At 74.5% G+C, this 94693-nt stretch carries 63 protein-coding genes, 1 other RNA gene and 1 pseudogene (1 of these 65 running past the window's edge); 25 read left to right on the forward strand and 40 right to left on the reverse strand.

All coding sequences use genetic code 11. The annotated features are described in order from the left end of the window. The 3 genes from ACH4B3_RS26200 to ACH4B3_RS26210 form a co-directional block, all read right to left on the reverse strand. Window positions 1-2469: the 5' portion of a 2Fe-2S iron-sulfur cluster-binding protein gene (locus ACH4B3_RS26200; protein ID WP_398466682.1), read on the reverse strand. The gene continues 1266 nt to the left of window position 1, outside the view; only the first 2469 of its 3735 coding nucleotides appear in the window; it begins with the start codon at window positions 2467-2469; its stop codon lies off the left edge, out of view. Next, window positions 2466-3380: an FAD binding domain-containing protein gene (locus ACH4B3_RS26205; RefSeq protein WP_398466684.1), complete on the reverse strand. Its 915-nt coding sequence runs from the start codon at window positions 3378-3380 to the stop codon at window positions 2466-2468. The genes ACH4B3_RS26200 and ACH4B3_RS26205 overlap by 4 nt, the downstream gene beginning before the upstream one ends. Before the next feature lie 278 nt (window positions 3381-3658). After that, entirely contained in the window at window positions 3659-5320 is a 1662-nt protein-coding gene (locus ACH4B3_RS26210) for a beta-N-acetylhexosaminidase (protein ID WP_398466686.1), read from the reverse strand. A 223-nt stretch (window positions 5321-5543) separates the two neighbouring features. On the opposite strand from ACH4B3_RS26210, the gene ACH4B3_RS26215 reads away from it, so the two are divergent. After that, window positions 5544-7403 carry a DUF4328 domain-containing protein gene (locus ACH4B3_RS26215; RefSeq protein ID WP_398466688.1) on the forward strand — a complete coding sequence of 620 codons (1860 nt, stop codon included), beginning with the start codon at window positions 5544-5546 and terminating at the stop codon, window positions 7401-7403. Between the two features lie 7 nt (window positions 7404-7410). On the opposite strand, the gene ACH4B3_RS26220 is transcribed toward ACH4B3_RS26215, so the two are convergent. Next, entirely contained in the window at window positions 7411-7545 is a 135-nt protein-coding gene (locus ACH4B3_RS26220; protein WP_398466690.1) for a DUF397 domain-containing protein, read from the reverse strand. Next, a complete protein-coding gene (locus ACH4B3_RS26225) occupies window positions 7493-8446 on the reverse strand; it encodes a helix-turn-helix domain-containing protein (protein WP_398466692.1) in 954 nt (317 codons plus the stop codon). The genes ACH4B3_RS26220 and ACH4B3_RS26225 overlap by 53 nt, the downstream gene beginning before the upstream one ends. A gap of 192 nt (window positions 8447-8638) precedes the next feature. Between ACH4B3_RS26225 and ACH4B3_RS26230 the strand changes: the two genes are divergently transcribed. Then, complete coding sequence (locus tag ACH4B3_RS26230; RefSeq protein WP_398466694.1) at window positions 8639-8902, forward strand: hypothetical protein; 264 nt, start codon at window positions 8639-8641, stop codon at window positions 8900-8902. 112 nt (window positions 8903-9014) lie between these two features. Here ACH4B3_RS26230 and ACH4B3_RS26235 read toward each other — a convergent pair whose 3' ends face one another. Both ACH4B3_RS26235 and ACH4B3_RS26240 read right to left on the reverse strand, forming a co-directional pair. After that, complete coding sequence (locus ACH4B3_RS26235) at window positions 9015-9641, reverse strand: hypothetical protein (RefSeq protein ID WP_398466695.1); 627 nt, start codon at window positions 9639-9641, stop codon at window positions 9015-9017. Between the two features lie 139 nt (window positions 9642-9780). Then, entirely contained in the window at window positions 9781-10218 is a 438-nt protein-coding gene (locus tag ACH4B3_RS26240) for a hypothetical protein (protein WP_398466697.1), read from the reverse strand. 256 nt (window positions 10219-10474) lie between these two features. Here ACH4B3_RS26240 and ACH4B3_RS26245 point away from each other — a divergent pair, with 256 nt between their 5' ends. Continuing rightward, window positions 10475-11008, forward strand: a complete 534-nt coding sequence (locus ACH4B3_RS26245) for an SMI1/KNR4 family protein (protein ID WP_398466699.1) — start codon at window positions 10475-10477, stop codon at window positions 11006-11008. 291 nt (window positions 11009-11299) lie between these two features. On the opposite strand, the gene ACH4B3_RS26250 is transcribed toward ACH4B3_RS26245, so the two are convergent. Together ACH4B3_RS26250 and ACH4B3_RS26255 are read right to left on the reverse strand one after the other, a co-directional pair. Then, window positions 11300-11599, reverse strand: coding sequence for a DUF3039 domain-containing protein (locus tag ACH4B3_RS26250; RefSeq protein WP_398466701.1), 300 nt, complete (start codon window positions 11597-11599; stop codon window positions 11300-11302). 139 nt (window positions 11600-11738) lie between these two features. After that, complete coding sequence (locus tag ACH4B3_RS26255) at window positions 11739-12419, reverse strand: YqgE/AlgH family protein (protein WP_398466702.1); 681 nt, start codon at window positions 12417-12419, stop codon at window positions 11739-11741. Window positions 12420-12657: 238 nt separating this feature from the next. Between ACH4B3_RS26255 and murA the strand changes: the two genes are divergently transcribed. Beyond that, a complete protein-coding gene (gene murA, locus ACH4B3_RS26260; protein ID WP_398466704.1) occupies window positions 12658-13992 on the forward strand; it encodes a UDP-N-acetylglucosamine 1-carboxyvinyltransferase in 1335 nt (444 codons plus the stop codon). 403 nt (window positions 13993-14395) lie between these two features. Here the strand turns inward: murA and ACH4B3_RS26265 are convergent, their stop codons facing one another. The 6 genes from ACH4B3_RS26265 to ACH4B3_RS26290 all read right to left on the reverse strand — a co-directional run bounded on the left by ACH4B3_RS26265 (window position 14396) and on the right by ACH4B3_RS26290 (window position 24849). Beyond that, window positions 14396-14677 (reverse strand): HU family DNA-binding protein, encoded by a 282-nt coding sequence (locus ACH4B3_RS26265; RefSeq protein ID WP_398466706.1) that lies wholly within the window; start codon window positions 14675-14677, stop codon window positions 14396-14398. A gap of 327 nt (window positions 14678-15004) precedes the next feature. Next, a complete protein-coding gene (locus tag ACH4B3_RS26270) occupies window positions 15005-16426 on the reverse strand; it encodes an NAD-dependent malic enzyme (protein WP_398466708.1) in 1422 nt (473 codons plus the stop codon). Window positions 16427-17116: 690 nt separating this feature from the next. Next, window positions 17117-19633 carry a HelD family protein gene (locus ACH4B3_RS26275; RefSeq protein ID WP_398466710.1) on the reverse strand — a complete coding sequence of 839 codons (2517 nt, stop codon included), beginning with the start codon at window positions 19631-19633 and terminating at the stop codon, window positions 17117-17119. Between the two features lie 752 nt (window positions 19634-20385). Next, window positions 20386-21723 (reverse strand): uroporphyrinogen-III synthase, encoded by a 1338-nt coding sequence (locus ACH4B3_RS26280; protein WP_398466711.1) that lies wholly within the window; start codon window positions 21721-21723, stop codon window positions 20386-20388. 240 nt (window positions 21724-21963) lie between these two features. Then, the gene (locus ACH4B3_RS26285; RefSeq protein ID WP_398466713.1) at window positions 21964-23400 is read right to left on the reverse strand and encodes a nitrate/nitrite transporter; all 1437 of its coding nucleotides are present in this window, start codon (window positions 23398-23400) and stop codon (window positions 21964-21966) included. 486 nt (window positions 23401-23886) lie between these two features. Continuing rightward, complete coding sequence (locus ACH4B3_RS26290) at window positions 23887-24849, reverse strand: LysR family transcriptional regulator (protein ID WP_398466715.1); 963 nt, start codon at window positions 24847-24849, stop codon at window positions 23887-23889. A 99-nt stretch (window positions 24850-24948) separates the two neighbouring features. Here ACH4B3_RS26290 and ACH4B3_RS26295 point away from each other — a divergent pair, with 99 nt between their 5' ends. Further along, window positions 24949-26430, forward strand: coding sequence for an MFS transporter (locus ACH4B3_RS26295; protein ID WP_398466717.1), 1482 nt, complete (start codon window positions 24949-24951; stop codon window positions 26428-26430). 272 nt (window positions 26431-26702) lie between these two features. On the opposite strand, the gene dacB is transcribed toward ACH4B3_RS26295, so the two are convergent. The 7 genes from dacB to ftsE all read right to left on the reverse strand — a co-directional run bounded on the left by dacB (window position 26703) and on the right by ftsE (window position 33593). After that, on the reverse strand, window positions 26703-28307 hold the full coding sequence (gene dacB / locus ACH4B3_RS26300; RefSeq protein ID WP_398466719.1) for a D-alanyl-D-alanine carboxypeptidase/D-alanyl-D-alanine-endopeptidase: 1605 nt from the start codon (window positions 28305-28307) through the stop codon (window positions 26703-26705). 99 nt (window positions 28308-28406) lie between these two features. Continuing rightward, the gene (locus tag ACH4B3_RS26305; RefSeq protein ID WP_398466721.1) at window positions 28407-29438 is read right to left on the reverse strand and encodes an alpha/beta hydrolase family esterase; all 1032 of its coding nucleotides are present in this window, start codon (window positions 29436-29438) and stop codon (window positions 28407-28409) included. 126 nt (window positions 29439-29564) lie between these two features. After that, window positions 29565-29934, reverse strand: a transfer-messenger RNA (tmRNA) gene (gene ssrA / locus ACH4B3_RS26310). A 160-nt stretch (window positions 29935-30094) separates the two neighbouring features. Next, entirely contained in the window at window positions 30095-30574 is a 480-nt protein-coding gene (smpB, locus tag ACH4B3_RS26315) for an SsrA-binding protein SmpB (RefSeq protein ID WP_398466723.1), read from the reverse strand. Window positions 30575-30592: 18 nt separating this feature from the next. Continuing rightward, window positions 30593-31846, reverse strand: a complete 1254-nt coding sequence (locus tag ACH4B3_RS26320) for a S41 family peptidase (protein ID WP_398466725.1) — start codon at window positions 31844-31846, stop codon at window positions 30593-30595. A gap of 136 nt (window positions 31847-31982) precedes the next feature. Next, window positions 31983-32894, reverse strand: coding sequence for a permease-like cell division protein FtsX (gene ftsX / locus ACH4B3_RS26325; RefSeq protein WP_398466727.1), 912 nt, complete (start codon window positions 32892-32894; stop codon window positions 31983-31985). A gap of 9 nt (window positions 32895-32903) precedes the next feature. Beyond that, window positions 32904-33593 carry a cell division ATP-binding protein FtsE gene (ftsE, locus tag ACH4B3_RS26330; protein ID WP_398466729.1) on the reverse strand — a complete coding sequence of 230 codons (690 nt, stop codon included), beginning with the start codon at window positions 33591-33593 and terminating at the stop codon, window positions 32904-32906. Between the two features lie 471 nt (window positions 33594-34064). On the opposite strand from ftsE, the gene ACH4B3_RS26335 reads away from it, so the two are divergent. Next, window positions 34065-34259: a hypothetical protein gene (locus ACH4B3_RS26335; RefSeq protein ID WP_398466731.1), complete on the forward strand. Its 195-nt coding sequence runs from the start codon at window positions 34065-34067 to the stop codon at window positions 34257-34259. Window positions 34260-34450: 191 nt separating this feature from the next. On the opposite strand, the gene ACH4B3_RS26340 is transcribed toward ACH4B3_RS26335, so the two are convergent. The 4 genes from ACH4B3_RS26340 to ACH4B3_RS26355 form a co-directional block, all read right to left on the reverse strand. Next, on the reverse strand, window positions 34451-35197 hold the full coding sequence (locus ACH4B3_RS26340; RefSeq protein WP_398466733.1) for a hypothetical protein: 747 nt from the start codon (window positions 35195-35197) through the stop codon (window positions 34451-34453). A 358-nt stretch (window positions 35198-35555) separates the two neighbouring features. Beyond that, window positions 35556-36662, reverse strand: a complete 1107-nt coding sequence (gene prfB, locus ACH4B3_RS26345; protein ID WP_398466735.1) for a peptide chain release factor 2 — start codon at window positions 36660-36662, stop codon at window positions 35556-35558. Between the two features lie 385 nt (window positions 36663-37047). After that, a complete protein-coding gene (locus ACH4B3_RS26350) occupies window positions 37048-38352 on the reverse strand; it encodes a serine/threonine-protein kinase (protein ID WP_398466737.1) in 1305 nt (434 codons plus the stop codon). Between the two features lie 216 nt (window positions 38353-38568). Beyond that, the gene (locus tag ACH4B3_RS26355) at window positions 38569-40299 is read right to left on the reverse strand and encodes a protein kinase (RefSeq protein WP_398466739.1); all 1731 of its coding nucleotides are present in this window, start codon (window positions 40297-40299) and stop codon (window positions 38569-38571) included. Between the two features lie 917 nt (window positions 40300-41216). Between ACH4B3_RS26355 and ACH4B3_RS26360 the strand changes: the two genes are divergently transcribed. The 6 genes and pseudogenes from ACH4B3_RS26360 to ACH4B3_RS26385 all read left to right on the forward strand — a co-directional run bounded on the left by ACH4B3_RS26360 (window position 41217) and on the right by ACH4B3_RS26385 (window position 55418). After that, on the forward strand, window positions 41217-45299 hold the full coding sequence (locus tag ACH4B3_RS26360) for an FtsK/SpoIIIE domain-containing protein (RefSeq protein ID WP_398466741.1): 4083 nt from the start codon (window positions 41217-41219) through the stop codon (window positions 45297-45299). A gap of 911 nt (window positions 45300-46210) precedes the next feature. Then, window positions 46211-47647 carry an ABC transporter substrate-binding protein gene (locus ACH4B3_RS26365; protein WP_398466743.1) on the forward strand — a complete coding sequence of 479 codons (1437 nt, stop codon included), beginning with the start codon at window positions 46211-46213 and terminating at the stop codon, window positions 47645-47647. A gap of 25 nt (window positions 47648-47672) precedes the next feature. Next, entirely contained in the window at window positions 47673-49088 is a 1416-nt protein-coding gene (locus ACH4B3_RS26370) for a carbohydrate ABC transporter permease (RefSeq protein ID WP_398466745.1), read from the forward strand. Beyond that, window positions 49085-50041 (forward strand): carbohydrate ABC transporter permease, encoded by a 957-nt coding sequence (locus tag ACH4B3_RS26375; protein WP_398466747.1) that lies wholly within the window; start codon window positions 49085-49087, stop codon window positions 50039-50041. The genes ACH4B3_RS26370 and ACH4B3_RS26375 overlap by 4 nt, the downstream gene beginning before the upstream one ends. Window positions 50042-50218: 177 nt before the next feature. Further along, window positions 50219-52441 (forward strand): annotated as a pseudogene (locus tag ACH4B3_RS26380) (CDP-glycerol glycerophosphotransferase family protein); the annotation flags it as partial. A gap of 577 nt (window positions 52442-53018) precedes the next feature. Continuing rightward, a complete protein-coding gene (locus ACH4B3_RS26385) occupies window positions 53019-55418 on the forward strand; it encodes a CDP-glycerol glycerophosphotransferase family protein (RefSeq protein ID WP_398466749.1) in 2400 nt (799 codons plus the stop codon). 284 nt (window positions 55419-55702) lie between these two features. Here the strand turns inward: ACH4B3_RS26385 and ACH4B3_RS26390 are convergent, their stop codons facing one another. Beyond that, the gene (locus ACH4B3_RS26390) at window positions 55703-56050 is read right to left on the reverse strand and encodes a DoxX family protein (protein WP_398466751.1); all 348 of its coding nucleotides are present in this window, start codon (window positions 56048-56050) and stop codon (window positions 55703-55705) included. A gap of 265 nt (window positions 56051-56315) precedes the next feature. After that, window positions 56316-56798 carry an Lrp/AsnC family transcriptional regulator gene (locus ACH4B3_RS26395; protein WP_398466753.1) on the reverse strand — a complete coding sequence of 161 codons (483 nt, stop codon included), beginning with the start codon at window positions 56796-56798 and terminating at the stop codon, window positions 56316-56318. Window positions 56799-57016: 218 nt separating this feature from the next. Here ACH4B3_RS26395 and ACH4B3_RS26400 point away from each other — a divergent pair, with 218 nt between their 5' ends. From ACH4B3_RS26400 to ACH4B3_RS26415, 4 genes are all read left to right on the forward strand, one after another. Further along, window positions 57017-58018 carry an EamA family transporter gene (locus ACH4B3_RS26400; protein WP_398466755.1) on the forward strand — a complete coding sequence of 334 codons (1002 nt, stop codon included), beginning with the start codon at window positions 57017-57019 and terminating at the stop codon, window positions 58016-58018. 109 nt (window positions 58019-58127) lie between these two features. Next, window positions 58128-58640, forward strand: a complete 513-nt coding sequence (locus tag ACH4B3_RS26405) for a GNAT family N-acetyltransferase (protein ID WP_398466757.1) — start codon at window positions 58128-58130, stop codon at window positions 58638-58640. 215 nt (window positions 58641-58855) lie between these two features. Continuing rightward, window positions 58856-59665 carry a VOC family protein gene (locus tag ACH4B3_RS26410; protein ID WP_398466759.1) on the forward strand — a complete coding sequence of 270 codons (810 nt, stop codon included), beginning with the start codon at window positions 58856-58858 and terminating at the stop codon, window positions 59663-59665. A gap of 124 nt (window positions 59666-59789) precedes the next feature. Then, a complete protein-coding gene (locus ACH4B3_RS26415) occupies window positions 59790-61838 on the forward strand; it encodes a glycosyltransferase family 2 protein (RefSeq protein WP_398466761.1) in 2049 nt (682 codons plus the stop codon). Between the two features lie 195 nt (window positions 61839-62033). On the opposite strand, the gene ACH4B3_RS26420 is transcribed toward ACH4B3_RS26415, so the two are convergent. Further along, window positions 62034-67019: an NAD-glutamate dehydrogenase gene (locus tag ACH4B3_RS26420; RefSeq protein WP_398466763.1), complete on the reverse strand. Its 4986-nt coding sequence runs from the start codon at window positions 67017-67019 to the stop codon at window positions 62034-62036. 534 nt (window positions 67020-67553) lie between these two features. On the opposite strand from ACH4B3_RS26420, the gene ACH4B3_RS26425 reads away from it, so the two are divergent. Further along, a complete protein-coding gene (locus tag ACH4B3_RS26425; RefSeq protein ID WP_398466765.1) occupies window positions 67554-68129 on the forward strand; it encodes a DJ-1/PfpI family protein in 576 nt (191 codons plus the stop codon). A gap of 776 nt (window positions 68130-68905) precedes the next feature. On the opposite strand, the gene ACH4B3_RS26430 is transcribed toward ACH4B3_RS26425, so the two are convergent. The 3 genes from ACH4B3_RS26430 to ACH4B3_RS26440 form a co-directional block, all read right to left on the reverse strand. Then, window positions 68906-70006, reverse strand: coding sequence for a hypothetical protein (locus ACH4B3_RS26430; protein WP_398466767.1), 1101 nt, complete (start codon window positions 70004-70006; stop codon window positions 68906-68908). A 112-nt stretch (window positions 70007-70118) separates the two neighbouring features. Continuing rightward, window positions 70119-70805, reverse strand: a complete 687-nt coding sequence (locus ACH4B3_RS26435; RefSeq protein WP_398466769.1) for an HAD family hydrolase — start codon at window positions 70803-70805, stop codon at window positions 70119-70121. Between the two features lie 144 nt (window positions 70806-70949). Further along, complete coding sequence (locus ACH4B3_RS26440; RefSeq protein WP_398466771.1) at window positions 70950-71456, reverse strand: DUF6912 family protein; 507 nt, start codon at window positions 71454-71456, stop codon at window positions 70950-70952. Between the two features lie 1530 nt (window positions 71457-72986). Here ACH4B3_RS26440 and ACH4B3_RS26445 point away from each other — a divergent pair. Beyond that, window positions 72987-73361 (forward strand): Rv3235 family protein, encoded by a 375-nt coding sequence (locus ACH4B3_RS26445; protein ID WP_398466773.1) that lies wholly within the window; start codon window positions 72987-72989, stop codon window positions 73359-73361. 390 nt (window positions 73362-73751) lie between these two features. Here the strand turns inward: ACH4B3_RS26445 and secA are convergent, their stop codons facing one another. Then, window positions 73752-76595, reverse strand: coding sequence for a preprotein translocase subunit SecA (gene secA, locus ACH4B3_RS26450; protein ID WP_398466775.1), 2844 nt, complete (start codon window positions 76593-76595; stop codon window positions 73752-73754). Window positions 76596-76914: 319 nt separating this feature from the next. Between secA and ACH4B3_RS26455 the strand changes: the two genes are divergently transcribed. Continuing rightward, complete coding sequence (locus ACH4B3_RS26455) at window positions 76915-77511, forward strand: GNAT family N-acetyltransferase (protein ID WP_398466776.1); 597 nt, start codon at window positions 76915-76917, stop codon at window positions 77509-77511. Window positions 77512-78020: 509 nt separating this feature from the next. Beyond that, the gene (locus ACH4B3_RS26460; protein ID WP_398466778.1) at window positions 78021-79214 is read left to right on the forward strand and encodes a winged helix-turn-helix domain-containing protein; all 1194 of its coding nucleotides are present in this window, start codon (window positions 78021-78023) and stop codon (window positions 79212-79214) included. 86 nt (window positions 79215-79300) lie between these two features. On the opposite strand, the gene ACH4B3_RS26465 is transcribed toward ACH4B3_RS26460, so the two are convergent. The 7 genes from ACH4B3_RS26465 to mtnA form a co-directional block, all read right to left on the reverse strand. Then, window positions 79301-80044, reverse strand: coding sequence for a response regulator (locus ACH4B3_RS26465; RefSeq protein WP_398466780.1), 744 nt, complete (start codon window positions 80042-80044; stop codon window positions 79301-79303). Between the two features lie 221 nt (window positions 80045-80265). Further along, window positions 80266-80955 (reverse strand): ribosome hibernation-promoting factor, HPF/YfiA family, encoded by a 690-nt coding sequence (gene hpf, locus ACH4B3_RS26470; protein WP_398466782.1) that lies wholly within the window; start codon window positions 80953-80955, stop codon window positions 80266-80268. 307 nt (window positions 80956-81262) lie between these two features. Continuing rightward, entirely contained in the window at window positions 81263-82003 is a 741-nt protein-coding gene (locus ACH4B3_RS26475; RefSeq protein WP_398466784.1) for a ComF family protein, read from the reverse strand. 633 nt (window positions 82004-82636) lie between these two features. Beyond that, a complete protein-coding gene (locus ACH4B3_RS26480; RefSeq protein ID WP_398466786.1) occupies window positions 82637-84475 on the reverse strand; it encodes an LpqB family beta-propeller domain-containing protein in 1839 nt (612 codons plus the stop codon). Continuing rightward, window positions 84465-86462 carry an MtrAB system histidine kinase MtrB gene (mtrB, locus tag ACH4B3_RS26485; RefSeq protein WP_398466788.1) on the reverse strand — a complete coding sequence of 666 codons (1998 nt, stop codon included), beginning with the start codon at window positions 86460-86462 and terminating at the stop codon, window positions 84465-84467. The genes ACH4B3_RS26480 and mtrB overlap by 11 nt, the downstream gene beginning before the upstream one ends. 1 nt (window position 86463) lies before the next feature. Then, on the reverse strand, window positions 86464-87141 hold the full coding sequence (gene mtrA / locus ACH4B3_RS26490) for a two-component system response regulator MtrA (protein WP_197990047.1): 678 nt from the start codon (window positions 87139-87141) through the stop codon (window positions 86464-86466). Window positions 87142-87719: 578 nt separating this feature from the next. Then, complete coding sequence (gene mtnA, locus ACH4B3_RS26495; protein WP_398466791.1) at window positions 87720-88847, reverse strand: S-methyl-5-thioribose-1-phosphate isomerase; 1128 nt, start codon at window positions 88845-88847, stop codon at window positions 87720-87722. A gap of 144 nt (window positions 88848-88991) precedes the next feature. Between mtnA and ACH4B3_RS26500 the strand changes: the two genes are divergently transcribed. The 5 genes from ACH4B3_RS26500 to ACH4B3_RS26520 are packed head-to-tail and all read left to right on the forward strand — an operon-like array spanning window position 88992 to window position 94552. Beyond that, window positions 88992-90278 carry a hypothetical protein gene (locus tag ACH4B3_RS26500; protein WP_398466793.1) on the forward strand — a complete coding sequence of 429 codons (1287 nt, stop codon included), beginning with the start codon at window positions 88992-88994 and terminating at the stop codon, window positions 90276-90278. A 4-nt stretch (window positions 90279-90282) separates the two neighbouring features. Then, on the forward strand, window positions 90283-90975 hold the full coding sequence (locus ACH4B3_RS26505) for a DUF4129 domain-containing protein (RefSeq protein ID WP_398466795.1): 693 nt from the start codon (window positions 90283-90285) through the stop codon (window positions 90973-90975). Next, window positions 90975-92228, forward strand: coding sequence for a DUF4350 domain-containing protein (locus tag ACH4B3_RS26510; RefSeq protein ID WP_398466797.1), 1254 nt, complete (start codon window positions 90975-90977; stop codon window positions 92226-92228). The genes ACH4B3_RS26505 and ACH4B3_RS26510 overlap by 1 nt, the downstream gene beginning before the upstream one ends. Beyond that, the gene (locus ACH4B3_RS26515) at window positions 92225-93193 is read left to right on the forward strand and encodes an AAA family ATPase (RefSeq protein WP_398466799.1); all 969 of its coding nucleotides are present in this window, start codon (window positions 92225-92227) and stop codon (window positions 93191-93193) included. Before ACH4B3_RS26510 ends, ACH4B3_RS26515 begins: the two co-directional genes overlap by 4 nt. A 9-nt stretch (window positions 93194-93202) precedes the next feature. Beyond that, a complete protein-coding gene (locus ACH4B3_RS26520) occupies window positions 93203-94552 on the forward strand; it encodes a DUF58 domain-containing protein (RefSeq protein ID WP_398466801.1) in 1350 nt (449 codons plus the stop codon). The last annotated feature ends 141 nt before the right edge of the window (window positions 94553-94693 follow it).

Genomic DNA, 94693 nt, shown 5'->3' on the forward strand with positions numbered 1-94693 from the left:
GTCGGTGGTGCGCGGGCCGCCGTGGCCGTCCGGCACCTGCTGTGGCGGGGTGCCGGGCGCGCCGGGCGACCGGTCGGCGGACGGGGCGCCGCCGGTGCCCACCGGGCGGCGGCCGGCCGGCCGCGGCCCGCCCGGCTGCGGGGTGGGGGTGTCGGTGCCGGGTGCGGCCGCGGCGCCGCCGTGGCCCACCGGGCGGCGGCCGGCGGGTGCGCCCGGCCGGCCGCCCGCGGTCTGCGGAGCGGCCTGTCCCGGGGTGTGGCCGTCGCCCGCGCCGGGTGCCCCGGCCAACGGGCGGCGGGCGGCCGCCGGTTTGCCGGTTCCCGGCCGGTGCGGGTCGGTGCCGGGCGGGGCGGCGTCCGGGCCCGGCCCGGGGTGGTGCCCGGTGGCGCCGGCCGGGTCCGCCGGGTGCGGGTGGTGTCCGGTACCGGTCCCGGCGGGGTGCGGTTCAGTGCCGGGGGCGGTGGGGTCCGGTGCCGGCGGGGTGGCGGCGGTGCCGTCCGGGCCGGTGCCCGGCGGGCGCCCGTGCCCGGCCGCGGCGGGACCGTCGGCGGGGTACGCCTGGTACCCGTCGAACTCCTGGTAGCCGTCCTGCTGGTACCCGTCCTGCTGGTGGCCGTCCGGGCGGTAGGCGTCGGCGGCCGGGGCCGCTCCGGCGACCTGACCGTCCGCCGCGGCGGTGGGCGCGCCCGGCACGTCGTGGTGCCGGCCGGCGGGCTCCGCGCCGGGTCCGGTCGCGACCGGACCGCCGGACGGGCCGTACGGGTCCGCCGCGGCACCGGGCACGCCCCGGCCCTCGCCGGCGTCGGGGTGGGTGCCGGGGCCCGGCTGTCCGTCCCCGCCCGCGTGCGGTCCGGTGGGCGCGCCCGCGCCCGGGTGGGCGTCCGGGCCCAAATACCCGGCGGGGCCGGTGAAGCCGTCGGCGTCCGGGTGCGGGTCCCCGTGCGGGTGGGGGGCGGTGGCGCCGTGCGGAGCGGGCTGCGCCGGGCCGGGCGTGCCGGTCTCCCCGGGGCGCGCGCCGTCCGGCCGGCGGTTCTGCGACCGGCGGCGGCCGGTCCGCTCCGCCGGGGTGCCGGGCGCGCCGGTGGCGGAGGCGTCCGCGGCGGGCGTGCGGCCGTCGGCGCCGGTGTTCCGTTCGTCGGTGGTGGGCGGCCCGGCGAAGTACCGCTGGCCCTGGCCGGCCGCCGGATCCTGGGCCGCCGGCCTGGCGGCGGCGCCCCGCGCGGGCCCGCCCGTGGGCTGCGCCGCGCCGGCGCCGTCCGGTCCGGGCCGGCCGTCGCCGGGGGCGGCGTCGCCTGCGGGGTCCGGGGCGCCGGGGGCCGTGTAGCCCGGGTGCCCACCGGGGTGCCCGGTGCCCAGGCCCTCCGGCCCGCTGCCGTCGGCGGGGTGGTCCGGGGTACCGGCCGGGTAGCCGCCGTACTCGGGCCGCGGCCCGGCACCGGGGACGGTGTCCGGGTCCCGGCGCCGGTGGCCCTGCGGCGGGACCGCCGGGCCGGGGTGGTCGGAGACGACGTACTCGCCGGTCTCGTCCGCGCCCTCCTCGGCCGCGGGGATGGACCACTGGCCGGTCTGGCCGGCGCCGCCCGCGGGCGGCGTGCCGAACGGCATGGCCCACTGCACGGTGGCGTGCGGGTCGGCGGCGCCCGGGTCGGTGTCGCCCGGCGCGCCGGGCGTGTTCGCCCGGCCCGCGCGGCCGCGCGCGGTGAGCCGGTCGCCGAGGGCGAGTTCGCCGGCGCCGTCGGCGGCCCCGGGTGCCGGGGCGCCCTGCTCGGGGGCGGTGGACCACTGGCCGGTGCCGCCGGGCGCGGTCATCGGCCACTGCACGGCCGCGGTGGCGTCACCGACCGCGAACTCGCCGCTGTCGTCCCCGCTCTCCGGGGCCGTGGGGACGGACCACTGGCCGGTGTGCACCGAGTGGTCGGCGGCGGTGGGCCACTGCACGGCCTGGCCGGGCTGCCCGCCCGGCGGGCCGGCGACCGGGTACTCGCCGGAGTCGTCGGCGGAGCCCGTGCCGGCGGCGGGCCAGCCGCCGGTGCGGTCCGTGTCGGCGGGCATGGCCCAGTGCCCGGTGGCGTGCGGGTCGGCGGACGGGGCCGCGGCGTACGGGTCCTGCGGGTGCGGCCCCGCGGGGTGGCCGGGGTGCGTCCCGGGGCCGGGCACCGGGCTCTGCCCGAACGGCTGCCACTGGCCGCCCTGCGACGGGGTGCCGGTCATCGGCGGCGGCGTGTAGCCGGTGCCGGGCGCCGCCAGCGGGTCCCAGCCCGCGGGGAGGGCGGCCGGGTCGGCGAGCTCGGGGGGCAGTTGCACGAAGGCGGTGCCCTCCGCGTCGTACTCCGGGCCGTGCGGGATGGGCTGCCAGCCCCCTCGCTCCGCCGGGGGGGCCACGTCTCGTTCGTCTCGTTCGTCCCCGGTGCCCCGGCCGGGAGGCGCCCCCACGGCCCCGGGCTGCTGCGGCTGCTGTTCGTCACTCACGCGAGTGCCCTCCCCAGTGCTCGGCGGGCCAGGACCGCCACCGTACGCCTCAGATGGAGCGCGGCGGGCGGCAGGGGGACCGGCTCCGCGCCCTCGCCGGTCTGCGGCATCTGATCGGGGATGCAGGCGGCCGCGACGTACTCGCCGAACGCCTTGCACACCTGGGGGTCCAGGCCCCGGTCGCCGTCCCAGTCGATGAGTGAGGCGACCCACGCCTCGGCGTCCAGCGGGCGCAGCGGCATCGGCGCGACCGCGCCGACGGCGCACCGCACCTGGCGGCGGGCCGGGTCGAGGACGACGGCGACCGAGGCGGTGGCCCGGCCGGGGCCGGTGCGCCCGGTCGCCTTCAGGAAGGACTGGGGGGCGTGCAGCAGCGGTACCCGGACGAATCCGACGAGTTCGCCGGGGCGCAGCATCTCGACCCCGGCGAGGAGGTGCCCGACCGGGATCTCGCGGGACGCGGTGCCACCGCCGGCCGGGCCGGGGCCGACGACCACGAGCACCGCCTCCAGCGCGGCCAGCACCGGCAGCGCGTCGCCGGTGGGGGCGGCGCTGACGATGTTGCCGCCGAGGGTGCCGGCGTTGCGGATCTGCGGCGGCCCGGCGGCGCGGGCGGCGGCGGCGAGCGCCGGGATCAGGGCGGCGAAGTCCGGGCGGCCCATCCGGGCGTGGGTGAGGCCGGCGCCGAGCAGCGCGTGGCCGTCCTGGTACTGCCAGCCGCGGATCTCGCTGATCCGGCCGAGGCCCACCAGGCCCGCGGGGCGGAGCAGACCGGCGTTGACCGCGGCCATCAGATCGGTGCCGCCCGCCACGGGCACGGCGGCGGGCATGGCGGTGAGTGCCGCCACTGCCTCGTCGAGCGAGCCCGGCAACGTCACCGTGTGCGCCGCCTGCGGTGCGTGCGTGGTCAACCGCTGCCCCTTCCCCGATGTCCCGGCTGTTCCGCCGTACGGTACGTCCTGACGGCCTGGACGTGGCAACTCTGGCACATCTCGGGAGTGGGGCGTTGCGAGGGTCCATGAAGCGGCGTTCCGTCCCTGACCAGGTAGATGGTCCGGAATGGGGGGACGTCTCCACTGAGTACCGATTGCCACGTTTCAGGGATCCTTGGGTGACGTGCTGCGTACGGCGCCGGGCGGGCACCACGCTCCCAGGGCGGCCGGGAGCGCGGCGCCGCTTCCGGTCCGGCTCACACGATCGGGGGCGGCCCGTCGATCGGGCGTCCGAGCCGGCCGGTCATCCCGGCCGGGGCGGGTCGCCGCTGCCAGGGCAGCGGACCGCCGGGCGGCCGGTAATCGACGCCCAGCGCGTCCAGTCGGGCGTAGTGCGCCGTCATGCGCCCCTGGAAGCCGGTGAAGTCCCGTTCGGCGGGGGCCGGCAGCCGGGACGACCAGGCGACCTCGGCGAACGCGGCCAGCCGCGGGAAGACCTGGTAGTCCACCCGCCGCGGCGACTCCATCACCTCGGTCCAGACGTTGGCCTGCGTCCCGAGGACGCGCTCCGCGGCGGCGCCGGCCAGCTGCGGCGGCACCGGCTCGAAGCGGTAGACGTCCTCCAGGGTGCGCACGTAGCCGATGGGCATCGGCTCGTCGTCGCCGGGCGCCTGCCGGTGGTCGAAGTAGACCTGCTGCTCCGGGCACATGACGACGTCGTGGCCGGATTGCGCCGCCGCGATGCCGCCCGCGTAGCCGCGCCAGGAGGAGACCGCCGCGCCCGGCGCCAGGCCGCCCTCCAGGATCTCGTCCCAGCCGATGAGCCGGCGGCCCCGGTCGGTGAGCCAGCGGTCGAAGTGCCGGATGAACCAGCTCTGCAGCTCGTCCTCGCCGGCCAGGCCCAGCTCCTTGATGCGGGCCTGGGCCGCGGCGGAGGCGCGCCACTGGTCCTTGGGGCACTCGTCGCCGCCGATGTGGACGAACTGCCCCGGGAACAGCTCCAGCACCTCCTCCAGCACGTGCTCGTAGAAGCGGAGCGTGGACTCGGTGGGGGCCAGCAGGTGCGGACTGACGCCCCAGTCGTCCCAGACGGTGAGCGCGGAGGTGTCCACGACGTCGGAGTTGCCCAGCTCGGGGTAGGCGGCGATGGCGGCCTGCGAGTGCCCCGGGATGTCGATCTCCGGGACGACCGTGATGTGCCGCTCGGCCGCGTAGGCGACGATCTCCCGGATGTCGTCCTGGGTGTAGAAGCCGCCGTGCGGGCGCTCGTCCCACAGCGGTGAGGCGCGGTGCCCGAAGCGGGTCCGGGACCGCCAGGCGCCGACCTCGGTCAACTTCGGGTAGCGCCGGATGTCGATGCGCCAGCCCTGGTCGTCGGTGAGGTGGAAGTGGAGCACGTTGAGCTTGTGCGCGGCGAGCAGGTCGAGGTAGCGCAGCACCCCGTCCTTGGGCGTGAAGTGGCGGGCCACGTCGAGCATCAGACCGCGCCAGCCGAAGCGCGGGGCGTCCTCGATCTCCACCTCGGGCAGCGCCCACGGCCCGGGGCGCACCGGCGCGCGCCGGAACGCGTCCGGCCCCAGCAGCTGCCGGAGGGTCTGGGCGCCCCAGAAGACGCCGGCCGGGGCACCGCCCAGGATCACGGCCCGCCGGTCGCGGACGGTGATCCGGTAGCCCTCCGGGGGCAGGTCGCCGTCGAGCCGCAGTTCGATGGAGTTCTCGGCCGTCCGCGACGCGCCGGGGGCCGGCGCCCCGGAGCGCAGCGGAAGTCCGGTGGCCGCGGCGAGCACCGCCCGCAGCCATGGCTCGGCGCTGCCGGCCCCGGGGACGGCGGACAGTGTGGTGGCCTCGTCGAGCACGAACCCCTCACCGGGGTGGTGGACGGCGCCCAGCGGCGCGGGAATAAGGTCCAGACCATTCATGGCTCCATGCTGCCGCACCCGGCCGCTTCCGGTAACTCCCCTGCGCCCTCCGGTTCTTCGCGGCCCCCGGTCACCTCCCCCGACGGGCCCCCGGCACCCCGCGCCGGACCCCGGCCCGCTGGGTGATCGCCGGTGGTCACGGCTCACTTATCCTCGTTCCCGGCTTCCCCGCGCGAGTGCGCGCCGGCGGCGCCGTCTCAGGGGGAGGAGCCGCGAAGCGGACATGGAAGAGCTGAGGAGCGAGGACCCGCGGCGGGTCGGCGAGTTCCGGCTGCTCGGCAGGCTCGGCGCCGGCGGCATGGGCCTGGTCTATCTCGCCCGGTCGGCCCGCGGCCGTACCGCCGCGGTGAAGCTGGTGCACGCCGAACTCGCCGCCCGGGAGGAGTTCCGCCGCCGGTTCCGGCAGGAGGTGGCGGCCGCCCGCCGGGTGGGCGGCGAGTGGACCGCCCCGGTGCTGGACGCCGACACCGAGGCCGCGACCCCGTGGGTGGCCACCGGCTACGTCGCCGGACCCACCCTGCAGGACGTGGTGACGGGCCGGACGGACGGCCGGGGCCCGCTGCCGGACCGGTCGGTACTCCTCCTCGCGGGCGGCCTCGCCCGGGCGCTGAGCGACATCCACCGCGCCGGGCTGGTCCACCGGGACCTCAAGCCGTCCAACATCCTCGTCACCGTCGACGGGCCGCGGGTCATCGACTTCGGCATCGCCCGCGCCCTGCAGAGCGCGGAGGGCGCCGCCCTGGCGACCCGCACCGGCGCGGTCATCGGCTCGCCCGGCTTCATGTCGCCCGAACAGGTGCGGGGAGAGCGCGTCACCACCGCGAGCGACGTGTTCTGCCTGGGCGCGGTACTGGCCTTCGCCGCCACCGGGCGGGTGCCGTTCGGCGACACCGAGAACGGCATCCACGCCCTGATGTTCCGCATCGCCCAGGAGGAACCGGACCTCAGCGGAGTGCGGCCGGGCCCGCTGCGCGAGCTGATCGCCGACTGCCTGGCCAAGGAACCCGGGCGGCGCCCGACCGTTCCCGAACTGCTCGACCGGACCCGACCCGGCGACGGTGCCGATGCCGAGGACACCGCCTGGCTGCCCGGGGAGCTCACCGCCCACCTCGCGCGGCTCGCGGTCCGGCTGCTGGACACGGAGACCCCGGCCGCCCCCGGCCCGGACCAGGACGCCCGCCCGGCACCCGCCGCCCCCGCACCGCAGCCGGGGTTCGGCCCCGTGCTGCCCGAGCCGCCCGGCCGGTTCGGCCCGGTGTCCCCGCCGCCGCACCCGCGGCCGCCCTACCCGCTCTTCCCGGGGCAGCCGTACCAGACCGCGGCCACCGCCCGACCGCACCCGCGGGCCGGACGCCCCGGCGCCGGCCCGGGGCGCGCCCTGTCACCGCGCGGCCTGTCCACCGCCGTGGTGATCGCGCTGTGCACCTACATGCTGGTGTCCGTCTTCTACGTCCACCACGAGTTCGGCACCCTGCTGGAACTCAACGACATGATCGCGCGGGGCGGTTCCGGCCAGGAGTTCCAGGACTGGAAGCAGGGGGACCAGGACGTCCCCCTGGAGACGATCCTGCTGACCTTCCTCACCTTCCCCGTCGCCGTCGTGGTCTGGCTCGCCTGGTTCCGGCGCGTCCGCATCAACGCCGGGGTCTTCGCCCCCGGCACCCAGCGCCTGGGCCGCGGCTGGGCGATCGGCGCGTGGTTCATCCCGGTGGGACACCTGTGGATACCGAAGCAGATCAGCAACGACATCTGGGCCGCCAGCATCCCGCCGCACGCCCGCGCGGGCGGCCCGCGCGGCGTGCTGCACGCCTGGTGGCTGCTGTGGACGACGCAGACGGCACCGATCTACTTCTCCCTGGCCTGGCGGACCCTGGAAGAGACCGGTTCCGCCGCCGAGGCGCGGATCGTCACCGCCGTCGACCTCACCGGAGAGGTGCTCACGCTCGCCGCCGCGGTGTTCGCGATCCTGATGGTGCAACGCCTCACCGAGATGCAGGAACGACGCATCGAGGCACTTCCGGAGGCCGCGCCGCCACCGCATCCCTACGCGGTGCCGCTCCACGGCGGCGTGCCCGTCCGCTGAGGCCCGGTCAGCCGGCCGGGAACTCCCCGGCCCTGACCGCGGCGACGAACGCGCCCCAGGCGGCGGCCCCGAAGACGAGGGCGGGGCCGTCAGGGTTCTTGCTGTCCCGGACGGCGACGAGACCGGGGGTACCGGGGGCCACCTCGATGCAGTCGGTGTGCTCCTGTGCGGTGCTGTAGCTGCTCTTGCGCCATGCGGCTGCGGGGTACTCGGGCATCGCGGTATTTGCCCTCCATGAAGGACCGGATCAGGTCGGCAGACGCATCGGATGGTAGAGCCGAGGCCCGCAGATGATCGAGTTCAAGGGCATGCTCCTCGACACCCGCCGAGTCCTCCACCAACGTACCTCTGTGCGAATTCTCCAACCACGCCACATCGCGCCGACGAGCGAATGACAGAACCGTCAGCGAGCCTCCCAGCACCGCGTGCGCTCCCGCGTCGAAGGGGATCACCTGGACGACGACCCGGCACGACTCCTCCTGCGCCCTCAGCAGCCGCGCCAGTTGGGCGCGCATCACGCCCGCACCGCCGATCCGCCGATGCAGCACCGCCTCGTCGAGCACGATCCACAGCACCGGCGGATCGGAGCCCCTGAGGATGTCCTGGCGAGCGAGCCGGGCCGACAGCGTCGCTTCGATCCGGTCTCCGGCACCGGCGCGACCGACCCGGAGCAGGGCTCGCGCGTACGCCTCGGTCTGGAGCAAGCCGGGCACGGTATGGGCCAGGTACTTCACCATCTTGATGGCCTTGGCCTCGTACTGCATGAACTTCCGGCTCCACTCCGGGGTGGGCGTCCGGTTGATGTGCCCCCACAGGTCCCGGAGGTCCCCGTCGGCGCCCAGCAGCGCGTCCAGCGCTTTGCAGACGTCCTCGGTGGGCGTCTCGTTGCCCAGCTCGAACTGCGCGATCCGGCTGTGTGCGATCGGGATCCGGTCGCCCAGCTCGCGCTGCGTCCAGCCCTGGCTCACCCGTAGCCTGCGGAGCTTCTTCCCGTACAGCGCCTCCAGCGAGGCGGACGGGTCGAGTTCCTTCGGTCCGGGCACCGTTGCCTCCCGTTTTCCCGGTCACGGGCCGAAAGCCACAGCCCTTTCCCAGACTAACGCCGCACCGTGACGATGGTGACACCCAGGGTTGCCGGCGCGGTACGCGCGTGTGGGACCCCCGCGACCGACGCGACCGGTCCGGGGGCACGGCCGACCCGACCCCCCGAAAGCGACGGAAGGACGCAGGCCGACATGGACCAACCTAACGACCACCGGCTCGAACGACTCCCCCGAACCCTGAAACTGACCCAGGGCGTACGGCTCGAAGGGGACCGCTTCTCCATTCGCGCCCAGGTCTTCCGGGGCGCCGTACGGATCGCCACCGAGGACGTACAGCTCTCCGTGGACGACGCGTCGGTGATGAACGCCCAGTTGACCAGGTTGCTGGACCAACGGGCCTTCCCCGGAATGGACGAGCGCGAGCGGGCCCGGCAGCGGGAGCGCTGGCGCGTCTGACGCGCCCGGCGTCCACCCGGCGCCGGTCCACCCGGCGCCGGTCCGCCTGGCGTCGGCGGAAGGGGATGGGCGGGCCTTCACCCGTCCATCCCCTCCAGCGCGTCCGGGGCTTTCAGACCTCGACGCCCGGGTCCGGCTCGTAGGAGAGCGCCACCAGCGGGTGCTTCAGGTGCGGGTCGGCGAAGGTGAGGACAAGGACCGGGTAGTCCGCCGCTTCGTTGCTGCGGAGCGGCCGGGAGGCCATCAGGTCCTCCTTGGTCACGCCCTCGCGGATCGCGGACGGCGGCAGTTCGACCGTGAGGTACGCCTCCTGACCCCGGGTGAGCCGGATCGCGCCGCCGGGGGTGGCGGCGGGGACGCCTTGGACCGAGACCGGGGAGAGGCCGGTGGCCTCCGCCATCACCGCTCCCCCGCGCGGGGCGCAGAACCGCACCGAGACGGCGCCCCGGGCGAACGGCGCGTCGAGCGTGAGGGGGCGGGCGCCCGGCAGGAGCCGGGCCTCGATGGTGAAGCGCACCGCACCGCCGCGTGGGGACTCGGTGGCGTACCCGTGACTGCCCAGCACCAGCCGGGGTGCGTCGTCGGCCGGACGCGGACCACGCACCCGGGCGCAGTCGCCCGGCCCGGTCGCGTCGTCGGGGCCCTGGTGCGCGCCGCTCCGGCTCGTCGCGTACGCGATGCCGAGCAGGCCGAGGACCAAGGCGGCGATCAGCAGGTACGAGCGCCGGGACAGACCCACATCCGCCTCCTTGCCGGGCTGTGACCGGCCCAGCATGCCAGGCGCCCGCCGCGGCCGGCCGTGCGGGTGTGCCCGGCTCCGCCGTCAGCCGGCCCGGGCCGCCCGGCCGTCGCGGACCTCCTTGCGGCCGATGCCCGGATCAGCCGCCCTCGGCCCGCCCGCCGCACTGCCCCGGCGCGAACTCCTCGCCCGGATAGGACGGTTCGGGGTACGGCACCGCCTCGACCACCGCGCCGGCCGCGCCGAGCCGCGCCACCAGCAGGTCCCAGTCCGGCCAGCCGGTCTCGAACCGCTGCCGGACGCGCTCGCTGGCGATCAGCGCCACCTCGCAGCCCGGATCGTCGGCCCACTCCAGGACCCGGGCCAGGGTGGGCTGCGTCACCGAGAAGACGCTGCTGCCCACCGGCTGGTACCCGCGCTCGGCGGCCAGCCGCGCGCACCGTTCCAGCTGTGCGTCCCAGTCCTTCTCGAACTGGCAGTAGGCGGTGATCCGGTCGTCGGACTCGTCGGCCTCCCGCGCCCCGAAGACCAGGTAGACCACCCGCGTGACCGTGCCCTGGACGGTGTCCCCGCTCATGCCCCGACCCTACTGGGACGATGGCCCCCGGCAACAGCGCGCGACGGGGCGACTACCGGACCCGCCCGGCCACGGACCCTGCCGCCGCCCGGCGGGGCCACCGGGGAGACCCCACCCGGCCCCGCCGCGGTCCGCCGTGCGTCTTCGGGGCTCCGGCCCCGAATTGGCCGGCCGGTTCGCCTCGTTACGATGGCCGCGGCGAATACCGCCGACCATGTTCCCCCCACACACCCTTTTCCACTCGAAAGGTTGCCGTATGTGGGCGCAGCGTGTGATCGAGCTGTCCGGCTGGGAGCCGCTGGGGATCTCCGTCGACTGGGCGGCGGTGGAAGAGGAGCTGCGGATCCCGCTGCCGGCCGACTACAAGGAACTCTTCGAGGCCTTCGGCGGCGGCACGTTCTCCGATTCCGTCTTCTTCTTCGCACGTGACGAGGGCCTCGCCTTCGACTTCCTCACGCAGTGGCGGGCGGCCCTCCAGGTCGATCGGGACGGAAGGTACGGCAGTGTTTCCGCCGTGGATCCCCACTCGGTCTACGCGCCGGGCGGCAAGGGCGTCGTCACCTGGGGGGCCACGGAATGGGGCGATGAGTACTGCTGGCTGATCGACGCCCAGCGGCCCGGCGAGTACCCCGTCCTCGCGCGAGCCGAGGACAACGACTGGCGGCGGTACGACATGACCACGGCCGAGTTCCTCTACCGGGTTCTCGCGGATGCCGACTTCCGCCCCTTCGGGATCGCGCAGTACGACCTCGGCACCGCGTTCCAGCCCGGCTCCGGTGGCGACGACTGATGTGCTGACGCCGGCCTCGGGCGGTTCACGGCGCGGGCCCGGCCGGCCCGGTCGGTGACGCGCCCCTCCCGGACGGCGCGCAAAGCGTCCTGGACCACCCGCGGTTGGCGCCGGGAGGCGTACGCACGGAAAGCAGCGGCACTGTGTCGGCGCCGGACACGGCTCGGCCCCCGCCGGAATCCGCTCCGGGGGGGCCGAGATGGTACGGGGGATGTTCTCCGGACGAGGCGCGTCCGGTTGCGGCAGGGAGACCCGAGCGCGGGGCGCGTGCCGAGCCGGCCGGTGGACGGGCTACTTCTTGCCGCCCTTACCGCCCTTGCCGCCCTTGTCGTTGTCGCCGCCGGCACCCATGCCGTCGAAGATCTCCTTGCACATCGGACAGACCGGGTACTTCTTCGGGTCGCGGCCCGGAACCCAGACCTTGCCGCAGAGGGCGACGACCGGAGATCCGGAGAGCGCGCTCTCCATGATCTTGTCCTTCTGGACGTAATGGGCGAAGCGCTCGTGGTCTCCGTCACCGTGCGACACCTGAGGTGTCGGCTCGACGAGGGTCCCCGTACCTGCCCCGCGCTCGGGCTCAAGAGTGCTCATACGGACCAAGGGTACTCACGCCCCGGGCATGCGGTGCGCGGTTCCCCCGGCCGCCCGGCGGGCCCGTGTCGCGGCCGGGTACCGGCACCCGGCGGCCGCCTCCCCGGGGCCCGGGGCGGCCGGGGCGCGGGACGTCCGGTCAGTTGAGCGAGGGGTCGTCCGGGTACGTCGCCACCATCGCCAGCTCGCTGCGCTGGCGCCGCAGCACCGACCGCCACAGCCGCTCCGGGTCCGGCGAGGACACGTCGCCCGGCTCGGATTCCACCACGTACCAGGCGCCCTCGGAGAGCTCCTCCTCCAGCTGGCCCGGGCCCCATCCGGCGTAGCCGGCGAAGATCCGCAGGCTGCCGACCGCGGCGGCCAGCAGCTCCGGCGGCGCTTCCAGGTCCACCAGCCCGATCGCCCCGTGCACCCGCCGCCAGCCGATGGGGTCGCCGCCGCCCGGACCGAGCCGGCTGCCGGGCCCCGGGCCGCCCCCGGCGATCGCCGGGGTGCCGCCGGGCCGGTCGGCACGGTCGGTCCGCTCCATCCGTTCGGCACGCTCCGCGCGCTCCGCCTCGCCGGGCACCACGGCCACGCCGAGCGCCGAGTCCAGGGACACCGGGCCGCCCTGGAAGACCACCGCGGGCTCACCGGCCAGCGAGGCCCAGGATTCGAGGATGTCGCCCACCCCGACGGGGGTGGGGCGGTTGAGGACGACTCCGAGCGAGCCCTCCTCGTCATGGTCGAGGAGCAGCACCACGGCACGGTCGAAGTTCGGGTCGGCCAGCGCGGGTGTCGCGACAAGCAGCCGCCCTGTGAGGGAGGACACCTCGGTCATGGCCACATGATCCCGCATATCCCGCCCCGACGGGGAGTGGAGGGCCGTCCCACCCGAGAGCAGGGCGGGGCGTACGACAGCAGCGGCGGCGCACATCACGCTGTGCACATGTCACAACACCCTCCGCTCCCGGCGGCGGAGCCGGTGCCTCCGCGCCCACCCCGAGCCATGCGGGGGCGGTCCGCGCGGCCATTACCCTTTTCTTCTGCCCCTGCCCATCCCAGGAACGCGAGACCAGATGACTGGCATCGATGATGTACTCCTCGTCCACGGCGGAACCCCGCTCGAGGGCGAGATCCGTGTCCGCGGCGCGAAGAACCTCGTGCCGAAGGCCATGGTCGCCGCGCTGCTCGGCAGTGAGCCGAGCCGGCTGCGCAATGTGCCCGACATCCGCGACGTGCGGGTGGTGCGGGGGCTGCTGCAGCTGCACGGCGTGACGGTACGCCCCGGCGACGAGCCCGGCGAGCTGGTGCTCGACCCCACGCGCGTGGAGAGCGCGAACGTCGCCGACATCGACGCCCACGCCGGGTCCTCGCGGATCCCGATCCTCTTCTGCGGCCCGCTGCTGCACCGGCTGGGCCACGCGTTCATCCCGGGCCTGGGCGGCTGCGACATCGGCGGCCGGCCGATCGACTTCCACTTCGACGTACTGCGGCAGTTCGGCGCGACCATCGAGAAGCGGGCCGACGGCCAGTACCTGGAGGCGCCGCAGCGGCTCCGCGGCTGCAAGATCCGGCTGCCCTACCCGTCGGTCGGCTCCACCGAGCAGGTGCTGCTGACGGCGGTGCTCGCCGAGGGCGTGACCGAGCTGTCCAACGCGGCCGTGGAGCCGGAGATCGAGGACCTGATCTGCGTACTGCAGAAGATGGGCGCGATCATCTCCATGGACACCGACCGGACCATCCGGATCACCGGTGTCGACAAGCTGGGCGGCTACAACCACCGCGCCCTGCCGGACCGCCTGGAGGCGGCCTCCTGGGCGAGCGCGGCGCTCGCCACCGAGGGCAACATCTACGTGCGCGGCGCCCAGCAGCGCTCGATGATGACCTTCCTCAACACCTACCGCAAGGTCGGCGGCGCCTTCGAGATCGACGACGAGGGCATCCGCTTCTTCCACCCGGGCGGGCCACTGAACGCGATCGCCCTGGAGACCGACGTGCACCCCGGTTTCCAGACCGACTGGCAGCAGCCGCTGGTGGTGGCCCTCACCCAGGCGTCGGGCCTGTCGATCGTGCACGAGACGGTGTACGAGTCGCGGCTGGGCTTCACTGAAGCGCTCAACCAGATGGGCGCGCACATCCAGCTCTACCGCGAGTGCCTGGGCGGCTCCGCGTGCCGCTTCGGCCAGCGGAACTTCCTGCACTCGGCGGTGGTGTCCGGCCCGACCAAGCTGCAGGGCGCCGACCTGGTCATCCCGGACCTGCGCGGCGGCTTCTCGTACCTGATCGCGGCCCTCGCCGCGCAGGGCACCTCGCGGGTGCACGGCATCGACCTGATCAACCGCGGCTACGAGAACTTCATGGCCAAGCTGGTGGACCTGGGCGCCAAGGTGGAGCTGCCCGCCACCCGCTGAGCGACCGCACCGCCGCCCGCCGCGGGCGGCACCCCCCCGGGCAGGCCGGTTCTCCGGCCTGCCCGGCTGCTTTTCCCGCGCCTCCCGCGCGGGGCGGCAGGGCCGCGCCGCGCGGGCGGACCGCCGCCGCGCGCCGGGCCGGTTGTCCGCCCCGGGCGCGCGGGAGGCGCCCCGGCGGCCGCCCCGGGCGCCGTGTAAGGCCCGTAGAGCGGCTACGGAACCGTACAGGTGCCCGAACTGCGGCCGCCCGTCCGCGGACGGCGTGACGGGCCGTCCAGGGCCGCGCAGGGCCCCGGCAGGGCCGTGACTTCCCCGTCCGGCGCCGTGTCACCCGTACGCGCGCCCCCGGACACGCCAAAGGGCGGCCACCCTCCCGTGGGTGACCGCCCTCGCGCTTCGGGTCTTACTTGCCCTTGGCGGCTTCCTTGAGCTTGGAGCCCGCGGAGACCTTCACGCTGTAGCCGGCCGGGATCTCGATCGGGTCGCCGGTCTGCGGGTTACGCGCGGTGCGAGCGGCACGGTGGGTGCGCTCGAAGGTCAGGAAGCCGGGGATGGTGACCTTCTCGTCGCCCTTGGCGACGATCTCGCCGGTCAGCTCGGCGAAGGCGGACAGGACGGCGTCGGCGTCCTTGCGGGTCACCTCGGCGCGGTCGGCCAGCGCGGCCACCAACTCACTGCGGTTCATGTTGTACTCCCGTGTTCTTCTTGCCAATGAGGCGTGAGATCGAAGCCGATGCTGCCAGGGCCCTCGGACAGTCCCCGGACCCGGGTCTGACCGTTTGATCTTTCCGCGCCCTGGGGGTCCCCCCTGGACGGAGTCCTCGGGGGGCATCCTGCCTCCACCTGTGGCGGGAAAGCCAATCCGGCGCCCTGCAAGATCACGCGAGAGCGCCGTGACGGCCGTTTTCCTGCCCGTCACCCTATGGCGAGGGCAGGAGCCCGATGCCCTGCGACGCGCCGTGCCCGCCCCGGCCGGGGCCCGGCGGGCGGGCGGCGCACGGCCGGCGCCCGGTCAGACCGGGTTGCTCGCGGTCACGGCCTTGGCGGCGTCCCGGACCGCCCCGGCGACCGCCCCGGCGACCTTGTCGTTGAAGACGCTCGGGATGATGTAGTTGGCGTTCAGCTCGTCGTCGTGCACCACGTCGGCGAGCGCGCCGGCCGCGGCGAGCATCATGCCGGTGTCCACGGTGCGCGACTGGGCGTCCAGCAGACCGCGGAAGACGCCCGGGAAGACCAGCACGTTGTTGATCTGGTTGGGGAAGTCCGAGCGGCCGGTGGCCACCACGGCGGCGGTCTGCCGGGCGACCGCCGGGTCCACCTCCGGGTCGGGGTTGGCGAGCGCGAAGACGATCGCGCCCTCGGCCATCGCGGCCACGTCCTCGCCGCTCAGCACGTTGGGCGCGGACACCCCGATGAACACGTCGGCCTCGCGGACCGCCTCCTTGAGGGTGCCGGTGACCCCCTCCGGGTTGGTGTTGTCGGCGATCCAGCGCAGCGCCGAGTCGGGGTCGGCGGAGACCAGGTCCTCGCGGCCCGCGTGCACCACGCCGTGGATGTCCGCGACCACCGCGTGCTTCACCCCGGCGGCGATCAGCAGCTTGAGGATGGCGGTGCCGGCCGCGCCCGCGCCCGACATGACCACCCGCACGTCGCCGATGTTCTTGCCGACCACGCGCAGCGCGTTGGTGAGGGCGGCCAGCACCACGATCGCGGTGCCGTGCTGGTCGTCGTGGAAGACCGGGATGTCCAGGGCCTCGCGGAGCCGGGCCTCGATCTCGAAGCAGCGGGGCGCGGAGATGTCCTCCAGGTTGATGCCGGCGAAGCCCGGCGCGATGGCCTTGACGATCTCGACGATGGCGTCGGGGTCCTGGGTGTCCAGGCACAGCGGCCAGGCGTCGATGCCGGCGAACCGCTTGAACAGGGCGGCCTTGCCCTCCATCACCGGCAGCGCGGCCTTGGGGCCGATGTTGCCCAGGCCCAGCACCGCGGAGCCGTCGGTGACCACCGCGACGCTGTTCCGCTTGATGGTGAGGCGGCGGGCGTCCTCGGGGTTGTCGGCGATGGCCTGGCAGACGCGGGCGACACCGGGGGTGTAGACCATGGACAGGTCGTCACGGTTGCGGATCGGGTGCTTGGACGCCATCTCGATCTTGCCGCCGAGGTGCATCAGGAAGGTACGGTCCGAGACCTTGCCCAGCGAGACGCCCTCGATGCCCCGGAGCTTCTCGACGATCTCGTCGGCGTGCGCGGTGGAGGTCGCGGCGATGGTGACGTCGATGCGGAGCTTCTCGTGGCCCGATGCCGTCACGTCGAGGCCGGTGACCGAGCCGCCGGAGGACTCCACGGCCGTGGTGAGCTGCGAGACCGCGGTCCCGCTCGCGGGCACCTCCAACCGAATCGTCATCGAGTAGGAGACGCTGGGCGCCGTTGCCATGGCCGACTTCCTCTGCTTTCCCTGGTGTCGCATTGTCGCTGTGTTGTCGCGTTCGCCGCAGTCGTGGCAGCCGCGGCGAGCCGGGGCATACCCGGGGGGCCGCGCCCTCAGATCGTCGCACCTACCTGCCGGTACGAGGTAACCCGGGGCAACTTTCGGAAATGTTATTCCACGATGCGATAGTTGGGTAGGGGCTGGCGCGGTCCGTTTTCCAGTCCGGACGCAGCCCCGTGCACCGCCGGCGGGGGCGGGGTCCGGCGGAGTCCCACCGGGCCACCGGTCCGCCCGCCTGGCGCTGCGCCACGGGCGGCCCGCCCGCCGCCGGGGGACGGCCCCGGCTCCGGCCTACACCCGCGAACAGAGGCTCCGGCCTCCCCCCGCAGAGACAAGCTCCGGCGTCCATCCGCAAACAGAACAGGTCCGCACCAGCGGAACTGGTGCGGACCTGTTCGTCATGCTCACTGCGCTTGAGTGACACCGACCCGCCATGCTCGCCTCGCGGCAAGTGGTCGCTCGTAGCGACGAAGGTTGGGCCCGGGGGCTTGGATCGGGCCGGTGCCACACCCAGGCTAACAAAGGATCGCCGGAAGCGATTCCCGTCGCACCGGTCCGATCGGACCGATCCCGTCACCCGGCCCACAGCCGTGGTCCCCGGTGCCGCCCGGCGCTGCCGGGCGGCACCGGCCGCGCTCAGTCCCGCAGCAGGTCCGGGACGCCGGCCCGGTCCGGCTCGTCCCGCTCGCCGGAGACCACGGTCAGCTGCCGGGTCGCGCGGGTCAGCGCCACGTAGAGCACCCGCAGACCGGCCGGCGACTCGTCGGCGATCTCCGCCGGGGACACCACCACCGTGGCGTCGTACTCCAGCCCCTTGGCCTCCAGACTGCCCAGCGGCACCACCCGGTCACCCAGCCCGGCCAGCCACTCCCGGGCCTGGGCCCGGCGGCCCATCGCGACCACCACGCCGACCGTGCCGTCCACCTCGGCCAGCAGCCGGGCCGCCTCGGCCCGCACGCAGGCGCCCAGCGCTTCCCGGCCCTCCCCGGCCGCCCCGCCGGCCACCGCGAACCGGGGCACCAGACCGGTCGACCGGACCGCCGCCGGCGACTTCGCCCCGGGCATCGCCAGCGCCAGCACCTTCGCGGCCAGCTCGGCGATCTCCGCCGGGTTGCGGTAGTTCACGGTGAGCGTGAAGCGCCGGCGGGGGCGGTTGCCCAGCGCCTCGCCGCGGGCCTCGGCCGCCTCGTCCGGGTCCGACCAGGAACTCTGCGCCGGATCCCCGACCACCGTCCACGTGGCGTGCCGGCCCCGGCGCCCCACCATGCGCCACTGCATCGGCGTCAGGTCCTGCGCCTCGTCGACGATCACGTGCGCGTAGTCGGTGCGGGCCTCGTCCCGCAGCCGGTCGTCCCGGCTCCGGCCACCCGCCAGCCGGTCGGCGTAGGTGGTCAGCTCCTCCAGACCGGTGAGCTGGTCCAGCGGGTCCACCTCACGGCGGCGCGGCCGGGCGGGGGCGCCCAGCACGGTGTGCAGCTCGTCCAGCAGCGCCACGTCGTGCACCGACAGCGGACCCCGGCCGTCCGGCCCCAGCCGCTTCAGCGACCGGGCCAGCAGCCGGGTCTCCCGCGGTGTGAGCACCCGGCGGGCCCAGCGCCCGAGCCGCTTCTCGTCGGCCATCGCGGCGAGCACCGCACGCGGCGTCAGCTCCGGCCACCAGGCGGCGAGGAACCCGGTGAAATCGGACTCGGAGGCGATGTCCTCGTCGAACGCCTGCCGCGCCTCCGCGGCCATCTCCGGGTCGGTGTACCGCTGCCCGGCGCCGGACCGGTTCCACAGCGCGTCCAGCAGCAGCCGGCGGGCCCGCGGGCGCAGCAGGTTGACCGGCGCGGTGCCGCCCAGCGCGGTCTGCCGGATGCCCCGGAGCTCCTCCGCGCCCAGCTCCACCCGGCGGCCGAAGGCCACCACCCGCAGCCGGTCCGGGGTGCCCGGCGCGGCCTCCGACGGCGGCGCGGCGGGAGCCCCGCCGGCCGCGCCCGCGTCGTCGAACGACAGCTGGCCGGACCGGCCCTCCGCGCCCCGCGCGGACCGCCCGCCGGACGCGGCACCGTCCCGCCCCCGGCCGCCCGCGGCCGGCGGGGCCGGGCGCTCCAGCGCGCCGCGCGCCGCCCGGCGCAGCACCTTGGTCATCCGGGCCGAGCCCTTCACCCGGGCCACGGCCGGCTCGTCGTAGGCGGTGGCCTCCGCCCCGTCCACCAGGGAGCCGACCGCGCGGATCGCGACCTGGCCCTCCTCGCCCAGCGACGGCAGCACCCCCTCGGTGTAGGCGACCAGCAGCGGCGTGGGGCTGACGATCAGGATGCCGCCCGCGTACCGCCGCCGGTCCTGGTAGAGCAGGTAGGCCGCGCGGTGCAGCGCGACGGCGGTCTTGCCGGTGCCCGGGCCCCCCTCGACCTCGGTGACGGAGGCGGCGGGCGCCCGGATCACCATGTCCTGCTCCGCCTGGATGGAGGCGACGATGTCCCGCATGGTGTGGCTGCGGGCCTGGCCGAGCGCGGCCATCAGGGCGCCGTCACCGACCACCGGCAGCGCCGCACCGTCCAGGGTGGCGGTGAGTTCCGGACGCAGCAGGTCGTCCTCGACGCCGAGCACCCGGCGGCCCTTGCTGCGGATGACGCGGCGCCGGACGACCCGGCCGGGGGCCACCGGGGTGGAGCGGTAGAAGGGTGCGGCGGCGGGCGCGCGCCAGTCGATGACCAGCGGGGCGTAGTCGGCGTCGAGCACCCCGAGCCGGCCGATGTGCAGCGTCTCGGCGATCTCCGCGCGGGGGGTGCCGTCGTCGGCGGGGCGCACCGCGTCGTCGGCGGGTTCCACGGAGGTGTACGCGCCGTCCGGCCCGCGCTCCCCGTCCTTGCCGAGCAGCAGGTCGATCCGGCCGAAGAGGAAGTCCTCGAACTCGTTGTTGAGCCGGTTGAGGTGTACTCCGGCGCGGAACACCTGGGCGTCGCGCTCGGCGAGCGCCCCCGGGGTCCCGACCTGGCCGCGCTTGGCGGCGTCGTCCATCAGGAACTCGGCCTCGTGGATCTTCTCCTCGAGGCGCCGGTACACCCGGTCCAGATGCGACTGCTCGATCCGGATCTCCCGGTCACGGATTCCGTCTCCGTCCCGGGTTTCCACCGCTGGTGCGGTGTGCGTGGCGTTCTGCGCGGCCACCAGGCCCCCTTCTGCTGTGCGTGAGGCAGCCGTCAACCGTACGCGAACCGGGGCAAGTGCGCACCTGTCCGGACGGGGCGATTCCCGCTGCCCGTCGACGGCTGAGCAGCGGCGGAGGGCCGCGCCGGCCGTACCCGGAGGCCCACGGGGGCACGGCCCGGGCCGGCACGCCCGGGGCCGGCCCGCTCAGGGCCGGCACGCTCAGGGCCGGCACGCCCGGGAGAGCAGCGAGAGCGGGGCGACGGTCGGGGTGGGGCAGTCGGGTGGGGCGGTGACGTGAGCCGGGCGCACCGGTGGGGCGGCGGTCGGGTGGGGCGGACGCGGCCACGCGGGACGAGGGTGGGACGCGGGGGTGACGGCGGGCACGGACCGGTTGCCGGCGGACGACCGCGAGGCGGTGCGGCCGCGAGGCGGTGCGACGGGGGCCGGGGCCTGAGGGCTGCGGGGCCTGGGCCGGGAGTCGGGGACGGACGGAGTTGCGGGCCGGTGGCCGGAGCCGGGGGACGGAGCCGGGGGACGGAGCCGGGGGACGGGGGACGGGGGACGGGGCGGAGAGTCACGGCCGGGGACGGCGCCAGGGCTGGGGCCGGGGGCCGGGAGCCGGGGGCCAGGGGCCGGGCCGAGGGCCGGGAGCCCGGGCGGGGAGCCGCGGCCGAAAGAGGGGGCCGGAGCCCGGAGCCCGAGTGCCGGGCCGGGGCCTCGGGTTCGGCATCCGGGGCCGGGGCCGGAGTCCGGGGCACCGGCCCCGCGCGCTACCCGGGCCCGTCGCCGTACTTGCTCTCCGCCGGGGTGTCCAGGGCCAGCCGGTAGCCGCGCTTGACGACGGTCTGGATGAGCCGGGGCGCGCCCAGCGCGCTGCGCAGCCGGGCCATCGCGGTCTCCACCGCGTGCTCGTCACGCCCCGAACCGGGCAGCGCGCGCAGCAGCTCGGCGCGGGGAACCACCCAGCCCGGACGGCGGGCGAGGGCGCGCAGCAGGGCCATCCCGGCCGGCGCGACCGGCCGCAGCTCGCCGTCGACCAGCACCGCGTGGCCGCGGATCTCGATCCGCCGGCCGGCCACCGGCAACGGCACCGTGCGGCCGGGAAGTTCGGTGGCGAGCAGCTGGACCAGCGGGCCGAGCCGGAAGCGCTCGGGGCGGCTGGCGGGCACGTCGTGGGCCTGCAGCGGCAGGGCGGTGACCGGCCCGACGCAGGCCGGCAGCACGTCGTGGCGCAGCGCGGCGAGCACCGCGTCGAGGATGCCGCGCGCCTCGGCCCGCTCCAGCAGGCCGGCGGCGGCCGGCGCGCTGGTGAAGGTGACGGCGTCCAAGGCGCGGTGGACGATGGCGTCCAGCAACCGGTCGACCGGCGCGAGGTCCACCGGGGGCAGCCAGCGGTAGACCGGGACCCCGACCACCTCGGCGCCCCCGGCCCGCAGCGACTCCACGAACCCGGGCAGCGGTTCGCCGTGCAGCTGGACGGCGATCCGCCGGCCCCGCACCCGCTCCGCCAGCAGCCGGTCCAGCACCTCGGCCATCGATTCGGACGCCGGTGACCACTCCTCGGTGAGCCCGGCCGCCCGGATCGCGCCGCGCACCTTGGGCCCGCGGGCCAGCAGCCGCACCCCCCGCAGCCGGTCCAGCAGGGCGTCCCCCAGCCCCCAGCCCTCGGCCGCCTCGATCCAGCCGCGGAAGCCGATGGCGGTGGTGGCCACCACCACGTCGGGGGCGTCCGCGATGAGTTGCTCGGTGGCGGCCAGCAGTTCGGTGTCGTCGGGGAGCGGGACGATCCGCAGGGCCGGGGCGTGCAGCACCTCGGCGCCGCGCCGGCGCAGCAGGGCGATCAGTTCGTCCGCGCGGCGGGCGGCGGTGACCCCGACGGTGAACCCGGCGAGCGGGCCGGGTCCGGTCCCGGCCCGCTCGGCGGCGCCCTGGGCGGGCGTGGTGCCGCGCGGTCGCCGCCCCGTGGGGGCGGGCGGCGCGCCGGGCGGCACCGGCGTGCGCGGACCGGCGGGCCGGTCCTCCCCCCGTACGCCACGCCGGGTCTCGCGGTGCTCGTCAGGCTGTCCGTCGGCTCGTTCCCCGTGCTGTCCTTCGTGCTGTCCGTGCATGGTTCTCGTCCCGATCCGCTGTCGTGTGCGCGCCTTGGCGGTCCGCGCGCCCTTGCGGGTGTCCGCATCCTGCCGACGGTCCGTGTCGGACGCGGTTCGGCCGGATTTCCCCGGTGTTACGGAGGCGTCCTCTTCTGTTACGAACGGATGATCACGGCCGGGCCGGCGGACGCACGGCGGACGCACGGCCCGGGGAGACTGCCCGGGCCGTGCGTCCTCCCCTTCGTCCGGCGGACCGGCTCACACGTCCGCGTAGGCGGGCTGCCGCCGATCGGCGCCGCCGTCGTCCCCCGTCCCGCCCGCGCCGTCCGTCCCCGCCCGGTCCGGGCCGGCCGCCGGCGCCGCGGCCCGGGCCGCCGGGGTCCCGCGCAGGTAGACGGCCCAGGTGACCGTCAGGCAGACCGCGTAGGCGACGAGGAAGGAGACGAAGGCCGGGGTGCCGCTGTGCGCGGTGCGGAAGGACTCCCGGAAGGCGAGGTTGATGCCGAGCCCGCCGAGCGCGCCGACCGCCCCGATCAGCCCCATCGCCGCGCCGGAGAGCCGCCGTCCGTAGGCCGCGGCCGCCTCGCCGGTCATCCCCCGCGCCACCGCCTTGGCCTGGAAGATGCCGGGGATCATCTTGAAGGCGGAGCCGTTGCCCAGCCCGGTGAGGACGAACAGGGCGATGAAGCCGACCAGGAAGAGCGGCAGGGACTTCTCGGCCGAGGCGAAGACCACCACCACGGTCGCCGCCGCCATCGCGACGAAGTTCCACAGGGTGATCCGGGCGCCGCCGTGCCGGTCGGCGAGGCGGCCGCCGACGGGCCGGATGAGCGAGCCCAGCAGCGGTCCGATGAAGGTGAGCGAGGCCGCCTGCAACGGGGTGCGGTCGAACTGGTTCTGCAGCACCAGCCCGAACGCGAAGCTGTAGCCGATGAACGAGCCGAAGGTGCCGATGTACAGCAGCGCCATGATCCAGGTGTGCGGGTCCCGGGCGGCCTCCCGCACCGCCCCGGTGTCGTTCCGGACCGGCGCGAGGTTGTCCATGAACAGCGCCGCCAGCACCGCGGCGAGCACGATCAGCGGGATGTACGCGGCGAGGACGAGCCGCGGGTGGGCCGCCCCGGCGGTACCGATCACCAGCAGGCCGACCAGCTGGATCACCGGCACCCCGATGTTGCCGCCGCCCGCGTTGAGCCCGAGCGCCCAGCCCTTCTTCCGCAGCGGATAGAAGGAGTTGATGTTCGTCATGGAGGAGGCGAAGTTCCCGCCGCCGACCCCGGTGAGCGCCGCGACCAGCAGGAACGTGCCGTAGGAGGTGCCCGGCTCCATCACCAGTGCCGCCGCCGTGGTGGGCACCAGCAGCAGGGCCGCGCTGACGATCGTCCAGTTCCGGCCGCCGAACCGCGCCACCGCGAAGGTGTAGGGCACCCGCAGTACCGCGCCGACCAGGGTGGGCATCGCGACCAGGAAGAACTTGCCGGCCGGGTCCACGCCGTACTCCGGCCCCATGAACAGCACCATCACCGACCACAGGCTCCAGATCGAGAACCCGATGTGTTCGGACAGCACGGAGAAGACCAGGTTCCGGGTGGCGATCCGCTCCCCCTGCTCCTTCCAGAACGTCTCGTCCTCCGGGTCCCACCGCTCGATCCAGCGGCCCCTGGTGCGTACGGCGGTGGTGGTCGGGGCTGTCATCACGCCTCCACGTGGCTTCTGCGAAGTGCTTTCGCGCGGTGTCGCTGCCCGACGTTAGGGAGGGCGCGTTACCGCGCGATGGCGCGAGATGACGCAGACGAAACCTTGCTCTCACCGGGCACCGGAGGCCGCGGTGAGCGGCCCGGAGGCCGGCGGTGAAGCGGCCCCGGGGGCCCGCCCGGCCGGCACCGCACCGCGCGCCGCGGCGCCGGGGAGGTGCGCCGCCGGCGCGAGGCACCGCGGGCACCCGGCGCGTCCAGTGGGCGGGGCGGCGGGTCGAAGACGGCGCACCGGCGGGTCGGAAGGGGCGCGCCGGCGGCGACGGGTCGGCCAGGGCGGGACAGCGGGGCAGTGGGGTCCCGGGTCAGCGGGACCCCGGACCCAGGGGCCCGGACCCAGGACCCGGACCCAGGACCCGGACACCGGGACACGGATCGGCGGGTCAGCGGGTCAGCGGGCCGAGGAAGGCGGGTCGGCGGAGACGGGTCAGCCGAGGTGGGTCAGCCGCGCGTCCGGGTCGGGGAGCCAGGAGTCGGCGGGGCGGCTGAGCCAGCGGTGGCGGGCGGCCAGGTCGCCGACCGTGCGGTGGAGCGCGTCCAGGCCCGGGTGGCGCAGCCCGCGCCGCCAGACCATGGAGATGGGCGAGAGCGGCACCGGGTCCACGATGGGTCTGAGCGTCATGCCCGGCAGCTCGATGAACTCCACGCTCGCCAGCACCGACCACCGCCGCTTCAGCACGACCCGGATGAACTCCTCCTCGCCGTCGATCTCCGGGAACGGCTCGGCGATGTGGATGCCGCGCCCCGCGAAGAGGCGCTCGGCCAGGTCGGTCCACTCGACGGTGGCCGCGTTCCCGGCCGCCGCGTAGAGGGTCTCGCCGGCCAGGGCGGCCAGCGGGATCTCCGGGCGGGCGGCCAGCGGGTGGTCGTCCGGCAGGAGCACGGTCATCGGCTCGTAGCGGACCGGGCGGTGGTCCAGCCGGGCCAGGGCGGCCGGGGTCAGGCCCGCGACCCGGCCGAAGGACACGTCCAGCCGGCCGCCCAGGATCTCCGCCGCGGCGCCGGTCAGGCCGCTGTGGAAGCGGGCGACCAGTTCCAGGTCGGGCACGTCGGCCCGGGTGCGGGTCAGCACCTGGTAGGCGGTGCCGACCTTGGCGCCCACATCGACCAGCAGCGGGCGCTCGGTACGGGCGAAGGCCGCGGTCAGCTGGTCGTGGGCGGACAGCACCCGGCGGGCGTGCGGCAGCAGCCGCTCCCCGGCCGGGGTGAGGGTCACCTGCCGGGTGGTGCGGACGAAGAGGTCGGCGCCCAAGTGCACCTCCAGTCGCCGGATGTCGCGGCTGAGGGCCTGCTGGGCGACGAAGAGCCGGGCGGCGGCGCGGGTGAAGTGCAGCTCGTCGGCTACGGCGGTGAAGGACCGCAGCAGTCGCGGCTCTATGTCCTGGGGCACCCGCCCATCCTTCCTCCTCCGGCATTCACAACGCCAGTGTGTGAATGGGCGTCAGGAAGGTGTTGGACCGGGGCGGGCCGGTACGGCGACCGTGGACGGGTGATCCTCTTCCTCGCCGCACGGCCCGTCGTCCGCCCCACCGCCCCCGCCACCGCCACCGCCGCGGTCCGGCGCGGCCGGGCCGGCACCACGCGCCCGGCCGGCGCCACCGGCCCGGCCGGCACCACGGGCCCGGCCGGCACCACGGGCCCGGCCGGCACCGGCCCGGCGGGGGTGCCGCGGGACGCGGGCGGGCCCGGAAAGGGCCCCCGGCGACGGCGGCGGTCGCTCCTCGGTCCGTACCGGCGGATCTTCGCCGCGCCCGGCTCCCGCGCCTTCACCCTGGCCGGGCTGGTCGCCCGGCTGCCCGGCTCCATGCTCGGGGTGAGCACCGTGCTGATGGTCGCGCTGACCCGCGACTCGTACGCGCTCGCCGGGGCGGTCTCGGCGACCGGGGTGGCGGTGTCCGCGGTCTGCTCGCCGCTGCTGGGGCGGCTGGTCGACCGGTACGGGCAGGCCCGGGTGGCGCTCCCCGCGGTCGCGGTCTTCGCGGCCGGGGCGGTCGCGATGCTGCTCTGCGTGCGGTACGGGGCCCCGGCCTGGGCGCTGTTCGGGTGCGCGGCGGGCTCCGCCGGAGTGCCCGGGGTGGGCGCCATGACCCGGGCCCGGTGGACCGAGCTGTACCGGGACGACGCCGCCGCGCGGCACACCGCCGGCTCCTTCGAGCAGGTCGTCGACGAGCTGTGCTTCATGGCCGGACCGGCGCTGGCGATGGTGCTGTGCACCACCGCCTTCCCCGAGGCGGGGCTGCTCACCGCGGCGACCCTGATGGTCGCCGGCACGGTGGCCTTCGCCGCCCAGCGGGCCACCGAACCGCCGCCGCACCCGCGCTCCGCGACCGCCGGGGCGGCGGCCCGGTCCCCGCTGCGGATCCCCGAGGTGCGGATGGTGCTGGTGACCTTCCTGGCCACCGGAGCGCTGTTCGGCTCCATGGAGGTCGCGACGGTCGCCGCGGTGGAGTCGTACGGCGGCGGCCCGGCGGGCGGCGTGGTGCCGGCGCTCCAGGCGGCCGGGTCGTGCCTGGCCGGCCTGGTCTTCGGGGTGCTCCCGGTGCGCGGCACGGCGACCGCGCGGTTCCTGGCGGGGGTCGCGGCGATGGCGGTGGCCGTGCCGCCGCTGCTGCTGGCGGACAGCCTGCCGGTACTGGCGGTGCTGCTGCTGGTGGCCGGGATGGCGACCGCCCCCACGATGATCGCCGGGATGGCGCTGGTCCAGCGGGCGCTGCCGCCGGGCCGGCTCAACGAGGGCATCACCACGGTCTACACCGGGCTGCTCGCCGGCATCTCGATCGGTGCGGCCACCGGCGGCTGGACGGTGGAGCACGCGGGCACCGGGGCCGGGTACGCCGCTCCGGCGGTCGCGGGCGGGCTGGCCCTGGTCGCGGCGGTGGCCGGTGCCCGGCCCGGCGGGCGGCGCGGGGCGGGCCTGATCGGCCCGGGCGCCGGACGAGCCCTGAACGGCCCGGGTGCCGGCCGGGCCTGATCGGCCCGGACGCCGGACGAGCCCGAACAGCCCGGACGCCGGACGAGCCCTGAACGGCCCGGGTGCCGGACGTGCCCGAACGGCCCGGGCGCCGGACGAGCCCTGAACGGCCCGGACGCCGGCGGAGCCCGATCGGCCCGGCCGGGCCACGGGCTGCCCGCGGTCCGGCCGCCGCCCATCCGCCGTACGTCCGCCGGGCTCCCGCGGGCGGGCCACCGCGCATCCGCGGGGCGGCCGCCGGGCAGCCACAGCCGTCCCGCGGGGGCGGGGCGTCAGCAGCGCGCCGGTTTCCGCCAGGCGCATTCCAGGTCCCCGGGCGCTTCGGCACCCCGGCCGGCACGCGGCGGCCGCACCGTGGCGACGTCGGCTCCGGACCCGCCGGAGGAGGCCAGCGTGACCACGATGGCGTCCTCGACGCTCTTCACCGAGGCGGCGAGGTGGTTGTTGAGGACGATGGAGTAGACGAGTTCCCGGCCGTCCGCGTCGGTGACGTACCCCGACAGCGCGGACGCGCCGGTCAGCGACCCGGTCTTGGCGCGGGCGTTGCGGGCCGCCGGGGTGCCGCACATGCGGGAGCGCAGGGTGCCGCCGGTGAGCCGGTCCGGCCCGCAGGCGACGGGCAGCGACGCGTACCAGTCGGCGTACCAGGGTTCCTCCCGCACGGCGAGCAGCAGGGCGGTGAACTCCCGTGCCGGGATCGTGTTCAGCCGGGACAGGCCCGAGCCGTCGACCTGCCGCAGCGCGGCCGGGTCGACCCCGATGCGCTTGAGGTAGCCGCCGATGGCGGCGAGCCCGGCGCTCCAGGTGCCCCGGCCCGCCGTCCGGTGGCCGATGGCCTTGGTCAGCACCTCGGCGTGGTTGTTGTTGGACAGCTTCATGAACGGCACCAGCAGTTCCTTGAGCGGCATGGAGCGGTGCGTGGCGAGCGGCACGGCGTCGGCGGGGGTGGCCAGGCCCAGGCGCACCGCGCCGTCGACCCGGACGCCGTGGCCGGCGAGCGCGTCGGCGAAGACCGCGGCGGCGTAGCCGGTGGGCTCCCACACGCTCACCCACTGGGTGGCCGGCGCGGCGCCCAGCGGGAGGTTTCCGGTGACGGTGATGGTGTTGCCGCCGTGCCGGCGTTCGACGCCCAGGGTGTTCGGGCTGCCCTGGGCGACGGTGGTGGCCCGGTTCTCGATGCGGACGTGGTCGTTGGCCGGGGTGACGGTGACCCGGGGCCGGGTGCCCGCGCTCCCGCCCGGCGCCGTCCGCACGATGACGGTGCCCGCGTCGTAGTCGGTGTCCGGGGCGACGGTGAGCGGGGAGATCTGCGCCGCGTAGTACGCGGACTCGTCGTCGCCGGCCCAGGAGCGGCCGAGCCGCTGGGTGTCGAAGCGGGTGTCGTCGGCGATCAGCCGTCCGGTGACCCGCTTGACGCCCTTGGCCGCCAGGTCGGCGGCGAGCCGGTCGTAGTCCCGCGCGAGCATGGTCGGATCGCCGGTGCCGCGCAGATAGAGGTCGCCGGTGAGGACGGACCCGCGGAGGCGGCCGTCGGTCAGCACGTCGGTGCTGAAGCGGTGGTCGGGGCCGAGCAGTTCCATCGCCGCGGCCGAGGTGACGAGTTTGGTGTTGGAGGCGGGCATCAGACGGTCGGTGCCGCGGTGCTCGTAGCGGATGTCGCCGGTCGCGGCGTCGGCGACGACCACCCCGGCCGCGCCGCCGGCCAGCCGGGGGTCGTCCAGGATGGCGTCGATGGCCTGGGGTAATCCGTCCCGGGAGGACCGGGCGGAGTCGGCACCGGCGGGACCGCTCCAGGTGAGAGTGGCGGTCAGGCCGAGGACCAGGGGCCAGGTCCAGGCGCGGGTGGGGCGCGGCAGGGCACTCGGGCGTCTCCTCATGGCACGGCAGGATCCCGCAGAACGGTGCCGGGCGACAGGGCACCCGCCGGGGGCGGGCGGCGCCGGGCGGCCCCGCGGCCCGTCCGGCGCCACGGCGCGCTACCGGGTGTCCAACCCCCAGCCGGCGCCCATCCGGTGGGCCGCGCACCACTCCACGTCCAGCAGGTACGGGCCGGCGGTCCCGCACTGTCCGTCGCCGGTCCCCGGGTCGACCGGCTGGCCGTGGCCCATGCCGGTGATGGTGTACGTCTCCACGGCCGCGGCCCCGTTCGCGTCGCGGTAGACGCGGTGCGGCACGCCGCCGACGGTGTCCTCGGTGTCCGGGGTGCGGTCGGTGCCGTGCACGTCGGTCCACTGGGCCACCAGGTCGGCCATGTTGACCGGGCGGACGGTCTGGTCGGCGGTGCCGTGCACCACCGTCATCCGGGGCCAGGGGCCGCCGTGGCCGCGCGGGGCGGCGGCCCGCACCCGGTCGCCCCACTGGCTCGGGGTCTGGGTGGCCCCCACGTACATGCACACGTAGGGAGATCCGGCGGCCTGTGCGCAGCCGTACGGGAGCCCGGCGACGACGCCGCCGGCGGCGAACCGGTCCGGGTAGGCGGCGGTCAGCACCGCGGCCATGGCGCCGCCCGCCGACAGCCCGGAGACGTACACCCGCGCCCGGTCGCCGCCGGTGTCGGCCAGCTGCCGGTCCACCATCTGCCGGACGGACTCCGCCTCGCCCTGCCCGCGTGCGATGTCCGCGGGGAGGAACCAGTTGAAGCACCGGTTGCCGTTGTTGAGGGGGGTCTGACCCGGCAGGACCAGGGAGAATCCCCAGCGGTCCGCCAGCTCCAGCCATCCGCTCCGGGTCCCGTAGTCGGGCGCGTTCTGGGTACAGCCGTGCAGCGCGACCACGACGGGGCGTCCCGGGGGCAGTCCCTGGGGGACGTAGCGGTACATGGTCAGCGCGCCGGGATTGGTGCCGAACCCGCCGACCTGCTCGATGGTGCCGGCCGGGGCGGCCACCGGAGGGACCGCGAAGGCGGCGGGCACCGCCGGGGAGGCCACCGCCGCCAGGGCGGCCAGTACCGCGACGACCAGACGGAACACCGCCGATCTTGTCTTGCGCATGACATTCATGGGGGTCATGCCGACGGACCGTAGGCCCCTGCACCCGCCACCGCCATGGTGCGCGGCCCCACAACGCCGAGCGCCCCGCTGTACGACGAAGGCCCCGCCGTCGTCACGACAGCGGGGCCTCGCCTCACATGGGATGAGTGGAGATGGCGGGAATCGAACCCGCGTCCAACGGTGCGGAACCAGGACTTCTCCGAGCGCAGTCCGCTGTGCTTTTCTCAGCCCCGGAGATCACGCGGACAAGTCTCCGACGGGCTCAGCCACTGTTTGATTTCCCACTACGCCCCGTGACCGGGCTTAGTGGTTTAGTCCCCTAGCTGATGCCAGGATCCGGGTCGGGAACAGCCCCGGGCTGACACTTCGCAAGTCGCTACTTAGGCAGCGAGGGCGAAGGAATCGCGCTTGGTGTTGGCGATTATTGGTTTCGGCATATGGTTTACGAGATCATTGCCGCTTCCTCGGCTCGCTTCCCCTGCTTCGACAGCCGCTGTCGAAACCGATCATCCCCATGTTGTTTTTTCAAGGTGTTGCCCGCGCCCTCACCAAGGGGCGCAGGTGCCATCGTACGGGATCAACACGGACCCTTGCCAGCGTATTCCCGCCGCCCGGCGGGGTGCGCCGGGCAGCGGCCGCCGGAGCGCGCGGCGCCACCCGGAGTGTCCGGGACGCTACGCCCGCTGCCGGCGCCGGGCCGCCGAGATCGCCCGGTCCGCCTCCCGGCGGTCCTGCTTCTCGCGCAGCGTCTGCCGCTTGTCGTACTCCTTCTTGCCCTTGGCCAGCGCGATCTCGATCTTGGCCCGGCCGTCCTTGAAGTACAGGGCCAGCGGCACGATGGTGTGCCCGGTCTCCTGCGTCTTCATCTCCAGCTTGTCGATCTCCGCCCGGTGCAGCAGCAGCTTCCGCTTCCGGCGCGCGCTGTGGTTGGTCCACGTCCCCTGGGTGTACTCGGGGATGTGCACGTTGTGCAGCCATGCCTCGTGCCCGTCGATCTGCACGAAACCGTCGACCAGCGAGGCACGCCCCTGGCGGAGCGACTTCACCTCGGTGCCGGTCAGCACCATCCCGCACTCGTAGGTGTCCAGGATGTGATAGTCGTGCCGCGCCTTCTTGTGCTGCGCGACCAGTTTGCGACCCGTCTCTTTAGCCATAGCGCGGCCATTGTCGCACTAGGACCCCTCCCCGAGGCCACTCAATACCGTACGGGCGCGACTCTCGGCCGCCTCGCTCCCCCGGCCGCCGGTGTCCAGGTCGGGGGCGACCCCGGTGCCCTCCAGGGTCCGGCCGGAGGGAGTCCGGTAGTGCCCCACGGTCAGCTCGGCGACCGAACCGCCGGGCAGTTCCCGCGGCATCTGCACCGATCCCTTGCCGAAGGTCCGGGACCCGACCACCACCGCGCGGCCGCGGTCCTGGAGCGCACCGGCCAGCAGTTCGGCGGCGCTCATGGTGCCGCCGTCGACCAGCACCACCACCGGGGTGCCGGTGTCGCCGCCCGCCGCGGCGTCCAGCACCCGCTGCCGGCCCCGGTCGTCGTAGGTGGCGACCAGGCCGCCGTCCAGGAAGGCGGAGGCGGCACCGACCGCCTCGGTGACCAGCCCGCCGGAGTTCCCGCGCAGGTCCAGCAGGATGCCGTCGCCCTCCGGTGCCTCGCTGACCGCGCGCCGCACCTGCTCCCCGGCGCCCTCGGTGAACGCCCTCACCCTGACCCGGGTGGCGTTCGGCTCCTGGTCGGTCAGCCGGTCGACGGTGACCGGGTCGGTGCTCAGCCGGGTCCGGCGCACGGTCCGCTCCCACTGCCGCTCGCCCCGGCGCAGCCCGAGCACCACCTCGGTGCCGGCCGGGTCCGGCTGCCCGTCGCCGCGGAGCCGGGAGACGACCTCGGTGACCGGGCGGGCCGCGGTACCGGTGCCGTCCACGCTGCGCAGCCCGTCACCGGGCCGGACACCGGCCCGCTCGGCGGGGCTCCCCGGCTCGACCCGGTCCACCTCGATCCCGCCGTCGGGTCCGCGCCGGACGGCCACCCCGACCCCCACGTAGGTGCCGTCCAGCTGCTGCCGGAAGCCCTCGTACTCCTGGGCGCTGTAGACCGCGCCCCAGCGGTCCCCGCTGCGGCTCACCACCTCCCGGGCGGCGGCGGAGCCGGAGCCGCCGTCCTGTTCGGCGGCGGCCGCGGCCGCCTCCACCTCGGCCACGTCCGCGATGCTCGCGACCTGCTGGGACGGTATGCGGGCGGCCGCGGCCTCCTCGGCGGCCCGCGGGGCGTCGCCCCACGAGCCGGTGGCGGCCCCGGTGGCCAGGGCGCTCGCGAAGACCAGTGTCAGGGCCGCCCCGCGGCGGACGGTGGGCCTGGCGCGCCGGGGACCCGGTTGCGGGTGGTGGACTGCGGGCGGGCGCGGCGTAGCGGGCGAACACGGGCCTGACATGCCGGTGAGTCTAGGACACCGAAGGGCGCCGTACGGAGGGTTGACCGTACGGCGCCCGGGGGCGAAATTCACACCGGAGGGACTTGATTCGCACCCGAGGTGCCCGCTCGGCCCCGGGTGCTGACGGGGGGTCGGCTCACACCTTGAGGTACTTGCGGAGCGCGAAGAAGGCCGCGAGGGCGGGCATCATCAGCCCGATCAGCAGCACCCAGGGCAGCTTGGCGAAGACCGCGTCCCAGCCGATGAAGTGGATGACCTCTATGTGGTCGGTCAGCCAGCCCTCGACCAGGAACTGCTGCCCGCCGAGGAGCAGGACGCAGGCGAACACCGCGCCCAGCAGCCCGGAGATGGCTGCCTCCATGATGAACGGCATCTGGATGTAGAAGCTGGACGCGCCGACCAGCCGCATGATCCCGGTCTCCCGGCGCCGGCTGAACGCGGAGACCCGGACCGTGTTGACGATCAGCAGCAGGGCGACCACCAGCATCAGCGCCATCACCCCCAGCGCCGCGTACTGCATGCCGTTGAGCAGGTTGAACAGGCTCTCCAGGGTGTCCCGCTGGTCGGTGACCTCGTGGACGCCCGGACGCGCCGCGAAGGCGCTGGAGATCACCCGGTACTGCTCGGGGTCCTTCAGCTTGATGCGGAACGACTCCTGCATCTGGTCCGGGGTCAGCGAGCTGGCCAGCGGTGAGTCGGCGAACTCCTCCTTGTAGCGCTTGAACGCCTGTTCGCCCGTCTCGAACTCGATGCTCTCGACGATGTTCATCCGCTCCAGTTCGGCGCGGATCTCCTTCTTCTGCGCGTCGGTGACCGCGCCCTTCTCACAGTTCTCCGAGGTCTCCTTGTCGTTCTTGTTGCATAGGAAGATCGAGACGTTGATCTTGTCGTACCAGTACCCCTTCATGCTGCTGACCTGCTCGCGCATGAGCAGCGACCCGCCGAACAGGGCGAGCGAGAGGGCGACGGAGACGATCACCGCGAAGGTCATCGTGAGGTTTCGGCGGAGACCGACGCCGATCTCCGACAGGACGAACTGGGCGCGCATGGCGTCCTTTCAGTGCTGGTAGCCGTAGACGCCGCGCGACTGGTCGCGTACGAGACGGCCCTTTTCAAGTTCGATCACGCGCTTGCGCATCTGGTCCACGATCTGCTGGTCGTGGGTGGCCATGACCACGGTGGTCCCGGTCCGGTTGATCCGGTCCAGCAGCTTCATGATGCCGACCGAGGTCTGCGGGTCGAGGTTGCCGGTCGGCTCGTCCGCGATCAGCAGCAGCGGCCGGTTGACGAACGCCCGGGCGATGGCCACCCGCTGCTGCTCACCACCGGAGAGCTCACCGGGCATGCGGCTCTCCTTGCCGCCGAGCCCGACCAGTTCCAGCACCTCCGGCACGGTCTTGCGGATGGCGGCGCGCGGCTTGCCGATCACTTCCAGGGCGAAGGCCACGTTCTCCCCCACCGTCTTGTTCGGGAGGAGCCGGAAGTCCTGGAACACCGTCCCCAGCTGGCGGCGCATCTGCGGCACCTTCCAGTTGGAGAGCCGGGCCAGGTCCTTCCCCAGCACGTGGACGGCGCCGTGGGTGGCCCGCTCCTCGCGGAGGAGCAGGCGCAGGAAGGTGGACTTGCCGGACCCCGAGGAGCCCACCAGGAAGACGAACTCGCCTTTCTCGATCTCCAGCGAGACGTCCCTGAGTGCGGGGCGGTTCTGCTTGGGGTAGGACTTCGAGACGTTGTCGAATCGGATCACTTAGCGCACCACGGTCGACCTGTATAGGGGGCACGGGCTGCCGCTTGCGCGGCTCCCGTCGGTGTGCGTGACCATACGCGAACCGCGTGCGAGCGCGCAGTCGTCACTCCGGGTTGGTGCCGTTATTCACGGCGCAACGGGGCACATCGCGCTACATCGGGGACAAAACCGCCGGGAGAGCGCCGTGCACCCGTGCCACGGAGGGGCCCGGGGGCCCGTCTCCGGGGCCCCGGGCCCGAAATCCGGGGCCCCGGAGACGGGCCCAGCTCGGCACGGTCCGGGTACGGGCCGGGTACGGGCCGGGTACGGAATCGCTCGGGGCGCGCCGATCCGACCGGAAGCTGGCACAGTGGAAGGGAGTACGGCCCGAATCCAGGGCAACAGTCCCAGAGGGGAACGAACCCGGGCCTGAGGGCGTTGAGCCGTAGCGAAGCGGCGGCAGCGGCCCGGCCGCGCGGGAAAGGAGTGCGCATGACGTACGACAAGCTCGTCTGCGCCAACTGCGCGAGTCCGGTGAGCGAGGGCAGGTGTCCGGTCTGCCGGGCCAGCCGGGCGCGCATGCAGCAGGACGGGGTGTTCGGCGGGCTGACCCCGGCCGCCCTACTGTCCTTGCTGGTGGCACTGATCGCGGTGGCCCTGGTGGCGCACGAGGTCGCGGTGGCCTGAGACCCCCGGCCCGGCACGGACCGTCACCACCCCTGTCTCGCGGTGACGCCGGGTGACACCCGGTGACACCGGCGGCGCTCTGGCCGCCGGCGCAGCCGATCACACATCACGCGAATACCCCGAAAGGGCCCGGAGCGTCTCCGCTCCGGGCCCTTTCGGGTGGTCCGCCGCACGGCGGGGTCCGCCTGGGATCAGGCGGCCGCTCCACGGTTGACCAGACGCGGCATGAGCCGGAAGCCGATGCCACCGGCGATCATGGTCGCGGCGCCGACCAGCAGGAAGGTGGTCCCGGAGGCGCCGGTCTCGGCCAGCTCCTCCTTGGCCTCGCCCTGCTGCACGGGCTGGCTGCTCACACTGTCGGTGTCGGTGTTGTCACCGCCGGTGCTGCCACCGGTGTTGCCACCGGTGTTGCCACCGGTGCCGCCGCCGTTGTTGTCGTCATCGTCGTCACCCGGCTCGGTCGGCTTGCCGGTCGGCTTGCCGGTGGGCGGGTCGGTCGGCTCACCGGTCGGCGGGTCGGTCGGCTCGCCCGTGGGCGGGTCCGTCGGCTTACCGGTCGGCGGGTTGGTGGGCTCACCCGTGGGCGGCTTGGTGGGCTCACCGGTCGGCGGGTTCGTCGGCTCACCCGTGGGCGGGTTCGTCGGCTCGCCCGTGGGCGGGTTGGTGGGCTCGCCGGTCGGCGGGTTCGTCGGCTGACCGGTCGGGCCCGTCGGGATGGTGGTCGGGTCGTCGGTCGGGTCGACGGTCGGGTCGTCGTCCGGAGCGCCGACCATCACGCTGACCTCGGCGCCGTCCTTGTCGACGTTCGCGTCGGCGCTCACGCCCGCCACATCGATGCCGACGGCCGAAGCGGCGCCGGCCGCGGTCAGCGACGCACCGGCCGCGATCACCGCCCCGGCGGCGATCCGGGCGACGCGCAGCCGCGTCTTCTTCGTCATATGCTGCTACCCCCAGTAGCTGTACTCGTCCATGGAGCAGCGTCGGGGCAACGGCCGTCGGGGGGTACCGAGTTGCGGACCCGGCCATCGGGCGGTCCGCTTGCCCCCTTCGCACGCGCCCCAGTTCATACGCATGCCGCGCGTCAGCTTTCCCAGTTTCCCCAGGAGCGTCAAGGGCATTGCGTACGAGATGTCCGGTATGCAGGTCCTTGCCGCCTGCACACTTACGTGACTGTGACGAAACAGCCGGTATCGGGGGCGGGTTGGGGCGCCGGAGGGCGTGCGGCGCACGCCGGTGAACGCCGCCAGCGAAGGCCCGGCGTCACCCCGTGCGGGTGCCCGCCGGGCCTTCGCCGGGCTACTTCTCCTGCTGCTTGCGCCAGCGGATGCCCGCCTCGAGGAAGCCGTCGATCTCGCCGTCCAGCACGGCCTGCGGGTTGCCGACCTCGTGCTCGGTGCGCAGGTCCTTGACCATCTGGTACGGGTGCAGGACGTAGGAACGCATCTGGTTGCCCCAGGAGTTGCCGCCGTCGCCCTTGAGCGCGTCCATCTTCGCCTGCTCCTCCTGACGGCGGCGCTCAAGGAGCTTGGCCTGGAGGACGTTCATGGCGGTCGCCTTGTTCTGGATCTGCGAGCGCTCGTTCTGGCAGGAGACCACGATGCCGGTCGGGATGTGCGTCAGGCGCACCGCGGAGTCGGTGGTGTTGACGCCCTGGCCGCCGGGGCCGGAGGAGCGGTAGACGTCCACCCGCAGCTCGGACTCGTCGATCTCGATGTGGTCGGTCTGCTCGACCACCGGCAGCACCTCGACGCCGGCGAAGGACGTCTGGCGGCGGCCCTGGTTGTCGAAGGGCGAGATGCGGACCAGCCGGTGGGTGCCCTGCTCGACGGAGAGGGTTCCGTAGGCGTACGGGGACTGCACCGCGAAGGTGGTGGACTTGATGCCGGCCTCCTCCGCGTAGGAGGTCTCGTACACCTCGGTCTTGTAGCCGTGCCGCTCGGCCCAGCGCAGGTACATGCGCTGCAGCTTCTCGGCGAAGTCGGCGGCGTCGACGCCACCGGCCTCGGCGCGGATGTTCACCAGGGCCTCACGGGCGTCGTACTCGCCGGACAGGAGGGTGCGGACCTCCATCTCGTCGAGCGCCTTGCGCACCGAGCCCAGCTCGGCCTCGGCCTCACCCCGGGCGTCCGCGTCGTCCTCGGCGTCGGCCAGCTCGAAGAGCACCTCGAGGTCGTCGATGCGGCCGCGCAGCTCCTCGACCCGGCGCAGCTGCCCCTGGAGGTAGGAGAGCCGGCTGGTGATCTTCTGCGCGTTCTCCGGGTCGTCCCACAGGGACGGCGCCGCCGCCTGCTCCTCGAGCACGGCGATATCGGCCCTCATCTTGTCCAGATCGAGGACCGCCTCGATCGACCCCATGGTGGAGGAGAGGGACTTCAGCTCTTCGGATACATCGACGACTGCCACGGGACCAGCGTAACGGCTGACGGAGGAAACCTGTCCCGGCCCGTCCCGCGACCGGCTCCGGCGGGCGGCGGGTGCCCCGCCGCCCGCCGGGGGAAGGCCCCGGGGAGCGCGGACGGCCCCCGGCGGGCCGGGACGCGGACGGGCCCGGAGCGCGGGCGCCGGAGAGCGCGGACGGCTCCGCAGCTCGGGCGGCCCCCGGCGGGCCGGGACGCGGACGGGCCCGCAGCTCGGGCGGCCCCGGGACGGGACGGGCGGAACGGGATGCGGGCACCTTTGGGGCTCGGGCGGCCCCGGGACGCGGGCGGCCCCGGGACGGGACGGGCGGAACGGGATGCGGGCACCTTTGCAGCTCGGGCGCCTTTGGGGCTCGGGCGGCCCGGCCGGGTCAGGGGGTGCCGGGCTCGTCCGGGGCGGAGTGTTCGCTCTCCCCGCCCGGGGTGTCGCCGCCGTCGTCCTGCCCGAGCGCGAGCAGGCCGCCCAGCCCGGCCGCGGCGACCACCGCCGCGGCCACCCCCAGGCCGATCCGGCGGCGGCGTACCGCGCCGGACGCCGTGCGGTTGCGCGCCGACCCGGCCCGCCGCTGTCCGGCGGCGCGCGGGGCGCGGGCGGTGCCGTGGGCGCCACCGGCCAGCTCATCGGCGTCCGGCACCCGCATGCTGGTGTGGGTGTCCCGGTTGGAGTCGGGGGCCGCGCCCGGCACCAGCGGCACGGCGCCGCGCGGGCGGCCGCCGGCCGCCGGCCCGGTCCGGCCGGGGTCGGCGGCGTACGGGCCGTCGTACTCTCCGTCGGTCCGCGGCGCCGGAGCGTCGTCGTCCGGCTCGTCGATGTCCAGCGGCGGGTAGCCGGCCAGGTTCGGCAGCAGCTCGCGGAGCCGGGCGGCCAGCTCGGAGGCGCGCAGCCGGGACGCCGGGGCCTTGGCCAGGCACTGGACGAGGAGCTGCCACAGCTCGTCGGGGATGCCGGGGAGCGGGGCGACGGTCTCGGTGACGTGGCGGCGGAGCACCGCGCCCGGGTGCCCGCCGCCGAACGGGGTGAAGCCCGCCAGCAGCTCGTACAGCACGGTCGCCAGGGCGTAGACGTCCACGCTGGCGCGCGGCGGCAGCCCCTCGATGATCTCGGGGGCGAGGTAGTCGGGGGTGCCGATGACCCGGGTGGTGGCGGTGCGGCCGGCCGCGGCGGTGGCGGTGCGGCCGGGGGAGTCGACGAGCCGGGCGATGCCGAAGTCGGTGAGGAGCGCCGGGTGCGAGCCGCCGGGGCCGAGCGGGCCCTCCATGTCCAGCAGCACGTTCTCCGGCTTGACGTCGCGGTGCACGATCCCGGCGGCGTGCGCGGCGGCCAGCCCGTCGGCGACGTCCGCCGCGATGGCGACGGCCGCCTCCGGGGCGAGCCGCCGGTCCCGGTCGAGACGGCTGCGCAGGTCGGTGCCGCGCACCAGGTCCATCACCAGGGCGAGGTCGTTGCCGTCGACCACCAGATCGCGCACGCCGACCACCCGCGGGTGGTCCAGGCCGAGCAGCGCGGCGCGCTCCTGGACGAACCGGCCGACGAGCTCCTGGTCCGCGGCGAGGTCCTCGCGCAGGAGCTTGATGGCCACCGGGCCGTCGGGGCCCTCACCCAGCCACACCGTGCCGGCGCTGCCGCGGCCCAGGACCTGGTTGGCGGTGTACCGGCTGCCGATCTTCCGTGACAAGACTGCTCCGAATCCTCCGACAGGGGCACGTTGGCGACAAAGCTACGCGCCCGCTGCCCCGTTCGGAGCAACAGTCTCCGCGAACTGTCACTTCTGCGGCGGAAAACACCCTTCGGATGTCGACAAATCCGCAAAGCGGGCCGACGGGGGGGCCGGGGCGGAGGACGCCGCGGCCGGCAGCGGGGCCGGGTCCCGGCGGGAACCCGGCCCCCGCGGTCAGACCTGCACCTTTGCCAGCAGGTCCTGGATCTGACCGACCAGGTCGGTGAGCGAGTCCCAGAAGTCCTTGCCGTCCGCCACCCAGTCCTTGAGCGGGGTCAGCTCCCACACCAGCCACGAGCCGACGAACAGCAGCACCACCACGAACAGGCAGCCCTTGAGGCAGCCCATGCCCGGGATCCGCATCGGGCTGGAGCCGCGCTGACGCGGCTCCCGGCGCTGACGCGCGGGCGGCTGCGGCTGCTGCGGCGGCGCGTACGGCGCCGGAGCCGGGGCGGGCGGCGGGGCCTGGTACGGCGCCGGGGCCGGAGCCGGAGCGGGCGCCGGGGGGTGGTGCTGGCCGTAGGGCGCCGGGTGCGCCTGCTGCGGCGGGTAGGGCTGGTACGGCGGGGGCTGCTGCTGCCGCTGCGGCGGGCCCTGCGGCGCCCGCTGCTGGTACGGCTGCGGCGGCTGCTGCGCGGGGCGGCGCTGCGGCCGGCGGCGCAGCGGGTCCTGGCCCGGGTCCAGGTACTGGGTCTGCTCGTTGCGGTCGCGGGCCGCGCGCATCTGGTTCTGCCACGGGTGCGGGTCGTCCGGGCTGGCGCCGGGGCCCACCGGCGGCATGGCGCGCGTGGCGTCGGCCGCGCCGCCGGGACCGGAACCGGAGGGCATCGCCCGGGTCGGGTCGGCGTCCGGGCCGCCACCGGTGCGCGGCAGCACACTGGTCGCGGCGGCCGGGTCGTGGCCGGCCGGCCCGCCGGCGGCACCGCTGGGCAGCACCTGGGTGGGATCGGCCGCACCGGCCGCACCGTCGTCCGGCACCGGCGCGGGCGCCGGGTCCGGGGCGAGCAGCGCGGCGACGCCCATCGCGGCCTCGGCCTGCGCGGGCGAGGCGTGCACCCCGACCCCCTCGGCGACGACGCGGAGCGCGCGGGCCAGGCTCTCGGCGCTGGGCCGCTCCTCCGGGCTCTTGCGGAGGCAGCGCTCTATCACCGTCCACAGCGGCTCGGGGACGGTGGTGGGCCGGCGCGGCTCCTCGCTGAGGTGCCGGTGCAGGACCTCCAGGGCGGTGTTGCCCGCGAACGGGGGCCGCCCGGTGACCAGTTCGTAGAGCATGATCCCGGCGCCGTAGATGTCGACGGCCGAGGTCTGCGGGCGGCCTTCGGCGGACTCCGGGGCCACGTAGGCCGGGGTGCCGACGAACTCGTGGGTGCGGGTCAGACCCGGGGAGTCGGCCAGCCGGGCGATGCCGAAGTCGGTGAGCATCGGGTGCATCTGCTCGCCCTCGCCGGTGCCTGCCAGCAGCACGTTGGCGGGCTTGAGGTCGCGGTGCACGACTCCGTCGGCGTGGCTGGCGGCGAGCGCGTCGGCGACCTGCGCGGTGAGCAGCGCCGCGGCCACCGGGGTGAACGGGCCGTTCTCCCGGAGGTAGCGGTGCAGATCCGGGCCGTCGATCAGGTCCATGACCAGGGCCAGCAGATCACCCTCGACCACCAGGTCGCGGGTGCGGACGATGTTGGGGTGGGTGAGCCGGAGCAGCACGGACCGCTCGCGCAGGAAGCGCATCACGATCTCGGCGTCGTTCGCGAGCTCCTCCTTGAGGACCTTGATCGCGACGGTCTCGCCGGGCTGCCCGGCCACGGCGGCCTCGGAGCCCGCCGTCTCCCGCTGACGGGCACGCCAGACGGTGCCCGTGGCTCCGCGCCCGAGCGGCTCCTCCAAGAGGTACTTGCTGCCTACCGGCCGCACGTCATGCGCTCCCTGATCGAGGTCGTGTGTCGGTCCCGCCTGCTGCTGTGGTGCCTTGCGTGGTGCTGTGGCGACGGGCCCGCCACCGTTCCGGTCCTTCTCCGGCCGCCGGACGCGGCACGTCCGCACCACTGTAGTGCCGCCGCGCCACCCACCGGGCTGACCGCTCGAAGGGCGGACCACCGCGGCGGAGCGCGCCGGGCACCCGCGACTCGGGAGGAAGACGCAGGATCCGGCCAGATGGTTGCCGGGCGGATCGCCCCCGGCGGAGACCGGTGCGGAACGGGCGGCCGGAGCCGGGTGGAGCCGGGTGGCACCCGAGGGTCCGGTGGGGCACCGGGCCGGGGCCCGGCGTCGCGGCCGGGGCGGGACGGGCGGTGAGCGGCCGGAAGGGCCCGGCAAGGCCGCGTCCGGCCCCGGCGGGGGCCCCGGCGGGCACCGCGGGCGCCAGGAGCGGACGGCAGACGATCGGAATCCGGCACCAGGCTGCCACCGACGCGCTCACCCCGTTCCCGGGCAGGCAATTTCGGCCGACCGACCGAACAAACAAGATCATGAAACGGTGGCCGCCGGGCGAAGTGTCAGCGGCAGGTGCGAGGATGCACGCGGCACGGAGTCGGTGACGGTACGAAGCGGGGGCCGCGTTCCGTGTCGTGCGACCTGTACGTGCCGACGCGCCCGGGGCGGCGACAGGGGGTGCCACGGCACCCCCGGCAGCGCCCGTCGGGCAGAAGGGACCGTTGACGGCTATGCGGATCCGGCTGACCGTCCTCGGGCCTCGCGGTGCCCACCCCGGCCCGCTGGGCCGACCGGGCCCCGCGGGCCGCCCCGGCCGCCCGGCGCCGGAGCCACCCGCCGGCCGGCCCGACGGCCCCGGCCCGGCAGCCCGCCCGCCCGCCGCCCCCGCCGGGCCGACCGTGGCGGTGGACGTCCTGGTCACCGCCCCCACCGGCACCCCGCTGGGCGCCGTGACGAGCGGACTGGCCGACGCCCTGGCGGCGGCCGGATCCGACACCGGCGGCGGAACGGTGCCGGTGTACTCCGGCGCGGACCGGCTCGACCCGCAGCGCTGCGCCCTCGGCGAGCCGCCGCTGGTGGACGGAGCGGTGGTCTCGCTCGGCGCCCCGGCCGGCCCGCACGCCTGGTCCGGCGACCCGGCGGCCGAGGCCGCCGCGGGCATCCGGCTGCACGTCGTCGCCGGCCCGGACGCGGGCGGGGTGCACCTGCTGCACGGCGGCCAGGTCCGGATAGGCCGCTCCACGGACGCCGAGGTACCGCTGGACGACCCGGACGTCTCCCGGCTGCACTGCGCGGTGACGGTCGCCGAGGACGGCCGGGTCACCGTGGCCGACCTGGGCTCCACCAACGGCACGGCACTCGAAGGGCGGCGGGTGGGCGCCGACCCGGTCCCGCTGGCCCCCGGCGCGCTGCTGCGCATCGGGGAGTCCGCGCTCCGCCTGCGCACGCCCGCCGCCGGAGAGCCGTCCGGGCCGGGCACCGCCCCGGACGGCGAGGGCCACCTGCGGGTGGCCGCGGCGGCCCACGAGAACGCCGACGACACCGGGGACGCCGGGCCGGGGGCGTACCGCGGCAACGGGCCTGGCCGCGGCCCGGGCGCGCCCGGTCACGGGCGCGGGGCGCCGGCGCACGGCAACCCCCTCTCGGCCGCCCCGCGCCCCGGCGGCCGCCCGCCGGGCGCCCCCGGTGGCTCCGGCGGGACCGTGCCGGTACCCCCTCCGGGGGTCGGCCCGCAGACGTTCGAAGTGGTGTACGGGGCCGGCGCGGCGGACGGGGAACCGGCCGCGGCACCGCAGCGCCGCCGCGGCATAGGCGCATGGGCGCGCCGGATCACCGGCGGCCGGACCGCGGACGGACGCCCGGCCGGAGACGGCGACCCGGCCGCCGCCGACGAGGAGGAGCTGCGGGCCCGGGCCACCGCCGAGGCCGCGGCGATGCAGCGGCGATGGCCCGACCCGGCGGACATCCTGATGACCGCGCTCGCCCCCGGCCACCGGCTGTGGGAGCGCGGCCCCGGCCATCCGGACGCGCTGACCGTGCGGCTCGGCGCGGCGGACCGGGTGGCGCCCGGCGGCGCGGTGGTCCCGGCCGCCCCGGTCACCGTGGACCTGCGCCGGACCGGCGCACTGGGCCTCGCCGGCCCGCGCGCCCGGCTGTCCGGGCTGACCCGGTCGGTGATCGCGCAGCTGGCCGCGCTGCACTCGCCCGCCGCCCTGGAGATCGTGCTGATCAGCACCGACCGGGCCCGCTCGAACCAGGAACGGCTGGCCGAGTGGTCCTGGCTCGGGTGGCTCCCGCAGCTGCACCCGGCGCACGGGCAGGACTGCCGGCTGCTGCTCGCCTACGACCGGGAGCAGGCCGCGGCCCGCGCCGCGGAGCTGGTGCGCCGGCTGGACGCCGGCGAAGCACTCGGACCCGCCTGGTCCACCGCCCCGCCGGAGGCGGTGGACGCCGCGGCACGGGGGTACTCCGGCCCGTACACGGTGGTGGTCGTCGACGGCGACCCCGGTTCACCCGCGCTGCGCGACACCTTCGCCCGCCTCGCCGCGGGCGGCGCGGCGGGCGGTGTCCATCTGGTCTGCCTCGCCGAGGTGGAGTCGCTCCCGGCCGGGGCGCCGGTGGCCGCCGGCCACGCGCGCGCCTGCGCGGTCTCCCCGGTCTTCGCCGAGTGCGGGACGGTCGCCCTGCTCAGCGGCGACGTCGCGACCGGGCTGCGGCTGCTGCGCCCCGCGCGGGCGCAGCGCGGCGGGAGCGCGCCGGCCGGCGGGCCGCGGCACGGGCCCGGTGAGCACCCCGCGTCCGCCACCACCGCGACCACCGGCAGCGGTGCGTGGGCCCGGGCCGCGGGCCCCCACCCCGGGCCCGCCGCCGACGGCGACCGGGACGCCGCCCCCTCCGACCCGTACCGGGGCGGCGGGGCCGGCGGGCCCCAGGACGGCGGTGCCCGCCCCGGCGGTCCCGCCGGCGCCGCGGGCCCCGAGCAGCACCCGCACCACACGCCCGGCGCCGCCACGACGTCCGGCACCGGGGCCGCCGCGTACCCGGTCGCCGGCCCGGGCACCCCGCCGCACCCCGCGGGGACCGACCGGTACCGCCCGGCGGTCCCGGGACCGACCCGGCACCCCTCGGCCCCGGCGGGGCCCGGCGGCCCGGCGCCGGCGGCCGGCCCGCCCCGCCACCCCGCCCACGACACCGGCGCGGCGGGCGGCGACCGGCACCCAGGACAGCCGGACGGCGCGGGGCCGCACACCCCGCACCGGGCCCCGGCCGCCGGGAGGGGCGGCGACCCCTGGGGCGGCCACGGCCCGGCCGACGCCGACACCCGGCACGCCCAGCCGGTGGTGCCCGGCCGCCCCCGGCCCGGGGCGGGCCGCCCGTCCGGCCCGGCCGAGGTGTTCGAGGGGGTCGCGACGGTGGACGCGGTGTCCGCCGCCTGGGCGGAGCGGTTCGCCCGCGCGCTGGCCCCGCTGCGCCCCTCCGGCTCCGGGCGGGGCACCGGAACCGGCCGGGGAGCCGCCGCGCCGCCCGCCGCGGCCCGGCTGCTGGACGAGCTGGGCCTGGCCCGAGCGACACCCGCCTCGCTGATGGCCCGATGGGCCGCCGCCGCGGACGAGGTGCCGGCCGGTGGCCGGACCCTCGCCGTGCTCGGGGCGGGTTCCGACGGCCCGATCTCCGTGGACCTGGCCGCCGACGGGCCGCACCTGCTGATCGACGGCGCCACGGGCACCGGCAAGACGGAACTGCTGCGGTCGGTCGCCGCCTCCCTCGCCGCGGCCGAACGGCCGGACCGGCTCGGTCTGGTGCTGGTGGACGGCGGTGGCTCCGACCGGGGTGAGGGGCTGCGGGTCTGCACCGACCTGCCGCACGTCACCACCTATCTGGCCGCCTCGGACCCAGTCCGGATGCGGGAGTTCGCCCAGGCGCTCTCCTCGGAGCTCAAGCGCCGCGCCGAACTCCTCGGCCAGCTGGACTTCGTGACCTGGCACACGCAGCAGGAGGCCGGCCCGCGGGTGGTCGCGCCGCGCCGCCCGGGGGACGCCCGGACCGGCGCGGACCCGGCCGGCCCGGCACGGCCGGCGCGCGCGGGGGCGCCCGGGGTGCGTTCGGTAGCGGCCGCGCTCGACGCCCCGCCCCGGTCCCCCGCCGACGCGCCCGCCCCGGCCGGCGCCCGGCCGCCGCACGCCCCGCCGCCCGGCGAAACGGCTCCGGCCTCCCCCGGGACGGACCCGGGCCGCCCGGCCGGCACCGGCTCCGGAGCCGCCCCGCCGGAGCCCGCCCCCGGCGGCGAGCAGGGCCGCCGGGGCGATCTCGATCCGGCGCCCAGCGGCACGCTGAAACTGCGCACCACCGCCCAGCGGTCCGGTGAGGCGGGCGGCGAGCGGCTCACCGCCCGTACCGCGCTGCCCCGGCTCGTCGTGCTGGTGGACGACTTCGACGCGTTGGTGGCGCCCGCGCTCGGCAGCCCGGGAAGGCCCGCCGCGGGTTCGGTGGTCCGCGCGCTGGACGCGGTGGCCCGCGACGGCGCCCGGCTGGGGGTGCACCTGGTCGCCGCGTCCGGCCGCCCGGACCGGACCGCGGACACGGCGGCCGTGGAACGCGCCGGTCTGTGGATCACCCTGGAGTCGCAGCCGCCCTCCACCGGCGGGGCGGGGGGCGGCGAGAACGGCCCCGGCGACGGCGGGGCGCCGGACGCCGGGCGGGCGGCGGCCGGGGAGACGGTGCCGGGCCGCGGCCGCCTGTACCGGCCGGACGACGGGGTGGTCACCCCGTTCCAGGCCGGTCGGGTCACCGGGCGGATACCGCGCACCGCGACGCAGCGGCCGACCGTGGTGCCGCTGGACTGGGCCCGGATGGGCGATCCGCCCACCCGGCGGCCGCTGCGTGAGCTGGGCAACGGGCCGACGGACCTGGCCCTGCTCGCCAGCGCGTTGCAGCGCGCCGCGCAGTCGGCCGAGGCCGCCACCATCCCGGCGCTGGTGTAGGGCGCGGACGCCGGCCCACCGCCCCCGGCCGGCCCCGCCCCCGCGCGGGCCCGCCACCACGCGGGCCCGCCCCGTCCCGTCCTCGGTCACGCCGCCGGCACCGGGCCCGCCGGGGCGGGCGGGCCCGCGGCGAGCGGATGGGGAAACGGCCACCGCCCCGCGCCGCCGGCGCACCGGGCCGGGAGCCCGGAGCCCGGCTCAGCCACCGGCCAACGGCCGGGTACGGCACCGTGCACAGCCCCGGAGGCGGGGCAGCCGTCGGGGCAGGCCCGCCCCGCGGAAGACCGGCCACGGCCACCGGAAGGCCGGGTGCCGCCCCGCGGAAGACCGGCCCCGGCACATCGGAAGGCCGGGGCCCGCCCGCAGAAGGCGGGGCCGGCCCACCGCCACCGGCCCACCGCCATCGGCCCGCAGCGGCCGGACCGGCACCCGCCCACCACCCCGCCCCGCCGGCACACCGCACCCCGGAGCCCGGAGCCCGGCTCAGCCACCGGCGAGCGGCGCGGGGCCGAGGCCGGGGGCGGGGCCAGGGGCGGGGCCAGGGCCGGGCCGGGGCCGTGGCCGGGGCCGGCCGGTGTGCCGGGCCTGCCCGAAGGTGTCTCACCTGCCCCGCGTTTCCCTCCTGTCCGACTCCTCCACGACTCTCCTAACTGTTCATCACATCCCGGTCACGATCAGTGAGTTGACCGCGATCACGGTATTGCGGCGGTCGGTGGCCGGGCGTAGGACTGTGCGAACGGGCACGGCCGGCACGGGCACGAGCCGCCGGTCCCGGGCCCGAGGCGGGACCGGGGGCCGGCCGCGGACCGGACGCGGCCGTCGGCCACCGGATACGGGCGCGGACCGCGCGTCCGCCCGCCGGGCAGACACGGGGCCGCGGGGACAGGGCCGGTACGGGAGGGACGACGGGGATGCGCAAACCGCCTCACAGGGAGCGCTCGCTGCGCTCGCGGCACACGGAGCGCGGACGGCCGTCATGGCGTTCGCCCGCTTCGGTGCGGGCACGGCCGGCGCGGCGTTCAACGCGGGTAGCACTCGTCTGGGCTGCGGTGGCGGCCCTCGGCGTGGCCGCCACCGGCTGCGGCGCCGAGGACGGCGCGGCGGTGGGCAGCCCGCCGCCGACCACGGTGGAGCTGCCCCGGCTGTCGGGGCAGAAGCTCCAGGTGACCGCGGTGTGGACGGGTTCGGAGCAGGAGAACTTCACCAGGGTCCTGGCCGAGTTCGAGAAGCGCACCGGCGCCGAGGTGTCGTTCGTGCCGAGCGGCGACGACATGTCCTCCTTCGTCGGATCGAAGATCGCGGGCGGACAGCCGCCGGACGTGGCGCTGGTGGGACAGGTCGGGGTGCTGCGGGAGTTCGCGGAGAAGGGCTGGGCCAAGCCGCTGGGGCCGGAGGCCGAGGCGCAGCTGGCGAAGAACTTCTCGCCGGGCTGGCAGGACCTCGGTTCCCACGAAGGCACCCGGTACGGGGTGTACTTCAAGGTCAGCAACAAGTCGCTGATCTGGTACAACACCTCGGTCTTCGAGTACGCGGGGGCCAAGGAGCCGAAGGACTGGCCGGACTTCCTCCGCCAGGCGCAGCTGATCTCCGACTCGGGGACCGACCCGGTGTCCGTCGGCGGCGCGGACGGCTGGACGCTCACCGACTGGTTCGAGAACATCTACCTCTCCCAGGCGGGGCCGGAGAAGTACGACCAGCTCGCCCAGCACAAGATCAAGTGGACCGACCCGTCGGTGACCGAGGCGCTGAACACCCTGGCCGAACTGTGGGGCGGCAAGGGGCTTCTCGCGGGCGGACGGCAGGGCTCGCTGCAGACCGCGTTCCCCGACTCGGTGACCAAGGCGTTCGGCAACGCCGCCGAGCCGGAGGCCGGGATGGTCTTCGAGGGCGACTTCGTGGCCGGGAACATCGCCGACGCGGGCGCCGAACTCGGCGCGGAGGCGAAGGTGTTCCCGTTCCCCGCGGTGGGCGGGAAGGCGCCGGTGGTCACCGGTGGGGACGTGGCCGTGGCGCTGAAGGAGAACAAGGCGGCGCAGGCCCTGCTGACCTTCCTCGCCTCGCCGGACGCGGCGCACATCTGGGCCCAGTCGGGCGGCTTCATCTCGGCGAACAAGGCGCTGGACGTGGCGGCTTACCCCAACGCCCCGCTCCGGGACGTCGCCAAGGCCCTGATCGCGGCGGGCGACGACTTCCGCTTCGACATGTCCGACCAGGCCCCCGCGGCGTTCGGCGGCAAGCCGGCGCAGGGCGAGTGGAAGGCCCTTCAGGACTTCCTCGCCGACCCGCGGAATGTGGAAGGCATCCAGCGCCGGCTGGAGGCCGACGCCGCCAAGGCGTACCAGAACTGATCACGCGACCGGGGAGACCCACACCATGTCGACCGCGACTCCGGGCGGCGGGGCCACACCTGGCTCGCCACCGTCTGCCGACACACATCTGCCCGCCCAGCGCAAGCGCGGGCCGGGCACGACCGCGACCAAGGGCAAGGGCAAGGGCCGTGGACGGTCCGTCCTGGGCACCCGCCCCTGGGTGGCGGCACTGTTCCTGCTGCCCGCGCTGGCGCTGCTGGGCGCACTCGTCGTCTACCCGATCGGCTACTCGCTCTGGCGCAGTCTCTTCGACGCGTCGGGCGACGGGTACGTCGGGCTGGACAACTACCGGGAGGTGTTCTCCGACGACTCGATCCGCACCGCCGTCAAGAACAACATCATCTGGGTGGTGGTCGCCCCGTCGGTGGCCACCGCGCTGGGCCTGATCTTCGCGGTGCTGACCGAGCGGGTCCGCTGGGCGACGGCGTTCAAGCTGGTCGTCTTCATGCCGATGGCGATCTCCATGCTGGCCGCGGGCATCATCTTCCGCCTGGTGTACGAGCAGGACCCGGACCGGGGCGTGGCGAACGCGATCGGGGTGGGGATCCACGACACCTTCGCCGACCGGCCGCCGTTCCCCGGCGCCCATCCGCGCTCCGGTGCCGGGCTGGGCGAGTCGGCGGACGGCTCGTACACCGCGCCGGCGGCGGCCCGGGCGGGCTCCCCGCAGCTGATCCCGCTGGTCGGGGCGAAGCGCGGGGACATCGGCGGGGCCGCGGACGCGGTGGCCGCCCGGCCGGAGCCGGGGAAGGTCACCGGCACGGTCTGGTTCGACTTCACCCGGGGCGGCGGCGGTCGGCACGGGGCGCTGGACCGGGGCGAGAAGGCGCTGGCCGGGGTGGAGGTGGAGGCCGTCCGGGACGGTGAGGTGGTGGCGAGCACCACCACCCGCTCCGACGGCACCTACACCCTGCCGGCCTCGGCGGACGGGGCGCAGCTGAGACTCCCGGCGGCGAACTTCGACGAGCCGTACAACGGGGTGGACTGGCTGGGGCCGTCGCTGGTGACCCCGGCGATCATCGGCTCCTACGTGTGGATGTGGGCGGGCTTCGCGATGGTGCTGATCGCGGCCGGTCTGGCGAGCGTGCCGCGGGAGCTGCTGGAGGCGGCCCGGGTGGACGGGGCCAGTGAGTGGCAGGTGTTCCGGCGGGTGACGGTGCCGCTGCTGGCACCGGTGCTGGCGGTGGTCATGGTCACGCTGATGATCAACGTGCTGAAGATCTTCGACCTGGTCTACATCATCGCGCCGGGCACCACGCAGGACGACGCCAACGTGCTCGCGCTCCAGCTCTTCCAGTCGTCTTTCGGGACCGACGTCAACCAGGGTGTCGGCAGCGCGATCTCGGTGTTCCTGCTGGTGCTCGTGGTGCCCGTCATGTACTTCAACGTCCGCCGGATCCGCAGGGAGCGCCGCCGATGACCGAATCCAACACGGCCGCGACCGAGGGCACCGCCGCGGTCGCCGCCCCGAAGGCCGGATCGCGGGGCGCGGGCTCCGGGGCCGGGAAGTCCGGTGCCGCCCGGGAGTCGCTGGCGTCGCGGATCGCGGCCCGGGCCGGGGGCGGCGCGGCGCGGTTCTTCCTGATCGTCGTGGGGCTGCTGTGGCTGACCCCGACGGCCGGGCTGCTGCTGTCCTCGCTGCGGGACCCGGCCGATGTGGACGTCTCGGGCTGGTGGAAGGTGTTCGGGGACCCCGGGCAGCTCACCTTCGGCTCCTATGACGACCTGCTGAGCAACGAGGCGATCACCGATTCGCTGTGGACCACGGCGGCGATCACCGTGCCGGCCACGGTGCTGGTGGTGCTGATCGGCGCGCTGGCGGGCTACGCGTTCGCCTGGATGGACTTCCCCGGGCGGGACGGCTGGTTCCTGGTGGTGGTCGGTCTGCTGGTGGTGCCGGTGCAGGTGGCGCTGATCCCGGTGGCCAAGCTGTTCGGTGAGGTCGGGATCTTCGAGACGACGACCGGCGTGGTGCTCTTCCACACCGCCTTCGGCCTGCCGTTCGCGATCTTCCTGCTGCGGAACTTCTTCGCGGAGATCCCCCGGGAGCTGCTGGAGGCCGCGCGGCTGGACGGCGCGGGGGAGCTGCGGCTGTTCTTCCGGGTGGTGCTGCCGCTGGGCGGCCCGGCCATCGCCTCGCTGGGCATCTTCCAGTTCCTGTGGGTCTGGAACGACATGCTGGTCGCGCTGATCTTCGCGGACAGCGGCAACCCGCCGATCACCGTGGCGCTGCAGCAGCAGGTGCGGCAGTTCGGCAACAACATCGACGTGCTGGGCCCGGGCGCGTTCATCTCGATGGTGGTACCGCTGGCGGTCTTCTTCGCCTTCCAGCGGCAGTTCGTGTCGGGTGTGATGGCGGGTGCCGTGAAGTAGCGGCCGCGGGACCGGCGGGGGCCGGGCGGGGAGCCGACGGGCTTCCCGCCCGGCCCCTCGCCGTTACGCCGAACGGGGCGTATTCCCCGACCCGAGCGGAGCAGAACCTACGATTCCATAATCATTCAGATGATAGTGGGACAAACATTCCGCTTGCGTCGACCCTTGGGATTCGCCGTGCCCCGGTTCAGCGTCATCGTCCCCGTCCACCAGGTCCAGGCGTACCTGCACGACTGCCTGCGATCCGTCCTGACCCAGGACTTCACCGACTTCGAGCTGATCGCCGTCGACGACCGCTCCCCCGACGCCTGCGGCGCGATCCTCGACGAGACCGCCGCCCGCGACCACCGGGTACGCGTCGTCCACCTCCCGGAGAACGTGGGCCTGGGCCGGGCCCGCAACGCCGGCATGGCCCACGCCACCGGCGACTACCTGATCTTCCTCGACAGCGACGACGTGCTCGTTCCCGGCACCCTGCGGGCCGTCACCGACCGGCTGGCCGCCACCGGCGACCCGGAACTGCTGGTCTACGACTACGCCCGGCTGCACTGGAGCGGCAGCACCACCCGCAACGCCAAGTCCGCCCTGCTCGCCCCGGCCGCAGGGCGCCCCGAGGTGTTCCGCCCCGCCGACCGGCCGGAACTGGCCCAGCTGCTGATGGTCGCCTGGAACAAGGCCTACCGCCGGGACTTCGTCACCCGCGAGGGCTTCAGCTTCCCGCCCGGCCTCTACGAGGACGTCCCGTGGACCTTCCCGGTGCTGCTGACCGCGCCCGGCATCACCACCCTGGACCGGGTCTGCGTCCACTACCGGCAGCGCAGGCACGGCAGCATCCTGAGCACCGCGGGCCGCGACCACTTCGACGTCTTCGACCAGTACGACCGGGTCTTCGCCTTCCTCGACGCCCGGCCCGACCTGGCCGACTGGCGGCCGCTGCTGTTCCGCCGGATGCTCGACCACCTGGCCGCGGTCTACGCCGCGCCGGACCGGCTGCCCCCCGGCACCCGCGCGGAGTTCGCCCGCCGCACCCGCGCCCACCACCGCCGCTACCACCCGGGGGTCGCCGACGACCCGGCCACCGCGTTCCGGATCCGGGCGCGTTCGCTGCTGCTGCGGCTCGGGGCCTGCCGCACCTTCGGGCTGGTGCGCGGCGCCCGCCGGCGGTGGCGGCGGGCCGCCCGGCTGGCGCTGACCGTCCGCCGGGCGCTGCGCGCCGCGGTCCTCGACGTCCACTACCGGCTCCAGCGCTGCCTGCCCCTCGACCCGAGGCTCGCCGTCTTCTCCGCGTACTGGCACCGCGGCTACGCCTGCAACCCCGCCGCGATCGAGGCGAAGGTCCGCGAGATGGCCCCGCACATCCGGACCGCGTGGATCACCACCCCGGAGTACGCGCACACCCTGCCGCCCGGGGTGCGCCGCCTGCACCCCGGCTCGATGGCGTACTGGGCGGCCCTGGCCCGGGCCCGCTACCTGGTCAACAACGTCAACTTCACCGACCGGCTGCGCAAACGCCCCGGCCAGATCATGCTCCAGACCCACCACGGCACCCCGCTCAAGCACATGGGGCTGGACCTCCGGGAACACCCGGCCGCCGCCGGGGACCTGGACTTCGAACGGCTGCTGCGGCGGGTCGACGACTGGGACTTCAGCCTCTCCGCCAACCACCACTCCAGCCTGGTCTGGGAGCGCGTCTACCCCGCCGGTCACCGCACGCTCGAGTACGGCTCTCCGCGCAACGACGTCTTCCAGCGCGCGGACGCCGCCGACGTCGCCCGGATCCGCGCCGACCTGGGCATCCGGCCCGAACTGACGGCGATCCTGTACGCCCCGACGCACCGCGACTACCAGCGCGGCTGCGTCCCCCGGCTGGACCTGGCCCGGATCGCGTACGGGCTGGGTCCGGGGTTCGTACTGCTCACCCGCGCGCACTACTTCCACCCCGACGGGCTGCGCGACCAGTCCTTCGGGGAGCCGCGGATCATCGACGTCTCGGCCCACCCGCGGGTGGAGGACCTCTGCCTGGCGGCCGACGCGCTGGTCACCGACTACTCGTCCATCATGTTCGACTACGCCAACCTCGACCGCCCGATCGTCATCCACGCCGACGACTGGGAGGTCTACCGGGCCACCCGCGGCGTCTACTTCGACCTGCTCTCCGGCCGGCCCGGCGACACCCCCGGCCCGGTGGTCCGCACCGAGGACGAGCTGATCGACGTGTTCGCCGGCGGCGCCTGGCAGGACGCGCACGCCGCCGAGCTGCGGACCGCGTTCCGGGAGCGCTTCTGCCCGTACGACGACGGGCGCGCCGCCAAGCGCGTGGTGCGGCGCGTCTTCCTCAGCGAGACCAGCACCGTGCCGCAGCCGGTGGTGCCGCCGAGCGAACGCCATCCCGCCCCGGCCCCGAACGGCCTGCCCCTGCCGGCCCGCGACGCCGTCCCGTTCCGCGACGTCCTCCCCGTCCCCGGGCCCGCCCCGCACGGCCGCGCGCTCCCCGCCAGGGTCCCGGACGGCGCACCGCTCCCGGCGCCCTCCCCCCGCCCCGGTCCCGGAGAACCGCCCCGCCCCGGGTCAGCCGCCGGTGCACGGGCCGGCGCCGGCCCGCACCCTGCCACCCGCCGCGGCCACCGCGGCGGCCAGCCCCGCCCCGCCGGCCGGACCGCGGGGCACGGCCGCCCCGCCCGCCGTGCCGGCCCCGCCCGCCGAACGCGCCGTCCCCGCCCCGCCCGCCGGGCCGCGCACCCCGCCCGCGGAGCCGCCGCGGCAGGTGCCGCCGACCGAGCCGCCGCAGTCCGCCCCCGCCGCCGGCCGGCCGGTCGGCACCCCCTGAGACGCGCCGCCGCGGCGGGCCGCCGGCCGGCCCCGCCGTCCCGGACCGCCGGCGCCTCCCGCTGCCCGGCCGGCCTCGCCGCCCCGCCGCACGCCGCGCGCGTGCCACCGCCCCGCCTCCCACCGACCCGACGACGGAAGAAGGAGCGCCATGCCCCGTTTCAGCATCGTCATCGCCGCCTACCGCGTGCAGGGCTATCTGCGCGCATGCCTGGACTCGGCGCTGACCCAGTCGTTCCAGGATGTCGAAGTGGTGGCGGTGGACGACTGCTCACCGGACTTCTGCGGGGCGATCATCGACGAGTACGCGGCCCGCGACGGCCGGGTGATCGCCGTCCACCAGCCGGTCAACTCCGGCCCGGGCCACGCCCGCAACGCCGGTGTCGACCAGGCCACCGGCGACTACCTGCTCTTCCTCGACGGCGACGACACCCTCGCCCCGGGCACCCTCCGGGGGCTGGCCGACCGGCTGGCGCTCAACGAGGACCCGGACATCCTCTACTTCGACCACGTCCGCACCTACTGGAACGGCCGACGCGACCGCAGCCTCTTCGGCGACCTGCTCGCCTCGGCCGGCACCGACGTCTTCTCCATCCTCGACCGCCCGCAGTTCCTGCGGCTGTTCGCCATGTCGTCCAACCGCGTCTACCGCCGGGAGTTCTACACCGGGAACGGCTTCGCGTTCAGCGAGGGCATCTACGAGGACGCGCTGCTGTCCTACAAGACCATGCTCACCGCGCGCCGGATCGCCGCCACCGACCTGGTGGGGCTGGAGTACCGGCAGCGGCGCAGCGGGGCGAGCACCCGCAGCCCGGGCGTGGAGCACTTCGTCATCTTCGACCAGTACGCACGGCTGTTCACCTTCCTGGACGGCAAGCCGGAGCTGGCCCCGCTGCGGCCCATGCTCTTCGAACGGGCGGTGTCGCACTTCCTGTTCTGCCTGGACAACCCGTCCCGGGTCGAGGCGGGCGACCGGACGCGCTGGTTCCAGCGGGCCGCCGAGTGGTACGACGCGCATCTGCCGCCCGGCTTCACCCCGCCGCCCGAGAAGGCCGAGCGCTTCGAGGCGCTGCGGCGCGGCTCGTTCACCCGCTACCGGGCCCAGGAGACGCCCCGGCACTGGGTCAGGCGGGCCCGCCGGCTCAAGCGCACCGTCCGCCGGCCGCTGGCGGCGCGCGCCAAGCGGGTGCTGTACCGGGTGCACCTGGGGCAGCCGGTGGACGAGAACCTGGCCGTCTACTCGGCGTACTGGAACCGCGGTGTGCTGTGCAATCCGGCGGCCGTCTACCACAAGGCCAGAGAACTGGCGCCGCAGGTGCGCGGGGTGTGGGTGGTACGCAGGTCGGAGGTCGCGTCGCTGCCGGAGGGCGTGGAGTACGTGATCCCCGGGACGAGGGCCTACTACCGGACGGTGGCCCGCGCCCGGTACCTGATCAACAACGTCAACTTCCCCAACGAGCTGGTGAAACGGCCCGGCACGGTCCATCTGCAGACCCTGCACGGCACCCCGCTCAAGTGCATGGGCCTGGACCAGCAGCGGTACCCGGCGGCCGGGGCCGGGATGAGCTTCGGGAACCTGCTCAGGCGCGTCGACCGCTGGGACTACGCGCTCTCCTCCAACCAGCACTCCAGCGAGGTGTGGGAGCGGGTCTACCCCTCCTCGTACCGGCTGCTGGAGACGGGCTACCCGCGCAACGACGTCTTCTTCTCCGCGACCGCGGAGGACATCGCGCGGATCCGCGCCGGGCTGGGCATCGACCCGCAGCGCAGGGCGGTCCTGTACACCCCCACCCTGCGCGACTACGAGCGGGGGTTCACCCCGCGGCTGAACCTGGAGCGGGTGGCGCACGCCCTGGGCGAGGAGACGGTGCTGCTGGTCCGCGCCCACTACTCCTACGGCCGGGACCCGCGCCTGCAACGGCTCCAGGAACGCGGCCTGGTGATCGACGTGTCCCGCCACCCGCGGGTGGAGGACCTCTGCCTGGCGGCCGACGCGCTGGTCACCGACTACTCGTCCATCATGTTCGACTACGCCAACCTCGACCGCCCGATCGTCATCCACGCCGACGACTGGGAGGTCTACCGGGCCACCCGCGGCGTCTACTTCGACCTGCTCTCCGGCCGGCCCGGCGACACCCCCGGGGCGGTGGCCCGCAGCGAGGACGAGCTGATCGAGGTGTTCCGCGACGGCCGCTGGAACGACGCCGGTGCGACCGCGCTGCGGGCCGCCTTCCGGGAACGGTTCTGCCAGTTCGACGACGGCCACGCCGCCGAACGGGTGGTCCGCATCCTGATGCCCTGCCAGGACCCCGCACCGGCACCGGCCGAGGCCGCGGACCCGGAGCCGGCCCGCCCCCCGGCGGTGACCCTGACCCCGGCCGCCCCGGCCGCCGGCCCGCCGGTGCCGCCGCCCCCCGCGGCGCCGCCGGCCCCGGTGTCGCCGCCCGCCCCGGTGTCGCCGCCCGCCCCGGTGTCCCCACCGGCCCCCTCCCCCGAGGCGCCCGGTTCCCCCGCTCCGTCCGGCCCCCCGGTGGACGCCGGCCGCGCCTGACCCCGATGGCCCGGTGAACGCCGGCCGTGCCCGACCCCGGTGCCCCGGTCGGCGCCGGGCCACCGGGCCACCGGGCCACCGGACCGCCGGGCCACCGGGCCACCGGACCGCCGGGCCGCCGGGCCGCCGAGCCGCCGGATCGCCGCGTGACCTGCCGGACTGCCGGGCCGCCGGCTCACCGGGGCATCTGCCGGGCCGCCGGGTCACCCGGCTGCCGGATCACCCGCCTGACTACCGGGCTACCGGACTACCGGGCTGCCGGGTCGCCCGGCCGCCGGGGCCGCTCAGGCGGCGAACCCGAGCACCAGCGAACCGGCCACCGGCGCCGCGTACACCAGCGGGAACGGGATGTGCGCGTACCAGCGCGCCCGGGCCACGGTGATCACGGCGCCGGTGAAGTACAGCACCAGCCCGACGCCGGCCAGCACGCCGACGACCGGCACGGCCAGGCCGGCCAGCAGGCCGGCGGCCCCCGCGGCCTTGGCCGCCCCGAGCAGGTTCCACCACGAGCGCGGCACGCCGTAGTCGTCCAGCGGCTGCACGACCCAGGCGGCGCGGAAGAAGACCGAAGCGGCCGAGAAGCCCGCCATCACGGCGGCCAGTACGGTGACGACGATGTAGGCGGTGTCCATCAGAAGCGCTCCTCGTCAAACGGATCCCGGCCCGGGTCCACCCGGCCGGTCTGGTGGGTTCGTCATCCGGTTGACACGGCGGAGCGCGCGCGTGTGACGGGCCGACCGGAGAAATCCCTCGCCGTCCCCGGCCCGGCCCCGGCTCCGCCCCTGGCTCCGACCCCGACCGACGGCCGACCGCGGTGGCCTCCGTCAGCCGGCAGCGTCCGCCGGCGGACGCCCGTCACCGCCTCCGTCCGCCGGCGGACGCCCGTCACCCCTTCCGTCAGCCGGCGTCCGCCCCGCCGGCGCCGCCGGCCAGCAGCGGCCGTTCGAAGACGGTGCGCAGCGCGATCGTGGTGCCGGTGCTCTGCACCGGCGGGATGGCCCGGATGCGGTCCAGCACATCCGCCAGTTCCCCGGTCGACGCCACCCGGACCTTGATCAGGTAGCAGTCGTCGCCCGCGACCTGGTGGGCCTCCAGCACACAGGGCTCGCGCCGCAGCGCCTCGTCCACCAGGGTGCGTGCGTCCCGGCCGGAGTCGAACCGCAGGGAGATGAACGCGGCCGTCGCGGCGTCGACGCTCTCCGGTGCCACGGTCGCCTGGTAGCCGGTGATCACTCCGTCGCGCTCCAGGCGCTGTATCCGCTCGCGGACGGCCGGCTCCGACAGTTCCACCTCCCTGGCCAGCGCCCGCAGGGTCCGGCGTCCGTCGGCGCTCAGCGCCCGGAGCAGGGCCCGGTCGGTGTCGTCCAGTCGGCGGCTCATCGAAGACACTCCTCCATCACACGGCCCACGCCGCATCCCGCCCGCGCCCGGCGCGGGCCCGCCGTCCGGGCGGGCCGGCGGACGCGTCGCCGGTGGCCGCACGGCTTGTCGCGCGGCTTGTCTCATGGCTTGTCGCTGCACTCTCCCATACCTAATATACGGAAGCGACTAGCCGAGTTACCTTAAAAAGATAAGGCTCAAAGGCCATGCTGGCTCATTTGAAGAAAGAGCAAGTCCTGTCGTGGACGGCGCTGGTCACCGTCTGGGTCATCTGGGGGTCCACCTACCTCGGCATCAGCGTGGCCGTCGAGACGATCCCGCCCTTCCTGATGGCGGGCACCCGGTTCCTCATCGCGGGCCTGCTGATGTACGCCGTGGTGGCGCCGCGGCACGCCCGCGGCGAGCGGCGACCGACCCGGCCGCAGATCCGCTCCGCGGTCGTCGTCGGCGCGTTGATGCTGGTCGGGGGCAACGGCCTGCTCAGCGCCGGTGAGGAGTACCTGGACTCGGGACTGGCGGCCCTGATCGTCGCCACCGTGCCGGTGTGGATGGTACTCATCAACGCGCTGGTCACCCGGACCCGCATACCGGCGACCCTGATCGGCGCGCTGGTGCTCGGCACCGCCGGGATCGGGGTCCTGGTGGGCGGCCCCGGCGGCGAAGTGAACGCCGGGGCCGTCGTGGTGGTGGTCGTCGCCTCCGGACTGTGGGCCACGGGATCGGTGTACGCCCGCAGCGCCCCGCTCCCCGCGCACCCGATGGTCGCCTCCGCCATCGAGATGATCGCCGCGGGGGTGCTGCTGCTGGTCCTGGGCCTCATCAGGGGCGAGGCGGCCCGGCTGGAGGTGTCGGAGATCTCCGGGGCCTCGCTCGCCGGGCTCACCTGGCTGGTGTTCGCCGGCTCGATCGTGGCCTTCACCGCGTACATGTACGCCAACAGCACCCTGCCCAACCACACCGTGGCGACCTACGCCTACGTCAACCCGGTCATCGCGGTGGTCCTCGGGGTCACGATCGGAGGCGAGGCGATCGGCGCCAACGTGTACCTCGGCGGCGCGATCATCGTCAGCGCGGTGGCCCTCATCGTCACCGGCCGCACCGGGGGCCGTCCGCAGCGGCCCGCGGCCGGGGCGTCCGGGCCGCCCCCGGCACCGGCGCCCGCCACGGCCCCCGCGTCCGCCGCGCCCGCCGGGGACGCGGGGGACGCCGAGCGCGGCTGAGAAGCCACCCCCGCCCGGTACCGCACGCCATCATGGGGTGCGGCGCCGGGTACCACCTCCCGGGCCGCCGCTTCGTTCCGGAACGACACCACGGGAGGGTCCGCAGGCCATGAGCGAGTCACGGGCACGGGGCGCGGCCGCGCCGAGGATGTTCGGGGAACTGGACGCCCACCGGGGCCACTCGGTCCGCACCGCACGACCGGAGGACTTCGACACCGTGGTCGCGGTGATCGACGACTGGTGGGGCCGGCCCGCCTCCCGCGACCTGACCCGGCTCTTCCTCGGCCACTTCCACGCCACCAGCCTGATCGCCGAACGGGACGGGCGGCTCACCGGCTTCGTCATCGGGTTCCTGTCCCCGTCGCAGCCCGACGAGGCCTACATCCACTTCACCGGCGTCGCCCCGGACGCCCGCGGCTCCGGGCTCGGCCGCCGGCTGTACGGACTGTTCTTCGCGATGGCCCGCGCGCACGGCCGCACCCTCGTCAAGGCCGTCACCTCGCCGCAGAACGCGCGCTCCATCGCCTTCCACCAGGCCCTGGGATTCACCGCGTCCGACCCCGTCCCCGGCTACGACGGCCCGTCACTGGACCGGGTCGTCTTCACCCGGCCGCTGCGCTGAGCCGCCGCGGCACCGGGCGGCCCGGAAACGGCCCGGCAGCGGCCCGGACGCCCGCCGGGCGCGGCGGACGCCCGCCGGGCGAGTGGGCGTCCGCCGCGCCCGAGTGGCGCCGGGCGGACCCGGGAGGAAGGCTGGTACGGGGACGGCCGCGGCCACCGCCGTCCCGCCGTGGACCGCGAGGGGCGGGAACACCGGAGCACCTGGAGGCGTCACCGATGCCGGAAGTCACCTCTCCCCGCCCGCCGGGCACCCCCTGCTGGATCGACCTGGTGACCCCCGACCAGCAGGCCGCGATCGACTTCTACGCCGAGCTGTTCGGCTGGTCCGGCGCGCCGGGCCCGCCGGAGACCGGCGGCTACGCGGTCTGCGAGCTGCGCGGGCTGCCGGTCGCCGGGATCATGTCGTCCCGGGCGCCGACCGGTGCCGACGACGAGCCGGCCGCACCGACGATGTGGACGACCTACCTGTCCTCCACCGACGCGGACGCGACCGCCGAGGCGATCCGGGGCTCCGGCGGCACCGTGCACAGTCCGGTCATCGACGTGCTCGACCTGGGCCGGATGCTGGTGGCGACCGACCCCGCCGGGGCGGTGTTCGGGGTGTGGGAGGCGCGGCGGTTCACCGGGTCGGGCGTGGTCGGCGAACCCGGCGCGCCGGTCTGGCACGAGCTCAACACCACCGACCCGCGGACCGCGGCGGACTTCTACCGGTCGGCGCTCGGCGTCGAGGCCCGGCCCATGGAGGGCGCGGAGGACTACTACCACGCGCTCGCGGTCGACGGCCGTACCGTCGGCGGCATGCAGGCGCTGCCCGCGTCGGCGCCGCCCGAAGCCGTTTCGCACTGGCTGACGTACTTCGCCGTCGCGGACGCCGACGCGGCCATTGCACGCCTGACCGCGGCCGGCGGTACCGTCCTGCAGCCGCCCTTCGACATGGTCGCGGGCCGGATGGCGCTGGTCACGGACGCCCAGGGCGCGCCCTTCGCGATGATCACGCCCACCCCGACGGGCGACGCCGCGTCCTGATCCGCCGCCCGTCCCGGCCACCCCCGTCCGCAGGATCACCGCGAGCATCCGGACATACCGTCCGATAGTGTGCTGCCAGCGGACGTCTCCCCCGGGCATCGCCCGGGGGTGAGGGGAGCACCCGATGATCCCGACCAGCCTCAAGGTGAGTGTCGTCGTCCCGGTCCACAACACCGGCAAGACGGTGCTGACCGGCCTGACCTCGTTCCGCGAACAGACCTTCCCGCGCGCCGGCTTCGAGGTCCTGTACGTGGACGACGGGTCCACCGACGACACCCCCGACCTGATCGCCTCCGAGATAGCGGGCGAGGAGAACTTCCGGCTGATCCGCGGCCACCACTCCGGCTGGCCGGGCCGCCCCCGCAACATCGGCATCGACGCCGCCCGCGGCAGCTACGTCCACTTCGTGGACGACGACGACCACCTCGCGCCGCGCGCCCTGGAGCGGCTGTACGCCCGGGCGGTGGAGACCGGCGCGGACATCGTCGCCGGCCGCACCGCGGGGCACGGCAGGGGCGTCTCCCGGGTGCTGTACGAAGAACCCATGTCCGCCGGGGACATACGCACCGACCCCGCGCTGCTCACCTCGATGACCGTGCACAAACTCTTCCGCCGCGAACTGCTCACCGCGCACGGCATCCGGTTCCCCGAGGGCAGGGTGCGGCTGGAGGACCACATGTTCATGCTGCGCGCCTACTTCGCCGCGCGCCGCGTCGCCACCGTCCACGACTACACCTGCTACCACTGGGTGCGGCACGACGACGGCGTGCACAACATCAGCTTCAGCCGGGTCGATCCGCGCGCCTACCTGGCCAGCGTGCGCGCGATACTCGGGATCGTCACCGACCACCTGGAACCCGGGCCGCTGCGCGAGGAGTTCATCGCCCACTGGTACGCCAACAAGGCGCTCTACCGGCTGGAGGGCGAGAAGTTCACCGGCAAGCCCGCCTGGTACCGCCGGCAGGTCTTCCGGGCCGTGCGCTCCCTCGCCCGGGACTGCGTGCCGCCGGCCGTCGACCGCCGGCTGCCGGCCAAGCACCGCATCGCCTCCGCCCTGGTCCGGCACGGCGACCGCGGACTGCTGGAGGAGTACGCCGCCTTCGAGTCCGGCACCGGGCACCGGCCGCGGCTCGAAGGGCTGCGCTGGCAGGACGGCGCGCTACGGGTGCGGATCAGCACCGAACTGGTGCGCCCCACCGCCGACGGCCGGACCGTCCCGGTGCTCTTCGACCGCACCGGCGGACGCCGGCGCCTGTGGCTGCCGCCCCGCCTGGCCGCCGTGCCCGGGGTCGCCGAGGCGGCCGACTTCACCGACGCCGTGTCCCGGGCCACCGTCACCGGACAGATCCGGCACCGCGACGAGGCCACCGTGCTGCCCGCGCCCACCACGCTGCGGGCCGGCGACTCGCCCGCCGCCGCCCCGCACCGGCCCCCGGCCGGGCCCGGGCCCGGGCGCCCGCGCCGCACGGTGCGGGACCTGCTGCCGGTGCGCCCGCGGCCGCGCCGGACCGCGCGGCCGGCGTCCGCCCCGGCGCCCTCGCCGCCGCTGCACGGGCTGCGCTTCGAGGCCGAGTTCGCCATCGACCCGGCCGCCGCCGACCACGGCCGGGCGCTGCACGGCGTGTGGGACGTGTTCGCCCGGCTGGACTGCTGCGGCTGGGCCTCCAACCGCCGGCTGGGCGCGGACCGGGCGGAGCGGGTCGAGGAGGAGCGGATGCCCGCCTTCTGCCGCTCCGACCGGCCGGAGCGCAGCCCCCACCTGTTCGTCAACCCGTACTGGACCCGGCCGCACGACAACCTCAGCGTGTCCGTGGACGGCACCCTCGCGCCGCTGAACCGCACGGTGCGGGACCCCCGCGGCATCGAGCTGACCGGGACCGGCGGGCACCTCTCCGCGGTGATCCCGCTGGCCCTCGCCGCACCGGACCGACCGGTACCGGTGACGGTGCTGCTGGAGCGGGACGGGGCCACCCTGCTGAGCCTGCCGGAGGCGCGCGTCGAAGCCCGGTCCGGGCTGTCGGTCCTGGCCTTCGAGGTGTCCGCCGACCGGCTCGCCGCCGCCCTGGCCGGCGGGCCGGCCGAACTGCGCGTGGCCCATGACGGCCGGACCGGGCGGCTCCGCCTCGTCCTTGCCCCGGACCCCGCCACCGGCCGGGTGACCGTGGGCCGCTGACCCCGCCCGTGCCGGGCCGGCGTCCGCGCACGGACCACCGGGCACACCCACACGCCGGCCTCCGGTCAGCCCGTCCCGGCGCCGCCGGACGGGACGGCGCCGCCGGACGGGACGGCGTCCGCGGAAGCCCGGAGGGGCGGCACGGAACCGGGTGTCCGGTCCGTACCGCCCCTCCGGGGTGGCCGACGGCGCGGCTTACGCGTGCGACCGCAGCAGCGTCCGCATGGTCCGCATCGCGACCGACAGGTTCGCCAGGTCGAAGGTCTCCGAACCCTGGATCTCCTCCAGCGTGCCGCGGGCCCGCATCAGGATCGCGGCGTTCTTCTCCTCCCACGTCTTGAACCGCTGCTCCGGCGTCGCCTCGCCGTTGCCGACCGCCAGCACGTCGGCGGTGAGGGCGGCGTGCGCCGCGTACAGGTCCTCGCGGATGGAGGCGCGGGCCATCGACTGCCACCGGTCGGCGCGCGGCAGTTCGATGATCCGGTCCATCAGCTGGGTGATCCGCAGCCGGTCGGCCAGCTCGTAGTAGACCTCGGCGACGGCCAGCGGGTCCTTGCCGGTCCGGTCGGCGGTGGCCACCACGTCCAGCGCCGGGAAGGCGGAGGAGAATCCGGCGACCTGGGTCGCCAGTGTCTCCGGCACCCCGGCGGCGGTCAGCTCCGCACGGATGCCCTCGTACCAGTCGAGGTCGGCGCCGCGCAGCAGCCTGGGCAGCTCGCCCCAGACGGTGGCCACCCGGTCGCGGAAGAACTCGATCGTCCCGGCGAGCTCCAGCGGCTGCGGACGGTTGTTCAGCAGCCAGCGGGTGCCGCGCTCGACCAGGCGGCGGGAGTGCAGCCGCATCCGGGTCTGCACGTCGGCGGCGACCACGTTGTCCAGCGCCTCGACCTCGTCCCACACCTGGCTCAGGCGGAAGATGGCGCGGGCCGCGGTCTGGGCGCGCACGATCTCCTCGGTGGAGGCGCCGCTCTCCTCCCGCATGCGGTGCAGGAACGTCGAACCACCGGCGTTCACCGTGTCGTTGACCAGCACCGTGGTGATGATCTCCCGGCGCAGCGCGTGGGCCTCGACCTGCTCGGGGAACCGTTCGTTCAGCGCCTTGGGGAAGTAGGCGTGCAGCAGGTGCAGCAGGTACGGGTCGTCCGGCAGGCTGGTGCCGATCAGCTCCTCCGCCACCGTGATCTTGATGTAGGCGAGCAGCACGGCCAGCTCCGGCTGGGTCAGACCGCGGCCGGCGGAGAGCCGCTCCCGGATCTGCCGGTCGCTGGGGAGGAACTCCAGCGCCCGGTCCAGGTGCCCGTCGCGCACCAGCCGGCGGATGAAGCGCTGGTGGGCGTGGAGCAGGCTCGGGGCCTGGGCGACCGCGTTGGTGAGCGCCACGTTCTGCGCGTAGTTGTTGCGCAGCACCAGGGCGCCGACCTCGTCGGTCATCTCGGCGAGCAGCTTGTTGCGCTGCTTGACGGTCATGTCGCCGTCCGCGACGACCGCGTTGAGCAGGATCTTGATGTTCACCTCGTGGTCGGAGGTGTCCACGCCGGCGCTGTTGTCGATGGCGTCGGTGTTGATCCGCCCGCCGGCCAGCGCGAACTCGATCCGGCCGAGCTGGGTCAGACCCAGGTTGCCGCCCTCGCCGACCACCTTCACCCGCAGGTCCTGGCCGTCCACCCGGATCGCGTCGTTGGCCTTGTCGCCGACGTCGGCGTGCGTCTCGGTGTGCGCCTTGACGTAGGTGCCGATACCGCCGTTCCACAACAGGTCCACCGGGGCCTGCAGGATGGCCTTCATCAGCTCGGCCGGGGTCATCTTGACGATGCCCGGTTCGATGCCGAGGGCGGCCCGGACCTGCGGGGTGATCGGGATCGACTTGGCGCTGCGCGGGTGCACCCCGCCGCCCGCGGAGAGCAGCGCGGTGTCGTAGTCCGCCCACGAGGAGCGCGGCAGCTCGAACAGCCGGCGGCGCTCGGCGTAGGAGACCGCGGCGTCCGGGTCCGGGTCGATGAAGATGTGCCGGTGGTCGAAGGCGGCGACCAGCCGGATGTGCTCGCTCAGCAGCATGCCGTTGCCGAACACGTCGCCGGACATGTCACCCACGCCGACCACGGTGAAGTCCTGGGTCTGGGTGTCGTGGCCCAGCTCCCGGAAGTGCCGCTTGACCGACTCCCAGGCGCCGCGGGCGGTGATGCCCATGCCCTTGTGGTCGTATCCGGCGGAGCCGCCGGAGGCGAACGCGTCACCGAGCCAGAAGCCGTAGGACTCGGCGACCTGGTTGGCGATGTCGGAGAAGGTGGCGGTGCCCTTGTCCGCGGCGACCACCAGGTAGGTGTCGTCCTCGTCGTGCCGGACGACGTCCTTGGGGTGCACGACCTCCCCGCCGACCATGTTGTCGGTGATGTCGAGCAGACCGGAGATGAAGGTCTTGTACGAGGCGATGCCCTCGGCCAGCCAGGCGTCCCGGTCCACCGACGGATCCGGCAGCCGCTTGCCGACGAAGCCGCCCTTGGCGCCCACCGGCACGATCACGGTGTTCTTCACCATCTGCGCCTTGACCAGGCCGAGGATCTCGGTGCGGAAGTCCTCACGCCGGTCGGACCAGCGCAGACCGCCGCGCGCGACCTTGCCGAACCGCAGGTGCACGCCCTCCACCCGCGGCGAGTACACCCAGATCTCGTACGCCGGGCGGGGCGCCGGCAGGTCGGGGATGGCCTGCGGGTCCAGCTTCATGGACAGGTAGGCGTGCGGGTCGCCGGCGCTGTCCGTCTGGAAGTGGTTGGTGCGCAGCGTCGCCTTGATGACGGTCAGGAAGGAGCGCAGGATGCGGTCCTCGTCCAGGGAGGCGACCTGGTCCAGGGCCGCTTCCAGCTCCTCCAGCAGGGCGTCGGTCAGCTCGGTGCCGGCCCGCTGCCGCTCCGGGGACATCCGGGCCTCGAACAGGCTCACCAGCAGCCGGGTGGTGTGCACGTTCGTCCGGAGGGTGTCCTCCATGTACGCCTGGCTGAAGGTGGCGCCGGCCTGCCGCAGGTACTTGGCGTAGGCGCGCAGCACCATCGCCTGCCGCCAGTCCAGTCCGGCGCCCAGCACCAGCTGGTTGAAGTTGTCGTTCTCCGCCCGGCCGGTCCACACCGCGGCGAACGCGTTCTGGAAGCGCTCGCGGGCGTCGTCCGGCAGCGGGTCGCCGTTGCGGCCGGGCAGCCGCAGACCGAAGTCGTAGATCCAGGCGGAGGTGCGGTCCGAGCAGCGCAGCTCGTACGGGCGCTCGTCGACCACCTCGACGCCGAGCCGGGTGAGCACCGGCAGCACGTCGGAGAGCGAGACCTGGGCACCGGCCCGGTAGATCTTGAAGCGGCGCTCGCCGGGGCCCGCGCCGACCGGCTCGTAGAGGCTGAGCGCGAACTCCTGCTCGCCGCCGGTCGCGGTCAGCCGCTCCAGGTGCTGGAGGTCGGCGACGGCGCTGCGCGGCGTGTGGTCGGCCTTGTAGCCCTCGGGGAAGGCGTTGGCGTAGCGGCGCATCAGCTCGGCGGCGCGCTCCTCGCCCACCTCCGCGCCGAGCGCGTCGGCGAACCCGTCCGCCCAGGAGCGGGCGGCCTCGACCAGCCGGTGCTCGATGCGCTCCAGGTCGGTGTCGGTGAGGTCGGGCAGCACGGTGCCCGGCTGGACGCGGACCACGAAGTGCAGCCGGGACAGCACCGACTCGGTGTGCAGGGCGGTGAAGTCGACCGGGGAGCGGCCGTTCAGCTCCTCCAGCAGGATGTCGGTCAGCCGCAGCCGCACGTCGGTGGTGAAACGGTCCCTCGGCAGGTAGACCAGCGCGGAGTAGTAGCGCCCGTACTCGTCCTGGCGCAGGAAGAGCCGCAGCCGGCGGCGCTCCTGGAGGTAGAGCACGGAGGTGACGATCGACCGGAGCTGGTCGACCGGGGTCTGGAACAGCTCGTCGCGCGGGTAGGTCTCCAGGATCTGCAGCAGGTCCCGGCCGTCGTGGCTGTCGGGCGCGAACCCGGCGCCGCCCAGCACCTCCTGGACCTTGCGGCGGATGACCGGCACCCGGCGCACCGACTCGGTGTACGCGGCGGAGGAGAACAGGCCCAGGAAGCGGCGCTCGCCGACCACGTTGCCCTGGGCGTCGAACTTCTTCACCCCGATGTAGTCGAGGTAGGAGGGGCGGTGCACGGTGGCGCGGCTGTTGGCCTTGGTGAGCACCAGCAGCCGGTGCTCACGGGCCTTGGCGCGGGCGTCCGCGGGCAGCCTGCTGAACGACGGGGAGCCGCCGCCCGCCCCGGCGCCCGCCGCCTCGGCCTCGTCGCTGTCGCGCAGGTGCGGGTCGGAGCGGAGGATGCCCAGCCCGGTGCCGGGCACCGCGGTCAGCACGTCCTCCTCGCCGCCCGCCTCGGTGGGCGCCTGGGTCAGCTCGTACTCGCGGTAGCCGAGGAAGGTGAAGTGGTCGTCGGCGAGCCAGCGCAGCAGCTCACGCGCCTCCTCGACCTCGTGCTCCCGCAGGTCCTCGGCGGTGGGCTCGGAGTCCAGCGACTCGGCGATGCGCAGCGCGGCGTCGCGCATCTTCTCCCAGTCCTCGACCGCCTCGCGCACGTCGGACAGGACGCGCAGCAGGTCGGCGGTGATCTGCTTGAGGTCGCCGCGGTCGGTCTCGCGGTCCACCTCCACATGGATCCACGACTCCACCCGCGCGTCGTGCGGCAGTCCGGCGCGGGCCTTGGAGCCGTGCGCGTCGGCGTCGTACAGCACCTCGATCAGCTTGCCGGTCAGGTCGCGGCGGACGACGACCAGCGGGTGCACCACCACGTGGATGCCGCGCCCCTGCCGGGACAGCTCGTTGGTGACCGAGTCGACCAGGAACGGCATGTCGTCGGTGACGACCTCGACCACCGAGTGGGTGCAGGTCCAGCCGTTCTCCTCGACGGTGGGCGTGTACACCCGCACGTTGGCGGTGCCCTGCGGCCGGTTCTCCGCCAGCCGGAAATGGGACAGCGCGGCGCCGAGGACGTCCTCCGGCTCGCGGCCCGCGACGTCCTCCGGGGCCGTGTGCTGGTAGTAGTGCTGAAGGTAGGCGTTCAGGGACTCCGGGCCGGGGCCCTGAGCCGGATGCTGTCCCCCGGCAGGGCTGTTCTCAGCTACCCGGGCGGCCCGTGCGAGCAGCTCGGCCTTGGCTTCGTCCAGCTTGGTCTGCATGTCCTCTGGCTCCTGTCGCGCGCCGTTGCGTGACATCGATGGCGGTGGCACGGCGTCGTCGTGCGGGATGCCCGCACTGCTGAGACGACGGTATGCCGGAACGGGGGAACGCAGGGGTGAAACCGGCCGAATGCGACCGACTCCCCCGGCGGCACGGATCAGCGGCGGCCCGGCCGCAACGGAGCGCCGGGCGCGGGGCAGGGGCACCGTCGCCCCTGGCGGATATCGCGCTGATCACGCCGTAAGGCTATCGCTCTTCCCCCTGGCCCCGTCATGAGCCGTATGTGTACAAATCCCGGACCGGAAGTTTGACGGAATGGACAGCTGTGCGGACGCCCCGAAGATGCTGGGACGTACGAGGCGCACGAGGCGCACGAGGCGCACGAGGCGCGCGAGGTGACGCGGCCGGTCCCGGTGCGACGGCGGACGCGCCGGGCGCCGGGCGAGGCGCCCTTGGCAGCGGCGCGGCGCGGATGCACCGTGGTCCGGTGCCCGAGTAGCGTGAGAACCACGTGACGAAGCAGAGGTGGCGGCATGGCTGCGAAAGTTCTGATCGTTACCGGCGACGCGGCCGAATCGCTGGAGGTGTTCTACCCGTACCACCGGCTGCGCGAGGAGGGGTACGACGTCCACATCGCGGCACCGAGCCGCAAGACGCTCCGCTTCGTGGTGCACGACTTCGAGGACGGCTACGACACCTACACCGAGAAGCCAGGCTACACCTGGCCGGCCGACCTGGCCTTCTCCGAAGTCGACCCCGGACAGTACGCCGCCCTGGTGGTCCCCGGCGGCCGGGCCCCGGAATACCTCCGCAACGACCCCGAGCTGCGCAAGATCCTCAAGGCGTTCTTCGACGCCGACAAGCCGGTGGCCCAGACCTGCCACGGCCCCCTGCTCACCGCCGCGATCGAGGGCCTCACCGGGCGCCGGGTGACCGCCTACCCGGCACTGGAACTCGACGTACAGGCGGCCGGCGGCACCTTCCACGACCAGGAGGTCGTCGTCGACGGCCAGCTGGTCTCGGCCCGGGCCTGGCCGGACAACCCGGGCTGGATGCGCGAATTCCTCCGACTGCTGAGCGCCCAGGCGCCGGTGACCGACGGAACCTGAGCGGTACGGGCCCCGGACCGCGGGTACGCGACGGGGGCCCGGCCGCGCACCGGCCCGGACGACCACCGGGCCAGGGGGCCGGACGCAGGCACCGGACGGGATTTCCGGCCCGCCCGGTGCCTGTCCGGACCCACACACGCGACACCGGACGGGGGTCGCCCACAGGATGCCCGCGCGAGGGCGACCGAGGCCGCCGGGCCCGCGGGGTGCCTGCCCGGACTACGCACGCGGCACCGGCGGGGTGCGCTGCCCGGATTACGCGCGCGGCACCGGACGGGGGCGACCACAGGATGCCCTCGCGCGGGCGAGCGCGCGGCCGCCGGGCCGACGGGGGCCCGCCCGGACTACGCGCGCGGCACCGGCGGGGAACCCTGCCCGGACTACGCACGCGGCACCGGACGGGGGCGACCAGGGCCGCCGACCAGCGGAACGCCTGTCCGGACTCGCGCCGGTACCGGACGGGGGCGACCGGGGTGCCCCATCCGGACGGGCCACGCGACGCCCGACGAGGCGGCTCGCGGGGGCCGCGAGGGGGCGGCCGGGCCGCCGGGCCGCGGAGTGCCTGTCCAAAACGGCCATCCGCCCGCGGAGCGCCTGTCCAAACCGGCCACGCGACGCCCGACGAGGCTCCGACCCGCAGGGTGCCTGCCCGGACTACGGGACTCGCGCGCGCCGCCGGACGGGGGCGACCCGCAGAGTGCCGCCACGAGAGAGCGGCCGGGGCCGCCGGTCCGCCTGGCGGACCGGTTGCCGACCGGCGGACGGGTGGCCGCCGGTCAGGAGAAGGAGCCGGCGCACTCCGTCACCAGCACGTCCACGCCGGAGGCGTTCCGCACCGTGGCGGCCAGGGTCGCCGGCCCCGGCCCGCCGCCGGGCCGGCCGGCCGAGCCCCCGCTGCCGTCCGCCGCCGCCCGGCGCTCCGGCTCCTCCTCGATCCGGGCTTCGGCGTCGAGCACGTCTCCGGCGAAGACCGGGTTGAGGAAGACCATGGACATCGACCGGAACCGGAACCCGCCGTCTCCGCGAAGCAGCGGCACCGCCAGGGCGGTCAGCAGCCCCTGTGCCATCCGGCGGCCGGCCAGTCCGGTGGTGTGGTGCTCGCCGCGGTCGCCGGTCAGGTCGGCGCAGCGGAGGATGTCCGCGTCGGTCACGGTGCGGCGGTGGCGCAGCACGGTCCCGCGGACGGCCTGGTCCACCGGGGCCGGCCCGATGGGCGGGACCGCAGACGGGACGGCGGCCCGGCCCGGTCCGGCACCGGGCGGCGCCCCGGCACCGCGCGCGCTTCCGGCCACGGCGGCACCCGTCCCGACACCGGCATCCGCGGCGACACCGGCACCGGCGGCGGCCACCGCTGCGACCGTCTCGCGGGTGGCGCCGGCCGCGCCCTGTTCGGCTCCCGCGCCCCGCGCGGCCCGGTCGCCCCCAGGGCCCCGCGTGCCTCGCTCGGCCGCCGCGCCCGCTGCCGCGTGCTCCGGCCGTGCCGCCCCGCCGGCGTGCGCCGGGCGCTTGAGGATCACGCCCTTGCTCTGCCCGCTGAGGACCACCTCCTCGCCCGCGCGGACCCGGGCGTCGAAGGTGATCCGGTGGAACGCCGTGTCCTCCGCCACGCTCAGCACCCGCAGCTCGGCGGTGAGCTCCTCGGCCGTGCCGACCGGCCTGGCATGCGTCCAGACCATCTTGCGCGCGATGTAGTCGACGTCGCCGCCGAGCTTCGTGAGCGGTGCCACCACCAGCAGTTCGGGCAGGTGGGCCGCCACGGAGGGCACCCGGCCGGCGAGGGCTTCGAAGGCCGCCAGTTCCTCGTCCGTGTACCGCCGCGACCAGCTCAGCAGCGCGCCCGGGCGGAGCTCGCCGTGTGCGAAGGCCGGAACACCCATGCCGTCTCTCCCCCTCGGTCGTCCCATCGCCGCGCCCGTCCGCCCCGGTCGCGGCGCGAGGGACGGCGGGTGTGTTACCGGACGGTAGGCGAGCCGTTCCGGACTCTGCCGCTCAATTCAAGCCATTCACCGGACGCTTACCCGCCAGAGTCCGTGCGAGTTCGGTCGCCTCCAGCAGGCTGTCCACCACCGGCACCCCGGCCGCCTCCAGGCTGGACCGGCTCTGCGAGCCGCCGGTGTAGAGCACGGCGTGCGCCCCCGCGGCCGCGGCGGCGGCCGCGTCGTCCACCGCGTCGCCGACGACCACCACCCGCTCCGGCGAGACCCCCTGCAGCGCGGTGAGGTGACGCACCATCTGCCGGGTCTTCCCGCTGTGCCCCTGGTCGGTCCGCCCGTCCACCCGCACGAAGTGCCGCTCGATGCCGTGCGTCCGCACCAGCGGAACCAGCCGCTCGTGCGGGGCCAGCGAACACAGCGACTGGGTGAGCCCCGCGGCCTGCCAGTCGGCGAGCAGTTCCCGGGCCCCGACCGCCAGCCCGACGCCCTCCGCCATCGCCCAGTAGTGCCGGTGGAAGGCCGCGTCCATGGCCGCCCACTCCGTGTCGGTGGGCATCCGGCCGAGCAGCCGCTCGTAGAAGAGCGGCACCGGTACGCAGTACAGCTCCCGGTAACGCTCCAGAGTGAGCGGCGCCAGTCCGATCTCCGCGAACGAGGCGTTGGTCGCCGACATCACCGCGTCGATGTCGTGCAGGAGGGTGCCGTTCCAGTCCCAGACGATGTGTGCCACATGCTTCCCCATCCGACGACGGTACCGGGAGGCACCGACACCCGTAATGGGAGGAACCGACCGCTGGACCGGCGGCTTCCGGGCGGGGCGGACCGGCCAACCGCCGTCACCACCACGGGCGTTGCACCACGCTCCGACGACGCCGGAGGGGCGCCGTCACCCGATGAGGTTGGGGATCTCCTGTGTCGCGTACCACATCAGCTCGTGGTCCTCGGCCCCGTCCACCACGAACTGCGCGTCGTCGTCACCCAGGTCGGCGGCGCCCAGCGCGTCGGCGGCCGCGGCGACGTCCTCCTCCGCGTCCCGGGAGTCGATGTGCACGGCGGCGGCCTTGGCCAGCGGTACCGCGGAGCCGATCCGCACTTCACCCAGGGCGGAGTGGTCCAGGCCCCGGTCCGGGTCGGCCACCGCCGCCCCGTCGGCGACGTCGAGGGCGACGACCACCCGCCGCCGCGCGGCCTGCGGATCGACGGCGAGCCGGCGCAGGGACGCCTGGGCGGCCCGGCTGAGCGCCGCGTACTCCAGCTCCTCGATGTCGTCGGAGACGTACCACTCACGCAGCGCCGGCGTCACCGCGTAGGCGTCCAGCGGGGCCGGGCCCAGCTCGCCCGCCTGGTACGCCTCGGCGAGCCCGGAGAGGGTCAGGGGGACGTAGACGCGCATGGCTGCCGCTTTCGTGAAGGCCCTTCGAGGGTGACGGGCGGTTCGGACACCCCGCCAGCATACGGGCGCCGGTGCGCGTTCGGGCCGGCCGATCCCGGCACGCCCTGAGCGGCCCTGGCTCCGGTGCCGGTTACCGGCACCGCCACGCCGACCGGCGGCGACGACCGGACACACCCGGCGCCGGGCACCGGGACGGCCGGGGCGTCGCCCGGCAGCGGGGCTTGCCGCGCACCCGGACTCGCGCGGACTCACACCGCCCGCGGCACACCCCTGATAGGTGAACCGGATCGAGTGCGCGGCCCGCCCCGAAGCCGCCTTGCAGGTGCCGGGAACCCGCCGATAGAAGATCCCCACGCAAGTTACCAACGAGTACGCACGGAGCTCCGGCCCCGTGCGCGGGGGGCGATGCAGATGAGCGGAAGCACGGCCACGGGGAGCACCGGAACCACCGCCGCGAGGCCCGGGCACGGCCCGGCGGCGATCGCCGCGCCGAACGCCCGGGCCGGCGCCACCACGGGCACCACCGGCGCGGCGGCACCGGCGGGTTCCGCGACCGCCACCACCGCGGCCACCCCACGGGCTTCGGGGGCCACCCCGCCCAGGCCGAGGAGCGGCGGCACACCGTACCCACCGGCCGGCGCCGCGACCGGCCCGCGACCGGCGGGCACACCGGGCCCGCGAGATCCACGACCGGCCCACCTCACGGCCGTTCGGCGGCCCGCCACCCCGGACGCGGGACCGCCCGGCCCTCGCCCGGCCGGCCCCAGGACGACGGACCGGGGAACGGCGGGCGCGGCAACCGCGGACCGGGGAACGGCCGTGGGCTGGGTCACGGCGGGCGGGGCAACCGCGGACCGGGGGACCACCGTGGGCCGGGTCACGGCGGGCCCGGCAACCGAGGGCCGGGGGACGGCCGAGGGCCGGGGGACGGCCGCGGACCGGGGGACGACGGCTGGGCGGCAAACGACGGCTGGTCGGGGAGCGACGGCTGTGCGGGAAACGACCGCGGACCAGGGACCGACGGTGGATCAGGGGACGAACATGGACCAGGAGACGACCGCGGACCGGGGAACCCCCGCGGATCAATGGACGACCGCGGGCGGGGAGACGACCGGCGCGGATCAGTGGACGACGGCCGGCCGGGAGACGACCGCCGAGTGGACGGCCGCGGATCGGGGGACGACCGGCGCGGATCAGTGGACGACGGCGGGCCGGGAGACGACCGCGGGTCAGTGGACGACGGCGGGTCGGAGTCCGTCCGGATCCGGCACGGCGGGCACCGGCCGGGCCGTGCGGGCCCCGGGACCGGCCGGAACGGCCGGAACGGGCGGAACGGGCAGCGGACGCGTCCCGGCCCAGGGCGGTCCCCGCGCACGCCGCGGCGGCACCCGGCCTCCGGGCACCGCCCGCTCATTCGGCGGCACCACCCGCCCCCAGGCGCCCGGCCGGTCCGCTGGGCCGGGACGACCGGCCAACCGGAGCGACGGGCGTCGGCCGGGACCGCCGCACCCGGTGTCGCGGGCGGCGGCCGTGGCCGCCCGCCGCCAGGTCCGCGAGACCCAGCCCCGCTACTGGTTCGCCCACCGGCTGCTGTTGACCCTCAGCGGCCGGTGCCCGGTCCACACCCTGCTCGGCCACGCCCTTCCGCAGGCGTACGACCAGCTGGTGGAGCTGGCCCCGCTGGCGCCGCTGCGGCCACGCCAGGCCGGTGCCGAGGCGCCGTACGTCGCGCGCTGCGACGAACGCCACCCCCGGCAGGACGTCATCGAGGCGTTCGCGCGGATCGCCTTCGACGACCGGCTGGCGGCCTTCGCCTTCCGGCTGGAGCGCGGGGGCGACGACCGGTGGCGGTGCGCCGCCATCGACCTCGGGCCGGCGGGCCGGCCGGAGCCCCACGGCGCCTGACAGGGCGCCCCGGCCGGCGGTCCGCTGCGCCGCGCCGCGCCCCGACGCACACCCCCACGTATCGACGAGCCGGAGCACCGGCGGGCCGGAACACCGACGGGCGGCCGGGATACCGACGGGCACACGGCCGAGCACCGAACACCGACCGGCACGACACCCAGCGCGCCGAACACCGACCGCCACGACACCGACCGCCGAACACCGACGGGCACGACGCCGAGCGCGCCGAACACCGACGGGCCGAGGTGCCGACGGGCAGAGGTACCGACGCGCCGGGGTACCGACGGACGAGAACCGGCAGTGAAAGCCGACGGGCCGGGGTACCGCGGCTCCCGCCGCCGTACCCCGGCCCGTCACGCCACCTCGGGTGGCCCCGTCATCTCCCCGCGATCACTTCTTGCGGCGGCGTCCGCCCTTGCCCGCCTTGCGGCGCTCGGCGCGGGTCAGGCCGTCGGACTCCGAGGCGCGCGGGGCCGGCGGCTGGTCGGTGGTGGCGAAGTCGCCCTCGACCACACCGCCCTCGCCGTCCACCGTCGGCGCGGAGAAGTGCAGCCGGTCCGGACGCTGCGGGGCCTCCAGGCCCTTGGCACGGATCTCCGGGCGCTGACCGCCCGCCGGGGCACCGGCCGGCACCGGGGCCTTGCCCTCCTTCTCCAGCGGCACGGCCTTCTCGGCCTCCGCCACCGGAACCTCCTCGACCTGCTGCTCCACCTGGACCTCCAGGTTGAACAGGTAGCCGACGGACTCCTCCTTGATGCCGTCCATCATGGCGGTGAACATGTCGAAGCCCTCGCGCTGGTACTCGACCAGGGGGTCCTTCTGGGCCATGGCCCGCAGACCGATGCCCTCCTGGAGGTAGTCCATCTCGTAGAGGTGCTCACGCCACTTGCGGTCCAGCACCGACAGCACCACGCGGCGCTCCAGCTCGCGCATGATCTCCGAGCCGAGCTGCTCCTCGCGGGCGTCGTACTGCTTGTGGACGTCCTCCTTGATGGCCTCGGCGATGAACTCCGCGGTGATGCCCTCGCGGTCGCCGGCCGCCTCCTCCAGCTCGTCGACGGTCACCTGCACCGGGTAGAGCTGCTTGAACGCGCTCCACAGGCGGTCCAGGTCCCACTCCTCGGCGAAGCCCTCGACCGTCTCGGCCTGGATGTAGGCGTCGATGGTGTCGTCCATGAAGTGACGCACCTGCTCGTGCAGGTCCTCGCCCTCCAGGACCCGGCGCCGCTCGCCGTAGATGACCTCGCGCTGCCGGTTGAGCACCTCGTCGTACTTCAGGACGTTCTTACGGGTCTCGAAGTTCTGCTGCTCGACCTGCGACTGGGCGGAGGCGATGGCCCGGGTGACCATCTTGTTCTCGATCGGCACATCGTCCGGGACGTTCGCCATCGCCATCACGCGCTCGACCATCTGCGCCTTGAACAGCCGCATCAGGTCATCGCCCAGCGAGAGGTAGAACCGGGACTCGCCCGGGTCGCCCTGACGGCCGGAACGACCGCGCAGCTGGTTGTCGATACGGCGCGACTCATGGCGCTCGGTGCCCAGCACGTACAGTCCGCCGAGGTCCTTGACCTCCTCGAACTCGGCCTTCACCGCGGCCTCGGCACGCTCCAGGGCGGCGGGCAGCGCGGCCGCCCACTCCTCGACGTGCTCCACCGGGTCCAGGCCCTTGGCCCGCAGCTCGGACTCGGCGATCTCGTCCGGGTTGCCGCCGAGCTTGATGTCCGTACCACGGCCGGCCATGTTGGTGGCCACGGTCACCGCGCCCCGGCGGCCCGCCTGGGCGACGATCTGCGCCTCGCGCTCGTGGTGCTTGGCGTTGAGCACCTCGTGCCGGACACCGCGCTTGTTCAGCTGCTGCGAGAGGTACTCGGACTTCTCGACCGAGGTGGTACCGACCAGGACCGGCTGGCCCTTCTCGTGCTTCTCGACGATGTCCTCGACGACCGCGTCGAACTTGGCGACCTCGGTGCGGTAGATCAGGTCCGACTGGTCCATCCGGACCATCGGCCGGTTGGTCGGGATCGGCACGACGCCCAGCTTGTAGATCTGGTGGAACTCCGCCGCCTCGGTCATGGCGGTACCGGTCATGCCGGAGAGCTTGTCGTAGAGGCGGAAGAAGTTCTGCAGGGTGATCGTGGCGAGGGTCTGGTTCTCGTCCTTGATCTCCACCCCCTCCTTCGCCTCGATCGCCTGGTGCATGCCCTCGTTGTAGCGGCGACCGGCGAGGATACGGCCGGTGTGCTCGTCGACGATCATGACCTCGCCGTCGATGACGACGTAGTCCTTGTCCTTCTTGAACAGTTCCTTCGCCTTGATGGCGTTGTTCAGATAACCGACGAGCGGCGTGTTCACCGACTCGTAGAGGTTGTCGATGCCCAGCCAGTCCTCGACCTTGCCGACGCCGCTCTCGTGGATGCCGACGGTGCGCTTCTTCTCGTCGACCTCGTAGTCGCCGGTCTCCTCCAGGCCCTTCTGCGGGTTCGCCGCCTCGCCCCGCTTCAGCCGGGTGACCAGCTTGGCGAAGTCCCCGTACCACTTGGTCGCCTGGTCGGCGGGGCCGGAGATGATCAGCGGCGTACGGGCCTCGTCGACGAGGATGGAGTCCACCTCGTCGACGATGGCGAAGTTGTGGCCCCGCTGCACCAGTTCGTCCTTCGACCACGCCATGTTGTCGCGCAGGTAGTCGAAGCCGAACTCGTTGTTGGTCCCGTAGGTGATGTCGCAGGCGTACTGCTCGCGGCGCTGCGCGGGCGTCATGTTCGCCAGGATGCAACCGACCGAGAGGCCGAGGAACTTGTGGACCCGGCCCATCATCTCGGAGTCGCGCTCGGCCAGGTAGTCGTTGACCGTGATCAGGTGGACGCCCTTGCCGGACAGCGCGTTGAGGTAGGCGGGCAGGGTGCCGACCAGGGTCTTGCCCTCGCCGGTCTTCATCTCGGCCACGTAGCCCAGGTGCAGCGCCGCGCCACCCATCAGCTGCACGTCGTAGTGACGCTGGCCCAGCACCCGCTTGGCGGCCTCCCGGACCGTCGCGAACGCCTCGGGCATCAGGTCGTCGAGGCTCTCACCGTCCGCGTACCGCTGCTTGTACTCCTCGGTGAGCTCGCGCAGGCCGGCGTCGGAGTAGGCCGCGATCTCGTCTTCGATGGAATTGACCTGGTCCGCGATGCGGTGCAGCTTACGCAGGATCTTGCCTTCGCCTGCACGCATGATCTTGTTGAGGACGGACACTTAGGCTGGCTCCTTGCCGGTCGGGCGTGGCACGGTCGGGTGCGCTGGCGCGGCATTATCGAGCGGCGCTGGCCCCGCCGCAACGGCCATCGTAAGACAGGACCCCGCCACGCCGGGAGGTCCGCCCGCACGAAGACCGGGTGTCGCCTTCACCTCTCCAACGCGCCGGACGGCGCCAAGGTGCCCGATCACCGGCCCGCGGGGGCCTCCGGCCCAGGGGCCGAGCACGCCGCCGGGCCGGTGATCACGGAGCGATCCGGCCAGGTCACCCGCTGGAAAAGGGCTCGCAGCCGGACACCGCAAGGCGGAGACTTCCGGTATGGAACCCGTCACCCTCACCACCGACCGACTGGTACTGCGCCCCTTCCAGCCGTCCGACGCGCCGGCCGTACACGCCGCCTGCCAGGACCCCGAAATCCCCCGCTGGACCAGAGTTCCCTCTCCGTACACGCCGGAACACGCGGCGGATTTCGTCGGACGGCTGAGCCCGGAGGGGTGGCGCGACGGCACCGGTTACGACCTGGCGGTCACCACCCGGGACGGCGGGCTGCTGGTCGGCGCCGTGGGGCTGGTGCGGCTGACCGGGCTGGACACCGACGAACGCCAGGCCGAGCTGGGCTACTGGACGGTCAAGGAGCACCGCGGCCGCGGCTACACCGCCGAGGCCGCCCGTGCCCTGGCCGTGTGGGCCTTCACCGAGCTGGGCGTGGAGCGGCTGGAGTGGCTCGCCGAGACCGGGAACGTCGGCTCCCGGGCCGTCGCGCTCAAGGTCGGCTTCCGGATGGAGGGGACGCTGCGCGCCCGCATCCCGCACGCCGGCACCCGCCGCGACTCCTGGATCGGCTCGCTGCTCCCCTCCGACCTGGGGCTGCCGTCGGTCACCCCCTACCTCCCGGCACCCACGACGGAGGGATGACAGCCACCCGGTCCTGACGCGCGGCCCACGGCCCGGCACGGTGCACGGCCGGGCCGGCGCGGCCCGGCACGGACGCCGTGCCCGGGGCGGTACGGGACGCCGTGCCCGGGACGGTACGGCACACCGTGCCCGGGGGCAGTGCGGGAGCCCGTAACCGGCAGCGGCAGCTCGTGCCCGGCGCGGGAGCCGGTACCCGGCGCGGGAGCGCGTACCCCGGGGCGGCGCGGCACTGCGGCCCCGGCGTGGCCGATCCGGCACGGCCCTCCCGGCGCCCGGCCACCTCTCGCCGGCGGGCCGTCTCCGTGCCGTCGCCGTCTCCGTGCCGTCGCCGTCACCTTGCCGTCGCCGTCACCGGGGTGTCGCCGCTATCGAGGCAATGCCGTCACCGGGATGTCTCCATGACCGTCGGCATCGCCGTCACCGGGGGTTCGCTGCCCGCGCCCGGGGGCGGCGCCGCCCAGTGCCCCGGGGGCGGCGTCGCTGTCAGTGGTGACCTCTACGGTGTCCCCATGACGAGTCCTGCCGCCGCACCGGCACCCGCACCGCAGCTGTCCCTGTCCTCGGACGAGGCCCGCCGGATCGCGCTCCGCGCCCAGGGCCTGCTGGGCGCCCCGGACCGCCAGGGCGGGGTGCGCGGGGTGCTGCGGCACCTGGGCGCGGTGCAGCTGGACACCATCTCGGTGCTCGCCCGCTCGCACGAGCTGGTGCCCTACGCGCGTCTGGGGGCGGTGGGCCGCACCACGGTGGAGGACGCCTACTGGTCCGGCACCGACGCGTCCGGGCCGTCCGGCTTCGAGTACTGGTCGCACGCGGCCTGTGTGCTGCCCATCGAGGAGTGGCCGCACTTCGCGTTCCGGCGGCGCGCCTACCGCGCCCGCCCGCAGTGGTACCACGAACTGGCAGACGGCGCGTACGACGCGGTGATCGCCCAGCTGCGCGACCGGGGGCCGCTGACCGCCACCGAGCTGGGCGGCGCCAAGAACGGCGGGCCCTGGTGGGACTGGTCCGAGGCGAAGGTCGCCGTCGAACGTGCCCTGATGCACGGCGAGGTGGTGTGCACCCAGCGGCGCAGCTGGAAGCGGGTGTACGACCTGGCCGAGCGCGCGGTGCCGCAGGCGCTGCTCCACGACGATCTGGACGACGCCGAGTGCCTGCGCCGGCTGGTGCGGCTGGCCGGGCGGTCGCTCGGCGTCGCCACCCGTGCCGATCTGGCGGACTACCACCGGCTCAAGAACGAGCAGGTGGACAGCGTGATCGAGGACTCCGGGCTGGTCCCGGTCGAGGTGGCGGGCTGGGGGAAGCCGGCCTGGGCCGACCCCGAGGCGCTGGCCGCCACCGACCGCGGACGGCACCGCACCACCCTGCTGTCGCCCTTCGACTCGCTCATATGGGACCGGGCCCGCACCGAACGGATCTTCGGCTTCACCCACCGGCTGGAGGCGTACGTGCCGCGGGCGAAGCGGGTCTACGGGTACTTCGCCATGCCCCTGCTGTCCGGCGGGCGGCTGCTGGGCCGGGTCGACCCGGCCCGGGAGGGCAGGACGCTGGTGGCACGGCAGGTGTCGCTGGAGACCCCGAAGGCCGTACGGCCGATGGCCTCGGCACTGCGGGAGGCCGCGGAGTGGGTGGGGTGCGACTCGGTACGCGTCGAGCGCGTCGACCAGCCGGAGCTCGCCGCCGCACTCACCGCCGCGCTCGACTGACGGCGGGCGCCGCGGACGCCCTGCGCCGGACGCCGGGGGGAGCGTACGGAGCGGGGCCGCGCGGCGCCGCCGCCGGGCCCGAGGGGTCAGCGGATCTCGAGGATCTTCTCGCGCATCGCGTACACCACGGCTTCCATCCGGGAGTGCAGCTGCAGCTTCTCCAGGATGTTGCGCACGTGGTTCTTCACCGTGTTCTCGCTGATGAACAGTTCCTTGGCGATGTCCCGGTTGTTCATCCCGGTGGCGACCAGCTTGAGCACCTCCAGCTCCCGGTCGGTGAGCCGGGGCGCGGGCACCAGCCGGCGCTCGTCGGTGCGCTGGATCATGGATTTGAACTCGGTGAGCAGCTTGGACGCCATCGAGGGGCTGATCTGGGACTGGCCGTCGGCCACCGCCCGGATCGCGGTGGACACCTCGTCGGTGGAGATCTCCTTGAGCAGATAGCCCGTCGCACCCGCCTTGATCGCGTCGTAGAGGTCGGCCTCCTCGTCGCTGATCGTCAGCATGATGATCTTGGCGCTGGGAGCGACCTCCTTGATGGCGGTGCACGCCTCGATACCGCCCCGCTTGGGCATCCGGACGTCCATCAGCACGATGTCGGGGAGCAGGTCGGCCGCCTTGTCCACGGCTTCCGCACCGTCCCCGGCCTCTCCGACGACCTGGATGTCCTCCTCCTGGGCCAGCACGATCTCCAGCCCGCGCCGGAAGAGGGCGTGGTCGTCCACCACCAGCACCCTGATCGGCTCCTTGCGTGACCCGCCCCCGTCCGTGCCGGCGCCGATGCTGTGATCGTCGTCCTCGCCGGCAACGGGCCCGAAGCTGTCCGCCATCGTTCCTCCCCCTGAAGGCCATGGCCCTGCTGTCTGCACACCGCTGTGCGACGTCAACCGGTCCGGTCCGTGCGCCGGTTGCGCTCTCAGCCATGATTTCATGCCTGGGCGGCGGGGTGGTGCTTCCGCGTCGGGCACACCGGTGCCCCGGGGGCGCACAGTCGCCCCGGGGCACCAACGTCACATCGGTCGCACGCCGGTCGTGGACCGGTAGCTGCCGGTCAGCCGCCGAGCGAGCCGCCGGCTCCGCCGGCCTCCTCGCCGACGAACTCCTCGGGCTCCAAATGGATGACGCCGTAGTCGTAACCGTGACGGCGGTAGACGACGCTCGGCCGCTTGGAGTCGGAGTCGACGAACAGATAGAAGTCGTGCCCGACCAGTTCCATCTCGTACAGCGCCTGGTCGAGCGTCATCGGGGACGCCGCGTGGGTCTTCTCCCGGACCACCAGCGGCCCCTCGCCCTGGACCTCCAGGGGGCCCATCCTGGTGGTGGGCACGGTCTCCGGGGCAGGCTCCGCGGCCGCGTGACCGTTGCCGTTGATGCGGGCCGCCTCCGGCACCGCGAGCGCCACGTCACTCGCCGGGATGCGGCCGTTGCCGCGCCGCGTGTGGCGCTTGTCGTGCTGCTTGCGCAGGCGCGCCTCCAACTTGCCCGCTGCCAGGTCCAGCGCCGCGTAGGGGTCCGCGGCAGCTGCCTCAGCCCTGATCACCGGTCCGCGGGAGCGAAGGGTGATCTCGACCCGGTCGGAGCGGTCGGCCTGCCGCGGGTTGTGCTCCTTGGACACCTCGACGTCCAGGCTGATCACCTTGCCGTCGAGCTTCTGGATCTTGTCCAGCTTCAGCTTCTCGGCCACGTGCTTACGGAACCGCTCGGGCACCTCGGTCTTGCGGCCCTTGACGACGATGTCCACGCAGAACTCCGTTCCCGGGGCGCCCCGTCGAAGAGAGGCGGAGCGCAACCCTTGCTGCACCAGGCCCCGGGGATCTCCGGAGCCCCCGACTTGGCGGCTTTCACCTCCTCCTCCCCCAGGAGTCACGTCTCCATTCGCTTTTTTCAATCTTCGGGATCAGAAGCAGGAAAACGCGCCAAGGGAACTTATGAGGCATACCCCTGGCATCCCTCACCACTGAACATAGCCCGCCGTACGTGAAGTCGGCACCCCCTACCGGCCCGTACCTCCACTCGGCTCTCAGTCACCTCGTATCACCTGCAACGATTTATGTCCTATTGGAGTTCCGGTTCCATGCGAACGCAACCGGTGAAGCGGCCACCACAGCGCCTCCCGCCACCGCCCCGTCGGCCGCCCGCACCGCCCGCGCCGCCTCCGCCATGGAGGCCCCCGTGGTCAGCAGGTCGTCCACGACGACCACCCGCCCCCGGCCGAGCATCCGCTCCCCGCCCGGCACCACCTCCAGCGCCCCGCTGAGGTTCACCAGCCGCTGCCGGGCGCCGAGCCCGGCCTGGTCGGCGACGGCACGCCGGTGCCGCAGCACCGGCATGACCGCGGCGGCCAGTCCGCCCCGCCGCAGCCGCCGGGCCGCGGCCAGGGCGATACGGCGGGCGGGGTCGTGCCCCCGGGACGCCACTGCCCGGCGCACCGACGGCACCGGCACCAGCAGCGACGGCACCGCCCCGCGCGCCGGGTGCCCTCCGCTGCCCCTCAGCGGCGGCCGGACGGCGAGCACCGCCCTCGCCAGCGCCTCACCCAGCGGCTCCGCCAGCCGCAGCCCGCCCCGCTCCTTGTGCCCGAGCAGTACCGCCCGGGCCGCGTCCTCGTACTCCACCGCCGCGTACACCGCCGGCAGCCCCGGCGGCGCCGGACTCAGCCGCACCCGCCGGGCCCGGTGACCGGACAGCGCCGCCCGGCAGTCCTCGCACAGCATGGTCCGGGCCCGGCCGCACCCCGCGCAGCCGACCGGCATCACCAGACCGGTGATCTCCTGCCACCACCCCCGCATGGCTCCCACTGTCCCCCGGCGGCCGACGAGCCGCCACCCCTGTGGAAAACGCCCTGTGGAAAACGGCCCGGGCGCCCCCTGCCCGAGCGCGGGCCCGGTCCCACGGCCTGCGACCGAGGCAGGCGGACCGAGGCAGGCGGGCACGGCGAGCAGCGGCGCGGACCACCGCAGGGGCGCACCGGCGGGCCGCCACGAGGAGCACACCGGACGCGGCCGGCAGGCAGCGGCCGAGCCGCGAGGCAGCGCGGCCACCCCGGAGGCGCACCGGCGCGGCAGCGGAACGGCGGGCGAGCAGCAGAGGCAGCCATCGAGACCCACCGGCGCGCAACCGAGGCCGCCGGGCGGACCGGCGGAGGCGGCAGGTCGCCGGCAGGTGGAAGCCGGGCAGGCCGCAGGACGGCGGGCAGCGCACCGGCGCAAGCGGCCCGACGTGGCAGGCCGCAGCCGCAGGCGAGGGCAGCAGGGCGGACGGTGCGGGTGACCAGAGCCCGGGCAGGCGGCAAGCCTGGCACCAGGGGCGCAGGTCCGCGCAGCAGAGGCCGCCGGACCTGCCAGGCAGAACAACGCCGCGAGGCGCGGCGGCCCGGCGGGGCGCGGCGAATGACGCAGCAGCGCCCCACCGGGCCGCCGGGCTCAGCCCGGGTAGACCGGCGCCGTGCCGTCCTTGGCCACGGTCTTCCAGTCACCGTTGGGCGGCAGGCGCACGATGCCGTCCATCGACTTGGCGAGCAGCGGCCGGGTCGGGTCCTCCGAGGCGGCCAGCGTGTCGGCCCCGGTCGGGGAGGACGGCGCGGGCACGTCGGCGCGCGAGCCGTCCGTCTCCACGTACTGGAGTTGCTGCACGCCCTGCGACTCGCGGCCGGCCACCACCAGCCTGCTGCCGCCGGCCCAGGACACGGCGTCCACGTCCTCCAGGTTCGGTGCGATCGGGCGGAGCCCCTCGACCGACAGCTCCAGCTCCCCCGCCGACTCGCCGCGCTCGATCCTGCCCAGCAGCAGCGTCGTGTGGCCGTCGCGCCGCACCAGCAGCGCGATCCGCATACCGTCCGCCGACACCCGCAGCGCCTCGATGCGGCCACCGTCCAGGTCCGGCACCTGGACCTCCTCCGGCTCACCGATACCGTCCCGCAGCCGCAGCAGCCGCGACCGGTCGCGGTCCCGGTCAGCCACCCACAGGCCGCCCAGGCCGTCCCAGCTCGGCACCGACAGGCCGTCGCCCGCCCGAGTGGCCTGGCTGCGCAGCCGGACCTCGCCGCGCTCCGCCCCCTCGGTCAGTTCCGCCACGTACAGCGAACGCCCGTTGAGCGACACGCCGGCGGCGAGCCGCTCGTCACGGGCCACCGCGACCGACCCCAACTGGGCGTCGTTCTCGCCGAACGGGCCGGGGACCGGCTGCGCCTTGTCGTCGTGGTCCGCCAGCCGCACCATCCGGTGCGCCTGGTCGACGAAGTACTGGCGGCCACGGCTGCCGTTCTCGGGGGTGTACCCCAGCGCGGCATCGTGCGAGAGGGTGCACAGCTCGGAGCCGTTCGAACGCTCCAGACGCACCCCGCTGAGCCGGCTCGTGGCCTGGTCCTGCACGGTGAACAGCACCTGCGCGGCCATCTGCCGGCAGCGTGAGCCGTCCACCCCGGACGCCTGGCCGCTCAGCCGCACCTGCAGCTCGTTCGAGTCGTCCAGGTGCAGCTTCTTCGCGTCGCGCAGCGCCGTGCCCTCGGGGAAGGCGGTGCTGACGACCGGGTCGAGCCAGCTCGTCGGACCGTCCAGCAGCGCCTTCACGCTGGTGGTGACCGGGTCTATGCGCTGGCGCAGGTACACCGGATCGGCGACCAGGACGGCGTCGTCGATCCGCGACGCGCCGGCATCGGGCCCCAGCTGCGCGAAGTAGTACTTGTTGACCGACTGGTAGAGGCGCTGGAAATCCGCCTCCGTGATGATCAGGCCGGGCGGCGGACCGTCGATGCGCCACTCCGACTTGGAGCGCGACACATGGATCCACTTCTTGAACGGCTTCTCCGCCGGGGTGTACGCGTGGTGCGCGTCCACCTTGCCCAGCTGGGTGCCGGTGACCTCCACCGTCATGCCCTCGCCGTCCCGGTCCCGGGTCACCTTCAGCTCCGGGGCGTCGGCCAGCACCGTCATCGAGGCGAACGGGTCCCACTCCTGCGCCGCCGCCGGCGACAGGTACTCCTTGGCGGTGGCGAAGTTCTCCTCGTCACTGGTGGTCGCCTCCAGGAAGCCGGACACCAGCCCGACCGGCTGCTCGTTCTTGGCCGGACTCACCCCGTAGACCTGGACCTGGGAGTCGTCCTCGCTGCGCGGCGACGAATCGACGCGGGTGACGTCCCCGCTGTCGGGCATCGCCGCACAGCCGGCCAGCACCATCGCGCCGCACGCCAGCACCGCGGGGCCGGCCAGGCGGCGGCGGAGCGCCGAGCGACGGGGACGGTTGCGGTCGCGGTCAGCGCCCACGGGGACGACCCTCCGATCCGGTGTCGGTGGTGGTGGAACGGATGACCCTCCCGGGCCCCTCGCCGGGCCGCGGGGCGGAGCCGGTCACCGCCTTGGGCGAACCGCCCGGCGGGAGCGCCGGACGCACCTGGGCGGGCAGTGCGGTGGCGCGTCGCGCCCCGGAACCGCCCTGGCCGCCGGTGCCGCGGTTGCGGCGGGAATCCTCGGGCTCCAGGGGTATCGGGGAGGTGCGCAGCGCGTCACCTGCCGTCCGCGGCAGCGTCAGCCGGAACTGGGAGCCGCCGCCGGGCTCGCCCCACGCCTGGAGCCAGCCGCCGTGCAGCCGGGCGTCCTCCTCGGCGATCGACAGCCCCAGACCGGTGCCGCCGGTGGTACGCGCCCGCGCCGGGTCCGCACGCCAGAAGCGGTTGAAGACCCGGGTGGCCTCCCCCGGCTTGAGCCCCACACCGTAGTCCCGCACCGCCACCGCGACGGCGCTGTGCGAGGCGGCGAGCCGCACCACCACGTCCCGGCCCTCGCCGTGCTCCACTGCGTTGACCACGAGGTTCCGCAGCACCCGCTCCACCCGGCGGGAGTCCGCTTCCGCGACCACCGGGTACTCGGCGCCGCGCACCAGGAGCCGGCTGCCCTTGCGCTCGGCGAGCGGTTCCGCGCCGTCGACCACCCGGTTGACCACGTCGCGCAGGTCGATCGGCTCGGCCTCCAGCGCCGCCGCGCCCGCGTCGAACCGGCTGATCTCCAGCAGGTCGGCGAGGAGCGACTCGAAACGGTCCAGCTGGCCGATGAGAAGCTCTGCGGAGCGGGCGGTGACCGGGTCGAAATCCTCCCGGGCCTCGTGGATGACGTCCGCCGCCATCCGCACCGTGGTCAGCGGGGTGCGCAGCTCGTGGGAGACGTCCGACACGAAGCGGCGCTGCATCCGGGACAGCTCCTCCATCTGCTGGATCTTGCCCTGGAGGTTCTGCGCCATCTTGTTGAAGGACTCCCCGAGACGGGCGATGTCGTCCTCGCCGGTGACCTTCATCCGCTCCTGCAGGAGTCCCGCGGCGAGCCGCTCGGAGATCCCCGCCGCCATCCGCACCGGCGTGACCACCTGCCGCACCACGACCCAGGCGATGGCGCCCAGCAGCACCACGACGAACACCCCGGCCGTGGCGAGCGTGCCCGTCACCAGGCTGAGTGACTTCTCCTCCTGGGTGAACGGGAAGAGGTAGTAGAGCTGGTACGGCCTGCCCTCGTTGTCGTCCACCAGGGTCCCGATGACCAGGGCGGACTCTTTCTCGTCGCCGTTCTTGTGGACGATCGTCGAGTACTGCTCGAACACCTCGCCGCGCTTGGTCACCTGCTCCCGGATCCCCATGGGGACGCTCTCCGGGAGGATGTCCCCGGAGACCCTGGGGCCGCGGTTGGCGACGGACGGATCGTCGCCGCCGGCCGCGCCGGCGCTGAGCGCGACCACCGAGTACGAGCCCTTGCCACCGCTCGCCAGCTGGTGGACCAGGTTGTTCAGCCAGGTGGCCGCGTCCTCGGTGTCCTGGCCGCCGGCCCCGGCCTCGTCCTGGCGACGGGCGTCGGCCGCGTCGGCCATCTGCTCGGCCACGTCGAAACCGCCCGCGGCCTGCGCCTGCGCGGCGTGCCGCTTGGCGTCCAGCAGACCGTTCCGCACCTGCCCGATGACGACCAGCCCGAGCAGCAGGACGACACCCAGGGACATCAGCAGGGTGGTGGCCACCACGCGCAGCTGGATGTTGCGCCGCCACAGGCGCAGCGCGGGCGTCAGCGGACGCCGCACCCAGCGGCCGAACATGCGGATCAGCGGATGCGCGGGCCCTCCGGTCGCGCCGTCGGGCAGCAGGTGGCCGCCGCTCCACAGGCGCCGGAAGAGCGGAATGTCACCCGTGGGGTCGACCGGGCGTCCCTGGGGTGTGCTCTCCGCCGCACTGCCGCCCGGGGCGCCGGGCTGCGGAGCGGGGCCGTTCCCTGACATGTCAGCTCGGCCCGGCCTTGTAGCCCACACCGCGCACGGTCACCACGATCTCCGGGCGCTCCGGGTCCTTCTCGACCTTGGAGCGCAGCCGCTGCACATGCACGTTGACCAGCCTGGTGTCCGCCGCGTGCCGGTAGCCCCACACCTGCTCCAGGAGCACCTCGCGGGTGAAGACCTGCCACGGCTTGCGGGCCAGTGCCACCAGCAGGTCGAACTCCAGCGGGGTCAGGGCGATGGACTGGCCGTCCCGCTTCACCGAGTGGCCGGCCACGTCGATGACGAGGTCCCCGATGGTCAGCTGCTCGGGTGCCGGCTCCTCCGACCGCCGCAGCCGCGCCCGGATCCGGGCGACCAGCTCCTTGGGCTTGAACGGCTTGACGATGTAGTCGTCGGCCCCGGACTCCAGACCCACCACGACGTCGACCGTGTCGCTCTTGGCGGTGAGCATGACGATCGGCACCCCGGACTCGGCCCGGATCAGACGGCACACCTCGATGCCGTCCCGTCCCGGCAGCATCAGGTCGAGCAGCACCAGATCGGGCTTGGCCTCGCGGAAGGCGGCGAGAGCCTTGTCCCCGTCCGACACGAACGACGGTTCAAAGCCTTCGCCGCGCAGCACGATGCCGAGCATCTCTGCCAGTGCGGTGTCGTCGTCGACGACAAGGACGCGTCCCTTCATATCGACATCATCCCATTTTCGCATCCGATCCATAGACGAGGGTGATCCAGCTCACGATTGAGGACACATTGTTCGCTGATGTCTGCCTCTGTCCCTGGGTGGCTTCCCACCGATCCGGCCCACCGCCGGTCCGGCCACTGGCTCCGTTCTGTCCATCACACCGTCGCCCGACGCACCCGGCCCCTCGAAAGGGCGGGGCGGAACCCCGCTGCGGCACACTCCGGTGATCGACGGCAGCCCAGATGATAGGGGTCACCCGCCCCGGCCGCGGGCCCCCGGCCACTCCTCGGACACCACCACTCCCAGGCCGGCCGCAGCAGGGACCACCGCCGCCCTCACCATCGGGCGGACCGACCGAGCGAGTTCGACCGGCGCGAGACCCTCCCGGCCACAAGCCCGACCGACCGGCCGGCCGGCACCAGACCGACCAGGCGAGACCGACCGGCCGGGCGAGGCAGACCGACCCGGCGAGACCAGATCGACCGGCGAGGCCAGACCGGCCGGGTGCGACCCGCCGAACCGGGTCACGGGCACCCTGGGGGCGGCCACACCGGCCGCCCCGGGGCACTCGCCATCGGCTACTGCGCGCAGAGCTCCCGCAGCCCGCCACCGGTCACCGGCGACAGCACGCCCCGCTCGGTGACGATCGCCGTGACCAGCTCCGGCGGAACGACGTCGAAGGCCGGGTTGTACGCCTGGGTTCCCAGCGCCGCCAGGAGGATCCCACCGCCCGCCTCCGCCACGGCCGTCTGCCCCTGCGGCGCGCCGATCTCCGTGACCTCGTGTCCCGGCCGCTGCTCGATCTCGATCGAGGAGCCCTCAGCGGTGGCCAGGTCCACCGTGCTCGTCGGAGCGACGACGATGAACGGCACATGGTGGTAGCGGGCGAGCACGGCCAGTGGATAGCTGCCCACCTTGTTGGCCACGGCGCCGTCCGCGGCTATCCGGTCGGCGCCTATCAGCACCGCGTCCACCTCACCGGCGGCGAACAGCGAGCCGGCCGCGTTGTCCGACAGCAGGGTGTAGGACATTCCGGCCCGCGCCGCCTCGTAGGTGGTCAGTCGCGCACCCTGCAGCAGCGGACGCGTCTCGTCCACCCACAGCCGGCGCAGCCGACCGTTCCGGTGCGTGGCGGCAGCCACCGCGAACGCGGTGCCCTCACCACCGGAGACCAGTGCGCCGGTGTTGCAGTGGGTGAGAAGCCGGTAGCCCCCCGCGGGCAGCAGCTCCGCGAGCAGGGCCCGGCCGTGCTCGGCCATCAGGGCGCTGGCCTCCGCGTCCTCCCGGTGCAGCGCACGGGCCTCGGTGAGCGCCGCCGACGCCGCGCCGGCGACGTCCGCGCCGTTCTTGACCGCGTCGTGGTACGCGGCCAGTGCCCGGCGGACGCCGTACCCCAGATTGACCGCGGTGGGCCGGGCCTGGGCCAGGGATTCCGCCGCCTGGTCCACGTCGAAGCCACGCGCAGCGGCCAGCGCCACACCGTAGGCGCCCGCCAGGCCGAGCAGCGGGGCGCCGCGGACGGCCAGCGTACGGATGGCCTCCACCAGCACCGGGACATCCGTACAGACGAGCTCGACTTCATGTGCCGGAAGCCTGGTCTGGTCGAGAAGCACCAGTACCGGGCCTTCCGGCGGTTCCTCCCAGCGGAGCGCACGGACAGGGGTCGGGGCGGCGTCTTCCGGAATCACCGTCTGCGGGTCAGCCATTCGCCCAGTCTGCCCGGTGGAGCACCGACAATTGAAGAGGATGCCCCACGCCCTCGACCCGCCACGAACGACCGTGCCCCATGACACGATGGCAGCCAACCGGCCACTTTCGCCCCGGCGGCGAGGCACCGAGAAGGAGCGACGATGAACGACTCTCCGGGCTGGGCACCGCCCGGATCCTCCGCTGCCGACGAGCCGGAGGGGCGCAGCGGCGATTCGCCCGGCGCCGCCGACCGGCCCGTACCCCCGGAAGAACCCGCACCCCCGCAGCCGGTCTGGGGAGCGAACTGGGCCCAGCGCCAGCCGCCCGCCGGACGCTGGACCGCCCCCGGCGGCGCCGGCCCGGGATTCCCCGCATCGAACGGCCCCGGCCGGGACGGCGACTGGCGGACCGCAGCCTGGGCTCCCGCGGTCTCGGCCGCCAAGCCCGGGGTGATCCCGCTGCGCCCGCTGGGCATAGGCGAGATTCTCGACGGGGCGGTCTCCACGATGCGTGCGCACTGGCGCACCGTCCTGAGCATCTCGCTGGCCGTGGCGGTGGTGACGCAGATCCTGGTGACCACGGCGACGGGCCTGTGGTTCCAGGACACCTCCGGACTGGAGGACCTGGAGAACAACGGGAACGCGACGGCCGAGGAAACCCTCGACGCCATCGGCGGCAGCCTGGCCACCACCGGGGTCACCGGGTTGATCGGAGTCCTGGGGACCGTCGTCGCCACCGCGCTGCTCACGGTCGTCGCCGGCCGTGCGGTCCTCGGCCGGACCCTCACGGTGAGCGAGGCCTGGCACAGTGCCCGGCCGCAGCTGCCCCGGCTGTGCGGACTGCTCCTTCTGCTGCCGCTGATCGTCGTGGGCGCCGTCCTGGCCGGCGCCGCCCCCGGCGTGCTGCTGGCCCTGACCGGAGCGGAGAGCGGCGGCTCGGCACTGGCCCTGCTGGGCGGCTTCGCCGGACTCGGGGCCGCGATCTGGCTGTGGATCCGTTTCAGCCTCTCCGCACCCGCCCTGATGCTCGAGAAGGCCTCCGTGGCCACCGCCATGCGCCGCTCGGCCAAGCTGGTCCGCGGCGCCTGGTGGCGAGTGTTCGGCGTGCAGTTGCTGGCCCTCGTCATCGTGCTGGTCGTGGGAGCGATCATCGAGATCCCGGCCAGCATGGTCGCCATGGCGCTCGGCGGGGACAGCGCGACGGACTGGCTGTCCGGCGACGACACCTCGGTCGGCTGGACCTTTCTCGTCGTGATCGGCATCGGGGGCGTGCTGAGCACGACGATCACCCTCCCGATCACCGCCGGGGTCACCGCGCTCCTCTACATGGACCAGCGGATCCGCCGGGAAGCCCTCGACCTGGAGCTCGCCCGCGCGGCGGGCGCCGAGAGCCGGCGCCCGCAGGGGCCCGCACCGAGCAGCGCCCCCGGCCCGGCGCCCGAGGGCTGACCGGATGGCCGCGCCGGGCAGCACCAGCACGGGGGTCGTGCTCGCGCTGCCCGGCGCGGACGGGATTCCCCTCACGGACCCGCGCGTGCCCGCGCGGGAGGCGGCGGAGCGGGAACTCTCCGACCAGCGGTACCAGGAACAGGAGCCCTCCCTCCCCCAGCGGGTGTTCGACGAGGTCTGGGACGGGATGAACGACCTCCTCGACGCCGCTTCCGGCGCAGCCCCCGGCGGGGCCGTCGGGCTGGCAACCATCGTGCTGTTCCTCGCACTGGCCGCCACCGCACTGCGACTCAGGCTGGGACCACTGCGCCGCGCCCCCGAGCGGGGCGCGCCGGCCTTTGCGGCCGGGCCACCGCTCAGCGCCGCGGAACACCGGACAGCCGCCCAACGGCACGCCGACGCCGGGCGCTGGAACGCGGCCTGCCAGGAACGCGTGCGTGCGGTCATCCGGGCCCTGGAGGAACACGGCCTGCTCGAACCCAGCCCCGGACGCACGGCCGGCGAGGCCGCCACCCAGGCCGGTGCCGCTCTCCCCGGCGTCGCCGAACGCCTCCACGCCGCGGCGCGGTCCTTCGAAGCCGTCCGGTACGGCGGCCACCAGGCGAACGAGCGGACATACACCCGGCTCACCGCCCTCGACCAGGACCTCCGGAACGCCTTACCGACGTTCACCACAAGCCGGAGCGGAAGCCGCTGATGGGCACCGCTCAGGTGATCCGCCCCACCGGCCGGTCCGCGCACCGGCAGTGGTGGGCACACGCCCGCGGCCCGCTGATCGTCCTGACCGCGCTGCTCGCCGTCGGGCTGCTGTTCGCCCTGGTCCGGTCCGGAGAACGGCAGGGACGACTCGACCCGCGCTCCAGCGACCGCAACGGCAGCCGGGCCGTCGCCGAGCTGCTCAAGGACCGGGGAGTCGGTGTACGGGCCGTCACCACGACCCGGGACGCCGCCGCCGGAGCTCAGCCGGACACCACCCTGCTCGTCACCGATCCGGAGCTGCTGACCGACGGTCAGCACCAGCTGCTCCACACGGCCTACGCGGCCTCCGGCGCCCGGGTCGTACTTCTCGCCCCGGGGGACGACTCCCTGGCCATCTGGGCTCCCGGAGTCGAGCCGAAGAGCACCTCGAACGTGGCGACACGCCGGCCGGACTGCACACTGCCCGCGGCCCGCCGAGCCGGAGCCGCCGACCTCGGCGGCATCCGGTACTCCGCATCCGTGCCGCACACCCAGGGCTGCTACCCGAGCCGCGGACTGCCCACCCTGCTGCGGATGCGCACGGCGACGGACGGCCCGGACGGCGACACCGTGCTGCTCGGCGCGCCTGACTTGCTCTTCAACCATCGCCTCGACGAGCAGGGCAATGCCTCGCTCGCCCTGCAGGTGCTCGGATCCCGTACACATCTCCTCTGGTACCTCCCCTCCTTGGACGATCCCGCCGCCGACGCCGGCGACGAGAGCCTGGTCGAACTGATTCCAGCCGGGTGGCGGTGGGGCGCGCTGCAGCTCACCCTCGCCGCCGCGCTCGCCGCCCTGTGGCGAGCGCGGCGACTCGGACCACTGATCACCGAGCCGCTACCGGTCTCGGTCAGCGCCTCCGAGACCGTGGAGGGCCATGGGCGGCTCTACCACCGGGCCGGCGCGCGTCCACAAGCGGCCTTCGCACTGCGTTCCGCAGCACGTACCCGGCTTGCCGGGCTCACCGGCGTCCCCCACGGCCATCGGGACGACCCTGCCGTTCTCCCGTCAGCCGTGCTGCCCCGCCTGGCCTCTGACGTGTGGTCTCCGGACCACGTACTCCATCTCCTTTTCGGGCCCGCTCCGCGCGACGATGCGGAGCTCATCCGTCTCGCTGACGATCTGGACGCCCTCATCGAGCAGATCGCCCCCGGTCCTACGCCGCGTCACGGCACGCCACCGCCATCGAGAGACAAGGACGACACCTCGTGAGCGCCCCTCCGACCGCTGACAACGCCCGCGCCCCTTTGGAAGCCCTCCGTGCCGAGATCGCCAAGGCGGTGGTCGGCCAGGACTCGGTGATCACCGGCTTGGTGGTCGCCCTCCTGTGCCGAGGACATGTCCTCCTCGAAGGCGTCCCCGGCGTCGCAAAGACACTGATCGTGCGTGCCCTCGCCGCCTCGCTCCAACTGGAGACCCGTCGGGTCCAGTTCACTCCGGACCTGATGCCCAGCGATGTGACCGGATCGCTCGTCTACGATGCCCGCTCCGCGGAGTTCGTCTTTCAGCCCGGTCCGGTGTTCACCAATCTCCTGCTCGCCGACGAGATCAACCGCACGCCGCCGAAGACCCAGGCGTCCCTACTGGAGGCCATGGAGGAACGCCAGGTCTCGGTGGACGGGACTCCGCATCCGCTGCCCGTCCCGTTTCTGGTAGCCGCGACGCAGAATCCCATCGAATACGAAGGCACCTATCCGCTGCCCGAGGCCCAACTGGACCGGTTCCTACTCAAGCTGACGGTCTCCCTGCCCGGTCGGCGGGACGAGATCGACGTCGTCACCCGGCATGCCGCCGGTTTCGATCCGCATGACCTCACCGCGGTGGGGCTTCGCCCCGTGGCCGGCCTGACGGAACTGGATGCGGCGCGGACGTCCGTGTCCCGCACAACCGTCTCCGCGGAAGTGACCGGCTATGTCGTCGATATCTGTCGTGCCACGCGTGATTCCCCCTCGGTCGTCCTCGGCGCCTCTCCCCGAGCCGCCACCGCTCTGCTCGCCGCCGCACGTGCCTGGGCCTGGCTCACGGGCCGTGACTACGTCACACCTGACGACGTGAAAGCTCTCGCATTGCCGACTCTGCGTCACCGGCTACAGCTGAGACCGGAAGCCGAGATGGAGGGCGTCACCACGGATGCGGTGATCAGCTCACTCCTTCTCCACGTTCCTGTCCCCCGCTGAGGTGCCCTCATGTCCATCACAGGACGCGTTCCCCTGCTCGCGGCACTGGGCGCCTTGGCCGTCGGTCTCCTGCTCCCCAGCTTGACCGGCGTCCTCGCCGTAAATCTCCTGCTTCTCCTCGCAATTGTGTGCGACCTACTCCTCGCCGCGCCAGTGCGCGAGCTCCTCTTCACCCGATCTGGTGACACAACCGTTCGAGTCGGTGAAGAAGCCCTGGTGGATGTCGTCGTCATCAACCGCGGCAGCCGCCCGCTGCGATCCCGGATCCGTGACGCCTGGCCTCCCAGCGCCCTCCCCGACGGTGGTGAACGTCACGGGAACGAGCCGTCGTCAGACGCCGACCAAGCGGTGCTTACGCCCCGTCAGGTGCTGACCGTCCCGCCCCGCGGGCGGAGAGCATTCACCACTCGCTTGCGACCGAGCCGTCGGGGCGATCACCATGCCGGGCCCCTGATCGTCCGGTCCTTCGGGCCGCTGGGGCTCGCCGCCCGGCAGGGCCGGCACCACGTCGGCTGGACCGTGCGAGCGCTGCCGCCTTTCGCCGGACGTCGGCACCTGCCCGCGAAGCTTGCTCGTCTCCGGGGGTTGGACGGGCGGACGACCATGCTCGGCCGAGGTCAGGGCACCGAGTTCGACAGTCTGCGGTCCTATCTGCCCGGCGACGACACCCGCTCCATCGACTGGCGTGCCACGGCACGGCTCACCGATGTCGCCGTCCGCGTCTGGCGCCCGGAACGGGATCGCCAGTTGCTCATCGTCCTGGACACCGGGCGAACAGCCGCGGCGCGGGTCGGTGACGCGCCGCGGCTCGACGCCTTCATGGACGCCGCGCTCCTCCTGGCCTCGCTCGCCGTTCGAGCCGGCGACCGGGTGGATCTCATGGCGTACGACAGGGAGGTTCGGGCGCTGGTTCGCGGGCACCATGCGCGGGATGCGCTGCCGACGCTCATCAACGCACTGGCACCGCTGGAGGCAGCACTGGTGGAGACGGATGCCCGTGGGCTGGCGATGGCGGCCCTGAAGAACGCCTTGCCGGGGACTCTCATCGTGCTGCTGACGAGTCTCGACGCCCCAGCGCTGGAAGAGGGCCTGCTGCCCGTGCTGCCTCTGGTCACCCATAGGCGCGGGGTCCTCCTCGCTGCCGTATCGGATCCCCGGGTGGACGTCATGGCCGAGTCGCGCGGCGACGCCGCCGCGGTGTACGAAGCGGCGGCGGCCCTGGGCGCCCAATCGGAGCGGCAAGCCATGACCGAGCAGCTGCGGCGCCATGGTGTGACCGTCGTGGACGCGCCACCCGCGGCGATCGGCCCGGCGGTGGCCGACGCCTATCTCACCATGAAGCGGACGGGCCGGCTATGACCATCACGGGCGGATTGGTCTCTGAACGCAGTGAAGCCCTGCCAGAAACCTCCGAAGAGGCTCCCGACAGGGCTTCACACAAAAATTGTTCGGCGGCGTCCTACTCTCCCACAGGGTCCCCCCTGCAGTACCATCGGCGCT

The sequence above is a fragment of the Streptomyces sp. NPDC018031 genome (assembly GCF_044327625.1).
Lineage (GTDB): Bacteria > Actinomycetota > Actinomycetes > Streptomycetales > Streptomycetaceae > Streptomyces.

What these genes read in the sequence shown, in the direction of transcription:
- ACH4B3_RS26210 (WP_398466686.1), bottom strand. Translation starts at nt 5,320, where the DNA reads ATGAATGGTCTGGACCTTATTCCCGCGCCGCTGGGCGCCGTCCACCAC.
- ACH4B3_RS26215 (WP_398466688.1), top strand. Translation starts at nt 5,544, where the DNA reads ATGGAAGAGCTGAGGAGCGAGGACCCGCGGCGGGTCGGCGAGTTCCGG.
- ACH4B3_RS26230 (WP_398466694.1), top strand. Translation starts at nt 8,639, where the DNA reads ATGGACCAACCTAACGACCACCGGCTCGAACGACTCCCCCGAACCCTG.
- ACH4B3_RS26240 (WP_398466697.1), bottom strand. Translation starts at nt 10,218, where the DNA reads ATGAGCGGGGACACCGTCCAGGGCACGGTCACGCGGGTGGTCTACCTG.
- ACH4B3_RS26245 (WP_398466699.1), top strand. Translation starts at nt 10,475, where the DNA reads ATGTGGGCGCAGCGTGTGATCGAGCTGTCCGGCTGGGAGCCGCTGGGG.
- ACH4B3_RS26250 (WP_398466701.1), bottom strand. Translation starts at nt 11,599, where the DNA reads ATGAGCACTCTTGAGCCCGAGCGCGGGGCAGGTACGGGGACCCTCGTC.
- ACH4B3_RS26255 (WP_398466702.1), bottom strand. Translation starts at nt 12,419, where the DNA reads ATGACCGAGGTGTCCTCCCTCACAGGGCGGCTGCTTGTCGCGACACCC.
- murA (WP_398466704.1), top strand. Translation starts at nt 12,658, where the DNA reads ATGACTGGCATCGATGATGTACTCCTCGTCCACGGCGGAACCCCGCTC.
- ACH4B3_RS26265 (WP_398466706.1), bottom strand. Translation starts at nt 14,677, where the DNA reads ATGAACCGCAGTGAGTTGGTGGCCGCGCTGGCCGACCGCGCCGAGGTG.
- ACH4B3_RS26270 (WP_398466708.1), bottom strand. Translation starts at nt 16,426, where the DNA reads ATGGCAACGGCGCCCAGCGTCTCCTACTCGATGACGATTCGGTTGGAG.
- ACH4B3_RS26280 (WP_398466711.1), bottom strand. Translation starts at nt 21,723, where the DNA reads ATGCACGGACAGCACGAAGGACAGCACGGGGAACGAGCCGACGGACAG.
- ACH4B3_RS26285 (WP_398466713.1), bottom strand. Translation starts at nt 23,400, where the DNA reads ATGACAGCCCCGACCACCACCGCCGTACGCACCAGGGGCCGCTGGATC.
- dacB (WP_398466719.1), bottom strand. Translation starts at nt 28,307, where the DNA reads ATGAGGAGACGCCCGAGTGCCCTGCCGCGCCCCACCCGCGCCTGGACC.
- ACH4B3_RS26305 (WP_398466721.1), bottom strand. Translation starts at nt 29,438, where the DNA reads ATGACCCCCATGAATGTCATGCGCAAGACAAGATCGGCGGTGTTCCGT.
- smpB (WP_398466723.1), bottom strand. Translation starts at nt 30,574, where the DNA reads ATGGCTAAAGAGACGGGTCGCAAACTGGTCGCGCAGCACAAGAAGGCG.
- ACH4B3_RS26320 (WP_398466725.1), bottom strand. Translation starts at nt 31,846, where the DNA reads ATGTCAGGCCCGTGTTCGCCCGCTACGCCGCGCCCGCCCGCAGTCCAC.
- ftsX (WP_398466727.1), bottom strand. Translation starts at nt 32,894, where the DNA reads ATGCGCGCCCAGTTCGTCCTGTCGGAGATCGGCGTCGGTCTCCGCCGA.
- ACH4B3_RS26335 (WP_398466731.1), top strand. Translation starts at nt 34,065, where the DNA reads ATGACGTACGACAAGCTCGTCTGCGCCAACTGCGCGAGTCCGGTGAGC.
- ACH4B3_RS26340 (WP_398466733.1), bottom strand. Translation starts at nt 35,197, where the DNA reads ATGACGAAGAAGACGCGGCTGCGCGTCGCCCGGATCGCCGCCGGGGCG.
- ACH4B3_RS26365 (WP_398466743.1), top strand. Translation starts at nt 46,211, where the DNA reads ATGCGCAAACCGCCTCACAGGGAGCGCTCGCTGCGCTCGCGGCACACG.
- ACH4B3_RS26370 (WP_398466745.1), top strand. Translation starts at nt 47,673, where the DNA reads ATGTCGACCGCGACTCCGGGCGGCGGGGCCACACCTGGCTCGCCACCG.
- ACH4B3_RS26375 (WP_398466747.1), top strand. Translation starts at nt 49,085, where the DNA reads ATGACCGAATCCAACACGGCCGCGACCGAGGGCACCGCCGCGGTCGCC.
- ACH4B3_RS26385 (WP_398466749.1), top strand. Translation starts at nt 53,019, where the DNA reads ATGCCCCGTTTCAGCATCGTCATCGCCGCCTACCGCGTGCAGGGCTAT.
- ACH4B3_RS26390 (WP_398466751.1), bottom strand. Translation starts at nt 56,050, where the DNA reads ATGGACACCGCCTACATCGTCGTCACCGTACTGGCCGCCGTGATGGCG.
- ACH4B3_RS26395 (WP_398466753.1), bottom strand. Translation starts at nt 56,798, where the DNA reads ATGAGCCGCCGACTGGACGACACCGACCGGGCCCTGCTCCGGGCGCTG.
- ACH4B3_RS26405 (WP_398466757.1), top strand. Translation starts at nt 58,128, where the DNA reads ATGAGCGAGTCACGGGCACGGGGCGCGGCCGCGCCGAGGATGTTCGGG.
- ACH4B3_RS26410 (WP_398466759.1), top strand. Translation starts at nt 58,856, where the DNA reads ATGCCGGAAGTCACCTCTCCCCGCCCGCCGGGCACCCCCTGCTGGATC.
- ACH4B3_RS26415 (WP_398466761.1), top strand. Translation starts at nt 59,790, where the DNA reads ATGATCCCGACCAGCCTCAAGGTGAGTGTCGTCGTCCCGGTCCACAAC.
- ACH4B3_RS26420 (WP_398466763.1), bottom strand. Translation starts at nt 67,019, where the DNA reads ATGCAGACCAAGCTGGACGAAGCCAAGGCCGAGCTGCTCGCACGGGCC.
- ACH4B3_RS26425 (WP_398466765.1), top strand. Translation starts at nt 67,554, where the DNA reads ATGGCTGCGAAAGTTCTGATCGTTACCGGCGACGCGGCCGAATCGCTG.
- ACH4B3_RS26430 (WP_398466767.1), bottom strand. Translation starts at nt 70,006, where the DNA reads ATGGGTGTTCCGGCCTTCGCACACGGCGAGCTCCGCCCGGGCGCGCTG.
- ACH4B3_RS26435 (WP_398466769.1), bottom strand. Translation starts at nt 70,805, where the DNA reads ATGGGGAAGCATGTGGCACACATCGTCTGGGACTGGAACGGCACCCTC.
- ACH4B3_RS26440 (WP_398466771.1), bottom strand. Translation starts at nt 71,456, where the DNA reads ATGCGCGTCTACGTCCCCCTGACCCTCTCCGGGCTCGCCGAGGCGTAC.
- ACH4B3_RS26455 (WP_398466776.1), top strand. Translation starts at nt 76,915, where the DNA reads ATGGAACCCGTCACCCTCACCACCGACCGACTGGTACTGCGCCCCTTC.
- ACH4B3_RS26460 (WP_398466778.1), top strand. Translation starts at nt 78,021, where the DNA reads ATGACGAGTCCTGCCGCCGCACCGGCACCCGCACCGCAGCTGTCCCTG.
- ACH4B3_RS26465 (WP_398466780.1), bottom strand. Translation starts at nt 80,044, where the DNA reads ATGGCGGACAGCTTCGGGCCCGTTGCCGGCGAGGACGACGATCACAGC.
- ACH4B3_RS26475 (WP_398466784.1), bottom strand. Translation starts at nt 82,003, where the DNA reads ATGCGGGGGTGGTGGCAGGAGATCACCGGTCTGGTGATGCCGGTCGGC.
- mtrB (WP_398466788.1), bottom strand. Translation starts at nt 86,462, where the DNA reads ATGTCAGGGAACGGCCCCGCTCCGCAGCCCGGCGCCCCGGGCGGCAGT.
- mtrA (WP_197990047.1), bottom strand. Translation starts at nt 87,141, where the DNA reads ATGAAGGGACGCGTCCTTGTCGTCGACGACGACACCGCACTGGCAGAG.
- mtnA (WP_398466791.1), bottom strand. Translation starts at nt 88,847, where the DNA reads ATGGCTGACCCGCAGACGGTGATTCCGGAAGACGCCGCCCCGACCCCT.
- ACH4B3_RS26500 (WP_398466793.1), top strand. Translation starts at nt 88,992, where the DNA reads ATGAACGACTCTCCGGGCTGGGCACCGCCCGGATCCTCCGCTGCCGAC.
- ACH4B3_RS26505 (WP_398466795.1), top strand. Translation starts at nt 90,283, where the DNA reads ATGGCCGCGCCGGGCAGCACCAGCACGGGGGTCGTGCTCGCGCTGCCC.
- ACH4B3_RS26510 (WP_398466797.1), top strand. Translation starts at nt 90,975, where the DNA reads ATGGGCACCGCTCAGGTGATCCGCCCCACCGGCCGGTCCGCGCACCGG.
- ACH4B3_RS26520 (WP_398466801.1), top strand. Translation starts at nt 93,203, where the DNA reads ATGTCCATCACAGGACGCGTTCCCCTGCTCGCGGCACTGGGCGCCTTG.